This is a genomic window from Corynebacterium kalidii (assembly GCF_022869005.1).
Lineage (GTDB): Bacteria > Actinomycetota > Actinomycetes > Mycobacteriales > Mycobacteriaceae > Corynebacterium > Corynebacterium kalidii.
In genome coordinates this window covers 395,870-509,967 of sequence record NZ_JALIEA010000017.1, presented here as the reverse complement: position 1 = coordinate 509,967, position 114,098 = coordinate 395,870, and the positions used below count along the sequence as shown (strand labels likewise).

Sequence of the window (114,098 nt, the reverse complement as noted above, 5' to 3'; positions counted from 1 at the left end):
GGTCGCCGTCCCGGTCGTAGCGGGCGACCGCCCGGTCCGTGGAGGCACGGACGTCGGCGGTGGTCAGCACGGTCCGGTCCCCGAGCCCCTCGACGGCGGCCTCAAGGTAGGTCAGCCCCCGCCGGGCGTCGCCGGCGGCGAGGGCGGCAAGCAGGTCACGGGCCTCGTCGTCGAGGGTGACCGCGCCCCCGTAGCCGCGCGGGTCCTCGACGGCACGGGTCAGCAAGGTGGCGACGTCCGCGTCCTGCAGCGGCCGCAGCTGCACCAGGAGCGACCGGGACAACAGCGGTGAGACCACGGAGAAACTCGGGTTCTCGGTCGTGGCGGCCACCAGCAGGACGGTGCGGTTCTCCACCGCGCCCAGCAGTGCGTCCTGCTGGGTCTTGGAGAAGCGGTGGACCTCGTCGATGAATAGGACGGTCGACTCGCCGCGGGCGAGGAGACGACGCGCGTTGTCGATGACCGCGCGGACCTCCTTGACCCCCGCGTTGAGCGCCGAGAGCGCCTCGAACCGGCGGCCCGACGCACCGGCCACCAGCGAGGCGACCGTGGTCTTGCCGGTGCCGGGCGGCCCGTAGAGGATCACCGAGGAGTCCCCGCGGCCGTCGATGAGCCGCCGCAACGGCGAACTGTCGCCGAGGACGTGCGCCTGGCCGACGACCTCGTCCAGCGACCGGGGCCGCATCCGCACCGCCAGCGGGGCGTGGGCACCCGGGTGGAAGTAGGAGTCCGACGAACGGGTCGGGGCACCCGGGGTGTCGTCACCGGCCCCGGGGACGTCGAAGAGGCTGTCGTCGCCGTTCATGGCCTGTCCCTGGGGGTCAGCGGACCTGCGGCTGGGCACCGAGCTTGGCCAGGGTGGTTAGCAGGCCCGCGGCGAAGTCGCGGACGGCGGTGAACCGCTCGTCCAGCTCATTGCGCTCGGCGAACCGGCGGACCGCCTCCACCGTCGTCGCGAGGTCCGACAGGTGCTCGCGGGGCATGCGGTCGAGTCGACGCACACCTTCGGCGGCGGAGCCGGACGTTTCGATCACCGCGAGCGTGCCGTGGTAGAGCAGCGACAGGCTCATCAACGCCCACCCGACCAGGGAGGCCATGAGCGCCTTCTCCAGGCGCCCCTCCTCACGGACCGCCGGCCAGACCACCGAGACCTCCGTGGACCAGGACTCGATGAACTCGCGGAGCTCCTCGGTGTCCAGCAACGGGGTGGTGATGTCGTGCGGGAACCCGGCGATCACACAGGCAACGTCCGAGACGATGTCGCGGAACCCCGCCCACTCGTAGTCCAGGAAGACCACGGAGTCGGCCAGCATGATGTTGTCGGGGGTCAGGTCGAACGGGGTGAACGCCTGCACGCGGGAGCGGGACTGGCGGTGCCCGGCCTCGTGCGCGAACTCCTCGACGGTGGGGTCGACGGTGACCCCGCTGCGACGCAGCAGGTCGAGACCCTGTTCGACCAGGGCGGCGACGTCGACGTCACGGTCGTTGACCCGGGCGGCGGGGATGTTGTGCCGGGAGTGCAGGCGCCGGTTGAGGATGTCGAACGCCGCCTGGCCGTCGGCGGTGGCGACGTGCATCCGTCCCAGCGCCCGGCCCAGCTTGCGCAGCGCGGCGGCGCGCTCCATCTCGCCGTCCATGGTGAGGATGTCGGAGTAGTTCCGGCCGTCACCCGAGTCGGACAGCACCATGATGCGGCCCTCGATGTCGTGGGCCAGCAGCTGCGGTCCGGGGCGGTGCTCCTCGGCGAGGGTGTTGGTGTACTGGTACGCCACGACCTCGCGGATCATCGCGGAGATGGCCTCGGTGTCGGCCTCCCCGGTGGTCACCGGTGGCAGCTGCTTGATCACCACCGTGCGCTCCTGGAGGAACGGGTTCGGCGACACCTTCACCCGGACCACGAGCGACTCGCCGCTCCCCCCGAGGTTCTCGGGGTGCGTCAGCTCCTGGGTGCCGCCGAAGCGGTTACCCAGCAGGTGTGTGGCTCGGTCCAGTGCGTCCTCGATGCTCAGCACGGCGTTGTCCTCCCTCGGACGTCCCTCCATGAGTGGCGGGACTCAGGCGTTCTTCTTGGGTTTGGCGTCGATCCCGGATTCCTTGCGCTGCTGCGCGGTGATCTCGCCGGGAGCGTCGGTCAGCGGGTCGATGCCGCCACCGGACTTCGGGAAGGCGATGACGTCACGGATCGAGTCGTAACCGCCGAGGAGCGAGACGATCCGGTCCCAGCCGAAGGCGATGCCGCCGTGCGGCGGGGCGCCGAAGGCGAAGGCGTCGAGCAGGAAGCCGAACTTCTCGCGGGCCTCCTCCTCGGAGATGCCCATGACGGCGAAGACCCGCTCCTGGATGTCCCGGCGGTGGATACGGATCGACCCGCCGCCGATCTCGTTGCCGTTGCAGACGATGTCGTAGGCGTAGGCGGTGGCCTCGCCGGGGTTCTCGTCGAAGGTGTCGATCCACTCCGGCTTCGGGGAGGTGAACGCGTGGTGGACGGCGGTCCAGGCGGAATTGCCGAGGGCGACGTCACCGGAGGCGGTGGCGTCCGCGGCGGGCTCGAACAGCGGCGCGTCGACGACCCAGGTGAACGCCCAGTCCCCGTCCTTGATCAGGCCGAGGCGCTCGGCGATCTCACCGCGGGCCGCACCCAGCAGCGCGCGGGACGACTTGACGTCGCCGGCGGCGAAGAAGATGCAGTCGCCCGGCTTCGCGCCGACATGGGCAGCGATGCCCTCGCGCTCGGCCTCGGTGATGTTCTTGGCCACCGGGCCGGAGAGGGTGCCGTCCTCGCCGACGAGGATGTAGGCCAGGCCCTTGGCGCCGCGCTGCTTGGCCCAGTCCTGCCAGGCGTCGAGGGTCCGGCGGGGCTGCGAGGCGCCGCCGTCCATGACCACGGCACCGACGTAGTCCGACCTGAACACGCGGAAGGTGGTGTCGGCGAAGAACTCGGTGCACTCGGTGATCTCGATGTCGAACCGCAGGTCCGGCTTGTCCGAGCCGTAACGGCGCATGGCGTCGGCGTAGGTGATGCGCGGGATCGGGGCGGTGATCTCGTAGCCGATCTGCTTCCACACCGCGGCCAGGATCTGCTCGGCGAGGGCGATCACGTCCTCCTGGTCGACGAAGCTCATCTCGACGTCGAGCTGGGTGAACTCCGGCTGACGGTCGGCACGGAAGTCCTCGTCGCGGTAGCACCGCGCGATCTGGAAGTAGCGTTCCATGCCCGAGACCATGAGCAGCTGCTTGAACAGCTGGGGCGACTGCGGCAGGGCGTAGAAGTTGCCCGGGCGCAGGCGTGCCGGGACCAGGAAGTCACGTGCACCCTCGGGGGTGGAGCGGGTGAGGGTCGGCGTCTCGATCTCGGTGAAGTCCTGGTCGAGCAGGACGCCGCGGGCCGCGGCGTTGACCTTGGACCGCAGGCGCAGGGCGCGTGCCTGGTTGTCGCGGCGCAGGTCGAGGTAGCGGTACTTCAGGCGGGTCTCCTCGCCGACCTCGCCACCGCTGGCGGAGTCGTCGATCTGGAACGGCAGTGCCGCGGACTCGTTGAGGATCTCCAGGCCCGTGACGTTGAGCTCGACGTCGCCGGACGCGAGGTTCGGGTTCTCCGAGCCCTCCGGACGTGCCTCGACGACGCCGGTGACCCGCAGGCAGTACTCGCTGCGCAGTGCGTGGGCGCGCTCGGCGACCTCGTTCTCACGGAAGACCACCTGGGCCAGGCCGGAGCGGTCACGGAGGTCGATGAAGATCACTCCCCCGTGGTCCCGTCGTCGGGAGACCCATCCGGTGAGGGTTACCTCCTCGCCGATGTGGTCTGAGCGAAGGTCACCACAAAGATGGGTCCGCAGCACGTCGCGTTGTCCTTTCGGGTAGTTCGGAGAAAGACCGGGCGACACAGTAAGGGGTCGCCGGATGCTCGATATCAGCGGCCCAGTGTACTACCCCGCCGCCATCCGCGGAACAACGGTGGCACTCTGGAGGGTGAGGTCGAACCTCGCCCCGGGATGACGCCGGGACACCACCGAGACGAAAGGACGGTCATCATGGCACTGAACGGTTCCCCGACACCCGACGACAGGGGACGTCCCCGGGAAACGCCGCGCCACCCCGACTCCGACGGCATCCCCGACGACGTGACCGTCGAGGACACGGTGGTCACGCCGCTGGACTCGCGGGACCCCTACCGGCTGTTCTGGTTGAGCAGCCAGGTCGTCCTGTACGTCTCCACGGTCCTGGCCGTCGTGTCCCTGGTCTTCGGCCTGGCGACCGGCACGGAGAGTTCGTGGATCAGCGGGATGGCACTGCTGGGCATCAGCATGCTGTCGATCATCGGCCTGCTGCTGGCACGGCTGGGCAGCGACCTGAAGTCGGCCGGCGTCATCTGAGGCCGACGGGCGCCGCCGGTCCGGCTGGCGCCCGTGTTGGCGCGTGACTAGCGCCGGGGCGGTGCGTCAGGCGCCGACGCCGGACCAGTCGATGCGGCCGAGGGTGGCGTCGTAGATCTGCTGGGCGATGCCCCAGTTGTTGTACGCGGCCCAGTCCCCTGCGTCGAGGGCCTGCTGGGTGAGTGCGACGATATCCATGATTCGGGTTCTCCTGCGGATCGTTGTGGTCGCTGACAGTCAGCGCTGCCGTCAGACACGGCAGTTCTGATGTGAAGTATAGACGCTCGGAACGGTCAGCGCAGTTACCTGCTGTCACTTCAACCCCTCTAGTCACTCCAGTCACATCGATTCCGCAGGCTACGGCGGGCCCCGGCAGTCCCCGGCACCGGTTCACGAAGAGCTCACCGGGTCTACACCCCGACGACACCGCGACTCCACCGCGGCCATACCCCGGCCTCCTAGGCTCCCGGGTGCACGACGACACCCCTCACGAACCGTCCCCAGGGAGCATCCACCATGCCACGACGCCCACGTCCCACCCCGATCCTCTCGGCCCTCTCCGTCCTCTCCTCGTTGTCCCTGATCACCGTCCTGACTGCGGCGCCGGCGACCGCGGTCCCCGGAAGTTCGGGGAGTTCGGGGGTCCCGGAGATCCCCGGGAGCTCCGGTGCCGCGGCGCCCGAACGCTACGAAGGAAGCGTCGAGGTCGTCGACGGCGCCGCCGAGGACCAGGAGGTGATCACCGGGCAGGTCTTCGACGACACCGACCGCGACTCCAGCCTCGGCACCACCGAACCCGGGGTCGCCGGGGTCCGGGTCTCCAACGGAGTCGACGTGGTCACCACCGACGCCGACGGCCGCTACAGCCTCCCCGCCAGAGACAACATGTCGGTCTTCGTCACCCAGCCCGCAGGATGGCAGGTCCCCGTCGACGCGTCGAACTTCGCCCAGTTCAGCTACGAGCACTACCCCGAGGGATCCCCCGACCTGACGTACGGCGGCCTCGAACCGACCGGCCCCGTCCCCACCGCCGTGAACTTCCCCCTCGTCGCCTCCGAGACCACCGGTCGACCCGACCAGTCCTGCGCCATCGCCGCAGACACCCAGACCTACGACAGGACGGAACTCGGCTACGCCGCACGCGGCGTGCCCGCCGACCTGGCCGCACGCGACGACTACGCCGGCTGCGGTGTCCTCCTGCTCGGCGACAACGTCGGCGACGACCTCAGTCTGAACCAGGACATGAAACAGCTCTACGCCGACGCCAACGGGCCGGTCCGGGCGTTGCCGGGCAACCACGACATCGACTACGACGCCGCCGACGACACCAACTCCACCGACACCTACCGCCGCGACTTCGGCGCCCCCTACTACTCCTACGACGTCGGCGACGTCCACGTCGTCGCCCTGGACAACATCGTGTACCACGGCGACGACGGCACCGGTAACGGCGGCTACGACGAGAAGATCTCCGCAGAACAGCTCACCTGGCTGCGCAACGACCTCGCCACCGTCGACGACGACACCCGGGTCGTCGTCGCCGCCCACGCGCCCATCGTCAACTACACCGAGGTCGTCACCGACAACGCCGCCGAACTCTACGAGATCCTCGCCGACCGTCCGGACGCGGTGACCGTCGGCGGCCACACCCACACCAGGGAGTCGCTCCTGGCCGGTGAACGCCGTGCCGAATGGGCCGACCACGACCAGAGCCCGGTCCAGCAGCTTCCCCACGACCAGTTCGTCGCCGGGGCCGTCTCCGGCGACTGGTACTCCGGGGAACTCAACGCGAACGGCCTGCCGCACGCCTACACCCAGGACGCCGCGGAGCCCGGCGTGCTCACGCTGCAGTTCACCGGGACCGACCTGCGCGAGTACTACACGGTCCGCAACGAGGAACCCACCCACCAGTTCCTCACCGGGATCAACTCGCCGACCTGGCGGACCTGGGCCGCCGACGCCCGACGGGGGCAGGACGCCGACAAGGCAGGCGAGGCGCCCGCCGCGATCGACCCGCTGGACGTCCCCGTCGCGGACCTGGCCGGCGGTGACAGCTACCTGACCACCAGTTTCTTCAACGGGTCCACCGACGCGACCGTCTCCGTACGCATCGACGACGGCGAAGAGCTCGAGGCCAAGCTGACCCAACCCGCCCAGGGCGAAGCGCTGAACAAAGGGTGGGAGTACACCGAGACCGTCTCCGCCACCCACAACCTCCGGTCCACCGGGAACGTCGCCCAGGCAAGCCCGCACGTCTGGCGCCTGGCCCTGCCGTCGGACCTGGAGGTCGGCCCGCACACCGCCGAGGTCACCGGGACCGACCGCCACGGCCGGGAGTTCACCGAGACCGTGGAGTTCACGGTGACCGGCTAGCGGGGCCAGCGGCTAGACTTCCACCCATGACCTTCAACAACAACCTGTCCGGGATGGGTGGACGGGCCCGGTCCGGCGGGAGTTCCGGCGGCGGCGGAGGATTCGGCTTCGGTGGGGGCGGTCGCGGAAGCGGCGGCAACCGGGGCGGCGGGATCCTTGGCATGCTGCTGATGAGCACCGTCGGGCGCCGGTTCGGCATCCCCGGGATCCTCGTGGTCGCCGCCGTGCTGTTCTTCGCCAACGGCGGGACCGGCATGTTCGACGGCGACACCCCGCCGGACCGGGCACAGGCCAACGGCCCGCGACCAGGCGGCACCCTGGAGCACTGCACCAGCGTGGAGGCCGCCAACACCTACGACGACTGCCGGATCGAAGGCACCGCGATCTCCCTCGACGGTGTCTGGTCGTCGCTGCTGCCCGACCAGGCCGGCATCCGCTACACCGAACCCGGGTTGGTCATCGGCGACGGCCGGGTCAACACCGGGTGCGGTACCGCCTCGACCGCCCAGACCGGACCGTTCTACTGCCCCGGCGACACCACGGTGTACATCGGCGACGACTTCTTCGCCCAGCTGGCGGACATGGGCGGCTCAGCCGGCCCGTTCGCCCAGATGTACGTCGTGGCCCACGAGTTCGGCCACCACATCCAGCACTTGGAGGGCAACCTCGGACGCTCCGACTACAACGACCCTGGCCCGGACTCCAACGCGGTGAAAATGGAACTGCAGGCGGACTGCTACGCCGGGGTGTGGGCCGCCCACGCGGACAAGGGTCAGGACGCAGTCCTTGACCCGGTGACCCCCGAGCAGGTGCAGCAGGCGATCACCTCGACCCAGGCCATCGGCGACGACGCGATCCAACGCGCCGGCGGCGGCCAGGTCAACCCGGACGCCTGGACCCACGGCTCGTCCGAGCAGCGCCAGCACTGGTTCAGCACCGGCTACGGCGCCGGGACGATGGAGTCCTGCCGGCAGGACTTCCGCTGACCGCGTAGCCCCCGCTCAGGCCTGCCGGATCAGGTCCGCGGCACGCTCACCCAGGAGCATGCACGTGATGTTGGGGTTGACCGCCACCAGCTGCGGCATGACCGAGGCGTCGACCACCCGCAGGCCGGAGACACCCTTGACCCGGAGCTGCGGGTCCAGCGGCGACATCGGGTCGTCCACCGCACCCATGCGCACGGTGCCCGCGGGGTGGTACACGGTATTGTGCGTCCGCGACACGTAGTCGGCGATCTCCTCGTCCGAGCGGACGTCGGCGCCGGGGAACAGCTCACGTCCGGCGTACTCCTGCATCGCCGGCTGCGCGACGATCTCGCGGGCGAGCTTGATACCCGCCACCGCGATGCGCATGTCGTAGCCGTCCTCGTCGGTGAAGTACCGCGGATCCACCTTCGGCTTGTCCCGGAAGTCGCAGGACCGCAACCGGACCGTCCCGCGGCCCTTGGCGTGGGTGATGTTCGGGGTCAGGCAGAACGCCTCGTCGGCGGTGGGGTACCCCTGCCGACGGGTGTGCATGTCGAAGGGCATCGACCCGTAGTGCATCATCAGGTCCGGCAGACCCAGACCGTCCGCACCACCCTCGTCGACCATGTCGAAGATGCCGATCTCCCACCACTGGGTCGAGTCGCGGGTCATCGGGACCTTCGACTCCCAGGAGATCACCGCCTCCGGGTGGTCCTGGAGGTGCTCACCGACGCCGGGAGCGTCGACGACGGTCTCCACACCGACCTCGGCGAGATGCTCCGCCGGCCCGATCCCGGAGAGCATCAGCAGCTTGGGGCTGTCGATCGCCCCCGCCGAGACGATGACCTCGCGGTCGGCGGTGAGGGTCTTCAGGCGCCCGAAGGGGTTGTCGAGGTACTCGATGCCGGTGGCCTGCGGGACGCCGTCGTCGCCGGTGGAGAAGACGACCCGTGAGACCTGACGGTCGGTGAGGATGTCGAGGTTCTCCCTGTCCATCACCGGGTGCAGGTAGGACACCGACGACGAGGAACGGATGTTCTCGTCGGTGGAGTTGATCTGGAACCAGTCGGCACCGTGGTTGACCGTGACGCCTTCGTTGAACGGCGTATTGGGCAGCCCCTGCTGTTCACATGCCTGGATGACCGCCGAGCCGACCGGGTCGCGCGGCGGCACCGAGCGCAGCCGGACGGGACCGTCGTGCCCGTGGTGCTCCCCGTCGCGGTCGTTGTTCTCGAGCCGCTTGATCAGGGGCAGTACGGTCTCGGAATCCCAGCCTTCCGCACCGAGGGCGACCCAGTGGTCGAGGTCCTGCGCCGGGGTGTGGAACGCGATGCAGGAGTTGTGGGAGGAGCACCCGCCGAGCACCTTGGCCCGGGCGTGGCGCATGTGGGAGTTGCCGTTGTCCTGGGGTTCGATCGGGTAGTCCCAGTCGTAACCGGATTCGAGCAGCCCGGGCCATTCCGCGAGGTTGAGGACCTCGGGCTTGTCGACGTCGGTGGGGCCTGCCTCCACCAGTGCGACGGTAACGGTGGGGTCTTCGCTGAGGCGGGAGGCGACGACGGCTCCCGAGGACCCTGCTCCGACGACGATGTAGTCGTAGTTGTCTCGCATAGGGGTTGTTGTCCTTCCTGTCTTCGTGACGTGGTGACGTCGTGACGTCGTGTCTGGGGTCTACTTCCGGGGGAACCAGCCGGTGGCCGCCGGCTCGGTGTTCTCGTAGATGTGCTTGGCCTCGCGGTACTCCTCCAGGCCGGCGAGGCCGAGTTCGCGCCCGGTACCGGACGCCTTGAAACCACCCCACTCCGCCTGAGGGACGTAGGGGTGGTAGTCGTTGATCCACACCGTCCCGTGGCGCAGCGCACGGGAGACGCGGTTGGCGACGCCCCGGTCGGTGGTCCACACCGCACCGGCGAGCCCGTACTCGGTGTCGTTGGCGGTGGCGACGGCCTCGGCCTCGGTCCTGAAGGTCTCCACGGTGATGACGGGGCCGAAGCCCTCCTCGATCACCGCGGGGTTGTCGGAGGTGCAGTCGTCCAGCACGGTGGGGGCGTAGAAGCAGCCGTTCTCCAGGTCAGGGCCGCCCCAGTGGCCGCCGCACCGCAGGGTGGCTCCGGCGTCGACGCCACGCCGGACGTAGTCGGTGACCTTGTCGCGGTGCTCGGCGGAGATCAGCGGGCCGGTCTCCGCGGCCTCGTCAAAGGGGCCTCCCATGACGACGCCCTCGGCCCGGCGGACCAGCTCGTCGACGAACCGCTCCTTGATGCCCTCCTCCACGATCAGCCGGGTGCCCGCCGAGCAGACCAGTCCGGAGTCGAGGAAACCGGCGTTCAGGGCGTTGTCCACGGCGGCGTCGAAGTCCGCGTCGGCGAAGACCACGTTCGGGTTCTTGCCGCCGAGTTCCAGCGCGACCTTCTTGACCGTCGGAGCTGCTGCGGCAGCGATGCGACGGCCGGTGACCAGCCCGCCGGTGAACGAGACCATGTCGACGTCCGGGTGGGAGGACAACGGCGCCCCCGCCTCGGCTCCAGCGCCCAGCACCAGGTTGGCCACGCCGGCGGGCAGGCCGAGCTTGTCGAGCACGTCGATGATCAGGATCGCGGTGTGCGGGGTCAGCTCCGCCGGCTTGAGGACGAAGGTGTTGCCGGCGGCGAGCGCCGGGGCGATCTTCCAGCTGGCCTGCAGCAGGGGGAAGTTCCACGGGGTGATCATCCCGCAGACGCCCACCGGCTCGTAGACGATCCGGGAGATCACCGAGGGGTCCCCGGCATCGACGAGCCGGCCGGGGTGCTGGTCGGCGATCTTGCCGAAGAAGCGGAAGCAGTTGATGATGTCGTCCATGTCGCCTTCCGCCTCGACCAGGCGCTTACCGGTGTCGAGGGCTTCGGCGCGGGCGAACTCGTCCTTGCGCTCCACCATGGCGTCGGCGACCTTGAGCAGCAGGTCGCCGCGGTAGGCGGCCGACGTCGCCGACCATTCGCCGGCGTCGAAGGCGCGCCGGGCCGCCGCGATCGCCTTGTCGGTGTCCGCGGAGGTCGCCTCGGAGACCTCCGCGATGACGGTACCGTCGGCCGGGCAGATGACGGTGCGGGTCCCGCCGTCTACTGCACCGATCCAGTGACCGTCGATGTAGAGGGTCTGTGGTCCGTTGGTCATGGGTGTTCCCTTCCTGTTGTTCTGGATGTCACTCGTCGTCGTCCCCGACCGTCCACAGTGCCGGCGCCGTGCCGTGCACCTCCGCGGTCGGTGTCCCCCGGTCGCCGGTCAGGGACATGTACTCCACGTGCATGTCGTAGGCGTCCAGGACATCGGCGATGACCTGTTCCTTGGTGTACCCGAGGATATTGTGCCCGCGGGAACCGGTGGCGGAGAAGATCTCCAGGGTGAAGTAGACGTCGTCGTCGACATTGAGGTTCACGGCGAAGTTCGGCACCTGTCCGGGCACCGGGTACGCCTGGTACTTGAAGTCGTCCTGCCCCGGGAACTTCACCAGCAGGTCCACGAAGTCGATCGCGTACTCCGGATGACTGTCGCGGGTGCAGGTGACGTCGAGACCGAGCTCCCGGAGCTCCTCGGCGACCTCACTGATCGCCGGGGCGGCGGTGGTCTCTACGTACGCCTGAGTCTCGGCCTCGGTGGGGAAACTCATCCGGCGTTTCAGCCGGTTACGCCACGCCAACCGGGGCTGCGGTGTCCCGGCACGGTCCGACAACGCCCCGGGCAGCGACAGCGACCGGGACCGCAGCCAGTGCGCCTCCGCCCCGAGCACCCGCCAGATGCTGAACATCAGCAGGTACATGATCACCGAGAACGGCAGCCCGATGAGCACCGTCGCCGCCTGCAGGGTGTACACCCCGCCGATGAGCAGCATCACCAGTGTCAGCGCACCGGTGAGCACCGCCCACACGATCCGCAGCCACGGTGGGCCGTCGGAATCCTCCACCGTCGGGGTCGAGGTGATGTTGGCCATCACCAACGACCCGGAGTCCGCGGAGGTGACGTAGAACAGCAGCCCGGTGACCACGGCGAGTGCGACGGCGAACGTCGCGCCGGGGTACTGCTGGAGCAGCAGGAAGAACCCGGACTCGGGGGTGTTCACCGCGGTCTCGAGGAACTCCTCGTCACCGTCGCGGAAGAAGCCCAGCGCAGCGTTGCCGAAGACGGATATCCAAACCGCGATGAAGCTGAACGGGATGACCAGCACACCCAGGATGAACTGGCGCAGGGTGCGTCCGCGGGAGATCCGGGCGAGGAACAGCCCGACGAACGGTGCCCAGGCGATCCACCACGCCCAGAAGAACAGCGTCCAGTCCGACTGCCACTGGTCCGCGGGCAGGTCGGCCGCCCCGTCGCTGTAGGCGAAGGTGTTCATCAGCATCGAGGGGAACCGGGCGACGAAGTCGCCGATGTTCTGCACCAGGGCGTTGAGTAGGTCGGCGGTCTTGCCCATCACGACGATCCACACCATCAGCACCAGGGCCAGCCAGACGTTGAGCTCGGACAGCCGGCGGATGCCCTTGTCCACCCCGGACACCGTGGAGACCACGGTGATCAGGACGGACAGTCCGATGAGGGCGACCTGCACGCCGGTGCTCGTGGGGATACCGAAGATCTCGGCGAGCCCGTAGTTGAGGAACACCACCCCGATGCCCAGCGACACGGCGATACCGAAGGCGGTCCCGATGGCGGCGGCGACGTCGACGCCGTGCCCGACGGCCCCGTGGATCCGCCGTCCGAACACCGGCGCCAGGGCGGAGCGGATGCTCAGCGGCATGTGGTAGCGGTAGGCGAAGAGACCGAAGGCCATGCCCATCAGGGCGTACATCGCCCACCCGGGCACCCCGTAGTGGAACATCGTCCACAGCGGTGCCATGCGCGCCGCCTCGTCGGAGAGTTCGGCCGTCTCCGGCGGTGTGAGGAAGTTCGTCGCCGGTCCCGAGACACCGAAGAACATCAGGTCGACCCCGATGCCCGCGGCGAAGAGCATCGCGCCCCAGGTGAACAACCCGAAGCGGGGCTGTGCGTGGTCGGGGCCGATCTTGGTGTCACCCACGCGCCGGAACGCGATGACCAGGACGAACACCACGACGATGCCGGCGGTCAGGACGTAGTACCAGCCCAGGTTGGTGGCGACCCAGTCCTTCACCGTGTTGATCACGGTGTCGGTCTGCTGCGGCGCCACGGACGCCGCGATGACGAAAGCCGTCATCAGCCCCGCAGAGACTGCGAACACGGGCCAATTGACGGCAGAACGTTTCTCCGGTGTGGAAGGATCCTCACCGTCGGAGGAAGAACATTCATCCATGAAATCACTCCTGAAATATCAGTTTCGTATCCCTGATGCACATATAAATATCAGGGAGCGGAACCGAGGGTAACGCACAGGAGCGGAGAAATCCTCCGATTGACGAATCAGCCCTGGGCCAGCGCCTTCGCGACCGCCTGCTCGACATCCTCCAGGGCGACCTCGTGCTGCTCACGGGTGGCGAGGTCACGCACCACCACGGTGCCGTTCGCCAGCTCACTCTCGCCCAGCACCAGGGCAAGAAGGGCTCCGGCACGGTCCGCGCCCTTCATCGCACCCTTGAGGCCACGGTCGCCATAGGACATGTCGACGCTGACACCGGCCCGGCGCAGGCGGTCCACGACCACCGCCATCCGGCGCTTGGCGTCGGCACCCATCGGCACACCGTAGACGTCGACACGACGGCCGGTGGTCGGGGAGATCCCCTCCGCCTCCAGCGCCAGCACCGTACGGTCGACACCGAGCCCGAACCCGATACCGGACAGGTCCTGGCCGCCGAGCTGGGCCATCAGGCCGTCGTAGCGGCCACCGCCACCGATACCGGACTGGGCGCCGAGCCCGTCGTGGACGAACTCGAAGCAGGTCTTCGTGTAGTAGTCGAGGCCACGCACCAGCCGCGGGTTGAGGGTGTACTGCACCCCCATGTCGTCGAGGGTGCCGGTGACGGTCTCGAAGTGCTCACGTGCGGAGTCGGACAGGTGGTCCGGCATCAGAGGGGCGTCCGCCATCATCTCACGGACCTCGGGACGCTTGTCGTCGAGCACGCGCAGGGGGTTGATCTCCGCCCGGCGGCGGGTCTCCTCGTCCAGCGGCAGCGAGAACAGGAAATCCTGGAGCGTCGCACGGTACTGCGGCCGGCAGGTCTCGTCACCCAACGTCGACAGCTCCAGGCGGAAACCGGAGAGCCCCAGCGCGCGGTAGCACCGGTCGGCCAGCGCGACGACCTCGGCGTCCAGTGCCGGGTCGTCCACCCCGATCGCCTCGACCCCGACCTGCTGCAGCTGACGGTAGCGGCCGGCCTGGGGACGCTCGTAGCGGAAGAACGGGCCGGAGTAGGTCAACTTCACCGGCAGCTGACCCCGGTCCAGGTTATGCTCGATGACCGAGCGCATCACCCCGGCGGTCCCCTCCGGCCGCAGGGTGACCGACCGTCCGCCACGGTCCTCGAAGGTGTACATCTCCTTGGAGACCACGTCGGTGGACTCCCCCACCCCACGGGCGAACAGGGCGGTCTCCTCGAACACGGGCAACTCGATGTGGCCGTACCCGGACTTGTGGATGACCTCCTCGAACGTGCTGCGTACAGCGTGGAACGCCGCCGATGTCGGCGGGACGTAGTCCGGCACCCCCTTAGGGCCGGCGAACCTCTGGACCTGTCCGGTGGAACCGGTGCTGTTCGTGTCACTCACGGGGTCCAACTATAGCGGCCCGGTGACACGCTCACACCACGCCCTGCAGGAACCCGTTCTGCGCCTTCTCCTGCCCCACCGTCGTCGCCGGACCGTGGCCGGGTACCACCGTGTCCGCGTCGTCGAAGGTGGACACCAGGCGGCGCAGGCTCTCCACCATCTCCGCAGGTTCCGAGAACGGCAGGTCGGTGCGGCCCACACCACCGCGGAAGAGCACGTCGCCGCCGAGCACCAGGCCCTGGCCGTCCACCACCCCACGGAACATCACCGACCCCGGGGAATGCCCCGGCATATGGTGGGCGGTGAAATCGACCCCGCAGATCGTCAGGACGTCGCCGTCCTGCACGGGGGTCGGCGTCTCGGGCGTCTCCATCGTCGCGACGTCGTGTGCCTGGCCGGTCGGCCCCATCGCGTCGAGCACCTCGCGCTGCAGGAAGACGTTGTCCGCCGGATGCATGTACGAGCCCACCCCGTACGCCGCCTGGACCTCGGGAAGGTCCCGGACGTGGTCGATGTGCCCGTGGGTGAGCACGATCCGGTCCACCTGCAGCCCCCGGGACTCGACCGCCTCCGCGACGAGGGCCGCCGCCCCCATCCCCGGGTCGACGACCGTCGCCTCGACCCCGTCATGCAGCAGCAGGCAGTTGGTCTCGAAGGGGCCGGTGGGCAGTACTTCCACAGTGAGGTTCGCCATGACCGCCACCCTACCGAGTACGCCGCCCGGGCACCCACGACGGATCCTCCCGGGGCGCGGCACCCCGACAGTGGCGTCGGTGGCGTCAGTGGAGTCGGTGGCGTCGTTGGTGGAGTATGCGGCCCCGGGGTGGAACAATGGTGCCGTTGATCAACGACCACCCCCGAGGGAAAGGCCACGGAGCTTTGTCCGACAACTCCTCCCGCCGCGATGCGGCACTCAAGAATCTCGACAAGGAACTGAAGTCGCGGGCCCGCCGCGAGAAGATGCGTCCGCTCGGGGTCACCCTGGCCACCCTGGTGGTGCTCGTCGTCATGGTCGGCGGCATCTACTTCGCCGCGACCCGCGGTGGTGACGACGCCGAGAACCTCGCCGACGACGCCGCCACCGAACAGCCGACCACCCCCGAGCAGCCGACGGGCCCTGAGGCGTGCGCCTACAACGAGGCCGGGGAAGCCACCAAGCAGGTCTCCGCCCCCAGCGCCGACAACCTGCGTGAGGACGGCACCACCGACGTGACCCTGGCCACGAACAAGGGCGACATCGGCATCACCCTCGACCACGGCCAGGCCCCCTGCGCCGCCAACAGCTTCGAGCACCTGGTCTCGGAGAGCTACTTCAACGACACAGTCTGCCACCGTGTGGTGGTCAACGACGGCATGAAGATCCTGCAGTGCGGCGACCCCACCGGTCAGGGCACCGGCGGTCCGGGGTACACCTTCCCCGACGAGTACCCGGTCTGGAACGAGGACGGCGAGAAGATCGAGGACCAGGGCCTGTACAAGCGCGGTGTGCTGGCGATGGCGAACAGCGGGCAGAACACGAACGGTTCGCAGTTCTTCCTCGTCGACGACGAGACCCAGCTCCCCAATGACTACACCATCTTCGGCACCATCTCCGAGGACGGGCTGAACACCCTCGACTCGATCATCGAGGAGAACGAGGGCGAGAACCAGGACAACAACGGCGACGGCGCCCCGGTGAACGAGGTCCGGATCGAGACCGCGACCGTCGACGCCTGACCGTCCCGGCCGGTACCCGGCCCGTCCCGGCTCATCCCCGGAGAGCCGGGAGCCTTCACCCTCCGGTCGTCACGCGGTAGACGTCGTAGACGCCCTCCACGTTGCGCAGCTGGTTCATCAGGTAGCCCAGCTGTTTGGTGTCGGAGACCTCGAAGGTGAAACGGCACATCGCCACCCGGTCCTCGGCGACGTGCGTACTCGTCGCGATGATCGGGACCTTCTGCTCACTGACCACCCGGGTGACCTCGCTGAGCAGACCCGTCCGGTCGAGACCCTCGATCTGCAGGGTGACCACGAAGACCGCGTCGCGGACGTCGGACGCCCACGCCACCTCGATGAGCCGGTCAGGTTCGGAGTGCAGCTTCTCGGCGTTGGTGCAGTCGGTGCGGTGCACCGACACCCCGCCACCCTTGGTGATGAAGCCGAAGATCTCGTCCCCCGGGACAGGGGTACAGCACTTCGCCAACTTCGCCGAGAAGTCCGAGTTGCCCTGGACCAGCACGCCGGAACCGTCACCGCGCCCGGCCTGCACCTGCTGCTGCGGGGTGGTACGGCGCACGGCGGGCGCCGGGCTGACCGGGGAGTCATCCTCGTCGGCGTCGCCCTGGTAGATGTCCTGCAGCAGGTGCACCACGTGGCCGGCGGTGACGCCCCCCTTGCCGATGGCGTCGTAGAGGTCGTCCACCGAGTCCCGCGACAGTTGCGTCGCCACGGTGCGCAGCGCGGCGGCGGTGACCAACCGCTGGAGCGGGATGCCGGTGCGCTGTGCCTCGGCGGCGAGCACGTCCTTGCCCTTCTCCAGCGTCTCCTCGCGGCGCTCCTTGTTGAACCAGGCGCGGATCCGGTTGCGGGCCCGCGGCGAGACCACGAACTTCTCCCAGTCCTTCGACGGCCCGGCGGAGGAGTCCTTCGAGGTGAAGATCTCCACCTTGTCGCCCGTCTTCAGCGGCGACTCCAGCGCCACCAGCTTCCCGTTCACCTTCGCGCCGATGCACCGGTGGCCGACCTCGGTGTGGACGGCGTAGGCGAAGTCCACCGGCGTAGCGTCGGTGGGCAACGTCACCGCGTCGCCACGCGGGGTGAAGACGAAGATCTGGTTGGTGGACAGGTCGTAGCGCAGCGAGTCGAGGAACTCGTTGGGGTCGGCCGCCTCCTTCTGCCAGTCCAGCAGCTGACGCATCCAGGCCATCTGGTCGACCTCTGCGGTGTCGCCCCGGTGCGAGCCCCTGGTCTCCTTGTAGCGCCAGTGCGCGGCGATACCGTACTCGGCCTGGTAGTGCATCTCATGGGTGCGGATCTGCACCTCCAGGACCTTCGCGTCCGGACCGATGACGGTGGTGTGCAACGACCGGTAGACGTCGAACCTGGGCTGGGAGATGTAGTCCTTGAACCGCCCGGGCATCGGCTGGTACTGCGAATGGACCGCGCCGACGGCGGCGTAGCAGTCACGGATCTCGTCGACGAGGATGCGGATCCCCACCAGGTCGAAGATCTCGTCGAAGTCACGGCCACGCACGATCATCTTCTGGTAGATCGACCAGTAGTGCTTCGGGCGCCCCACCACCTCGGCGGTGATGTGCGACTCACGCAACGTGGACTGGATCTCGTTGATGACCTTCGCCAGGTACTGGTCGCGTTTCGGGGCGCGGTCGGCGACCAGCCGGACGATCTCCTCGTACTTCTTCGGGTAGAGGATCGCGAACGAGAGGTCCTCCAGCTCCCACTTGATCGTCGCCATGCCCAGGCGGTGCGCCAAGGGGGCGATGACCTCCAGGGTCTGCCGCGCCTTCTTCGCCTGCTTCTCCGGCGGCAGGAAGCGCATCGTGCGCATGTTGTGCAGCCGGTCGGCGACCTTGATCACCAGCACCCGGGGATCGTGTGCCATCGCCACGATCATCTTCCGGATGGTCTCCGCCTCCGCCGCCGAACCGAGCGCGACCTTGTCCAGCTTGGTCACCCCGTCGACCAGGAGGGTGACCTCGGCGCCGAAGTCGGCGGTCAGGTCGTCCAGGGAGTAGTCCGTGTCCTCCACGGTGTCGTGCAGCAACGCAGCGACCAGCGTGGTGGTGTCCATCCCGATCTCGGCGGCGATCGTCGCGACGGCCAGCGGGTGGGTGATGTACGGTTCACCGGATTTGCGGGTGACACCGGCGTGCAGGCGTTCGGCCGTGGTGTACGCCTGGTTCAGGATCTCGATGTCCGCCTTGGGGTGGTACCGCCGGTGCACGGCGATCAACGGACCCAGAACCGGGTTGATCCTGCTCTTGCCGGTGAGGCTGCGCGCGATCCGCGCGGCCATCCACAGCGAGTTCTTCTCGTTCGTCATGCCTCACCGTTTCCCTACTGTGTGCAGCGTGTGAACGACAAGCCTACTGTTCGCGGGAAACCACGTACAACGGAAGGTCCCCCAAACGTTTCGCTCCCTCAAGTTCCTGCACTTCGAGAGCCACGGCGACCCCGGCGATCTGTGCGCCGGCATCCTCCAGCAACGACCGGGCCGCGACGAGCGTGCCGCCGGTGGCGAGCACGTCATCGACCAGGAGCACCCGGCGGCCCCGCAGGTCGAGGCCTTCCGACGGGATCTCCAACGCCGCGGTCCCGTACTCCAGGTCGTACTCCTGGCGCAGCACCGGTGGCGGCAGCTTCCCCGCCTTACGCAGTGCGAGGACGCCGACGCCTAGCTCCAGGGCGACCGCCGAGCCGAGGAGGAAACCACGGGCGTCCAGGCCGGCGACGACATCCACGTCGAAGACGCTGCACACCTGTGCCATCTCGGTGACGATGGTGCGGAAGGCCGCACCGTCCGCCAGGACCGGGGTGAGATCCTGGAACACGATCCCCTCACTCGGGAAATCGGGGACCAGCCTGGTCTTCGCCGCCAGGGCGGTCCTGGCGTCCGGGTAGTTGCTCACGGTCTCGGTGTTCATCGGTCCTTCATCGGTCGTCATCGGTGGTCGTTGTCGGTCGGGATTCCACGGGGAAGTCCGGGGAGGCCCACCGGTCCATGTTCCAGCTCATCCCGGTCTCGCCGGGGTTGTCGACGACATTCGACAACCCCTGGTCCACCGCCACCGAGCGCGGCTCGGCGGTCAGCGGTATCGTCGCGGTCTCGTCGGCGAGCGTGTTCTCGGCGTCGCGGAGATTCCGGATGGTCGCGGCCCCCGACGCCCCCGACGACGCCGGGAACGAGACCTGCGGGTTCTGTCCGAAGGACGACCGGGTCTCCAGGAGGACGTCGTAGTCCGAACCGAGCCCACCGAAGTCCCCGACGCCCAGCGGCACCGGCTCCACGGTGACACCGGCGGCCGCACAGGAGTCGACCAGGGTGTCGACCATCGCGGCGTACCGGGCGACGTCGGCGAAATAGCCGACGCGGACGGTCGTCCCGCGGAGCCGGTCGGACGTCGGTCCGGTGTCGGTGTCGTTGTTGCGGGCGGCGACATCGCCGAGGTTCTCCCCCTCCTGGGACCCCGGTGCGACGATACGGAACGGCGCCTGGTCGACGGCGATCCCGGACTCGGCCTTCACCGCCTGCGCCACGGCACCGCGGTCGACGCACCTGGCGAACGCCTGGCGGTTCTCCCTGGACTCGAAGATCCCCGACTCCGACAGCCTCAGGCCGTCGACACGGGTCCCGGAGTCGCGGGTGACCGCGAAGCGGCCCGCCACATCGGTCGCGTCGGACAGGTCCGGGGCGGTCTCGTCGGTTCCCGCCCGGATGCCCTCGCCGTCACCACTGCCTGTCGCCGGTTCCGAGGGGTCACCCGTGCCGGTCTCCGTGGCAGTGCCCGACGCCGACCCGGATTCCGGGGACGAGGTGTCCGCGGCAGCCAGGCCCGCGGAGACCGGGTCGGTCTCCGGGGGAACATCGGCGACGTACAGCTGGTGGTCGGCGGCCAGGCGCGTGAAGTCCGGCCCTTCGATCCCGGCACCGGGACCCGACCACATCACGACCTGGTCGAGGCCCGGACGCACACCCCTCCACTCGGGGTTGACGGTGAGCACCAGCGAGCCGTCCTCCCCCCGCGACGCCACCCGGAACGGCCCGTAGGTGGGCATCTCCGCGGGATCGTTGTCGGCGACGGTGAACGTGGACGCCCACGTCTCACCGAGCTCCGCCAGCTGCCCGGTGTCACCGGAGTTGATCGCCGCGACCACGTCGTCGACCCCGGCACGCTGACCGACGGTGTGGGAGGGCAGGACCTCCCCCACGCTGAACAACTCCCGGTACCGGCTGCCCATCCCACGGTCGAACTCGATACTGAAGTTGCGGTCACCGGCGTCGCAGGTCATGTCATTCACCCGCGCCGTCAGGCCCAGGTCCGACGAAAAGAGGTCCGGGTACTTGGAGGCGACCCACGTCAGCAGGAAGTCGTCGCAGACCACCGGGGCACCGTCCGAGTAGGTGGCGGTGTCGCTGATGCGGTAGTTGACGATGTCTCCGTTGCCGGGGTCCGGTGTGGCGGTCACCAGGTCGGTGTTGGGCAGCAGGCGGCCGTCCGGCCCCGTGAGGTAGGCGCCCGGGTAGAGCCGGGCGGAGACCTTCGCCGCGTCGGTCGCCGCACCCGCACTGCTCGCGGCGTTCAGGGTGACGATCGGACGCGGGAGCGCGTACCCGAAGAGAGGGTCGGATGCCTCCTCGACGCCGTCGTCGGAACCGCAGGCGACCATTGCCGAGGTGAGTGCCACCGCGGTGACCAGGGCCGCGGGGCGGCGGAATGCACGCATCATGGTTTCTCCGGCTTCCTCTACATGCCGGGCCGCCAGGTGCGGCCCCCGTCCCAGTCGTTGCTGCCAGCGGCGCCGTCGGGTCCCGCACCGTTGTCACGGACACGCGGAGGCAGCGTGACGGTGCGCTGCGGGGTCCCGGAGGTACCGGTGGAGCCGTCACCAGCGTCCCCGCCATCGATGCCGTCGGCACCGGCGACGCCGTCGGTACCCCGCTCCGCGGCGAGTTCGCGTGCCCGTGCGACCTTGCGGTCGTGCTCGACCATCTTCTTCTGCCGGCTCTTCAGCGTCACGAGCAGCGGGGCGGAGAAGTAGATCGAGCTGAACGTACCGGCGATCACGCCGACGAACTGGACGAGCGCGAGGTCCTTCAGGGTGCCGACGCCCATCAGCCACACCGCCACGACCAGGAGCGACGCGATGGGCACCACGGAGAACAGCGAGGTGTTCAGTGACCTCATCACGGTCTGGTTGATGGCCAGGTTGACCTGTTCGCCGTAGGTCGACCGCGTCGAGCTGAACACGTCCTGGGTGTTCTCGTGGACCTTGTCGAAGACGATCACCGTGTCATACAGGGAGTAGGCGAGGATGGTCAGCAGACCGATGATCGTCGCCGGCGACACCTCGAAGCCGACCAGGGAGTAGATGCCGGCGACGAAGACACCGTCGAGGATCAGGCTGACGATGGCCGAGATCGCCATGTCACGTTCCATCCGGATGGTGATGTAGACGAACACGATCACCAGGAAGACGACCATGCCGATGACCATGCGTTCGGTCACCGACTGACCCCAGGACTCCGAGACCGTGGAATCACTGATGGCGTCGGGGCTGGGCTGGCCGGAGTGGTCGTTGGGCTGGAACTCCTCGTAGAGGGCGACCCGCGCCTCACGGATCTGGTCGTCCGAGAGCCGCTCCGACGCGACCTCGATGCTACGGCTGTTGCCGGAGCCCACGGTCTGCACCGACTGCGGGGTCACCCCGGTCGCCTCCTCGACGACCTCGGTCACCGAGGATTCGGTCGCGCCGTTGGCCGGCGGCATCGTCAGCTTGGTGCCGCCCTCCAGGTCGATGCCCAGGGTGAAGCCCTTGAGGGCGATGACCAGGAAGCACAGCACGGTCAACAGGGCGTAGATCCAGTACCACCGGCGGCGCTTGGCCACGAAACCGAAACCGGCCTCACCGTTGTACACCTTCTCGAAGAAGCCGGCGGGCTTCTGTGCGGTCGTCGCGTTCATGCTCACTGGTCCTTTCCGTTCTCAGTTGAGGACGCAGGGCCGTCCTGCGAATCGCCGTCCACGCCTGCATCCGCGGGGACCGGCTCGGCGGCACGACGGCGTTCCGCCGAGCGGAAGGCCGAGTGCAGTCCGTTGAGTTTCGGCGAGGCGAACTTCTCCGAACGGGACATCAGGATCACCAGCGGGGCGGTGACCAGGAAGGCGACGACCACGTCGAAGACGGTGGACAGTCCCAGGGTGAACGCGAAGCCCTTGACGTCGCCGACGGCGACGAAGTACAGCACCAGCGAGGCAACGATGGACACCACGTTTCCGGTGATGATCGTGGTGCGGGCGCGCTTCCAGGCCCTCGGGACAGCAGAGCGGAAACTGTGGCCCTGCTGGATGACGTCCTTGATCCGCTCGAAGTAGACGACGAAGGAGTCCGCGGTGGTGCCGATACCGATGATCAGGCCGGCGATACCCGCCAGGTCCAGGCTGTAGCCGATCCACCGGCCGAGCAGGACCAGGGCGCCGTAGATCAGCGCTGCCGAGGCCACCAGGGAGAAGACCGCGACCACGCCGAATCCGCGGTAGTAGATCAGCGACCAGATCGCGACCAGCACCAGGCCCACCAGACCGGCGATCAGGCCGGCCTGCAGTGAGGCGGTACCCATCGTCGGGGAGATGGTCTCGGCGGTGCCGCCCTGTTCACCGTTCTCGCCGGTGAAGCTGAGCGGCAGGGCGCCGTAGCGCAGGTTGTTGGCGAGGTCGGACGCCTGGCTCTCGGTGAAGTCACCGGTGATCTCGGAGTCACGGCCGGGGGGCGTCGGCGACTGCATCACCGGTGCCGACAGCACCTGGCTGTCGAGGGTGATCGCGACCTGCCGCTGCGCGTACTCCTGACCGATGCGCTGCCAGGTCTCACCACCCGGGGTGGCTTCCCCGGTCTTGAACCGGAAGGTGATCTTGATCTGGCCGGACTCGGTGTCGAGACCGCCGAAGATTTGGGAATTCGTGTCGATCATGTCACCGGTCAGACGCGTACCGTTCTCCTGGTCCTCTTGCCCGTTGAGCAGCGGAGCGGGCTCCAGCAGAATCGGCTGTCCCTCGCTGCAGCTGACCAACGGCTTGGCCGGGTCGTCGGCACCAGCCAGCGGGTCGGTGTCCGCCGAACAGGTCATCAGGAAGGACGCGGCGATCTGGACGTTGGTGTCCTCGGACTGCCGGTCCTTGCGCAGGACGTCGATGATCTCCTGCCGACGTTCCGTCTCCTCGATGGAGTTGGCCGGCTCAGCGGGCTCCTCGGCACTGACGCTGACGTCGTCCGATGCCTCCATCCCCATCTGCGTCAGCGTGGCGGCGGCATCGTCCAGCTTCTTGTCGGCCTCCTCGGTGGTGAGGATCCCTGTGCTCACCCACCGGTCGGCCATGTCGGCGAGCACGTCCTCGAGGCCGTCCTCGGGCATGCCGCCTTCCATGACGGGACGGAAGAGCAGCTGCGAGGTCTGCCCCAGTGACCGTGCCTCGGACGAATCCTCGCCCGGGACGGTGATCACCAGCGTATTGCCGTCGGACACGACCTGTGCGCCGCTGACACCCATGCCGTTGACACGGTTCTCCAGAATGCGGCGTGCCTGGCTGAGCTGGTCACTGGTGGGCTCCTCGCCCTGCGGCACCAGGGTGACCCGCGTCCCTCCCTGGAGATCGATTCCCAGTTTCGGGGTGGGGCTCTTGTCTCCGGTGAGGAATACCAGGCCGTAGATGATGACCACGGTGGCGACGAAGAGCAGCAGTGCCTTCTTGGGCCACGTTCTGGCGCGCGCGGCCGTTGAGCCCTGTGAACTCACTCGGGTTACTCCTGAAGTCTCGGGGATGTCGGCGATATAGGCATGAGGGAAGAACCATCGCCGTGTCGACGACTGAGTCTAGACCCTCTGTCGATCGATGAGGGTCCCGGTGGTGCCGTACGGCGCCGAATGCGCTGCAGACGGACGCCACCACGGCATCACGACTTCGGCGTGTCCCCGGAGTCCCGGTCGTCTTCCCCGCAGTCCTCGGACCCCTCGACGCGGCGGTCAGCGGTGGTGTCGGTCGAACCCGTGCCGTCGGTGGAACCTCCGACGGGGTTCTCGAAGGGGGCCACGGTGTCGAAGTCCTCGAAGCTGGACTCCTCGACCTGCTCCTGATCCTCGACGGTGTCGGCGTCAGGGGTCTCGACCAGCTTCAGGACCGCGCTGCGGTCCCAGGTGGTGGTGACCCCGGGGGCCACCTCCAGGTCCACGGTCGTGGTGCCGACTTCCGAGATCCGTGCGTGGATGCCGGAGGTCATCTGCACGATCATCCCGGGTTCAAGCTGAGCCTGGAAGGACTTGATCTCGTTGATCTGCTTCGACTGCTTGCGCATCGACAGGACCGGCAGACCGAGAAACACCAGGACAATGAGAATGAGAAGGATGAATTCCATGCCGCCAGTCTGCCATACCGGACTTTCGTCACCTATCAGCCGGTTGTTCGACGCCGAGGTGCCGCCACGCGGCGGGGGTCGCCGTACGCCCCCGGGGCGTCCGCGAGACCATCCCGGCCCGCACGAGGTACGGCTCGCAGACCTCCTCCACGGTGCTCGACTCCTCGCCGACCGCCACCGCGAGGGTGTTGACCCCCACCGGGCCACCGTTGTGACCCCGGACCAGGGCATCGAGAACCGCCCGGTCGAGACGGTCGAGACCGAGCTCGTCCACGTCGAAGATCTCCAGTGCCGACCGGGCGACCTCGACGGTGATGATCCCGTCGCCCTCGACCTCGGCGTAGTCACGGACCCGGCGCAGCAACCGGTTGGCGATACGCGGTGTCCCCCGGGAGCGCGAGGCGATCTCGACGGCCGCGTCGTCGGTGACGGTGACCCCGAGGATCCCCGCCGCGCGGGTGACGACCCTGGTGAGGTCCAGGGTGTCGTAGAACTCCATCTGGGCGGTGAAACCGAACCGGTCACGCAACGGGCCGGTGAGCATGCCGGCGCGCGTCGTCGCGCCGACCAGGGTGAACTGCGGAAGCTCGATGGGGATGGACGTCGCCCCCGGCCCCTTGCCCACGATGACGTCGATACGGAAGTCCTCCATCGCCATGTAGAGCATCTCCTCGGCAGGGCGGGCCATCCGGTGGATCTCGTCGATGAACAGGACGTCACCCTCGATGAGGTTGGACAGCATCGCCGCCAGGTCGCCGGCGCGCTCCAGGGCGGGCCCGGAGGTCATCCGCACCGACGAGCCGAGTTCCTGGGCGATGATCATCGCCATCGTCGTCTTGCCCAGCCCCGGTGGGCCGGCCAACAGCACATGGTCGGGGGCGACTCCGCGGGCCTTGGCACCGCCGAGCACCAGGTCCAGCTGGCTGCGTACCTTGGGCTGGCCGATGAACTCGCGCAGTGACCGCGGACGCAGCGACAGCTCGGCCTCTCCGTCGCCGGGCTGCGGGGTCGGCGACAGTTCACCGCCCGGACGGGTCTGTGACGGGGCGGGAAGGGCGCCGGTGTCGAATTCAGTGCGCTCGATGTCGCTCATGGTGTCCGGGTCCTTCCCTACCGTCGTCCGCCGAGCCGAGCGAGGGCCTGCCGCAGCACGGCGGCGGTGTCCTGCCCCTCGATGTCGCCGAGCTCACGCAGGACGTTGTCGGCGTCGCGCTCGGTGAAGCCGAGCCCGGTCAAGGCCTCGGCCACCTGCCTGCCGGTGTCACCGGCGGCGCCGGCACCGCCGGCGACGTCCGGCCCGTGCCCCGCTGCCGCGACCGGCGCCGCAGCGTAGCCGTCGAGCTTGCCCTTGAGGTCCACCGCCATGCGTTCCGCGAGCCGCTTGCCCACCCCGGGCGCGCGCTGCAACGCTTTGACGTCACCGTCGGCGACGGCGCGGGAGAGCTCCGCGGGGTTCAGCACCGACATCACGCCCATGGCCAGGCGTGCACCGACGCCGGAGACGGACTGCAGCAGTCCGAAGACCTCCCGCGACGGGACGTCGGGGAAGGCGAACAGGGTCTGGGAGTCCTCCCGGACGACCAGCGTGGTGAGGACGAAGGCCTCCTCCCCCCGCGCCAGGGTGGCCAACGTCGGGGCCGTCGCCTGGCACAGGTAACCGACGCCGGCGCACTCGATCACGACCGAGTCGAGGCCCTTGTCGATGACGGTGCCCCTCAACGAAGCGATCACAGTGCACTCTTCCTCTCTGATACCTCTGATACCTCTGACACCAGCGCCGAGAACGGCGAACGCCAGCAGTGGCACACGGCCAGGGCCAGGGCGTCCGCCGCGTCCGCGGGCTTCGGCGGTTCCGACAACCCGAGGATACGGGTGATCATGTTGGTCATCTGACGTTTGTCGGCGCGTCCGTTACCGGACACCGCCTTCTTCACTTCGCTGGGCGTGTACTGGTGGACCGGGAGGTCGCGGCGCGCTGCGCTGAGCATGAGCACGCCCACCGCGTGAGCGGTGTTCATCACCGTCGACACATTGCCCCGTTCGAAGACCCGCTCGATGGCCACGACATCCGGACGGTAGTCGTCCATCCAGCTCTCGACGGCGTCCGAGAGCCGGCGCAGCCGCACCGGCAGCGCCTCCTGCGCCGGGGTACGCACAACACCCACCGCGACCGGGACGACGGAGCGACCGTGGCCGGAACGGACCACCGACAGACCGCACCGGGTCAGGCCCGGATCGATACCCATCACCAGGGAACCGTCCGTCCGTGATTGCGTCGCCACTCTCCGGCACCTCCTCGCCCGTCTCGGCCCATCGTCCACCAGTCTCCTACCGGTCGTCACCGCAGGGCACGAATATAGCACACATGTGCGAAAGACCGGAGCCGCGGGACCGGGCACCCGTTCCGCGGGTTTCCTACTTGCGCACCGGGTTCAGGTAGCATCATCGTCCGATGACTCCTCTGAAAATATACCGGACCTCCGCCATTATCGAAGCCGTGACCTGGGGACTCCTGATCCTCGGCATGATCCTCAAGTACACCGGCGTCACCGACGCCGGGGTGTCCGCCGCCGGCCCCGTCCACGGCCTCGCCTTCCTGGCGTTCGTCGTGGTCACCGTCCTGGTGTGGGTGAACAACCGCTGGAGCGTCGGAGAGGGCCTGCTGGGCCTGTTCTCCGCCGTCGTCCCGTTCGCCACCGTGCCCTTCGAGAAGGCCGTCGCCCGGCGAGGCGGTCTCGACGGGCCGTGGCGCACCGACGTCGCCCCCGGCGCCCCGGCCCAGGACCGGATGCTCGCCGTGCTGGTGGGACGCCCCTACGCCTCCGCCGGCGTCCTGGCGGTGGTGGTGCTCGCCGTGTTCGGGACGCTGCTGGTCGTCGGCCCGCCCTTCGGCTGACCGGCCTTCCCCACCGTCGGGGTCCCTCCCCGACCCCCTCAGGAGGGATCCGTGGCTCAGGCGTCGAGCTCGGCGAGGACCTCGTCGGAGAGGTCCATGTTGGTGAAGACGTTCTGCACGTCGTCGGACTCCTCGAGTGCGTCGATGAGGCGGAGGATCTTCTTCGCCCCCTCCGCGTCCAACGGCACCTCCACGTCGGCCCGGTAGTCCGGGTCCGCCGAGTCGTACTCGATACCGTTCTCGACCAGCGCCTCGCGGACGGCGGTCAGGTCTGACAGTTCACTGACGACCTCGAACTTCTCCCCGAGGTCGTTGACCTCCTCGGCGCCGGCATCCAGCACCGCCATGAGGAGGTCGTCCTCGGTGTTGTCACCCTTGTCGAGCAGGATGACACCCTTGCGGTTGAACAGGTAGGACACCGAACCGGCGTCCGCCATGTTGCCGCCGTTCTTGTTCATCGCCGTACGCACGTCGGTGGTCGCACGGTTCCGGTTGTCCGTGAGGCACTCGATGAGGACAGCCACACCGTTCGGCCCGTACCCCTCGTAGACGATGGTCTCCCAGTCGGCACCGCCGGCTTCCTCACCGGAACCGCGCTTACGGGCGCGCTCGATGTTGTCGTTGGGCACCGAGGCCTTCTTGGCCTTCTTGATCATGTCGTCGAGGGTCGGGTTGGCCGACGGGTCACCGCCGCCGGTCCGGGCTGCAACCTCGATGTACTTGATCAGCTTCGCGAACTCCTTACCGCGCTTCGCGTCGTTCGCAGCTTTCTTGTGCTTGGTCGTCGCCCATTTCGAGTGGCCGCTCATCGTCTACCTGATCTCCCTTTGTCGGGTGCTTGACGAACCCATGATAGTGCACGGGAGCAGGAGACCGGGTCACCGCACCTCGTCAGGCCGGAATCGCCCGGTGCCCGGCGACCATCCGGAGGAAGTAGCGGTGCAACCGGTCGTCGCCGGTGAGCTCTGGATGGAACGACAACCCCAGCACAGTCCCCTGCCGCACGGCCACGACCGCGCCGTCCGCCGGGCCACCGTCGCTGACCCGCGCAAGGACCTCGACGTCCGCCCCCACCCGCTCCACCCACGGAGCGCGGATGAAGACGGCGTGGACCGGACCGTCGGCGACCCCGGCGACATCCAGGTCCGTCTCGAAGGAGTCGACCTGACGCCCGAACGCGTTGCGGCGCACGGTGACGTCCACGGCCTGCAGACAGTAGGCGTCCGCCCTGGTGTCCAGGATCTCCGACGCCAACAGGATCAACCCGGCACAGGTACCGAAACACGGCAGCCCGTCGCGGATGAGCGAGCGCAACGGCTCCAGCATCCCGCCGAGCTCCATCAGCTTCGACATGGTGGTGGACTCACCACCCGGGAAGACCAGTCCGTCCAGCCCCTCGAGATGCTCCGGACGGCGCACCAGGCGGGTGCGCGCCCCGCCCTGCTCGAGCATGCGGACGTGTTCGACCACCCCGCCCTGCAACGCCAGGACACCGATCAACGGGTTCTCGTCCATCTACTGCCCCTGGAGGTCGGTCTTGACGGGGACCGACTGCTTGCCCTCGGCGAGCGTCCTGGTCAGGCCCTCCTGGGTCACCGAGGCGACCAGGTCGCCGTTCTGGTTGAAGATCCGGCCCGTCGTCAATGCACGGCCGCCGTGGGCGGACGGCGACGACTGGTCGTAGAGCAGCCACTCGTCGGCACGGAACGGACGCATGAACCACATCGCGTGGTCCAGCGACGCCTCCTGGACCGGCTCGTTCTCGTGCGGGACCAGCGCCGACCCCAGCAGGGTCATGTCCGACATGTACGCCAGGGTGCAGATGTGGAACTTCTCGTCGTCCGGTAGCGGCACCTTCGACTTGAACCACACCACCTGCTGCGACGCCGCACCGGGGCTCTTCTCCCACATCTCCGGAGGGACGATCCGGATGTCCCAGTCCTCCCAGTCCTTGGCGAAGGCGCGTCCGAGCGTACGGCCGTTGCCCGTCGCCGGGGTGATGTCCTCCGGCGGCGGGACCCGACGCACGAGGTCGGAGTGCTCCGGCCCCTCGTCGTCGCGCACGTGGAAGCTCGCCTGCATGATGAACAGCGTCCGGCCGTCCTGCACGGCGCGCACCGAACGCACCCGGAACGAGCGGCCGTTGCGTACCTCGTCGACGAGGTACACCGTCGGCCGGTCCGAGTTGCCCGGACCGACGAAGTACCCGTGCAGCGAATGCACCCGGTACTCCGGCCCCACCGTCCTGGTGGCGGCGACCAGCGACTGCGCCGCGACCTGGCCCCCGAACGTCCGCGACAGGGCCGACGGGATCACCTGGCCACGGAAGATCCCCAGGTCGATCTGCTCCAGGTCGAGCACATCGGTGATCCGGGGACGGCGCCCGTCGAGCGCCTGTCCGTCAACGCCGGAGGACATCTACCAGCCCCGCTCTGCCAGACGGTGCGGCTCCGGGATCTCGTCGACGTTGAGACCCACCATGGCCTCACCGAGCCCACGGGAGACCGACGCCACCGTCGCCGCGTCCTCGTAGTTCAAGGTGGCCTGCACGATCGCACGGGCACGCTTCTCCGGGTCGCCGGACTTGAAGATGCCCGACCCGACAAAGACGCCCTCCGCACCGAGCTGCATCGTCATCGCGGCGTCGGCCGGGGTCGCGATGCCGCCCGCGGTGAACAGGACGACCGGGAGCTTGCCGTTCTCGGCGACCTCGCGGACCAGTTCGTACGGTGCCTGGAGTTCCTTGGCCGCGACGTAGAGCTCGTCAGGGGCCATGGAGGTCAGGCGGTTGATCTCCGCGCGGATGGTGCGCATGTGGGTGACGGCGTTGGAGACGTCGCCGGTACCGGCCTCGCCCTTCGAGCGGATCATCGCCGCACCCTCGTTGATCCGGCGCAGTGCCTCACCCAGGTTCGTCGCCCCGCAGACGAAGGGGACGGTGAAATCGAACTTGTCGATGTGGTTGGTGTAGTCGGCCGGGGTGAGGACCTCCGACTCGTCGATGAAGTCCACCCCCAGGCTCTCGAGGACCTGGGCCTCGACGAAGTGGCCGATCCGGGCCTTCGCCATGACCGGGATGGTCACGGCCTCGATGATGCCCTCGATCATGTCCGGGTCGGACATGCGGGACACGCCACCCTCGGCGCGGATGTCGGCGGGCACCCGCTCGAGCGCCATCACGGCGGTCGCACCGGCGTCCTCGGCGATCTTCGCCTGCTCCGGGGTGACCACGTCCATGATCACTCCCCCCTTGAGCATGTCGGCGAGACCTCGCTTCACGCGACCGGTTCCCCGTGCGCCGACGGTGTCGGGACTGTTCTGCGTCATCATGACCTCTGATTCTCGAGTTGTCTCGGTAGCCTAACGGTGATCACCGCGCATTCTACCGGGCACGACAGACAATGCGGTCCATAGGGTGGTGCTCCGGCTCACACCGAACCGTCACCCACCGACATCGCCTCGTAGTAGGCCGGTAGCGGAGCCGACCCCGCCAGGCGGAACACCCGGACGACCGGCCGTTTGCGCAGGTCACGGGTGTCTCCGACGGCATCGTTGTAGAAGCGTGCCGCGATGTCCACCTTCACCGAGGCCTCGACCAGCGCAGGGTTGACGAGGTCCTCGGCGCTGAGCTGCCGCAGGAGGATGTTCTCCGAGTCCGAACGTGCCCCCATGTCCGAGGCCTTCAGTGCCACCGCCGTCGTCCGGCCGGCCGCGCGCCCGAGCTCCGGACGGATCGCGGAGACCACCGCGGAACGCGCCTGCAACGCCCCTTCGAGGCTGAGGCGTGCCGCGTCGGTACGGATGTGCAGTCGGTTGAGCCGGGACGCCGTCAGCGACAGCCACAGCCCGACGAGGGCTGCCACGGCGATGACGACGACCAGGAGGAACGCCCACAGGGGGATCATGACCGCCGCACCTTCCGTCCGTCGGCGACGACGGTGTCGTACACCCGCTCGACCTGGGTGGTCACCCGGTCCCAGTCGAAGTCCCGGCTGCGTTCGTAGCCGCGCTCGACCAGGAGTCTCCGCCCGGCGTCGTCGAGCAGCACGTCGGTGACCGCCCGGGCCAGCGCCCGGTGCGAGCCGTTGGCGAACAGCCGGCCCGCATGCCCGTGGTCGGTGACCGCGGCGAACGCGGGGATGTCGCTGGCGACCACGGCCGCACCGGCGGCCATCGCCTCCACCAGGACGATCCCGAAGCTCTCGCCACCGGTGTTCGGGGCGACGTAGACGTCGGAGGCGGCCAGGGCCGCGGCCTTGTCCTCCTCACTGAGCCGGCCGAGGATGCGCACGGTCGCGGGCGGACCGTCGGGGCTGCCGACCCCTTCGACGTAGCTGATGCCGCTGCGGCGCAGCGTCTGCGTGAGCTCGGTGGTGTCACCGCCACCGACGACCACGACCTCGACCTCCGGCACGTCCCGGATGATCGCGGGGAGCGCCCGCAACAACAGGGGGAACCCCTTGCGGGACTCGGTGAACCGCCCCAGGAACATCAGCCGCGGCCGCGACGAGTCCAGGGACGGCATCGGCTCCGCGGCGCGGTAGGCACCGGTGTCGACACCGTTCGGGATCAGGACCGGGTCGCCGGAGAGCATCTCGACCTGCCACCGCCGCGCCTCCTCCGACACGGCGATGCCGCCCTGGATCCGCTCCAGGAAGGGACGGAGCACCGGCAGGAAGATGCGCAGGATCAGGGACTCGCTGGCGGACGCGTGGTAGGTGGCGACGATGGGCCCGTCGGCTTTCGCCAGGGTGATCATCGAGTAACTCGGCGAGTTGGGTTCGTGGACGTGGACCAGGTCGAAATCGTGCCGGTCGATCCATTCCCCCAGATGACGCCAGGTGGACGGGCCGAAGGCCAACCGGGCCACGGACCCGTTGTAGGGGATCGGGATCGCGCCACCGCCCAGGTCGACGAACTCCGGGACCTCGGCGTCCTTCCCGCCCGGGCCGATCAGGCTGACCTCGTGCCCGCGCCGGATCAGCTCGGTGCACAGGTCGATGGCGTGGATCTGGACGCCACCGGGTTCGTCGAAGGAGTAGGGACAGACCATGCCGATCTTCATGACGGACTCTTCTCCTCACCGGACTCGCGGGCGTCTAGTCCCAGGCGTTGACGTCGTGCATCGGAGAGGTCGGAGAACCACAGCGGCTGGAGCATATGCCAGTCCGCCGGCGCGGTCGCGATGTTCCGGGCGAAGATGTCCGCCTGCTGCTGGACGATCTCCTGCAGTGGCACGTCGGTGTCCAGTTCCTCACTGATACTGGACCGCCAGCCGCCGTCGACGTAGGACGAGTGGTAGACCATCAGCGCCGCACCGGTCTCCTGGGCCAGACGGGCCGCACCGGCGGGCATCGAGGTACGCTCCCCGAAGAACGACACCTCGACGCCACGACCGGACAGGTCCCGCTCCCCCAACAGGCAGACGACGCCGCCGTCCTCGAGCACCTCGCGCAGCCGGGCGAACGGCGGGGCCTCACCGCCGGAGAGTGCCAGGACCTCGAATCCGAGGGACTCCCGGTACTCCACGAACGCCTCGAAGAGGCTCTCCGGCTTGAGACGTTCGGCCACCGTGGCGAACTGCCCGAAGTGGTCGACGAGCCAGACACCCGCCATGTCCCAGTTGCCGGAATGGGGCAGACTCAGGACGACGCCACGGCCGCGGGCGATCGCCTCGTCCAGCCGCCGGACATCGGCCTCGTCGAAGCCGGCGTCCACCCGTGCGGCCAGTTCAGGCCCGGCCATGCTCGGCAGCTGGAAGGCCTCCCGCCAGTAGCGCATGTACGACCGCATCGCGTCGCGCACCAGCTCACGGGTGACGTTCGCGTCGCCGACGACCCGTCCGAGGTTCGCCCGCAACTGCTCGGGCCCCCGTCCGTCGTGGGAGACGCGGTCGGCCAGCCAGGTGAACAGCCGGTCGGCGAACCCGGCCGGGAAGCGACGGGTCACCGCCCACCCTGCCTGGTAGCCCATCGCGCTCAGCCGTTCAGTGAAGGAACCGGTGTCACTCATGGGACCTGCTTTCCCCGCCCCGGGAACCGAGCGCGCCGCGGTCGTCGTCGGTGTCGTCGCTGTCGTCACTGTCGTCGTCGAAGCTACGCGCGCCGGTCGGCGGCGCGATACGTTCCGCGGCCGCGGCCGAGCGTGAGACGATCACCAGCCGCTCGAACACGGTGTACACCGATCCGACGGCGAGGATGATGAGACCGGCCCCCAGGATGTAGGGCACGCCGAGGCCGGAGAGCCCGAGCGAGACCAGACCGATGATCAGCCGCTCCGGGCGTTCGATGAGCCCGCCGTCGACCTTGATCTGGGACGCCTCGGCCCGGGCCTTGACGTAGGACGTGACCTGGCTGGCGATCATGATCACCAGCGCGGCACCGAACAGCCCCTTGTAGGGCTCGTGGTCGTGCTGGAAGGCCATCCACCAGGCGATGGCGCCGAAGAGCACGCCGTCGGTGATCCGGTCACAGGTGGCGTCGAGGGTCGCCCCGAACCTCGTGCCGCCGCCGAGCATGCGGGCCATCGTCCCGTCGATCATGTCCGTGGCGACGGTGATGCCCAGCAGGACACCGGCGAGGAAGTGGTGGCCGGTGGGGATCAGGGCGACAGCCAGCACCACGGCGACCGTCGTCGAGGCGACCGTCACGGTGTTGGGGGTGACACCCCAGTTCACCAACCGTCGGGCGATCGGTTCGATGACCACCGCCGCGGGCCGGCGTCCACGAACGCTCAACATGTCTCAGGTCTCCTTGCCGTGCTTGCTGCCGTGCTTGCTGGCTTCATTGTCGCCGATATTCTCTCAGTTCGGTGTCAGTCGAGCTGTTGCCACGCCGTAGCGAGGAGTTCCCGTGTCTCACCCAACAGCTGGATCAGCACCTTGGACCCCGACAGCACCGTCATGAAACTGGTGTCTCCCTGCCATCGCGGCACGATGTGCTGGTGCAGGTGGCCCGGCACCGACCCACCGGACGCCCGTCCGAGATTCATCCCGACGTTCAGTGCGTCCGGCCCCGACACCGCCCGCAGCGTCCGGATGGCCTTCTTCGTGAACTCCGCCAGTTCACGGGTCTCGGACTCGGTGAGGTCCTCGTAGGACGCCACCTTCCGGTACGGCAGCACCATCATGTGCCCCGGGTTGTAGGGGTAGAGGTTGAGGATGCAAAACACCTCGTCGCCCCGGGCGACGATCAGCGCCTCCTCGTCCGACTTCCCCGGCAGAGCGAGGAACGGGTCGTCGGGGTCGGTGTCTCCGCCACCGGAGGAACCACCGTCAGCTCCCTGCTCGCCGAGGTACGCCGAGCGGTAGGGCGCCCACAGACGGGCGAGGCCGTCCGGGGACACGTCAGCTGAGTTCGCCAATGTTCTCTCCGTTGGGCTGCTCGTTGCGACGTCCCCGGATCCAGTCGGTGATGATCCGCACCGCCTCAGCGCGCGGCACACCGTTGACCTGGCTGCCGTCGAGGAAGCGGAAACTGACCGCCCCGGCCTCGACGTCGCGTCCCCCGGCCAGCAGCATGAACGGGACCTTGCCGGTGGTGTGGTTACGGATCTTCTTCTGCATGCGGTCGTCGGAGGTGTCGACCGTTGCACGCACACCCTGGCTCCGCAGGTCGGCGACGATGTCCTCGAGGTAGTCGACGAACTCGTCCGCCACCGGGATACCGGTGACCTGGTGCGGCGCCAGCCAGGCGGGGAACGCCCCGGCGTAGTGCTCCAGCAGCACGCCGAAGAAACGCTCGATCGAGCCGAACAGGGCGCGGTGCACCATGATCGGCTGCTTCTTCGTGCCGTCCGGTGCGGTGTACTCCAGGTTGAAGCGCTCGGGCATGTTGAAGTCCAGCTGGACGGTGGACATCTGCCAGGTCCGGCCGATGGCGTCCCGCGCCTGGACGGAGATCTTGGGGCCGTAGAACGCCGCGCCCTCCGGGTCCGGGACGAGTTCGAGACCGGAATTGGTCGCCACACGCCGCAGGGTCTCGGTGGAACGCTCCCAGATCTCGTCCGACCCGACCGACTTCTTCGGGTCACGGGTCGACAGCTCGAGGTAGAAGTCGTCGAGGCCGTAGTCACGCAACAGCGAGATCACGAACTCCAGCACCGAGGTCAGCTCGTCCTCGAGCTGGTCCTCCGTGCAGTAGATGTGCGCGTCGTCCTGCGTGAAACCACGGGCACGGGTGAGCCCCTGGATCACGCCGGACTTCTCGTAGCGGTAGACGGTGCCGAACTCGAACAGCCGCAGCGGCAGCTCCCGGTACGACCGTCCCCGCGAGTCGAAGACGAGGTTGTGCATCGGGCAGTTCATGGGCTTGAGGTAGTAGTCCTGCGGCTGCTTGGTGCAGTTGCCGTCCTCGTCCCATTCCCCGTCGGCCTGCATCGGGGGGAACATCGCGTCCTTGTAGAACCCCAGGTGACCGGAACGCTCGTACAGGTCGCCCTTGGTGATGTGGGGGGTGTTGACGAAGGAGTACCCGGCCTCGATGTGACGACGACGGGAGTGCTCCTCCATCTCCAGGCGGACGATGCCGCCGTCCGGGTGGAAGACGGGCAGACCGGAACCCAGGTCGTCCGGGAAGCTGAACAGGTCGAGCTCCTGCCCCAGGCGCCGGTGGTCACGCTTCTCGGCCTCCGCCAGCATGTGCTGGTACTCCTCCAGCGCCTCCTTCGACTCCCAGGCGGTGCCGTAGATGCGCTGCAGGTCCTCGCGGGACTGGTCACCACGCCAGTAGGCCGCCGAGGAACGGGTCAGCGCGAACGCCGGGATGTAGCGAGTCGTGGGGATGTGCGGGCCACGGCACAGGTCCGACCACTCCACCTCACTGGTCCGCGGGTTGAGGTTGTCGTAGGCGGTGAGTTCACCGGCACCGACCTCGGTGGCCTCGTCCGAGTCGGGGTCGACATTGCCCTTGTCCTGGATGAGCTCCAGCTTGAAGGGCTCGTCCGCGAGCTCCTCGGCCGCGGCTTCGACCGAGTCGTAGACCCGCCGCTCGAAGCGCTGACCCGACTTGATGATCTTCTTCATGCGCTTCTCGAGGGTCTTGAGGTCCTCCGGGGTGAAGGGCTCGTCGACCTGGAAGTCGTAGTAGAAGCCGTTCTCGATGGCCGGACCGATACCGAGACGGGTTCCCGGGAACTCCTTCTGCACAGCCTGCGCGAGGACGTGGGCGCAGGAGTGCCGGATCACGGCACGGCCGTCCTCGGTGTTCGCGGCGACGGCCGTGACCAGGGTGTCGACCTCGGGGACGAACGCCAGGTCCCGGGGGGCCCCTTCGCTGTCCTTGACGCAGACGACGGCGTCGACGCCCTTGTTCGGCAGTCCCAACGGACGCATCGCGGCCCCCGCCGACTCTCCTGCGGGGACGGTGAAGGTCACCGGCGCCCCTGCGGCGGAGTCCTGTGCTGCGTCCAGTGCTGATTCACTCACGGGTGTTGTGCTCCTTAACACGGAAGATGATGGCGGTCACATACCTGGTGACAGCCAGAAGTCGAGGACCACCTTACCTGCCGTCGCACGGTCGACGGCCACCCGGTGCGGACCGGGCCTCAGGAGCGTCGCGTGCCGTTGTCGCCGTCGGCACCGTGGGTACCGTCGTCACCGCTGCCGTCGCCGGAGGACATGTTCCGGAACCGTGCGATCGCCAGCACCAACGCGCCGAGGACCACGATCACCCCGGCCACCGCCATCGCTGGTGCCGCCCATGACGGCAGGCCCTGCTCCTCCCCCGACTCCTCGCCGCTCGCGGTCTCCCCGGCGTCCCCGGCGTCACTGCCGGCCGCACCACTGCCGGTGTCCAGGGTGAAGGTGTAGCTGCCGCGGGTCGCGTGGCCGTCCGACGAGGTGATCTGGTAGCCGACGGTGTACTCCCCGTCCGTGGCGGACACGTCGGAGGGGATGTCGAGGGTGATGAAGCGCCCGTCGAGCGTGGGTTCGCCGGTGGTCAGCACCTCTCCGTCATGTGACAGTGCCACGGTGTTGAAGTCGTCGCGGGGGATCCCGGAGAACTCCAGTTCAATGGAGTCCGGCATCTCGGTGACGGTGCTGTCCTGCTCCGGGGTCGCCCCCACCATCGCATCGTGGGCCGATGCCTCGGGAAGCCCGGACGACCACGCCCCTCCGAGGACGACGGGGGCTCCGGCCAAGGCGACCGCCACCGCGGGTGCGACGATCAGTCGGCGTCCACCTGCACCGCACCGGGCTGCCGGGCGGTACGGACGACGGGAGGGAAGGCGGAACATTACTGCGGTCCTTTCGCTCGACGGACGCCCGGGCAGTTATATCCGCAGGCGTAGGACCCCAGCCTAACCGTGTGACCCGCCGGTACACCCTCCCTCGCCGTGCCCCACCCCCGGCCCATGCGAAAAGCCCCCGGCGTAACAGTGCACGGCACTGCCCGTCGGGGGCGTCGATGTGGTCCCAGCTGGGATCGAACCAGCGACCTTTCCGGTGTGAACGGAACGCTCTTCCACTGAGCTATGGGACCTCGTGTGGAACGAGAGGTAATCTATCACCCCACCTACCGGTGTGCGCAACTCCGCACGTCACAGTCGTGGAACCCGTGAATCCGGGTCACTGCGACCACGACCGCGTCAACCGTGCCGGCACCGGCACCACGGCAGCACGACACCAGGCTCCCGCCCTCCCGGGCGACCGGCCGACACAGAGGGTCGTGTGGCGGACAGGTGGCACAGGCACCGCGCCGTCCCCCCTCCTACTGATCGTCCCGTCCTTCTCCGCCACTTCTCCGAAACCTCCCCGCCTAGCCGCCCTCTCCCGCACCCACACCGTCAACCCACCGCCACCGCCGTCCCCGGCCCGGTGGCGCACCCGGTCCGTTCTTTCGAGCCCGGCAACCGGATCCGTCGACCGCCCCCCGTCAGCCGGGTTGAATGACAACGGTGAAGTTCGCCCCGATCCGCCCGATCCCCTGGAATGCGCGTCTACCTGGGTGTTTGTGTGCGGGAGCCGGAACCTATAGAGTTTTGGCTCGCACCGGTACTACACGGTGCTTGCGGATGTAGCGCAGTTGGTAGCGCATAACCTTGCCAAGGTTAGGGTCGCGAGTTCGAGTCTCGTCATCCGCTCTGGTTCTTGATTTCGTCCTCCGGGTCCCACCCGGTAGGGTCGAGAACCTGCACGAGGCGGCGACGCCACGGTGGAATGGCTGAGTGGCTTAGGCAACGGTCTGCAAAACCGTGTACACGGGTTCGATTCCCGTTTCCACCTCGCACCACGCGCGTTTAGCTCAGCGGGAGAGCGCTTCCCTGACACGGAAGAGGTCACTGGTTCGATCCCAGTATCGCGCACGAACAGTCCCTCCCGGGGCCTGCTCAACAGTTGAATAATGCGGATGTAGCGCAGTTGGTAGCGCATAACCTTGCCAAGGTTAGGGTCGCGAGTTCGAGTCTCGTCATCCGCTCCACTCCCCCGGTCTGCACCGTTTCGGTGTGGCAGGGTGTGAGAACCGCGCGTTTAGCTCAGCGGGAGAGCGCTTCCCTGACACGGAAGAGGTCACTGGTTCGATCCCAGTATCGCGCACGAACAGTCCCCCCGGGGCCTGCTCAACAGTTGAATAATGCGGATGTAGCGCAGTTGGTAGCGCATAACCTTGCCAAGGTTAGGGTCGCGAGTTCGAGTCTCGTCATCCGCTCCAGTACCGCAGGGCCCGCCGACCACGTGTCGGCGGGCCCTGCGGCGTATCTCCACCACCCCGGCGGACGATGCGTGGCGGTCCGCGGTTTCCGCCGGACAAGCACTAGAATTGCCACGGTGACTGCTCAGAGGACCTCAGGCGAGACCACCGGCACCGGATACACCGACAGCACCCGTAACGACGGTGACGACCGTGACGGCCGGCTGGCCCGTCACCTCCGGACCCCTGCCGGAATCGCCACGATGGCCGCATGGCCGCTGGCGTTCTTCACCATGGTCCACCGGATGTTCCTGCACCCGCAGAACAACCACCCCACCGACGACTTCACCACCGTCTGGGACGCCCTCCACCGGTTCGTCGACGGTGTGCCGGTCTACGACGAGAACTACAGCTTCGTCGACCCGCACTACCTCTACTCCCCCGGTGGCACGCTCCTGCTCAGCCCACTGGCGCTGCTGCCGTCGTGGGGCGTGGGCCGGGTCCTGTTCATCGTCGCCAACGGCGTCGCGGTCCTCCTCGCACTTGCCCTGCTGACGAAACTGGCCCGTCGCCCCCTCAACGGGCCCGTCCTCCCCGTCGCCGCCTTCCTGGTGTTCGCCACCGAGTCGGTCACCAACACCCTGCTGTTCTCGAACATCAACGGCATCCTGCTCTTCGTCGAGGTCGTCTTCCTCTGGCTGTTCCTGGTCGGGGCCGGTGACGTCTCCTGGAGGTTCGGCCCCGGCACGGGGACCCGCAGCACCACCGCCACCGTCCTCGCCGGAATCGCCGTCGGTCTGACGATCACCGTCAAGCCCCAGTTCGCCGTCCTGCTGTTCCTGCCGTTGGTGAAGCGCCAGTGGTCCGCGCTGGCATCCGCCGTCGCGGTGCCGGTGCTGTTCAACCTGGCCGCCTGGCCGCTGATGGAACAGCCCGGCGACTACGTCAGCAAGCTCATGCCCTACCTCGGCGAGATCCGCGACTACGCGAACTCCTCCATCTCCGGTGTCGGGGTCTACTTCGGGATGAGCGACTGGTTCATCCTGGTCATGCGTGGGATCGCGGCCGTGGCCGTCGCAGTGGCGGTGCTCGGTCTGCTCCGTTGGCGCAACTCCGATCCGCTGATGTGGGCGTCCACCACCACCGGCATCCTCATGACCGGGGTCTTCCTGGTGAGCTCGCTGGGGCAGATGTACTACTCGATGATGCTCCTGCCCATGATCTTCACGGTCTTCTGCCGCCTGTCGGTGATGCACAACCCGGTGACCTGGTTCGGGATCTACTGGTGCATGTCCGGCGACTCCTGGAACTCCGACCGGTGGGAATGGCCGGGGCGTATTGTCGAGTACACGCGGGGCACCGTCGGATGGGGACTGATCGTCCTCACCGCGGCGGCGACCGTCGTCGTCTGGCTCGTCACGGACTGGCGTCGCCGGGACCTCGGCCGTGCCGACGCGACCGACGCGCCCGGCACCCCGGGACAGCAACTGGAACAACAACCGGAACAGAGGTAACAACGATGACCGAGAACCGGCCCGATATCCGTCCACTCGAGGACTTCTCCGCGCTCAGCGACGATCAGTGGCGTGAGCGGCTGACACCGGACGAGTTCCAGATCCTGCGGAGATCCGCCACGGAACGCCCGTACACCAGTGAGTACACCGATTCGGAGGCACCGGGCGTCTACCTGTGCCGTGGGTGCGGTACCGAGCTCTTCCGCTCCACCGAGAAGTTCCACTCGCACTGCGGATGGCCGTCCTTCTTCGACCCGGCGGACTCCGACGCCGTACGGACCCGCGTGGACGACTCCCTCGGTACCCGCAGGACCGAGGTCGTCTGCGCGACCTGCGGTGGCCACCTGGGCCACGTCTTCGCCGGGGAAGGCTACGACACCCCCACCGACCTGCGTTACTGCATCAACGGGATCGCCCTCCGACTCCAGGAGGACTGACGCCCCGTACCGTCCCGGTCATCGCGGGGGGTACGGGGCGTGCGCCGGCCCGGAGGAGCGTCAGGGCAGCTCGGCGATGAAGCCTGCCAGCTCGGCGGAGTCCCCGTTGACCCGGCGACCCGTGAAGAACGGCACCTCTTCCCGGACGTGCCGACGTGCCTCGGTGTACCTCATCTTGTACATCAGGTCGACGATCCGGTCCAGGGTGGGGCTCTCGAAGGCCAGGATCCACTCGTAGTCCCCCAGGGCGAAGGCAGGCACCGTGTTCGCGCGGACCTCGTCGAAACCCCGTGCGGCCATGCCGTGCTCGGCGAGGATCGTCCGCCGCTCCTTGTCCGGCAGCAGGTACCACTCGTAGGACCGGACGAACGGGTAGACGGAGATCCACTCGCCGGGCTCCTCGCCCATGATGAACGAGGGCAGGTGGGATTTGTTGAACTCGGCCGGCCGGTGGAGCGCGGAGTTCGACCAGTAGGCGTCGCAGCACCGTCCGACGGTGGTCTCCCGGAGGAAGCGGCGGTAGGCGCGCTGGAGGTCGTCGAACTTCTCGGCGTGCCACCAGATCATGATGTCGGCCTCGGCGCGCTGGCCGGTGAGGTCGTAGACGCCCCGGACCGTGAGCTCCTCGTCGTCGAAGGACGCCAGGAAAGCCTCCAGGTCCGCCGCCGCAGCTGCACGGGCCTCGTCGTCCTCCGGCAGCTCACCGTTACGGACGGTGAACACCGACCACATCGTGTACTGCAGCTTCTCGTTGAGCTCCCTGAAATCGAGCTTCGCCATGATGAGCGACCACCTGTCCTTCTCCGTCGACCTGTTGGCGTCGACCTGTTGATTGTCTCCCCGTCGATCTTAGTCGCCGCCGGCCGGGCATCCCGGCGGCGGGAGCGCCGGGACCCCCCGTTCAGAGCTGGTCGGCGATCTTACGTGCCGCGTCCCTGCCGCTCGCGGCGCACGCCGGCACCCCGACCCCGCGGAGGTAGGCGCCGGCCACCGCGATCCGCGGGACCTCGTCCACCGCCGCCTCGGCGATAGCCATCAGCTCGGTGTGGCCGACCCCGTAGACGGGGAGCCCGCCCCACCAGCGCTGCACGAAGGTCTCGGTGGGCCGGCGGGTCACCCCGGTGACCTGCTTCAGGTCGTCGATGGCGTAGCGCACCAGGGTGTCGTCGTCGGCGTCGAGGAGCCCGGGGTCACGGTAGGTGCCGAAGCTGGCCCGCACGAACCCGCCGCCCTGCCCGTGGCGCTCACCGATGTGGGGCCACTTCCGGGAGGAGAAGGTGAAGGCCTTGGCGTGGGTCGGGCCGTCTTCCCCGATGAGGATCCCCGAGCGCTCGGGCAGCCCGACAGACACACCGTCGTCACCGTCTCCCCGGTAACTCATGCCGACGACCACCGAGCTCGCCAGTTCGACACCGCCGAGGATGTCCGCGGCGTCCGGGACGAGGTCGTCGAGCAGCACCGAGGCCGTCGGTGCGGGGGTGGCGACGATGACGGCGTCGACCGTACCGACCGGTTCCAGGTAGATCCGGCCGTTCAACCGGCCGATCTCCTCCACCTGGGTGTCGACGTGGATGTCCGCGCCGGACAACTCCGCCAGCCGGGTGATCAACCTGCGGTACCCCGACGCCAGGGAGTTGAACACCGGGCCCGTCCCCTCCCCGGATGCTCCGGCGGAGGCCCGCAGCGCACGCGCCTCGGCGACCGCCGTGGACAGGTAGACGTCCTCTCCCCTGGCCGCCAGGTCGTCCATCGCCTCGGCGACCGCCGGCACGGTCGCCCGCAGGCCGAGGTCGTCCGCCGAACAGGAGTACACCCCGCCGAGCATCGGCGACACCAGCCGCTCGACGACCTCCGCGCAGTAGCGGCGGCGCACCAGTTCACCGACGTTGACGTCGTCACCGACGACCCACGGCATCGCGGCACCCTCGCGTTCAGCGTCCACCGCGTGCCGGCCCTGCTCACTGAGTACCGCGGCGACGTCGTCACCGCTGTCGGGGATCCCCATGATCGTCGCGGACGGGATGTCGACGAGCTCGCCGTCGACCAGGAACGCGCTCGGGGCACCGGACGGCGTCCGCAACTCGTCGCCGAGCCCGAGATCGTCGACCAACTGCGCCATCCCGGTGTGGCGGGTCAGGAACGCCTCGGCCCCCATGTCCACCGGTCCGGCGGCGAAGTCGACCGTCTTGAGCTTGCCGCCCAGCCTGCCGTACGCCTCGAGCACCAGGATCTGGGCCCCGGGCCCCAGGCGCCGACGCAGTTCCCAGGCGGCGAACATGCCGGAGACCCCGCCGCCGATCACGGCGACCCTCGGCCCCCCGGCGTGCCTGCTGTCCGTCATTGTCCGTGCACCTCCGCGAATGCCCTGGTGATCGCGTCCGGGTCCGTCTCGGGAAGGACACCGTGGCCGAGGTTGAAGATGTGGCCGCGGGCGTCACCGGCGGCGACCGCCCGGTCGGCCTCGGCGCAGACGCGCGCGACCTGGTCGCGGATCACGTCCGGGCCGGCCAGCAGGATCGCCGGGTCCAGGTTGCCCTGGATCGCCCGGACCCCCGGGCTGCCCGGGCCACCGGCCTCAACGTTCTCAGCCAGGGACGCGGTGACCCGCCGCGCCGCCACGTCCAGCGGCGTCTTCCAGTCCACGCCGATCACGTCGGGGCCCACCGCGGCCATCTCGCCGAGCAGCTCCCCGGTGTTCACACCGAAATGGATCACCGGGACACCGTACGGCCGCACCGCGTCGATGATCCGGCGTGAGTAGGGGGCGACGAACTCACGGTAGTCACGCAGGCTCAGGAAACCGGCCCAGGAATCGAAGAGCTGGACGGCGTCCGCCCCGGCCTCGATCTGGACCTGCAGGAAACGCACGACCGTGGGGGTGAGCTTCTCCATCAGCGCGTGCCACAGCTCCGGACGCGAGTACATCATCGCCTTGGTCACCCCGTGGTTCTTCGACGGGCCGCCCTCGATGAGGTACGACGCGAGGGTGAACGGGGCCCCGGCGAAGCCGATGAGCACCTGGTCGTCACGCAGTTCGCCGAGGATCCCCCCGATCCCCTCCACGACGGCCTCCAGCTGCGAGGGCTCGACGACCGGCAGTGCGCCGACGGCCTCGGCGGTGCGCACCGGCGACTCCAGCACCGGACCGCGCCCGGCGACGATGTCGACGCCCACCCCCGCCGCCTTCAGGGGCACGACGATGTCGGAGAACAGGATGGCGGCGTCGGCGTCGTGACGGCGCACCGGCTGCAACGTGATCTCGGCGAGCAGGTCGGGCCGGAAGCAGGAGTCGAGCATGCCGACCTCCCGGCGCAGCTCCCGGTACTCGGGCAACGACCGGCCCGCCTGGCGCATCATCCACACCGGACGGCGCGAGGGGATGTCCCCCCGGACCGCCGCCAGCAGGGGTGCGTCGGAGGAGGCACGACGGGCGGCGCGCGCGGTGGCGATCGCCTCGTCGGTCGGGTGGAGATCGGCGACGCCGACCGGGGACGGATTCTGGTCAACCATACCTCCAGATTATGCCAGCCCGACGGCGAAGTTCCACGAAGTGGAGCACCGACGGCGCGCCTGCACCAGATGCCGACCACCGCCGGTTATGTTGACCCCTGTGAGCGTTGATTCAGAGACGACAGGTACACCGGGTCGGGCCGCGGCGGCCGACGGCACGGACGCTGTTCCCGGCCCGTTCCGGGACGCGGTCACCTCCATGCACTCCGCGCCGGTCCGGGGCGGTATCACGGTGACCGACATCCGCCCGCCGCGGAAACTCGCGCCCTACAGCCACGCGATCGGTCTCGAGGTGGACCGATTACCGGCGGGCACCGAGCCCCCGGGGACTGCCGGGCACGACGGTGGGGAAGCCGCCGTGCCCACGGACTCCGAGGGGGACGCCTTCGGCAGGCTGATCCTGCTCCACGACCCCAAGGGTGCCGAGGGGCCGGGGATGATGAAGCTGGTCGCCTACATCCAGGCCGACCTGGACTCCGCCGTCGCCGAGGACCCGCTGCTCCCCGAGGTCGCCTGGGACTGGCTGACCGAGGGGCTGGCCGGCAGCTCCTTCAGCGACCTCGGCGGGACGGTCACCGCGACCGCCTCGAGCAGGTTCGGGGACATCGGCGGTCCGGCCAACGCGTTCCAGCTGGAGATGCGCGCCTCCTGGACAGCCGCCGGCACCGACCTCTCCGGCCACGTCACCGCCTTCTCCAAGGTGCTCGCCAATGTCGCCGGGCTTCCTCCCGAAGGGGTGACCTCCCTGCGCGGTCGGTAAGCTGACTGTCGTGGCTGAACACCTCTCCTCCCCCCGCGGCGGCGTGCCCGCCCTGTCCGACACCACCGCGTCGGTCCAGGCCGTCACCGAGTCGCTCGCCGGCGGGCGTGGGCCGGTCGCCGTCGACACCGAGCGGGCGTCCGGGTTCCGGTTCAACGACCGGGCCTTCCTGGTGCAATTACGCCGTGACGGGTCCGGCACCCACCTGGTCGACCCGGCCGCGGTCCCGCAGGCCGGGCGGATCCTGGCCCCCGTGATGGACCGGACCCCGTGGATCCTGCACGCCGCCCACAGTGACCTGCCCGCCTTGACCTCGCTCGGCTGGACGGCCCCCGAGCTCCACGACACCCAGATCGCCGGACGGCTGCTCGGGTACGGCCAGATCGGCCTGGCGGGCATGCTCGAGGAGTTCCTCGGCGTCACCGTGGCCAAGGACAAGGGCCGCGAGGACTGGTCGGCCCGTCCTATCCCGGACGCGATGCTCTCCTACGCCGCCCTGGACGTGGAGCTGCTCATCGAGCTGCTCGACGTCACCCTGGCCCGGCTCACGGACCTCGGTCGCGGTGACTGGTACCGCCAGGAGTGCGAGCACGTCCGCACCGCCTGGTCCTTCCCTGTCCCGGAGCCGGACTGGCGACGCCTGCGCGGCATCGGTCACGTCCGGGACCCCCGCGGACTGGAGGTCGTGCGCCGGCTCGTCGCGACCCGCACCTCGGTGGCCCGCGACAAGGACGTCCCCCCGGAGCACGTGCTGCGGAGTTCGTCGATCCTCGATCTCGCCCAGGAGCCCGGACACGCCGACCGCCGGCTGCGCCACGAGGTCGCCGGGGCGTCCCGTCTGGCCCGGTCGTCGAAGGGCACGACCGTCGCACGGGAGTTGACGTCCGCCCTGTCCGCGGCGTTACGCGAGGCGTTCTCGACGGAACGCTCCGACCTTCCCGAACCGTCCCGTGGCTCCGGGGGACGTCCCGACCACCGCACGTGGGAACGCGACTACCCGGTGGCGCACCGCCTGGCGGAGGGTTTCCGTGACGCGGTGGCTGCGGTGTCGGCCCGGACCGGGATCCGGCCGGAGGACCTGATCACCGTGCGGGTGCTGCGCGCGGTGGCCTGGGACGTCTCCTGCGCCCTGGACGGGGGCGGGAGCAGCGCCCTGTCGTTGCCTGAGGCGGCGCCGGACGACCCGGTCAGTGTGCTGGAGGACCTGCTGGGCACGGTCCTCGAGACCGGTGGTAGCCGTCGGTGGCAGCGGGACCTGCTCATCGACGCGTTCCTCCCCGTGGTCGCCACCGAGCTCCGGTGACACCGGCCAAGTGACGCCGGCCAGGTGACCCCGGTCAGTTGACGTCGGCGGTCCCGGTCCGGCGCTGGACCTCCTGTGCAGCCCAGGTCCGGACCCGGTCCACCACCGAGGCGGTGTCCAGGCCGACCTCGGCGAGCACCTCGTTGCGTGACCCGTGTGCGAGGAAGCGCTGGTCGACGCCGAGATAGCGCACCGGTGTCGACACCGACGCCTCGGACGCCGCACGCGCGAGCATCTGGCCCGCACCACCGTGGACACCGTTGTCCTCGACGGTGACCACCAGGTCGGCCTCCCTGGCACGGTCGACGACCGAGGACGCCACCGGGGTGACCCACACCGGGTCGATCACGGTCGCGCGGTGCCCGTCGGCCACGAGTGCCTCCGCGGCCGCCAGCGACTGCGCCGTCAGCGGACCGTAGTTGACCACCAGCACCCGGAGCGACCCGTCGGACGGCGCGTCCTGGCCGGCGGCGTCTGCACCGGCGGTACCGGCTGTACCGGCGAGCACGTCGAAGTCGTCGAAGGACTCCACGGCCTCGACGTCCTCCGGGACCGCCCCTTTGGAGAACCGGACGACCGACGGGCCGTCCGACACCTCGACGCAGCGGTCCAGGGCCTGCACCAGACGGGCGCCGTCCCGGGGGGCGGCGACACGGATCCCCGGCACCACACCGGTGATCGACAGGTCCCACATCCCGTTGTGGCTCGCCCCGTCGGAGCCGGTGATGCCTGCCCGGTCCAGGACGAAGGTCACCGGCATGTGCAGCAACGCCACGTCCATGAGCATCTGGTCGAACGCACGGTTGAGGAAGGTCGAGTACACGGCGACGACCGGGTGCAGCCCACCGAGCGCGAGGCCCGCCGCCGAGGTGACGGCATGCTGCTCGGCGATCCCCACGTCGAAGGTCCGCTCGGGGAAGACCTCGGCGAACCGGGAGAGGCCGGTGGGCCCCGCCATCGCCGCGGTGATCGCGACGACGTCGTCACGGCGACGACCGATCTCGATGAGCTCCTCGGCGAAGACGTCCGTCCACCCACGGGCGCTGACCTGCACGGCCCGTCCGGTGACCGGGTCGATGACGCCGGTGGAGTGCATCTGGTCGGCCTCGTCGTTCTCGGCCGGGGCGTACCCGTTGCCCTTCTTGGTCACCGTGTGGACGATGATCGGACCACCGTAGTCGCGGGCGTAGGACAGGGCCGCCACCAGGGCACGCACGTCGTGGCCGTCCACCGGCCCGACGTACTTCAGGCCCAGGTTGCTGAACAGCTCCTGCGGGATGACGGCGTGCTTGACCCCCTCCTTGAAGCTGTGCAGCAGCTTGAAGGCGTGCTCCCCGACCGCGCCGAGACGTCCCAGGGAGTTCTTGCCCTGCTCCATGACCTTGTCGTACGCGGGCTGCATCCGCATCCCGGCGAGGCTGTGCGCCAACCCGCCGATCGTCGGTGAGTAGGACCGGCCGTTGTCGTTGACGATCACGGTCAAGGGACGGTCCTTGCCCTCGGCGATGTTGTTCAACGCCTCCCAGGCCATGCCGCCGGTCAGGGCGCCGTCGCCGATGACCGCCGCCACGCGACGCTCGGACTGGCCGGTCAACTCGAAGGCCTTGGCCAGGCCGTCGGCGTAGGACAGCGACGCCGAGGCGTGGGAGGACTCGGTCCAGTCGTGGGGGCTCTCCGCCCGGTCCGGGTAGCCGGACAGCCCGTCGCGTTGACGGAGCGTGTCGAACAGGTTCCGACGCCCGGTGAGGATCTTGTGGACGTAGGACTGGTGTCCGGTGTCGAAGATGAGCGGGTCCGCCGGCGAGTCGAACACCCGGTGCAACGCGATCGTCAGCTCGACGACGCCGAGGTTCGGGCCCAGGTGCCCACCCGTCGCCGAGACCTTCTCGATGAGGAACTCCCGGATCTCACCTGCCAGGGTTTCCAGTTGTCCTGGAGTCAGCGTCCGGAGGTCCGCCGGTGACGATATCTTTTCAAGAATCGACATGCCCGTTCTCTCTTCTCCGTCCCTGTCGCCGTCGACACCGGCACCCGTGATCGGGGCGACCGGGGCCGACGGACGACAACCTACGCTTCGCTCTTGCCGCCTGAGTCACAGGCACTCCGCCCATCTTACGGGCCCGACGCGCGTTCACATCATCGGACCTCAATATTACCGGCGGGCGGGCGCTTCCCCACCGTCACGCGGGGGTCGTCCTGACATAACGGACGAGCACCTCGACATGGTGGGTCAGACCGAACGCGTCGACGACGGTGACGGCGTCCGGACGGTACCCGTTGCGGACGAACTCCGCGGCGTCCCGCGCCGCCGTCGCCGGGTCACAGCCGATGTGCAGCACCGTCCCGGGGCCCTGCCCGTCCTGGCGTCCCTGGCCCGTGACCGCGGCGACCACCGCCGCGCCCGCGCCGGTGCGCGGCGGGTCCAGCACCACCACCGACGGGGGTGTACTGCCAGCGTCCGCCCCGCGCAGGCCGCCGAGGGTGGCGGCGACGTCGCCGGTGACGAACCGGACGTCGCGCCCTGCCAGGCCCTCACGCCCGGCCGCGGTGGCCGGCGACGCGATGTCCACGCAGTCGACGCTGATCCCCGGGGCCGCGTCCCCCAGCGCGGCGGCGAAGACACCGGCCCCGCCGTACAGGTCCCAGGCCAGCCCCGCGTCGGACGGGGTGTTCTCATGCACCCACGCCGAGTACAGGTCAGAGGCGGCGTGGTGTGCCTGCCAGAAGGCCTCGACGGGGATACGCCAGGAGACCCCGGCGACGGTGCGCAGCACCTCACCCGGACCGTCGAGGACCCGGCGACGCGGGGTCTCCCGCCTGCCGCGCTGCCTGCCCTTCCGGCCGCCACGTGCCCGGCGACCTCCGTGACGGGGAACCGGGGGCACCTCCACGATGCCGCGGACACCGTCGTCACCCAGGGCGACGCACACCTCCGCCCCGGGGGTCAGGTCGTGGCCGGCGAGGACGTCCGCCAACCCCTCGGCCAACGCCGGGGCCCACTGGGCGCACCCCTGTCCGTCGAGGGGGACGACCCCGTTGCCACTGCGTTCACGCAGCCCCGTGCGCCCGGCGTCGTCGACCCCGAGACGCACCCGTGTGCGGTATCCCGCGAACGGCTCCAGGGACACCGTGCCCGGACCCGCACCGTCGCGCAGGACGCCGAGGTCGACATGTCCGATACGGCGGAACTGCTCCACGACCACCTGTGTCTTGTAGGCCAGTGACCCTTCACGGTCCACATGGTCCAGGTCGCAACACCCCGCGCCCGCCGCGGCGGCCGGGCAGAGCGGGGCGACCCGGTGCGGCGAGGCCACGGCGATCGCCGCGGCGTCCGTCACCGAGGCGGTGCGGAACCGCTTACCCGACGCCGGCCCGTCGAAACGGACCGGAACACCCGTCTCCCCGGGCAGCGCACCACGGACGAACACGACCTGGCCGTCCACCCGAGCCACGCTGCTGCCCCCGTGCGCGGGGCCGAGGATGTCCACCGTGCCGGTCATGCCGCACGCTCCGACGCCGAGGCCTTCCGGACCGCCCAGACGGTGACCAGCACCACCACGGCGGTCAACGGCAGACCCATGGCGATGCGGGCTACGCCGAGTGCACCGACCGCGTCGTCCTGGACGTAGAGCCACCGCTGGACAACGAACCGTCCGAAGAACACCACCGCCCAGGCGAACGTGGCCAGGCTGTAGACCCGTACCGCGGTGCGGTTACCGCGCCACCGGTGCCCCGAGCCGTTCACGCCGTGCCAGATCACCGCGACCAGGGGCCAACGGGCCACGATGGACACCAGGAAGACGATTCCCGCGACCAGCGAATACCAGATCCCGTAGGCGAAGTAGCCCTTGGCGTCGCCCAGCAGCCACGCGATCAACGCGCACAGGCCCACACCCATCAGGCCCGAGACCGCCGGCATCAGCGTCTCCTTGCGCGCCAGGCGCCACAGGAACACCAGCACCGACACCGCGACCGCGGCGACCAGGGCCGGGGCCAGGCCCCACCGGGAGTTCACCGGCACCAACACCAGGACCGGCAGCACCGAGGCGACGAGTCCGGAGAGCCCGCCGAGTTGCTCGAGCACGGTCGGTGCGGCGGCCTCCCCGTCGTGCCCCGGCTCCGCAGGGCGCACGTCGTCGGTCACGCGCCGTCCTCCGGCTTCGCCGCCGCGTTGTTCCCCTGCTGTTCCTTCTGCCGCTGTTCGACCAGCTTCCGGAGCTCCTCCGCCATCGCGGCGGGAATGGTCACCGGCAGCGACTGCCCCGCCGGCAACGGGGCGTCCCCGCGGTAGACGAACGTCCGGGAGATGACCTCGTAGGCGAGCTCGGCGAGCTGGTCGGCCTTGTCCGCCGGCCCAGCCAACGTCATCCGCAGCATCCAGCGGGGACCGTCGACACCCACCACACGCATGGTCCCGGACTTCATCGTGCCGACGATCTCGGTGCCCCAGAGGTTCCGGTCCTGCCGCACCTCGAGTCCGTCGGCCGTCATGCCCTTGGTGACCTCGGGGATGTTCTCCTCCCACTGCCGTCCGGACCGCGGTGCGGCCAACGCCACCGGGGTCAGCCGGCCGAACGGCGTGAGGATGTGGATCATCTGCGGCCCGTTGGGGCCCATCTCCACCTGCACCTCACCGTTGTGTGGCACCGGCACCCTGAGGGAACCCAGGTCTAGGCCGCTCTTGGCGAAGTCCGAGTAGTCGAACGCCGCGTAGTCCACGCGGTCGCCGTCGAAGGGGCCGAAATCGCCGTTCACCGGGTCGTACACCGGCTGCTCCGCACCGGTGTCCGGGACATCCGGGACATCCGGGCTGTCCTGGGGCGTCCGCGCAGCCGGCTGCGGTGCCGACCCCTGGGGTGCGGCGTCGGCGGCCGCCGGACGGGAGGGCTCACCGGTGCCGGCGTCGGCACCGTCGTTCTTCTTGCTGAAGGGCCACATGGGACGGAAAGACTCCTCGTTGCTGGGCTACTGGGGTTGTTCGGGCTCGCCTGGGCGGTCCCCGGGCGTACCGGGGCGGGTGGTCGTCAGGCTCCGGTGGAGCCGTAACCGCCGGAACCGCGGACCGTACCACCGAGCTCGGCGACGTCGGACACCTCCTCCACCTGGCAGAGGGAGACCTCCTGCACCAGGAACTGGGCGATCCGGTCACCACGGCTCACCGTCGCAGGCACCGCGGGGTCCAGGTTGATCAGACAGACCTTCACCTCGCCACGGTAGTCCGCGTCCACGGTTCCGGGGGCGTTGACGATGGAGAGACCCTTCTTCCAGGCCAGCCCGCTCCGGGGGTGCACCAGGCCGACGGTGCCGTGCGGGAGGGCGACGGCGATACCGGTACCCACCAGGGCACGCTCACCCGGGGCGAGGGTGACGTCCTCGGCGGAGTGCAGGTCAATGCCCGCGTCGCTGGGGTGGGCCCGCGTGGGCAACGGCAGGTCGGGGTCGAGTCGCGCAATGCGCAACGGTGCATCGAGACTGTCAGTCATGGTCATGCAGTGTACCGGCGCCTCCCGGTTACTGACAGCAGCGCCCGCAGGATAGACTAAGGGACCGTGAGTGAGCCCGAGCTGACAGGAGACGACGTGCCACAGGATCCCGGAGGGACCCGGCCAGGAACGACCGGTCCGGCTGTTCTCTACCGCGAGCGCCAGCGCGTCCCGATGTCCTGGTGGCTGATCGGCCTGGGACTGAGCACGCTCGTCGGGTTCCAGGGACAGATGAGCCGCGAATGGTACTGGGGCCTGGGCATCGGGCTCCTGGTCCTGGCCGCCGTGGTCTGGGCGCTGCTGCACCTGTCGAGCAACGAGCTGGTCGTCGAACGCGACGCCGACGGGGAGACCTGGCTCCGCGCCGGCGAGGCGTCACTGCCGACGTCGGTGGTCAGCCGGAGCCTCGCCGTCCCCCCGACCGCCCGCAGCGCCGCCATGGGCCGGCAGCTCGACCCCGCCGCCTTCGTCTACCACCGCCCCTGGATCCCGTCGATGGCCATGCTGGTGCTCGACGACCCGGACGACCCCACCCCCTACTGGCTCGTCTCCACCAACGAACCCGAGCAGCTGCTGACCGCCCTGGGCACCCCTCAGGTGTGACCCGTACGTGACCCCGGGGCGTCGCCCCGGACACACAGGCAGCGGCCCCGACCGGGGCTCCCCCTGGGGAGCCCCGGTCGGGGCCGTAGTCATGTGCGGGTGGGGCCCCACCCCACCCGCCTGATCACGCGCAGTCGACGCAGACGAGGTTGCCCTTGCCGTCGTCTTCGGCGATCCTGCTGCGGTGCTGCACCAGGAAGCAGACCGAGCAGGTGAACTCGTCGTTCTGACGGGGGATCACCGAGCCACTGAGTTCCTCACCGGACAGGTCGGCCATCGGCACGTCGATGGGTTCGACGATGTCGCCGTCATCGGTGTCGTCGACGACGGGTTCGGCCTTCTCCGCGGCCTTGAGCCCCTCGAGGGAATCGGTCTCGATCTCGTCCTCGGGGCGGGTGCGGGGGGAATCGTAGTCGGTCGCCATGATGATGCTCCTTGGTTCCCTTATCCGGGCGGGGCGGGCCCGTTGACGAATAAGGCGGTGAAGTTAGAGATGTGCAGGTGTGGTCACGTGTCGGCGAGAGCCGGGTCCCCTACGAGTCACCCGGAAACACTCACCCAACGACCGGGGAACACCCCTCCTGCAACGAAGCGTCATCGGCGGATATTCCCGGCGTTTGACGCGCATAGTAAAGCAGCGGAGTTCCGTTGTCACTTCGCCTCCCCGACCACCGTCCCCGACACCCCACCAACAGGCACCTGACCTGCCCAGACGTCACCGCTCACGGGTGCACCTCAGAGGAGGCGAAGGTGGCCCCCAGCACCCTGTCGGCGAGATCCCCGGCGATGCCCGGGGCAGCCGCGAGGATCCCCACACCGTCGTGGTGGCCGCAGTGCAGCGGCGGCATGAACACCACGGCCCCGGAGCGGGCCGCGATGAGACTGCCCGCCGCGTGGTCCCACGCCCCCAGCCCGTGCTCGTAGTACGCGTCGAGCTGACCGACGGCCACCGAACACAGGTCCAGCGCCGCCGACCCCATCCTCCTGATGTCCCGGACCTCGGGCAGCAGGTCCATCAGAAGCGACGCCTGTGCACGGCGCCGGGACGCCACATAGGAGAACCCGGTGCCCACCAGCGCCGCCGACAGGCGGTCGACTGACCTGGCCACGGTCCCGGGCACGGTCCCGGCGCCCACCTGCTCCACACCGCCGGTGGTGACGACCGGGTCACCGCCCGAGCACGCCGAGTACACCGTGTCGTGGGAGATGTCCGCCACCGCCCCCGCCACCGGGACCCCGTCGACGCAGGCCGCGATGCTCACCGCGCTCGCCGGGATGCCGTAGACGAGGTTGACCGTGCCGTCGACCGGGTCGACGACCCAGGTCACGCCCGTGTCCGCCAGGGCACCACCGTCCTCCTCCCCCAGGACCGCGTCCGGCCCGGCACCCCGGTCCGTCAGCTCGCGGAGGCGACGGCGGATCAGCCCCTCACTCGACCGGTCGATCGCCGTGACCGGGTCCACCTCGGACAACTTCGTGTCCTCGACATCGAGCCGCCCCACGCCGCCGACGGCCTCCGCCCGCGCCTGGCGGACATGGCGTGCTGCTTCAGTGGCGACGGTGACCGCGACGACCCGCAGGTCCTCCGGGGACCTGCCGGCGAGGTCGTCCCGGACCGCCGTGGGGTCGGCGTCGGTGGTCCCGCGGTCGAGCCGGATCGACGTCGGGGTAGCCGTCGCGTTCTTCTGTTCCGTGCGTCCCGTGGTGTCTGCCATGCCCGTCATTGTGCCATCACCCTGGCGCCGGGGACGGCCCCTCCGTCCTGCGGTATCATCCGAAGCCATGACGTCAACAGCCGGGAAAAGGCCACAGAACACCGCATTCGGGGTCGACATCGGGGGCAGCGGTATCAAGGGGGCCCTCGTCGACCTCGACACCGGCGAATTCGTCGGCGACCGGATCCGCATCGACACGCCCCGCCCTGCGACCCCCGAGGCCGTGGCCGACGCCGTCGCCGGACTCCTGGCCGAGGCCGGCTGGAGCGGACCGGTCGGTCTCACCGTGCCGGCGGTGGTACGCAACCAGGTGGCCGTCACCGCGGCGAACATCGACCCCGCCTGGATCGGCACCGACTGCCGGCGCCTGTTCGGCGAGCGGCTGGCCGTCGACGGCTCACCCCGTGGTGTCAGCGTGCTCAACGACGCCGACGCCGCCGGAATGGCCGAAGCGATCTACGGTGACATCGACGCGGACGAGGGCACCGTCCTGTTCCTGACCTTCGGCACGGGGATCGGCTCGGCGCTGCTCTACAACGGAACCCTGTTCCCGAACTCCGAGCTGGGACACCTGAACTTCCCCGCGATGGACGCCGAGAAGTGGGCGTCGTCCGCCGTCCGCGACCGGGAGGACCTCACCTACCGGGAGTGGGCGCGGCGGGTGGACCGGCTGCTCCAGGAGTACGTGCGCATCCTGAACCCGGCGCAGATCATCGTCGGCGGCGGGATCTCCAAGAAACACCACAAGTGGGTCCCCGAGCTCACGGTCGACGCAGAGGTGGTGCCCGCGACGCTGCTCAACCGGGCCGGGATCGTCGGAGCGGCCGTGGCCGTGCACGACGACATGAGGCCCTGAACAATGAAATTCACTGCAGCTGGGTTATAATTGGGGGTCGACTGTGCTCCTGACCAAGGACCACACACTGCAAGTCCCCTGACCCCGCAAGAAAGGTCTTTCGTGGCGGCCCACACCAGTTCCACCTCCGGTAACGACACCGAGGGCACCGACGCCCCCGGCACTTCGGCATCGTCGGCCGGTCGAAGGGTGGCCAAGAAGACCACCGCGAAGAAGGCCGTCCGCACGGCCACGCGCAAGGCAGCGACGCCGGTGACGCCGACAGCGTCCCCGGCGGCTGCACCGTCGCAGGCCGCGACCCCGGCCGCCTCAAGCACCCCGGCAGCCTCCACCGCCGCCTCCACGGGTGAGGAGCAGCCGAAGAAGACCGCGGCCCGGAAGGCGACCGGCAAGGCCGCGGCGAAGAAGACCGCCAAGAAGACGGCCGCGAAGAAGACGGCGAAGAAGACCGCGGCCCGCAAGACCGCCAAGAAGGTCGCCGGACGCGCAGCGGTCACCGCCGACACCGACCTCCAGACCACTGCCGAGCAGACCCGTCGTGACGCCAAGGACACCGGTGCCGGCACCGGCACCGACCGTGACGACGCCGACGCAGTCGACGAAGGCTTCGACGACATCGAGGACATCGACGACGACCTCGAACTCGACGAAGACGACGTCGATGATGTCGACGATGTCGACGATGTCGACGAGGACGACGACGAGACCCCCTCGCCTGCGGTCGTCACCCCCGCCGGGGCCGTCACCGACGGAGACGACGATGACGAGGACGGCTCCCAGGAGGCCGGCAACTTCGTCTGGGACGAGGACGAGTCCGCCGCCCTGCGGCAGGCCCGCAAGGACGCCGAGCTGACGGCGTCGGCGGACTCCGTCCGCGCCTACCTCAAGCAGATCGGCAAGGTCGCACTGCTCAACGCCGAGCAGGAGGTCTCCCTGGCCAAGCGCATCGAGGCCGGCCTGTACTCCCGTCACAAGATGGACGAGCTCAAGGAGAGCGGCGAGAAGATCTCCCCCATGCAGCGGCGGGACTTCCGTGAGATCGAACGGGACGGCCGCAAGGCCAAGAACCACCTCCTCGAGGCCAACCTGCGTCTCGTGGTGTCCCTGGCGAAGCGTTACACCGGCCGCGGTATGGCGTTCCTCGACCTCATCCAGGAAGGCAACCTCGGCCTGATCCGTGCCGTCGAGAAGTTCGACTACACCAAGGGCTACAAGTTCTCCACCTACGCCACCTGGTGGATCCGCCAGGCCATCACCCGCGCCATGGCCGACCAGGCCCGGACCATCCGTATCCCGGTGCACATGGTGGAGGTCATCAACAAGCTCGGCCGTATCCAGCGCGAGCTGCTGCAGGACCTGGGCCGTGAACCCACCCCGGATGAACTCGCCCGCGAGATGGACATCACCGTGGACAAGGTGCTGGAGATCCAGCAGTACGCCCGCGAGCCCATCTCGCTGGACCAGACCATCGGTGACGAGGGCGACAGCCAGCTCGGTGACTTCATCGAGGACTCCGAGGCGGTCATCGCCGTCGACGCCGTGAGCTTCACCCTGCTGCAGGACCAGCTCCAGGACGTGCTGCACACCCTGTCGGAACGCGAGGCGGGCGTGGTCAAGCTCCGCTTCGGTCTCACCGACGGCATGCCCCGCACCCTCGACGAGATCGGCCAGGTCTACGGGGTCACCCGGGAGCGTATCCGCCAGATCGAGTCGAAGACGATGTCGAAGCTGCGCCACCCGTCCCGGTCGCAGGTGCTGCGCGACTACCTCGACTAGTCGCCCACCGGGTCGGCCCCATGCGATGACCCCCGGGTCGTGTCGGTTCCCTCACCGGAGAACCGGCACGACCCGGGGGTCATGGCGTACCCGAGGGTGTACTCACTCGCCGTCGCGGTGGTCCTCCAGGCACTGGCGGATGTCATCGCCCGACGTCGACCGGCAGTCCTCCAGCACCTGGGCGGTACTGTTGGTGACCACCCCTGCCAGAGCGACCGCGACGATCGCGAGGGCCACGGCGATCATCGGGTATGACCTGCTCAGCACCGCCGAACGGAGCGCCACGATCAGGGAGACCAGCGCCACCAGCAGGACGACGACGCCGATGACCAGCCCCACCCAGGGAAACAGGGCCGCAGGCAGGGCCAGCACGGCCAGGACCAGCGCGACCAGTCCAAGTCTGCCCTGGGACCGCCTCACCGGGGCACCGGGGTCAACTGGACGCGTGGAGGTGTTCTTCGCCATGGGGCCAGTGTAACCGACGCGTTCGGACGCCCCGTCGGCGATCACCAGTCCCGGAGGTAGGCGATACGGTCGCGCAGCTGCTCGGCGGTGCACAGCGCGGTCGGGGGGCCACCGCAGTTCCGGCGGACCTCGTTGTGGATCGCACCGTGGGGACGCCCGGTGCGCTGTGACTTCGCACCGACCAGGGCATTGAGCTTCTTCCGCAGGGCCGGGAGCTCCTCGCTGGCGACCTTCCGGGTCTGCTCCTCCATCGGCTCGGCGGCCTTGACCGCCTCAGCCTGTTTCGCGGCCCGGTCGCGGTTGTCGAGCTGGCTGGACTGCCGGGCACGGAGTAGCGTCTTCATCTGCTCGGCGTCCAGGAGCCCAGGCAGACCGAGGTACTCCTGTTCCTCCGCCGACCCCGTCATCGTCGCGGTGCCGTAGGTCGACCCGTCGAAGATGAGGCTCTCCAGCTCCGCTTCCGCACCGAGGGTCTCGTAACCGCCGAGTTCGTCGGGTTCGTTCTCCTCCTTGTTCGCCTGGGCGAGCAGTTCGTCGTCCCACCCTTCGTTGGGCCGGTCCGGCTTACCGAGGACGTGGTTGCGCTGCCGCTCCATGTTCGACGCCAGGTCGAGGAGCACCGGGACACTGGGCAGGAACACGCTGGCGGACTCGCCCGGGCGGCGGGACCGGACGAACCGGCCGATGGCCTGCGCGAAGAACAGCGGGGTCGACGCCGACGTCGCGTAGACGCCGACGGCGAGCCGCGGCACGTCGACGCCCTCGGACACCATGCGCACCGCGACCATCCACTGGTCGGTGGAGTCGGAGAACTCCTTGATGCGGTCACTGGAGCCGGCCTCGTCGGACAGGACCACGGTCACCTTCGTGCCGGTGAGCTTCTCCAGGATCGCGGCATAGGCACGTGCGGTGGTGGTGTCGGTGGCGATGACCAGACCGCCGGCGTCCGGGATGGACTCCCGCAGCTGCATCAGGCGGGTGTGGGCGGCGCTGAGCACCGCCGGGATCCACTCGCCCTTCGGGTCCAGGGCCGTCTTCCAGGCGCGCGCGGTCTGCTCGGCATTCAGCGGGGTACCCAGCCGTGCCTCGTATTCCTCGCCGGCGCTGTCGCGCCACCGTGCCTGACCCGAGTACGCAAGGAAGACCACCGGGCGCACGACACCGTCGGCGAGCGCGTCCGAGTAGCCGTAGGTGTAGTCGGACTGGGAGACCAGCGACCCGTCGATCTCCTTGTAGGTGACGAAGGGGATCTCCGAGTCGTCCGACCGGAACGGTGTACCGGTCAGCGCCAGTCGTCGTTCGGCCTGCTCATAGGCGAATCGGACGCCGTCGCCCCAGCTTTTCGCGTCGCCCGCGTGGTGGATCTCGTCGAGGATCACCAGGGTCTTGCGCGCCGTGGCGACCTGGTAGTGCTTCGTCGGCTTCATCCCGACCTGGGCGTAGGTCACCGCCACACCGTCGTGGGCGTTGTTCACCGCCGAGGAGTTCGTGAACTCGGCGTCGATGGAGATGCCCTGGCGTGCGGCGGCCTGGGCCCACTGGATCTTCAGGTGCTCGGTCGGCACCACGATGACCAGACGTTGCACGACCCTGCTGTCGAGCAGCATCCGGGCAACCGTCAGGGCGAAGGTCGTCTTACCTGCGCCGGGGGTCGCCACCGCGAGGTAGTCCTGCGGGGCGGTGTCGATATAACGTCGGAGTGCGGCCTGCTGCCAGGCACGGAGCGTGCCGTATGCGGTGGCCTGACTCACTTCTTCCGGAGCCCCTGGTAGATGCTCTCGCAGTCGGGGCAGACCGGGGAGCCCGGCTTCGCCTGCTTCGTCACGGGGAAGGTCTCGCCGCAGAGGGCGACGACCATCCTGCCGTTGATCGCGGAGTCGACGATCTTGTCCTTCTTGACGTAGTGGAAGAACTTCGGGGTGTCGTCCGAGGTCTGGTCTTCGGTCCGGACGTCGGGCCGCTCAATCGTTGTCGTTCCAGGAGTAGTCACGCCCCCATGATGCCCTCCCACGGCCGTGTTTTCCACCCGCGCCGGTCGACGGATACTTCCTGTGACGGTACCGGAGGTTGTCGTCGACAGGCGCGGGACTACGGTTGTGGCCATGTCCCAGCACCAGTCCCGTCGTCGCCGAGGCAGCGACATCTCGGTCATCACCGATGCCCGACGGTCCCCACTGGACGACTGGCGGCACCGTCGCCGACTTTATGCGGCGCTGCAACTGGCGCGCATCCCCCTCCTGGGCGCCGCCGTCGCCGCCTACGCGTGGCTGCACAGCCCCGTCCTCGCCGCCGTGTTCGCCGTCGTCTCACTGCCACTGCCCTGGGCCGCGGTACTGCTGGCGAACGAGAAGACCGACGACCGGGAGAAGGGCCAGCCGAAGGTCTACAAACCCGCACTGGCCCGCCAGTACCGGGACAGCATCACCGAGCCACAGCTGGGTACGTCCGTCAGCGGCGAACTGACGGCCCCGGACCAAGGCACCGGGTACACCGTGATCGACGCCGACACAGACGACCCGACCGACACCGACACCGACGGACCCCAAGGACATCACGGACATGACGACACCGACCGCTGACCCCCATTCCCCGAGTATGGGCGACCTCGTCCGGGCCCTGGCCGCCATGGACTACGGCACCCCGTTGCTGCTGCGCAGTCTCGGCCGTGCCGGCTACGCCGAGGCGCTCGCCGGCAACCCCGGCGGGGCAGCCTGGCACCTGGACCAGCACTCGGGACCGGGCGACAGCGCCGCCGGCGTCACCGGCGTCACTGCCCGGGAGATCCTGCTGACACGTGCCTTCTTCCTGCGGATGCCGGTCCTACGCGCCGAGCTCGGCGAGGTCCTGGGCACCGGGCTCGTCGACGACCTGGTCGCCGCAGGTGCCCTCACCGCCGTCGCGGAGGAGTCGGACGGGCCGGAGGAGCCGGACGCCGCGGGCTCCGTCCGTTCCCAGGTCGACGTCCGTCCGGTGGCCCACCCGGTCCACCGGCCGGACGGCGGCGAAGCCCTCGTCGTCTCCGACCCGGACTCCTCCCTCGAGGACCGCTCCCCCGGCCCCGACCACGTGCCGGGTGTCGGCCAGGCTCCGCTGACCCTGCTGAACCAGGTCCCGTCCACCCGGGTCGGCCGGCTGCTGGATCTCGGCACTGGCTCGGGGGTGCTGGCGCTGACCGTCGACGCCGAACACACCGTGGCCACGGACATCCACGACCGTGCGCTGGATTTCGCACGGGCCTCGCACCGCTCGGTCACCGACCGCACAGTCGACTGGCGGGCCGGCAGCTGGTTCGACCCGGTCGACGGCGAAGAGTTCGACCGGATCATCTCGAATCCGCCGTTCGTGGTCGGCCCCGCCGTCGACGGGCAGATCTACCGCGATTCCGGTCTGGGCCTGGACGACGCCACCCGGACCGTGGTGCAGGGTGCCGCGGAACACCTCTCCCCTGGCGGGACGGCCCACCTTCTCGGGGCGTGGGCGACCTCGTTGTCCGAGTCGGCCGCCAGCCGCGTCGCCGGCTGGATCCCCGCCGAGGGGATCCGCGCCTGGGTCGTCCAGCGCGACGAGGTCAGCCCGTCCGTCTACATCCGCACCTGGACCACCGACGCCTCGATCGACCTGCGTACCGGGCCGGGGCAGGCCCGGGTCCGGAACTGGCTCGACTACCTCAACGACCACGACATCGCCACAATCGGCATGGGGTACGTCCACCTGCAACGGATCGACGGCCCGTCCGAGGTCACGTTCGAGGTACTCGACGCACCGGACCTCGGGCACTTCGGCGACGAGGTTGCGGAGTACTTCACCCGCGCCGAGTGGTTGGCCGGACAGGACGCCGACGACATCCTCGACACCCGCTACCAGCTGCGCCCCGGACTCGCACGGGAGTACGTCGAGGTGTCCCGCGCCGGGCAGCCCGAGGACTCCGGCCTGACGGAACCGGGGTTCCGTCAGCAGGTCATCCGTCTCACGCGGACCGACGTCCCCGGCTTCAGCCACGACATCGACGACGCCCTGTCCTCCGTGATCGCCGGGCTGTCGCCGCTGGGGCTCAACCTCCGCGACGTCGCCGGCCTGTACTGCGCGGTCAACGACCGTGACGACGAGGAGTTCACCCAGGCCCTGGTGCCGCTGGTCGTGGACCTGGTCCGGCACGGCATGGTGCTGCCCGTCGACATCCTGGAGGACCGGCGATGAGGGCCGTGGTCAGCACCGTGCACGAGGCGAGCGTCACGGTCGACGGCGTCGTCGTCGGGGCCGTCGACGCCGACCGCGACGGCTCCGGGCGTGGCGCCCTGCTGGCCCTCGTGGGTGTCGGGCGCCACGACGGGCCGGACGCCTGGAGGACGGTGGCGAGGAAGATCGCCGAACTGCGGATCCTGCCTGCCCGGGGTGAACCGTGGGACGGCGCCCGCACCGCCGGGGCCCAGGACAACGGCGCCGAGGTGCTCCTGGTCAGCCAGTTCACCCTCATGGGTGCCACCGCGAAGGGACGGCGTCCGTCCTGGTCGGCCGCGGCACCGGGACCGGTGGCCGAGGAGGTGCTCGGCTGGATCGTCGAGGATCTGCGCGGCCGCGGCCTCCGCGTGGAGACGGGTGTGTTCGGCGCGATGATGGACGTGCGGTCGACCAACGCGGGCCCTTATACCGTGGTCGTCGACGCCGAGTGAGAATCCGGCACCCCGCCGGGTGAAAGACCCCCCACAATAGGGGAACGAGAACTTCTTTTCCCGGGCCACTCACCTGCATCTTCGAGTGACGGGCGACACGGAACCAGGGGCAGAACCTTAGGCCCGGAACAATTTCCTGGCCCGACCCGTTGGACAGTCTAGAGCTTCCGCCACCGAACCCAGGAGGTCAACGAGATGGGCACCCGCACGACGAAGAACTCCGGCACACCGGACGAGAACGACATCCTGGCGACCACCCTCGACACCGCAGACACCCCCGCGGAGATCGACGAGCTCGAGGATGCAGCGGATACGCCGTCCACGAACGCTGACGACTCTGACGACGTCGAGGACCACGAGGCCGCCGAGGATTCCGAGGGCTCGGACGACTCCGACGACGCTCCCGAGGACAAGGGTCGTCGGCGCGGGAACAACGAGAATCCCTCCGCGGACCTGGTCCGCGTCTACCTCAACGGGATCGGCAAGACGGCGCTGCTGACGGCCGAGGACGAGGTGGAGCTGTCCAAGCGCATCGAGGTGGGCCTGTATGCGGAGCATCTCCTGGAGAACGGTGACAAGCTGACCCGTGCAGCCAAGCGGGACATGAAGGTCCTCGCCCGTGAAGGCCGTGCGGCGCGGACCCACCTGCTGGAGGCGAACCTCCGGCTCGTCGTGTCGTTGGCGAAGCGCTACACCGGCCGCGGTATGCCGCTGCTGGACCTCATCCAGGAAGGCAACCTGGGCCTGATCCGGGCGATGGAGAAGTTCGACTACGCCAAGGGGTTCAAGTTCTCCACGTACGCCACCTGGTGGATCCGCCAGGCGATCACCCGGGGCATGGCCGACCAGTCGCGGACGATCCGCCTCCCCGTCCATCTGGTGGAGCAGGTCAACAAGCTGTCCCGGATCAAGCGGGAGATGTACCAGCACCTCGGCCGTGAGGCGACCAACGAGGAACTGGCGGAGGAGTCCGGGATCGACGAGTCGAAGATCGAGATGCTGCTCAAGCAGTCCCGTGACCCGGTGAGTCTCGACATGCCGGTCGGCTCCGACGAAGAGGCCCCGCTCGGCGACTTCATCGAGGATTCCGAGGCGACCGATGCCGAAGCCGCCGTCGTCGCCTCCCTGCGGCACTCCGATGTCCGCGCCGTCCTCGACACCCTGGAGGAGCGCGAGCAGGACGTGATCAAGCTGCGCTACGGCCTGGACGACGGAATGCCCCGCACCCTGGACCAGATCGGCCGGAGTTTCGGCCTGTCCCGCGAGCGCGTGCGGCAGATCGAGCGTGAGGTCATGACGAAGCTCCGCGAAGGTGACCGCGCAGCCCGGCTGCGCGAGTACGCGGTCTGACACGGGGGTGCGCGGTCCCGACCTGTCCTGCTGCCTGGGCGAGTCGGACCGCTCAACCATGTCCGCCGGGAACCGTGTAGGTTGTAGGTCACTAATGTGTGAATAAAACCCGTGAATGTGACCGTCGGTATTTCGCTGGTCGCATACGTCGTAGAAAGGCCATGGTCGAGTGAAGGACCTCGTCGATACCACTGAGATGTACCTCCGGACGATCTATGAACTGGAGGAGGAGGGCATTCCTCCGCTCCGCGCCCGGATCGCCGAGCGTCTCGACCAGTCCGGACCAACCGTGAGCCAGACCGTGGCACGTATGGAGCGGGACAACCTGCTGTGGATCGCGGACGACCGGTCCCTGAAGCTCACCGAGGAGGGCCGGGCGCATGCGACGGCGGTGATGCGCAAGCACCGTCTCGCTGAGCGTCTGCTCGTCGACGTCATCGGCTTGCCGTGGGAGTCTGTCCACGACGAGGCGTGCCGGTGGGAGCACGTGATGGGCGACGAGGTCGAGCGGCGGCTGCTCGCTGTCCTCGAGGACCACAACACCTCGCCGTTCGGTAACCCTGTCCCGGGTCTGGAGAAGCTCGGTCAGGCGTCGGTCGGCAACCCCGACAACTCGCACCGTGCCTCGGACCTCGACCTCAGCTCCCCGCGCAAGGCCACGATCGTCAGCTTCAACGAGATCGTCCAGGTCGAGCACAAGGTGATCGGGAAGCTCGGGCAGTACGGCATCCGGCCCGGCACCACGGTGACGATCCAGGACACCCCGGACGGGCTGACCCTGCAGACCCCCTCCGGCGACAGCGTGGTGGTCCCGGAGGAGCTCGGACACGCCATCCGCATCGTGGTCGAGGGGAACTAGCTTCTGATGGGACTTGTCGAAGGAAGCCATGTACTGGTCACCGGCGGTGCCGGCTACGTGGGCAGCGTCTGCGCAGCCGTACTCGTCGAACAGGGGTACCGCGTCACGGTGATCGACGACCTGTCCACCGGCAACCGGGAGGCCGTCCCGGCCGGGGCGGCGTTCCTGGAGGGTGACGTCCTCGACCGGGCGCCGGAGGCCCTGGCGGACGGTTGCTCGGCTGTCTTCCACTTCGCCGCGAAATCACTGGTCGGTGAGTCCGTCGAGGCCCCCGACATCTACTGGCACGGCAATGTGGTCACATCGCTGCGGCTGCTGGACCTGATGCGCGGGCACGGTGTCGACAACCTGGTGTTCTCCTCGACGGCGGCCTGCTACGGCGAGCCGGCCTCGGTACCGATCACCGAGGACATGCCGACCGCCCCGACCAACCCGTACGGTGCGTCGAAGCTCTCGATCGACCAGATCATCACCTCCTACGCCCGGGCCTTTGGGCTCGGCGCCACGAGCCTGCGTTACTTCAACGTCGCCGGGGCGTACGGGGACACCGGGGAGAACCGTGTGGTGGAGACCCACCTGATCCCCCTGGTCCTACAGGTCGCGCTCGATGCCCGGGACCAGATCATGGTCTTCGGCGACGACTGGCCGACACCCGACGGGACCTGTGTCCGCGACTACATCCACATCCGTGATCTCGCCGACGCCCACCTGCTGGCGGCCCAGTCCAACACCGCCGGGGAGCACCGTGTCTTCAACCTCGGGTCCGGGGACGGCTACAGCGTCCAGCAGGTCATCGACACCTGCCGGGAGGTCACCGGTCATCCGATCCCCGCGCTCGTCGCACCGCGCCGCGCAGGTGACCCGGCGACCCTGATCGCCTCCTCGGCACGCGCGATCGAGGAGCTCGGCTGGACCCCCTCGCGCAGCGACCTCCACACCATCGTCTCCGACGCGTGGGCGTTCACTTCCCGGCTCGGCGACCGAGCACATTTCGCACGGCGGTAGCCGCCCTGCGGTCCAGGACCGTCTCCACCAGCGCCGTGGCACCAGCAGCACCGGCCGGCGGAGCGGTGACCGTCACCGCGTCAAGCTGGGCGAGACCTTGGTCGAGGATGCTCTGCACGGCTCGGGCGGCGGAACCGTCGGACACCCCGTCCCACAGGATCCCCGCCAGGGACATCGTCAGCAGGTCGTCCCCGAGTTGCCCGGTGTCACCGTCGATGCCCGGCACACGTCCCACCCCACTGTCCTCCGCCGTCTCCTGCAGGCACCGTCGCGCCGCCCGGTGCCCCAGTGCACCGTGGTTCCCGCACCACCCCAGCACCGCGATCAACAGGAGGGCCCGGCTACGCAGCGAACACCTCCCCAACGCCGCGACCTCGAGGAGCAGTGCCATCACCACCGTCGCTCCCCCGCCGGCGGCGAGGGCCACCAACGAGGGAAAGAGCCGGACGCTGGTGCAGAAGGCGAACACCTGGCCGGCGGTGCCCTGGACCGTCAGCGCCCGACGCACCGCACACCGTGCGCGGCGCAGTGGCGCGTCCTTGTCGGTGCCCTGCGCGGCGATGTCACGGTTGATCTGCGCCACCAGTGCGCAGATGTCCGCCGGCGACAGCGAGTCCCGGCCGGTGCCGGTGTCCGCCCCCGTACTCCAGCTCGCCGGGAGCACCGCACGCACCTTCTCGTCATCGACCGGGTCCAGCTCCCGGTCCATCTCCTCGGACGTACCCCCGGTGTCGTGCACCGTCGTCTGCCCTGCCGACAGGATCGGGCTGACCTGGGGGTCGGCGAGCGTGCCCTGGCGTCGGATCTGCCACCGGCCTCGTTGCCCCGACGGGACGATCTCCCGCCACAGGCCACCGTCGCGCATCGACTCGGTGACGTAGACCCCGGACACGCCGACGGCGTTGTCGCGGAGTTCGCACAGCACCGTCCTCACCACCTCTACCGTGCGTCCGCGGACAGGCCAGGGATGCGGCTCCACCACGATGACCGCAGCCCTCGCGTCGGGCATGTCGTAGACGGCCCCGCACAGCGCGTCGGCACCGGCTGCGGCGGCCCCCGGGACGAGGTCGGTTCGCACAACCGGTCCGATCGACTCGAGCTCGTCTCCGTGGTAGCTCAGGCCGATGAGGACGACACTCGCGGTCGGGGTGAAACCGAGGAGCCCCGGAACCGCGGCGATGAGTTCGTCCGGCCCGCCGTCGAGGACGACGGGTCGTCCGGGGCCGGGAATGCCGGGACCGTGCGGGCTGTTGTGCTGAGTGGAAGTCATGGAGACATCCTCCACCGGGGAACCGACCGCGGTACCTCCGCTCCGCCGGTTCAACCAGGAGCATGTGGACAAGCCGCACCCTGTGGAGATCCCCTGGTGCGGGAATAGCGACTGGTAGGATGGTTCCACTGCGTCGCACGTCAGTGAAGGGAGCACACGAAGATGTCCGACAGTGATCGTATGTACGAACTCGAGTACCCCGGCCCCTCGGCACAGTCCACCGACGCCGACGACGGACTGTCGATGGTCATCGCTCTCCAGGGCTACGCCGACGCCGGTCAAGGGGTGCGGCAGGCCAGCCAGCACCTTCTCCAGGCTCTCGACCACGCAGCGGTGGCGACGTTCAACGTCGATGAACTCATCGACTACCGGTCCCGGCGTCCGGGGGTGACCCTCGACCACGGCCGGGTCGTGGACCGCGAGGACCTCGCACTGACCCTCTACCGTATGGAGGATTCCGACGGCCAGCCGTTCATGCTGCTCACCGGACCGGAACCGGACCTTCGTTGGGAGGCGTTCAGCAGGGCGGTGGCCGAGCTCGCGTCACGCTCGGGTGTCGACCGGACCGTCACGTTCTACGCCGCACCGATGACGGTGCCGCACACCCGTCCCCTCATCGTCACCGCACACGGTTCCGACCCCGCGCAGATACAGGGCCTGCGGACCTGGGAGTCCCGGATGATCATCCCGGGCGCGGCAATGCTGGACATCGAGTTGCTGCTGTCACGGGGCGGGCTCTCCACCCTCGGTTTGACCGCCCACGTCCCCCACTACATCGCGGCGTCGGACTATCCGGAGGCCGCCTACGGACTGCTGCACACCCTCGAGTCGGTCGCCGACCTCAACCTGCCGCTGCGGGCACTGGAGGCCGACATGGACAAGGTCCGCCAGCAACTCGCCGAGCAGGTCGACGACTCCGCCGAGATCGCCTCGGTCGTCGGTGCCCTGGAACGGCAGTACGACGAGGACCAGTCGCGTCAACGCAAGCGCAGGGACAACGCCCTGCTGGCTCCCGGTCAGGAGGTGCCGTCCGGTGAAGAGATCAGCGCCGAGGTGGAACGCTTCCTCGCCAGCACGCTCGACATGTCCGACGACGACGGCGACAACGGTAACGAGGACGACGGCGAGGACCGCGACGCCGACACGGACGACGTGCCCGGGTACAATCCAGACGACAACCCCGACGACCCCGACAGGTAAAACCACAGGTGACGACGCCCGCTACTGACACCACCCTTTCCGCCCTCCTCCCCGACCTCGACGAGGTGCCGGAGAGCCTGGTCGACGACGCGGTCCTCGAATCCTTCCTCGCGTGGGCCCGCGACCGTGGACTCTCCCCCTACCCTGCCCAGGAGGAAGCCGCGGTAGCGCTGGCTGCCGGTGACAACGTCATCCTGGCCACCCCGACCGGGTCCGGGAAGTCGCTGGTGGCCACCGCCGCCCACTTCGTCGCCCTGGCCCACGGGAAGCGTACCTTCTACACCGCCCCGATCAAGGCGCTGGTCAGTGAGAAGTTCTTCTCCCTCTGCGAGATCTTCGGCCCGGCGAACGTGGGCATGATGACCGGTGACGCCACCGTGAACGGAAAAGCGCCGGTCATCTGCGCCACGGCAGAGGTCGTCGCGAATATCGCACTGCGCGACGGCGCCGAGGCCGACATCGACCAGGTCGTGATGGACGAGTTCCACTATTACTCGGAACCCGACCGTGGGTGGGCGTGGCAGGTGCCGTTGCTCAGCCTGCCCCGGGCACAGTTCCTCCTGATGAGCGCGACGCTGGGCGACACCACCTGGCTGGAGAAGGACCTGACCCGTCGCACCGGCCGCACGACGAACCCGGTGACCGGCACCGTCCGCCCGGTCCCCCTGGAGTTCGACTTCGTCTACACCCCGGTGCACGAGACGCTGCAGGAGCTCATGGAGGCCGGCAAGGCACCGGTGTACATCGTCCACTTCTCGCAGCGTGAGGCCGTGGAGCGTGCCCAGGCGCTCACGAGCATGACCTTCGCGGACAAGGAACGGAAGGCGGAGATAGCCACAGCCATCGGCGACTTCCGCTTCACCTCCGCGTTCGGCAAGACGCTGTCGGGACTGCTACGTAAGGGCATAGGCATCCACCACGCGGGGATGCTGCCGAAGTACCGCAGGCTCGTTGAGAAGCTCGCCCAGCAGGGCCTGCTCAGCGTGATCTCCGGCACCGACACCCTCGGTGTGGGGATCAACGTGCCGATCAGGACGGTGCTGATGACCGGGCTGGCCAAGTACGACGGCATCAAGCACCGGATCCTGAAGTCACGGGAGTTCCACCAGATCGCCGGGCGTGCCGGACGCGCCGGTTACGACACCCAGGGCACCGTGGTGGTGGAGGCGCCGGAGCACGAGATCGAGAACTTCCGGCTGCGCGAACGGGCCGGTTCGGACCCGAAGAAGCTCAAGAAGCTCCGGAAGAAGTCCGCGCCGGAAGGGCGTGCCACGTGGACGAAGTCCACCTTCGACAGGCTCACCACCGCGGAGCCCGAGGAGCTCGTCAGCCAGTTCCAGATGTCGCACTCGATGCTGATCAACGTCGTCGCGCGGGACGAGTGGACCTACGCGGCACTCAAGGGACTGCTGCGTGACAACCACGACACCCGCGCCAAGCAGAACCGGGACATCCTCACCACGATCGACCTGTACCGGGGTCTGCTGCGTACGGAGATCGTCGAGGAGTACGACGCCGACACCCCGTCCGGGAAGGATGCCCGGCTGACCCGCGAGCTGCAACGTGATTTCGCTCTGAACCAGCCCCTGTCTCCGTTCGCGCTCGCGGCCTTCGACCTCCTCGACCCGGAGTCCGAGACCTACACCCTCGACCTGATCAGCACCGTCGAGGCGATCCTGGACAACCCCCACCAGGTCCTGTCCGCCCAGCAGCGGGAACGTCGTGGCCAGGAGATCGCCGCGCTGAAGGCCGAGGGGGTCGACTACACCGAGCGTATGGCGATCGTGGAGGACATCACCTGGCCGAAGCCCCTCGAGGAGGAGCTGGAGCAGGCCTACGACATCTTCTGCGAGTCCAACCCGTGGGCGAGCGAGTTCGACCTGGCGCCGAAGTCGGTGGTACGGGACATGATCGAGAAGGCCATGACCTTCTCCGACCTGATCGCCACCTACCAGCTGGCGCGGTCGGAAGGGGTCGTACTGCGCTACCTCACCGACGCCTGGCGGACGTTGTCGCACACCGTGCCCCCGGAGCGTCGCAACGACGAGCTGGAGGACATCGTCGTCTGGCTCGGTGAGCTGATCCGGCAGGTCGACTCGTCACTGGTCGACGAGTGGTCGGCGATGGCCGACCCCGACAAACCCGTCACCGAGGAACAGGTGGCCGAGCACGCCTTCGGGGTCGACGACCCGACGAAGCTCAGCGCCAACCCCCGCGCACTGCGCCGGATGGTCCGCAACCACTTCTTCCGCCACGTCGAGCTGTTCGCCTTCGAGAAGGAGAAGGAACTGGCGGAGTTGGACGACTACCTGGCCGAGGCGCCGGACTGGCCCGCGGAGATGGACGCCTACTTCGACGAGTACGCCGACATCGGGGTCGACGCCGGCGCCCGCTCCCCCGACCTGGTGCTCATCTCCGAACAGGGGCGTCACTGGGAGGTGCGGCAGATCCTCGATGACCCGGAAGGCGACCACGGGTGGGCCTTCGAAGGGGTCGTGGACCTCGATGCGTCCGATGAGGCCGGCGAGGTCCGGCTCAGTGAGCTCAGGGTCATCCAGGGTTGAGCCGGGCGTCCAGCACGCCCCGGCCGACGACCGCACCTGCCTCGTACGCCTCGGTGACCACGTCACCGACGGTCCGGAAGGCCTCGTCACGTGTGGAGCTGGACCGGTAGCTCAGGTTCACTGAACGGCCGGCGGTCGCCGCGCCACCCTCGAACGTCGCCAGCGCCACCCCCGGACGGTCACACTCCGCGGCGACCGCGCTCATGGGGACCAGGGTGCACCCCAGACCACCGATGACGCACTGCACGACGGTCGACAGGCTGGCGGCTCGGGTGACCGACCGTGCCGGGTCAGCGGTCAACGACACCGAGCGGCAGAGGTCCAGCACCTGGTCGCGGAGGCAGTGGCCGTCGTCCAGCAGCAGCAGGTCGAGGGTGTCGAGCTCGTCGAGGGTGACGTCGCGCCGACCGGCGAGCCGGTGCCCCTCGGGAAGGACGAGGACGAACTCCTCCCGGTAGAGCTCGATCTGCTCGATTCCGGCCCCGGTGACCGGTGATGCGACGACCACGGCGTCCAGACCCCCCTGTCGCAGGGAGTCCACGAGACTGCTGGTCTTCTCCTCCACGATCTTCGGTTCGAGCTCCGGGGCGACCGAGGGCAGTGAATGCAGGAGGAACGGGAGGATGAACGGGGCGATGGTCGGGATCATGCCCAGCGCCATCGAACCGGTGAGCCCGCCGTGTGCGCCTCTGGCCTGACTGATGAAGGTGTCCAGGCTGTCCAGGGTCGCCTGTGCGTAGGGAAGCAGGTCGCGACCGGTGTCGGTGACGATGACCTTCCGCGTCGACCGCTCGATCAGCTGGACACCCAGCCCGTTCTCGAGGGCTGCCAGGCCCTGTGACAGGGACGGCTGGGAGATCCCCAGCTGCTGGGCCGCGGACCCGAAGTGTCCGTGTTCCGCGACCGTGGCGAAGGTGCGGAGTTGGGCGATTGTCGGCCGGTACGCTTTATTGACCATGCCTATCACACTACATTATCCACGAAAGTTAAACCTATCCACTCCGTCCCATAGGTGGCACCTATGGCGGGGTCGACATAGATCAGTTATACCTTTGCATCGTTTCTAGTTTCATGGCATAATCGGTCTTGCTCACGCACGCAGCGAGCACACTAATCTCACGACCCCAGGAGGCATTCAGCGTGTCCATTCTCACTGTCGGCGACCAGTTCCCGGAGTTCAACCTCACCGCACTCAAGGGCGGCGACCTGCACGAGGCCAACGCCCAGCAGCCGGACGACTACTTCGAGAACGTCAGCCTCGACAAGTACGAGGGCAAGTGGAAGGTCATCTTCTTCTACCCGAAGGACTTCACCTTCGTCTGCCCGACCGAGATCGCCGCCTTCGGCAAGCTCGACGAGGAGTTCCAGGATCGTGACACCCAGATCCTCGGCGGCTCCACCGACAACGAGTTCGCTCACTTCAACTGGCGTGCAACCCACCCGGAGCTCAAGGGTGTCCCCTTCCCGATGTTCGCCGACGTGCGCCACGACCTGATCCGCGCCCTGGGCGTCGAGAACGCTGCCGGTGTCGCGGACCGTGCGACCTACATCGTCGACCCGGACAACGTCATCCAGTTCGTCTCCGTGACCCCGGACGCCGTCGGCCGCAACGTCGACGAGGTCCTCCGCGTCCTCGACGCGCTGCAGTCCGAAGAGGTCTGCGCCTGCAACTGGCAGGCCAACGACCCCACCAAGAACATCAACAAGATGGACGTTGTCCAGGAGGCACTGAAGTAATATGTCGATCGACAACCTGAAGTCGGGTCTCCCCGAGTACGCCAAGGACCTGAAGCTCAACCTCAGCAGCCTCGCGCGGTCCACGGAGCTGACCGAGCAGCAGCTGTGGGGCACCTTCGTCGCCACCGCCGCGGCGTCCCGCAACGACCAGGTTCTGTCCGAGATCTCCGACGAGGCCAAGTCGCACCTGTCCGACGAGGCGTACAACGCCGCGCTGGCCGCCGCCTCGATCATGGCGATGAACAACGTCGCCTACCGTGCCCGCGGATGGCTCGGCGACGACTACGCCCAGGTCCGGATGGGCCTGCGGATGAACGTCATCGGCAAGCCGGGCATCGAGAAGGTCGACTTCGAGCTCTTCTCCCTGGCGGTCTCGACCGTCAACGGTTGCGAGCACTGCACCATCGCACACGAGAAGACCGTGCGCGAGGAGGGCCTGACCAAGGAGCAGGTCTTCGAGGCAGTCAAGATCGCCGCTGTGGTCCAGGGTGTCGCCCAGACCATCGAGATCGAGGACGCACGCTAGAAGCGTCCCGGTCGGCCCGTCGTGCACATGGTGTACGGCGGGCCTTTTTCGTGTCCGGTGGTAGGATCGTCGGGTGGTTTCCGACGAAGACAATGCAGGTGACAGCAGGCCGACGAACCGCCGGAAGGGCAGGAAACGGCAGCGCGGCCCACGGTCAGGACGTGGTCCACGCCGCGCTCCGCGGTTGAATCTCACCGAGAACCTCTCCTACCCCGAGTCTCTCCCGGTCTCTGCCCGTCGGCACGAGATCATCGAGGCGATCAGGGACAACCAGGTCGTCATCGTCGCCGGCGAAACCGGGTCAGGGAAGACGACCCAGTTGCCGAAGATGTGTCTGGAGCTCGGTCGGGGCGTGGAGAAGCGGATCGGCCACACGCAGCCGCGTCGTATCGCCGCCCGGAGCGTCGCCGACCGCATCGCCGACGAGCTGGGCGAGAAGGCCGGCGAGCCAGGAAGCCGTGTCGGTTACAAGATCCGCTTCGACGACCATGTCCACCGGTCGACCGCGGTGAAGCTGATGACCGACGGTATCCTGCTGGCCGAGATCCAGCGGGACCGGCTGCTGAAGGCCTACGACACGATCATCGTCGACGAGGCACACGAGCGCAGCCTCAACATCGACTTCCTGCTCGGGTACCTCCGGGAGCTGCTTCCCAAGCGTCCCGACCTGAAGGTCATCATCACCTCGGCGACGATCGACCCGGAGTCCTTCGCCACCCACTTCGCGGACTCCGACGGCAACCCCGCACCGATCATCGAGGTCTCCGGCCGTACCTACCCGGTGGAGATCCGGTACCGGCCGCTGACACGTCTGGTACCGGACGGCACCGACGGCGAGTCCTTCCGCGAGGTGGAGACGGACCCGATCGACGGCCTCCTCGACGCCACACGCGAGCTCATCGCCGAAGGTCCGGGCGACATCCTCTGCTTCTTCTCCGGTGAACGTGAGATCCGGGACGCCGCGGACGCCCTGCGGGACGAGAAGTTCCGCGGCGTCGACATCCTCCCGCTGTTCGGCCGTCTGTCCGCCGCCGAACAACACCGGGTCTTCTCCCCCGGCAGCCGCCGACGGATCATCCTGTCGACGAACATCGCGGAGACCTCGCTCACGGTCCCCGGCATCAAGTACGTGATCGACACCGGGTACGCGCGGATCTCGCGGTACTCGCACCGGACGAAGGTCCAACGGCTGCCGGTCGAGGAGATCAGCCAGGCGTCCGCGAAACAACGCTCGGGTCGCTGCGGCCGTACCTCGGACGGTATCGCGATCCGGTTGTACTCCGAGGAGAGTTTCGAGGCCCGCCCGGAGTTCACCGATCCGGAGATCCTGCGCACGCACCTCGCCAGCGTCATCCTCTCCATGGCGTCCCTCGATCTCGGCGACATCCGGGAATTTCCGTTCCTGCAGCCCCCGGACTCGAAGTCGGTCCGCGACGGCGTGCAGCTCCTGCAGGAGTTGGGCGCGATCGAGACGTCGGGCAGGACGTCGTCCGGTGCGCCGACCCTCACGGACACCGGTCGCGACATGGCCCGTATTCCGACGGACCCGCGGCTGGCGAAGATGCTGTCCGCGGCACACGCCAACGGTGTCCTCGAACAGATCGCCGTCATCGTGGCGGCACTGAGCATCCAGGACGTCCGGGAACGGCCGTCCGAACACCAGGCCCGTGCCGACCAGCTGCACGCACGGTTCGCGGCGGACTCGGACTTCATCTCTGTCCTCAAGCTATGGAACTACCTGCAGGAACGCCGGAAGGAACTCTCCGGGAACAAGTTCCGCAGACTATGCCGCGACGAGTTCATCCACTACGTGCGTGTCCTGGAGTGGATGGACCTTGTCAGGCAGCTTCTCACCGTGATCCAGGAGCTGAGGTGGTCGGTTCCCAACGTCCGCCACTTCCGTGAACTCACCTTCGACCTCGCCGACGACCTGGATGCCTCGGCCGCGCCCGATGAGACGGCGGTCCACAAGTCACTGCTGGCCGGTCTGATCACCAATGTGGGGATGCGTCAGGGCAATTCCCGCCAGTTCACCGGAACCCGCAACACCACGTTCGTCATCCACCCCTCGTCCCACCTGTCGAAGAAGCCACCGCAGTGGGTGATGGCGGCGGAGCTGGTGGAGACGTCCCAGGTGTTCGCCCGGACGGTGGCACCCGTCGTCCCGGAGTGGATCGAGGAGATCGCCCCGCAGCTGATGCGGTACTCGTACTCGGACCCGTTCTGGTCCAGCAAGCAGGGTGCCGCCCTGGCCGTCGAGAAGGCGTCCATGCTGGGGCTCCCCGTGATCGGCGACCGGCGGGTGAACCTGTCGAAGACCGACCCCGAGGCCGCACGCGACATGTTCATCCGGAATGCACTGGTCGAGGGCGACTGGCGCACCAACCACCGTTTCTTCCGACACAACCAGCAACTGCTCGCTGAAGCCGGCGAGCTGGAGGACAAGGCGCGTCGGCGCGACATCGTCATCGACGACGACGCCATCTACGCCTTCTACGACGACCGCCTACCGGCAGGCGTGGTGTCCGCGCGTCACTTCGACTCCTGGTGGAAGAAGGCGAGGAACAAGGAGCCCCACCTGCTGGACATGACCGCCGACGCCCTGATCGGGTCGGACGGTGGAGCCGCCGCGGCGCGGGAGTTCCCGGACACCTGGCGCCAGGGGTCGATGGAGTTCGACCTGACGTACGTCTTCCGTCCCGGCGACCCCGCGGACGGCATCACGATGCGGATTCCGCTTCCGCTGCTCGCCGGCGTGACCGACGACGACACCAAATGGCTGGTGTCGGGCATGCGCGAGGAACTCTGCGTCGCGTTGATCAGGACGCTGCCGAAACCGTTGCGGACCTCGGTGGTCCCCGCCGCACAGTTCGCCCGCACCGCACTGGAGCGGATGACCCCGTACGACGGTCCGGTCGACCAGGCCCTGGCCGACGCGCTCCGTTCTCTGGGAGGCAGCGGAATCAGCGCCGGCGACTTCGACTGGAACCGGGTGCCCGACCACCTCCGGATGACCTATGCCGCGGTCGACCGCCGTGGCAAGGTGATCGCGACATCCAAGGATCTCGGTGACCTGCAGGACCGGCTCTCCGGCGAGATCACCCAGTCCATCGCCGCGGCGACAGCCCGGTCGTCGCGGGGCGCCTCGGACAACCCCACCCCCCGGGACTCGGCTGCCCACCGGCCGTCAGGCTCGAAGAAGCGAGCCTCCGGGAACCCCTCCTCGGGTGGCGGCGGCGGGGTCCTGGCCCGCTCCGAGCACTGGACCGCCGAGGATATCGGCACGATCCCCGAGTCGGTGGAGACCGTGGTCGACGGCCAGACGACCTCGGCGTACCCGGCGCTCGTCTCGGCTGCACCGGGGAACCGGGGCGGGTTCGTCCTCAAGGCCTTCCCCACTCCCCAGGCCGCGGCAGGTCAGCAGTTCTCCACCGTCCTGGAGATGATGGTGGCCGCCTGCCAGGTGTCCACCAAGCAGATGATCAAGGGGATGCCGCTGCGCCAGCGCGTGGCGGTCGACACGTACCCGCACGGTGGTCCGGACGCGCTGGTGGACGACTGCCGTGTGCTGGCCTGCCGTGAGTTGTTGGACCGGTATGGTCCGGTGATCCGTGACCCGGAACGCTGCGCAGAGGCCGTCGCTGCGGCGAAGGACAAGGGACCGGGACTGGTCCGCCAGATCTTCGTCGCGATCGCACCCGCGGTGCTCGCGGTGTCCGATATGTCGCAGGAGCTGGACGCCTGGAGTGGCGAGGCGATCGAGGAGATGAAGGGCCAGCTCGAGTTCTTCCTCGGCCCTCACCGTGTCGCGAGGAACGGGGTGGAGAATCTGCGCCATGTACCCCGCTATGTGGCGGCCATGAAGTCCCGCCTGTCCCTGATGGAGTCCGACCCGGACCGTGAGGCGGCACTGGATGACCAGGTCAGGGAGTGTACGGAGGCGATCGCGGAGACGCGTAAGCGGATTCCCGCCTCGCGTGCGGCGTCACCGCAGTTCAAGGAGGCCGAGTGGTTGGTCGAGGAGTTCCGGGTGTCGCTGTTCGCGCAACACCTCGGTACCTCGCGCCCCGCCAGCGCGGCCCGGGTCAAGAAGGCCCTGGCGAAGATCCGGTGACGCTATCCGGCGGTGCCGTCGTGGTGCTGCCGGAGGGCCCGGATCTCCTTCTCGAAGTCGTCGGTGGACCGGAACGACTTGTAGACGGAGGCGAACCGGAGGTAGGCGACCTCATTGAGGTTACGGAGCGGTTCGAGAATCGCCAGGCCGATATCGTCAGCGGCGACCTGTGAACCGTGGGACGCCCGGAGTGACTGCTCGACGTCATGGGCGAGGATCTTCAGGTCGTCCGTGGAGACCTCGAGTCCCTGACAGGCCCGGCCGACACCCCTGATGACCTTGTCACGGCGAAACTCTTCGGTCACGCCGCTGCGTTTGGTGACAAGCAGCACGGAGCGCTCCAGGGTGGTGAACCTGGTCCGGCACGACAGGCACTCGCGCCGCCGTCGGATCGCCGATCCGGATTCCACCGTGCGTGAATCCACCACCCTGGATTCTTCGGAGCGGCATGCAGGACAGAGCACGGGGTTCTCCCTCATCGAGATAGGTGGAGCAGTACGGCCCCACATCCTACCCCCAGGACGGTCCACGACACCGAGTGCGGTCAGTACACCGGCACGATCACCTGTCGGGTCGTCGAACCGTCAGACTGCCCGAGGTCACGTGGACCCAGGTCCCCGGTGCCGGTGATGCCGTTGAGCGAGGAGATCCGCGCCACCGTGTCCCCCACCGGGGCCCCCGGCACATGCTCCCGCGCGATGTCGGCGAGGCTCTCGCCCTCGTCCACGGTGACCGTCGCTGTCGTGGTCGGCGTGACGACACCTTCGTCCGTACCGGTCAACACCGGCGATGCGGCGATCATCACGACCACCGAGGCCAGCGAGACCAACGTGACCCCCGGGGACCCGAGGACAGATGACGCCCGGCGACGGAGCCTGGCGCCACGGGAGCCGTCCTCGAACGGACGTTCCTCGGAGCAGCTCCGCGAACGCCCGCGCGCAGACTGAACCGGGGACGGCCGCCGGGCGGCACCATCCCCCCAGGTGTTCGATCCACCGGTCCCGCACACCTGTGCCCACTCCGGACGACGGTAAACAGGACGGCGGACGGCGTCGCGGCGATGATGTACCGGTATCGTGCTCATGACAACCCTCTTTCCATGGGAACGGCAGTGACTCGCGGGATCTGACAGGACAATGACATCACCACCACCGGACACCATCCCGCGTCCCGTGCAGACTCTTCGTCCATGTGTTCGAACCGCACTCTCTGTCGCCGAAGATAGCACGGGTGTTCGAGGAAGTCCACCGTTCCAGCGACACTTTCGAACACCTTGATCAACGATGTCCGCCCATTCATGTAGTGTCGGAACCACGATCGACACAACGAAACCAGGAGTGGGTCAGATGTCAGGGAAGCAGAAGTCCTCCGCGGGAGCGGTGTCGGGCGGCAGGAAGCGGGCCGCGCCGACCGGACTCGGAACCAACGACGGCGACAAGGGCAGGGAGAAGCTCTCCGACCGCCAACGCCGCATCATGGACGTCATTAAGGACGCCACACGCTTCCGCGGGTACCCGCCCAGCATCCGGGAGATCTGTGACGCGGTAGGCCTGAACTCCACCTCCTCGGTGTCGTACCACCTGCGTGAACTGGAGCGGAAGGGATACCTCCGGCGAGAGGACAACAAGCCCCGCGCCGTGGACATCCGTGACTTCGACGGCGACTCCGCTCCCCGCCCCGGCCCCAAACCGGCGACCACCCCGGTCCCGGAGGGGATGCCCTCCCCGTCCTTCGTCCCGGTGGTCGGCCAGATCGCCGCCGGCTCGCCGATCCTGGCCGAGGAACACGTGGAGGCACACTTCCCCCTGCCGCAGGAGCTGGTGGGCAGCGGCGAGCTCTTCCTTCTCCAGGTTGTCGGCGAATCCATGCGCGACGCCGGCATCTTCAACGGGGACTGGGTCGCTGTCCGGTCTCAGAAGGTCGCTGAACTGGGGGACTTCGTCGCCGCGATGATCGACGGCGAGGCCACGGTGAAGGAGTTCCAGAAGGACGGTAACGGGGTCTGGCTCCTCCCCCACAACGACCTCTTCGAACCGATCCCCGGGGATGACGCGGACATTCTCGGACGCGTCGTCGCCGTGCTCCGCAAGATCTGACCGCGCCTCCGCCCCCACCCCCGGACGCACGGACAGGACGGCTACAGGCCCAGGACCGCCGCAGCAGCGACCTTGGCTTCCTCGGCCCCGTCAGCGTCGAGCGCCGCGGCCGCCATCTCCCGACAGACCGCGAAATCGACCTCACCGAGCTGTGCGCCGACCGCGGCTAGTGCGGGCGGGGCAGCGGAGAGCGACGTCACACCGAGTCCGGCCAGCACACAGGCCAACAGCGGGTCGGCGGCCGCCTCACCGCACACACCCACGGCGGTCCGCGTCACCGCACCGGCACGACAGGTCGTGTGCACCAGCCGCAAGACCGCCGGCTGCCACGGGTCGGTCAGATGCGCCAACGACGCCGACATCCGGTCCGCCGCCATCGTGTACTGGGTCAGGTCATTGGTACCGATGGAGACGAAGTCCAGGTGCGGCATCATCTTGTCCGCCATCAGCGCCGCCGCCGGGACCTCGATCATCGCGCCGGCGACCAGGCCGCGCTCGTGACACAACGCAGCGAACCACTGGGCCTCGTACACGGTCGCCACCATCGGAGCCATCACCCAGGTCTGTGCCGACGAGTCGGTACGGCCCGACTTCTCCAGTGCAAGGGCGATGCCGTCGAGCTGACGTTCGAGCAACTCCTGGTTCGTCCGGGCGATACGCAGACCACGGACACCCAGAGCCGGGTTCTCCTCTGTCTCCGCCATCACGTAGGGAACCGGCTTGTCCGACCCGGCGTCCAACGTGCGGATGACGACCTTCCCCTCCGGGAACGCCTTCAGCACCTCGGCATAGCGCTCCGCCTGCTCCTCCACCGACGGCTCGGTGGTCTCACTGAGGAAGCCCAGCTCGGTACGGAACAGCCCCACCCCCTCAGCCACGGACTCCGCGGCCTGCCGCGCCGCAGCACCGTCCTGGACGTTGGCGAGCAGCTGCACCCGGTGACCGTCGGCCGTCTGTGCCGGCCCGTGCCAGCCGCGCACCTTCGACGCGAGCTCGGCGGCTGCCGCCACCCTCTTCTCCACGTCCGCCGGGTCCACCCCGGTCTCCACCGTCCCCGCCGCAGCATCCACCAGCACCTCGGTGCCCGCCGCGATGGACTGCAGTGTCGAACCCACCGCCACGACGCAGGGGATGTCGAGCTGACGGGCAATGATCGCCGTATGGCTCGTGGCCCCGCCCTTCTCCGTGACGACAGCGATGATCAACGAGGGATCGAGGGTCGCGGTGTCCGCCGGCGCCAGGTCGTCGGCGAAGAGGACATGCGGCGAATCCACCTCGGGGATCCCCGGTTCCGGCTCCCCGCGCAACTCGGCGATGACCCGGTCGCGGACGTCCATCAGGTCGGTGACCCGCTCAGCCATCACGCCACCGGCCTTGAGGAACATCTCGACGAAATCGTCGGTGGCCTGCTTGACCGCGTAGAGGTTCGTCTGTCCGCCGTTGACGGACTTACGGACCTTCTTGGCCCAGGCCCGGTCCTTGGCGATCGCGACGGTCGCTTCAAGGACCTGCCGGGCATTGCCCTCGACCGTGGCGGCACGTGCGCTGAGACGCCCGGCGACGGTGTCCACCGCCGCGGTGAAGGCCTCGAACTCCGCCTCCCTGTCCCCTTCGGCGACCGTCCTGTCGGGCCCGGGCAGTTCCGGCCGGTCCGTCACCCAGGTCACGGGTGCGAAGACGGTGCCGGGAACGACTGATTTTCCCTTCAGGACGACGGGGTCACCGTCAGCCGAGGGGGTGGAGGAATTCGTGTCTGCCATAGTGTCTGGTCTCCCACGGGTGCTCAGAGAACTCTTCTGAAGGAACATCGGTTGACGTACAAAGGTTGGCCTCCACACTACCCGCTTCCCCACCCCGTAGTTCAGGTCCACCGCCGCCGTCCCGGCCTGCCCGCGTGCCGCGCCCACCCCCGAATCGGCGTCCTCCACCCCTCGGCCGCCGCGCGACCCCATAGAATGCACACCATGAACTCAGAGGAACGTCGTCGGCAGATCGCGTCACTGACCGCAGTCAACGGGCGTGTCACCGTGGTGGAACTGGCGGAACGTTTTGCCGTGACCCCGGAGACCATCCGGCGTGACCTGACCGTGCTCGACAACGACGGGGCGCTTCACCGGGTCCATGGCGGCGCCGTGCCGACCAACACCTTCCAGACCCGGGAGACGCCGATCGAACTCCGCAGCACCACCTCCACGGAGGCGAAGATCCGCATCGGGCACGCGGCGTCGGACCTGCTTCCGCGGACCGGCACCGTGTTCCTCGACGCCGGGACCACCACCGCCATGCTCGCGCATGCGATCGCCGAGACGGGACGCCCGGACGAGACCCCCTACCGGAACCTCACGGTGCTGACGAATTTCCTTCCCCTGGCCGTCCGTCTCTCGGCGGCGGGCCTGTCGGACGTGCAGCTCATCGGCGGGCATATCCGCCCCATCACCCAGGCCGTCGTCGGCGACATCGCCCTGCGCACCATCGGGGTCCACCACGCCGACATCGCGTTCATCGGGACCAACGCCTTGTCAATGGACCACGGGTTGTCGACCGCCGACGCCGAGGAGGCGGCCGTGAAGAGGGCGATGATCGCCAACTCCGACCGCGTCGTCGCCATGTGCGACTCCACGAAGTTCGGGCGGGACTACCTGGTCAGCTTCGCCAACGTCGCCGAGATCGACGTCCTGGTCACCGACGACTCAGCACCCCCGCAGTACCTCGAGGCCTTCGACTCCGAAGGCGTGACCGTGGTCACCGCCTGATCCGGAACCCGTGCAACGGAGGGGACGGCACGGGTGGCGCACAACCCCGGCGGCGTCGGCTACTCTGTCTGTGAGAGAGTGGGGCGCTCCACAGTCGATGCGACCGCACTCTGGACCACACGATAACGACGAACCGAAAAGGACCTGAGAACCATGGCCTCCACCACTGTCACCGTCGGCTCCACCGTGGGCCTGCACGCCCGCCCCGCCACCATCATCGCGGAAGCGGCCGCCAACTACGACGACGAGATCCTCCTCTCCCTGCCCGGTGAGGACGACGACGAGCCGTCGGACGCCTCGTCGTCGCTGATGATCATGGCCCTGGGTGCAGAGCACGGCGACGAGGTCACGGTGACCTCCGACAACGCCGAGGCCGTCGAGGCCATCGCGGCGTTGATCACCAAGAACCTCGACGAGGAGTAGGCCACACCCGGGGCCCCGCGCCCGGGCCCCGGCTCAGGACTTCAGGTAGTAGTCCCGCACCGAGAAGTCGCGTCCTTCACCGACGTTCTCGAACAGCCACCTCAGCACCGGGTACCCGACGATGATGCCCACCGAACCCCAGGCGATGCCCTCGAGTTCCAGTGACCCGATTTGCAGGGTAAGGTTTCCGATCCCCGCGATCAGGGCCACCGCGGCAGCCGCCAGGTTCACCGGGTTGGTCAGGTTGACGTTGTTGTCCTGCCAGATCCGGATCCCCAGGAGCCCGATCATCCCGTAGAGCACCATCGTCGCCCCGCCCAGCACCCCGGCCGGGATCGTGTTGATCACCGCGCCGAACTTCGGGACGAAGGCGAGGATCACCGCCGTCGCCGCGGCGACCCAGTACGCCGCCGTGGAGTAGACCCTGGTGGCCGCCATCACGCCGATGTTCTCCGCGTAGGTGGTCGTCCCGGATCCGCCGAATCCACCGGCGAGTGTGGTCGCCAGGCCGTCACCGATCAACGCGGGGCCGGCCTCGTCGTCGAGATTCCTCCGGGTCATCCCGGCGACGGCCTTGACGTGGCCCACGTTCTCGGCGATGAGCACCACGATGACCGGCAGCGTCAGCAGCACCGCGCTGGCATGGAACTCCGGGGTGTGGAAATCGGGCAGGCCGAACCAGGCGGCGTCCCCGATGACCTCACCGGCGTCGTCGGCGAGGTTGCCGGAGACGACCGCGAAGAGCCACCCGATGCCGACGCCGATGAGGATCCCCAGGCGTCCGACCATGCCCCGCCCGGCGACGGTCACCACCAGGACCGCGCACAGCGTCACCGCGGCGACCAACGGCTGCGCCGCGAAGTTGGACGTCGCCGCCGGGGCCAGGTTGAGCCCGATCAGGGCGACGATCGCCCCAGTCACCGCCGGCGGCATCACGGCGTCCAGCACCCTACGTCCCGCCACCTTGACCAGGACGCCCACGAGGATCAGCAGCAGTCCGGCGACGAACACCCCGCCGAGCTGCGCGGCGAACCCCTCGGCCTGGGTGGCCGTCAACGGGGCGATGAACGCGAAGGAGCTGCCGAGGTAGGACGGCACCCGGTTCCTGGTGACCAGCAGGAAGATGACGGTGCCGATACCGGAAAACAGCAGCGTGGTGTTGACCGGGAACCCGGTCAGGACCGGGACCAGCAGTGTCGAACCGAACATCGCGACGACGTGCTGCATCCCGATCCCTGTCGTCCGGGGCCAGCTCAGCCGTTCATCGGGGGCGACGACCGCCCCGGGCCTGATGTTGCGGCCGTCGCCGTGCAGTGTCCACCCGAAGAACCGGCCGCGCGGTGGCTCGCCGACGGGGCCACCGGTCTGTGTTGTCATCTCGTCCATTCGGACGAGCTTATTCTGTCCCCCCGTCGGCCGCGATACGCAGGTCCGCCAGTTCCGCGGCAATCACCCTGGGCAGGCGAACCTCGACGCGGGTGCCGTCCTCGGTGTACTCCTGCCCCAGGACGGTGCCGTACTCGTGCAGACGGGAGACCACGTCGCCCCGGTCGAACGGCACCTGCAGCACGACATGGTCGTCCAGCGAGTTGAGGAAGAGTTCCAGCCGGCTCTCCAGCGCCGCGACGCCTTCGCCGGTGGATGCCGAGACGAACACGACGTCGTCCAGCCTGCTGTGCAGTTCGGCCAGCACCAGCGGGTCCGCCGCGTCGACCTTGTTGACCACCAGGATCTCCGGCGGCGCGGAGGCACCGGTCTCCTCGGCGATCTCGCCGATGACCTTGTTCACCGCGGCGATCTGCTCCATCGGGAAGGGGTCGGAGCCGTCGACGACGTGCAGGACGACATCCGCGGCCATCACCTCCTCCAGGGTGGACCGGAACGCCTCGACCAACTGTGTCGGCAGGAAGCGGATGAACCCCACGGTGTCCGAGAAGACCACCGCGCGCCCGTCCGCGAGTTCCGCACGTCGCGTCGTCGGGTCCAGCGTGGCGAACAGCGCGTCCTCCACCAGGACGCCTGCCCCGGTGATCGCGTTGAGCAGGGACGACTTGCCTGCGTTGGTGTAGCCGGCGATGGCGATCTGGGCGATCGCGGAGGTGTCCCGGCGGTCACGCTTGACGTCCCGGGCCTTCTTCATCCCCTGGATCTCGCGGCGGAGCCGCGCCATCTCGCTACGCAGCCTCCGACGGTCGGCCTCGATCTTGGTCTCACCGGGGCCACGCAGTCCGACACCGCCGTTGGAGCCCGCCCGGCCGCCGGCCTGACGCGACAGCGCCCCGCCCCAGCCACGCACCCGCGTGATGAGGTACTCCAGCTGGGCCAGCGCGACCTGTGCCTTACCTTCCTTCGACTTGGCGTGCTGGGCGAAGATGTCGAGGATCAGCATCGTGCGGTCGATGACCTTGACGTCGAGCGCCTTCTCCAGGGCGATCATCTGGCCGGGGCTGAGCTCACCGTCGGCGATGACCGTGTCGGCATTGGTCTCGACGACGATCGCCTTGAGCTCCTCGACTTTGCCGGAGCCGATGTAGGTCCCGGCGTCCGGCTTGTCCCGACGCTGGTAGAGCATGTCGGCGATGTCGGAACCGGCGGTCTCCGCGAGCGCGGCGAGCTCCGCCAGGCGGGCCTCGATCTGCTCGAGGGTGCCCTCGGTCCACACGCCGACGAGAACGACCTTCTCGAGACGGAGTTTGCGGTACTCGACGTCGTAGCCGTCGTCCTGCTCGGTGGAGTGGATGTTCGTCCCGCGGCTGAGCCGACGCAGACTCGACCGCTGCTCGAGGTCCAGCTCCCCGACGGTGGTCTGCTCGTGGATCTCTTCGGGATCATGGTTCATGCTTGTCATTGCCCTCCATCTTTCCACGAGCCCGGGCCACGGAGTAGAGTCACACCCATGATTCCGGAACTGAAGAGTGTGGGGTTGGAGTTCAGCCGTTGGCAGGACGCTCTCGAAGCGGCGTACGGGACGGGGGCGTTGCGGGTCACCGGGGAGGTCCGGGACGGACAGGTTCTGCAGTACGACGACCCCAGCGGGGCACGCCTGGTGATCCTGGCAGTCCCGCCCTACGGTTCCTTCGCGAGTTTCAGCGGTGGCGCGGAGAGCTCGGCGCACCTGAGCATGGTCGACGACATCGTCGGCGTGCTCGACATCGTCGCCGACTCCCCCATGCTGCAGGTCCGTGCCGAAGGTGCCCCGGTGATCGCGTCCGTGACCGCCACGATCGCCCAGGGGCCCCTGCTGTCGGAGGAAGGCACCCTGACCTACCAGCCGATGCAGATCACCGCCCTCGCCGGTGACGTCTCGGTGTACCGCACCCGCGACGACGCCGCCCGTGCCGGCATCCTCCGCGTCGGTGCGGTGGAGTCCACCGGTCTGGCGGACCTGAACTCCGGTGCGGTCGCACCCCACGCTGCCGGCACCGTCGCCGTCGAGGTCACCGCAGCGGAACGTCGTACCGCGGCGCTGACCGGCCAGTCGTTCTGGGTGTGCACCGTCTCCGCCCCCTTCGAGTTCAGCGTCGTGTTGCCCGACAACGGGGAGGACGCCCTCCCCGCGGGGACGATCATCGCTGGACCGGTCCAGTTCACCGCCACCGCCGTGGACCCCGCGTCCTGCTCCTCCGGCGGCTGCGGCTGCGGGTCAGGAGGTTGCGGAGGATCCTGTGGTTAGGAGTCTGCCCAAGACCCTGATCATCACGGCATTGGTCCTGACGCTGTCGTGGATGCTGATCGGCACCCTCGGCCGACTCGGGGTCGTCATCGCCGTCCTCCTGGTCATCACCGCCACCGTGACGGTCATGCGCCAGGACTCGGAGCGTGAGATCGCGTCGCTGCGACGCTCGGTCGACCTCTCCGCCACCGACATCGCGACGATCCTCGACGACTGGGACGAGTTCCGCTACTCGCGCGACCCCGCGCGTATCCGGGACCGTCAGCTACACCGTCCCGAACTCTGCGACACCGGGTCCGGGATCTCCAGCGTGTCGCGGTTCCACGCCGCGGCAGGCTCCTGTGAGCGTTTCCTGCGGCATCTTCCCGAACGCACCAGCTCACTGACCACCGTGGCCGCGCTCACCGAGCTCCTGCACGAGACCGACCAGCGTGCCCTGAGCCTGCAGCGGCTGTGGGACCGCGCCCGCCAGGACTCCGCCAACTCCCGCCACCACTGAGCCGGTCTCCGCCCGGTCTCCCCCCCGGTCTCCGACCGGTGTCCGCCAGGGTCGCAGAGGTCACGGGGCGACGGTCAGTGGTCTCCGTCAGGACCTCCCGGCACCTGCCGAGGAGAGGTCCAGCGGTACGACGGTGGTGAAGACCAGCGTCGACGGCCCGCGGAGTGTGGCCGGGGTCAGCCGACCGTCCGCGTCCGCGCCGACGGTGACCGCCACCTCCCCGCCCGGGATGACGACCCGGACCGTCTCCTGCCACGCCTCCCCGCGCCGCGCCCGGTCGTCGATCCGGTCCTCCAACGCCGCGACGGCGGCGGCGACTGTCCCGGTACCGCACGACAGCGTCTCGCCGACGCCACGCTCATGCACCCGCATGTGCACGCTCCCGTCGGCCAACGGAGTCAGCAGCTCCACATTCACGCCCGTCGGGAAGAACCCGGCGTCGTACTCCGGCTCCTGGCCGACCCGGAGCGCCGCCAGTCCGGACGCGTCGAACCCGGGGACGACACAGGCCAGGTGGGGGTTACCCATGTCCACGCCGAGACCGTCGTAGCGGGTGCCGTCGAGGGTGGCGCTCGACCGTCCCGTGATCACCGGCACGCCCATGTCGACGCTGACCTCGGCCTCGGCGCCGGAGACATGGTGGATCCGCACGTCGCGCCGACCCGCCCGTGTGCCGACGGGCACGGTGCCGTCGTCGTTGAGGTAGCCGGGCGACGTCAGGTCCAGGGCGCTGAGGGCATGGGCGAAGACCCTGACCCCGTTGCCGCACATCTCCGCCACCGAACCGTCGGCGTTGCGGTAGTCCATGAACCAGTCACCGTCCCGCACCCCGTCCGGGAGGCTGTCGAGGACGCCGTGCCGGGCGAGGGCGCCGGCCGTCGCGATCCTGATCACGCCGTCCGCGCCGATTCCACGGTGGCGGTCGGCCAGTGACCGCACCAGGTCGTCGGTGAGGTCGACGGTGACGTCGGGGTCCGGGACCAGGAGAAAGTCATTGCCGGTCCCGTGTCCCTTGATTACCTCTGTCTGCGTGCTCGCGTCCATGGTCGAGAGTCTATCCCCCCGCGGTCCCCGCCGACGCCAGCGCGGCCGCCACCACCCGGTCGCCGGCATCCGGGGCCGCCGCGTCGACCCAGGTGATCCGTGGGTCGCGTCGGAACCACGCACGTTGCCGGCGGGCGTAGCGGCGTGTGCCGGTCACGGTACGGTCGACGGCCTCATCCAGCGTGAGCTCCCCGGCGAGGTGGTCGAGCACCTGGGCGTAGCCGATGGCCTGACCGGCGGTGGAGTCCCGGTGCAGCCCCCCGCCCTGCAGCCCCCGGACCTCGTCGACGAGTCCCTGGCGGAACATCCGCTCCACCCTGGTCTCCAGCCTCGGGTTCAACCATTCCGCGGCGGCGGACAACCCGATGATCGTCGTGTCCCAGCGGGTCGGCCGGTCCTTCGGCGGCTGCGACGCGGCGAAGGGCCGCCCGGTCAGTTCGATGACCTCCAGCGCCCGCACGGTCCTACGCCCGTCCCGGACCTCGATGACCCGGGCCGCGTCCGGGTCACGCTCCGCCAGGACCTCGTGCAGCTTCTCCACGCCGAGACGCCGGCACTCCTGTTCCCAACGGTGCCGGACCGTCGCGTCAGTGGGCGGCAGGTCCCAGTCGTCGAGCAGCGCCTGGACGTACATCATCGACCCGCCGACGATCACCGGCGTCCGGCCACGGGCACGGATGGCCTCGACGTCGGCGATGGCCGCGTCACGGTAGCGGGCCACCGACGCTGTGGCGGTGACCTCGAGGACGTCGAACTGGTGGTGCGGGATCCCGCGCCGTTCCCCGGGCGGCAGTTTCGCCGTGCCGATGTCCATCCCCCGGTAGAGCTGCATCGAGTCGATGTTGACGACCTCGCCGTCGAGCGCCTCGGCCACGTCGAGTGCGGCGTCCGACTTCCCGGACCCGGTCGGGCCGACCACCGCCACCGGACGGGGCGGTCGCTGGTGTTCTGTCATGGCCCCTGAGTCTACGTCCGGTTCCGGCGGCGCGGTAATGGCCCCTGGCGGGGTCTGCCATAATGTCAGGCAGCACAGTCACTCGACCGAAGGACCACCGATGAACGTCCCGAAGCCCGGCCCCCGACCCGGAGCACGTCCCGGACCCCGACCGGGCTCCCGACCGGGGGCTCAGCCCGCCGCCCCCGTGAGCACCACCGTCGCCCCGTCCATCGAGGACGCCACGGCCCACGGCCGGATCGACGCGGACGGTGTCGTGTGGCTCACCGTCCCGGATACCGACGGGTCCGGCGGCTCCACCGAACGTCGGGTCGGCGAGTGGAAGGCCGGGACCGTGGACGAGGGCCTCGCCCACTACGCCCGCCGGTTCGCCGACCTGGCCACCGAGATCGAGGTCCTGGTGGCCCGGCTGGGCACGCACCCGGAGGACGTCACCCGGGTGCGTGCCGACGCCCGCCGCCTGCGGGACGGGTTGCCGGACGCGGCGGTGCTCGGCGACGTCGCCCGCCTGGAGCGTCGGCTCGACGAGCTGCTCGCCCGCACCGGCCAGGTCGAGCAGCAGGTCGCGGACCGTCGTACGGAACTTGTGGCAGAAGCCGAGCGTATCGCCGCCACCGGGACCGACTGGAAGGCCGACGGCGACCGGCTGCGGGCGATCGGCGAGCAGTGGAACGCCGCCGGTGGCGACCGTGCCGCCGGGCGGGAACTGGCCTCGCGCCTGCGCAGCGCGCGGGAGGCCTTCAACGAGCGCCGGGAAAGCCACTTCGCCGACCTCGACAAGCAGCGGGACACCGCCCGACGGGTGAAGGAGAACCTGGTGGCCCGTGCGGTGGCCCTGCAGAACTCACGGGACTGGAACAACACGGCCCGGGCGTACCGCGACCTCATGTCCGAATGGAAGGCCGCCGGGCGTGCCCGCCGCGCCGACGACGACCGCCTCTGGGCGGAGTTCCGGCACGCCCAGGACGTGTTCTTCGGTGCGCGCGAGGAGGACAACCGCCGTAAGGACGAGGAGTTCGAGCACAATGCGGAGGTCCGCCAGGCGCTGATCGACGAGTACGACGGACGTATCGACCCGGCCGCGGACCTGGACCGTGCCCGTGAGCTGCTGCGCGAACTCCAGGACAAGTGGGACGCGGTCGGATACGTGCCCCGCGACCGTGTCCGCGAGTTCGAGGACAAGATCGGTGCGCTGGCCGCGCGCGTCAGCGACTACGCCGAACAGCAGTGGCGCAAGACCGACCCCGAGGTCGAGGCCCGGGTGGCCCAGTTCCAGGCGAAGGTCGACCAGTTGACGGCCGACGCCGACGCGGCCGAGGCGAAGGGCCGCCAGAAGGCTGCGGCGGACCTGCGTGAGCAGGCCGAGCAGTGGCGGTCCTGGGCACAGACGGCGGCCGAGGCGGCCCGGGACTAGTTCTCGGTGGGGCCCTCCGGGTCCACAGCGGACCCGGGTCCGGACTCGTCCGAGGGCCGGTCCGTCCGACGCCGTCGTGCCCGGACCTTGTCGCGGCGGTCGTCGACGAGATCGACGTCGTCGCGCGGTGCCAGGCCGGTGCGCAGCACCAGCTGAGCGGCCCGTGACTCCTCGTCCTTGCCGGCCTCAGCGCGCCGCTTCTCGGCGATCGCCTTCTGCACCGCCCCACGCCGCAGCAGACGCGCGGACAGGGCGATGAAGATCACGACCATGCCGACGGCACCCATGACCAGGCCGAAGGACGGGCCGTCGCCGGGCTCCGTCGGCGGACGGGACTGGCGCATCCCGATCGCGAGCACCGCGTAGACCCAGCCGATACCGGTGAGGATCCAGTTGATCCACAGCACCAACGACGAGCGGGAGACCACCGTACCCAGGGTCATCATCACGCCGCCGACGAGCGCGAGCCACGCGTAGACCCGCTCAGGCAGGGTGGTGACGTAGGTCTGGGCGACGTCGGAGAAGAACAGGACGTCGTAGCCGCGCACCGCACCGGAATGCGGCATGAAGATCGACACGAGCACCACGATCAGCCCGCACAGGAGCACCGGCAGCGAGGACCCGAGGACGACCGTCCCCGCGGCCTGCCGTTCAGCCTTGGCGAGGTCACCACCGGCGCTGCGCTCCAGTTCCGCCACGTGCTTCTCCAACGCCTCGGCACGGCGCCGGTTGACCGCCTCCCGACTCCCGTCGGTCTTTCCCACACTGCTACTCACAACCGCATCCTCCACTCTGGGTCGCCGGTGTCGCGGGTCGACCGATCCCGGGCAGTCCGAGGCCGACACCCACCGGTGCAGTAGTCGGCACGGTACCTGCCTCGGACATGTCCCCCGCCACGGTACGGCGGTGGGTGTGCACGGGGGAATCCGCCAACAGGAAGTGCGGGGCCGAACCGGTGACGGTGACCTCCACGACATCGCCGGGACGGATCGCCGTGTCCCCCGGTGAGAAGTGCACCAGACGCCCGTCGCGTGCCCGGCCCGACATCCGCCGCGTCGCCGCGTTCTTGCGTCCGCCGCCGGCCTGGACCAGGAGCTCGACCCGTCGGCCCACCTGGGCGGCGTTGTCCTCTCCGCTGATGCGCTCCTGCAGCTGCTCCAGCCGTTCATAACGGTCCTGGACCACGGCCTTGGGCACCTGGTCCGTCAGCGTCGCCGCGGGGGTGCCGGGGCGCGGCGAGTACTGGAAGGTGTAGGCGCTGGTGAACCGTGACTCCTCGACCACCCGGAGGGTCTCCTGGAAGTCCTCCTCGGTCTCCCCGGGGAAGCCGACGATCAGGTCGGTGGTGATCGCGGCGTCCGGCATCCGGTCCCGGACCTTCTCCAGGATGCCCAGGAACTTCTTCGAGCGGTAGGAGCGCCGCATCGCCTTGAGGATCCGGTCGGAACCGGACTGCAGCGGCATGTGGAGCTGCGGGCACACCGCGGGTGTCTCGACCATGGCGTCGATAACGTCGTCGGTGAACTCCGCCGGATGGGGGCTGGTGAACCGCAGTCGTTCCAGGCCGTCGATCTCCCCGCAGGCACGGAGCAGCTTCGAGAACGCCGTGCGGTCGCGGTCCAGGGAGGGGTCGGAGAAGTTCACGCCGTAGGCGTTGACGTTCTGCCCCAGCAGGGTGACCTCGGTGACGCCCTGGTCCACCAGGGCCTTGACCTCGGCGAGGATGTCACCGGGGCGGCGGTCCTGCTCGGCGCCGCGCAGCGACGGGACGATACAGAAGGTGCAGGTGTTGTTGCAGCCGACCGACACGCTCACCCACCCGGCGTAGGCCGACTCGCGCTTCGCCGGCAGCACCGACGGGAACTGCTCGAGGGAGTCGGCGATCTCGACCTCCGCACGGTCGTTGTGCGCGCTGCGGGACAACAGGGTCGGCAACGACCCCATGTTGTGCGTCCCGAAGACGACGTCGACCCACGGGGCCTTCTGGACCACGACGTCCTTGTCCTTCTGCGCCATGCACCCCCCGACGGCGATCTGCATGCCGGGGTTCTGCGCCTTGACCTCCTTGAGCTGACCGAGGGTCCCGTAGAGGCGGTTGTCGGCGTTCTCCCGCACCGCACAGGTGTTGAAGACGACGACGTCGGCGGTCGAGCCGCCGAGGGCGGGGACGTACCCGGAATCCTCCAGGAGACCGGAGAGCCGCTCGGAATCGTGGACGTTCATCTGGCACCCGAAGGTGCGGACCTCGTACGTTCGGGCACTCCGGTGGCCAGGCCGGGTCATTTCTGCAGTGCTTCGGGATTCAACCACGGTCCCCGAGTGTAGTCCAGCACCCCCGGGCGGACCGAACAGCCACCCACCGCCCACCCTCCCGGAACTGCGGATACCCGGCGTCCGCCAGGCGACGGCGTGACTCAAGCCTCACCAGGTTATCCAGGATGGGCCAACTAACATTAGACTCCCCCTATGACTGTTCACGAGAATGCACCAAGCATGATCACCCTCACCGGGGTGAACAAGTACTTCGGCGAGTTCCAGGCATTGAAGAACATCAACCTGGACATCCCCTCCGGCCAGGTGGTGGTCGTCCTCGGCCCCTCCGGCTCCGGGAAGTCGACGCTGTGCCGGACGATCAACCGGCTCGAGACTATCGACACCGGCGAGATCCACATCGACGGGGAGCTCCTTCCCGAAGAAGGCAAGGGCCTCGCCCGCCTCCGCTCGGAGGTCGGCATGGTGTTCCAGTCCTTCAACCTCTTCAGCCACATGACGATCCGGGACAACATCACCCTGGCCCCGATGAAGGTCCGCAAGACGTCCCGTGGCGACGCCGACAAGACCGCCGACCGGCTTCTCGAGCGTGTCGGTATCGCCGTGCAGGCGGACAAGTACCCGGCACAGCTCTCCGGCGGCCAGCAGCAGCGTGTGGCGATCGCGCGCGCACTGGCGATGGAGCCCAAGGTGATGCTCTTCGACGAGCCGACCTCGGCACTGGACCCCGAGATGATCAACGAGGTCCTCGACGTGATGGCCGATCTGGCAGCCGGTGGCATGACGATGGTCGTCGTCACCCACGAGATGGGCTTCGCCCGCCGCGCCGCGGACCGCATACTGTTCATGGCCGACGGCGCGATCGTCGAGGACACCGACCCGGAGACGTTCTTCACCAACCCGTCCTCCGACCGCGCCAAGGACTTCCTGGCGAAGATCGTCGGACACTAGCGGGAGAAGGTCACCCCATGAATCACTACACACGACTGCTCCGCCGCATCGCCGCCACCGTCGTCGTCGCCGCCGGCGCCGTCAGCCTGGCGTCCTGCGGCAACACCGAGGCACGGTCCCTGCTGGCGGACATCGAGAACGGCAGTGTCGTCCTGGGCACCAAGTACGACCAGCCCGGACTGGGCGAACGCACCCCCGAGAAGGATTTCGTCGGCATGGACGTCGACGTGTCGCGCTACGTGGTCACCTACATCGCCGACAAGAACGGGTGGGACGTCCCCGACATGCAGTGGCGCGAAACCCCGTCGGCGCAGCGCGAGACGCTGATCAACAACGGCGAGGTCAACATGATCACCGCCTCGTACTCCATCAACGCCGGACGCCTCGCCGCCGTCGACTTCGCCGGCCCCTACATGGTCACCCACCAGGGGCTCCTCGTCGAGTCCCAGACCGGCATCACCGGGCTGGAGGACGTCAAGGACGGCATGCGCCTGTGCTCGGTCTCCGGCTCCACCCCGGCGCAGAAGGTCAAGGACGCCCTGCCGGGAGTCCAGCTCCAGGAGTTCGACACCTACGCCGCCTGCGCCGAAGGCGTGAAGCAGGGCGTGGTGGATGCGCTGACCACCGACTCGACGATCCTCGCGGGATTCGCGCAGCGCTACAAGGAGCGCTACGACGACGACTTCCGTGTCATCCAGCTCCAGAACCCCGATGGCTCCTTCTGGACCGACGAGCACTACGGCATCGGCCTCCCCAAGGGCGACGGCGCCGACCGCGAGGCGGTCAACGAGGCACTCGAGGAGATGTACGACTCCGGCGCCTTCGACCGGATCGTCAAGGACAACCTCGGCGAGGACTTCGAGGTCGGGCCGAAGCCCGCCATCGGCGACCTCTCGTTCGCGGACAACTGAACCCACCACTGACAGAAAGGAGGTACCGACATGAATCCCGATCTCTGGGCCGAAATGGGCCCTCAGTTGCTGGGGGTGTTCTGGGTGACGATCAAGCTCACGCTGTGGTCCGCCCTCGGGTCGCTGATCCTCGGCACCGTTCTCACGGCGATGCGGGTCTGCCCCGTCGGCATCCTGCGCACGGTCTCCACCGTGTACATCAACACCATCCGTAACACCCCCCTGACCCTCATCGCACTGCTGATGTCGCTGGGGCTCTACTACCAGCTCAATCTCCTGCTCGCGTCGAACTCCAGCGAGAGCTTCATCGAGCAGCAGAACTTCCGGCTGGCGGTGCTGGCGTTCATCCTCTACACCTCGACCTTCGTGGCGGAGTCACTCCGGTCGGGCATCAACACCGTGCCGTTCGGCCAGGCCGAGGCGGCACGCTCGCTGGGCCTCACCTTCATCCAGAACTTCCGGCACGTCGTCTTCCCCCAGGCGTTCCGCGGCGCGATCGTGCCCCTGGGCAACACGCTGATCGCCCTGATCAAGAACACGACGATCGCCTCAGTCATCGGTGTGGGTGAAGCCTCCCTGCTGATGAAGACCATGACGGAGAACTACGCCAGTGACCTGCTCGTCATCTTCGCGATCATCGCGGCCGGATTCATCATCCTCACCCTGCCCACCGGAATGCTCTTCGGCTGGGCCGGCAAGCGTTGGGCGGTGAAGCGCTGATGTCCACCCGTGCCACAGTTCTCTACGACACCCCCGGCCCCCGGGCCGTGCGGTTCAACCGCATTCTCACTGTCGCCACCGTCGTCGTCCTCCTGCTGATCCTCGCCTCCGTGCTGTGGAAGCTGGGAGACGGCGGACAGTTGGACAAGGCCAAGTGGGAGATCTTCCTCCAGTCGTCCACGTGGACGACCTACATCCTCCCCGGGCTACTCAACACCGTGCTCGCGGCGGTCTTCTCGATCGTCCTCGCCTTGGTGATCGGTGCGGTTCTCGGCATCGGACGACTGTCGACGGTCCGTGCCGTGCGGTGGATCTGCGGCGTCATCGTCGAGTTCTTCCGCGCCATCCCCGTTCTGGTGCTGATGCTGTTCGCCTATTCACTGTTCGGGCTCTACGCGGTGTTCCCGTCCTCGATGATCGGCTTCGCGGCGGTGGTGTTCGCGCTGACGATGTACAACGGTTCGGTCATCGCCGAGGTGCTGCGCTCGGGTATCGAGTCGCTGCCGAAGGGCCAGTCCGAAGCCGCCTCCGCACTGGGGCTCTCGTGGGGCCAGACGATGCGGAAGATCCTCCTTCCGCAGGCCGTCGCCGCCATGCTCCCGGCCATCGTCTCGCAGATGGTCATCGCCCTGAAGGACTCCGCCCTGGGGTACATGATCGGATTCGTCGAGGTCGTGCGGTCCGGCCGCCAGCTCGGCGAGTTCTACGGCGCGATGCTCCCGGCACTGCTGGTGACCGCGGTGATCATGATTCTGATCAACTTCGCGCTGTCGAAGCTCGCCGAGCGTATCGAGTACCAGCTGCGTGCCGGTCGCGCCCGGAAGAACATCGCGGCGAAGGTCCCCCACCAGAAGGACCAGGGGATCGACACCAAGGATGTCGTGAACGTCGACTGGCATGCGCCCGGCCACAAGGACCTGCGGCCGACGACCGACTAGCTGAACCCGGCGTCACCGGTGGCCGCGCGTGTCACCTCCGGAGCTCCTCGATCCTGAGATCGAGGGCCTCCCTGGCGAGTACCAGGCACCGCCCCTCGGGGAACCCACGCCTGGCCCCGACGCCGACGATCCGCCGCAGCGCCTTGTCGTACTCACGGCGGTCAGCGGGCACCTGGGAGACGGTGCCCGCTTTTTTCGTGACCAGCTCCCGGAGGATCGCCTCCTGGTCGTCGTCACGGACCTGTTCCAGCGCCTCGGCGATGACCGGGGCCGGCACCCCCTTGTCGGTAAGTTCGCGACGTAGGACCGACACCGACTTGCGTTGGTTGAGGTGACGTTGCCTCACCCACTCGTGGGCGAACCTCCTGTCGTCGAGCATCCCGTTGGCGATGCAACGCTCGACGACGAGGTCCACCAGCTCCGGGTCGGCGGTGTCCCCGTCCTGCCCGGTGGTGTCGGCCAACCTCCGACGCAGTTCCTCGACGGACCGGTCGCGGTGGCTGATGAGACGCGTCGCCTTGTTCTTCAACGGGGCGAGCCGCTCCTCCAGCTGTTCGTCGACTATCCCGCCGTCGCCCCCGCCCTCCTGGATCGCGGCGACTGCGCGCCGGAGCTGGTCGATCGTCGAGAGCCCACGGTCGTCAGACTGAGACATCCGTGGTGCCTGGCCTAGTCGTCGTCCTCGTCATCGAACGTGGGGACCACGCTGATCGGGACATTGTCGGAATCCTCGACACCGGGGACGTCCAACGCGCCCTCGCCCTCTGCCGCGGCATCTGCGGCACCGGCCCCCGCATACGGCCCCACCTGCAGGGTGCGCATGATGCTGTCCTCGATCTCGGCGGACAGGTCGGGGTTGCTCTTGAGGAACTCACGGGCCTTCTCCTTGCCCTGGCCCAACTGGTCGCCCTTGTAGGTGTACCAGGAGCCGGACTTCTTCACGATGCCGTTGTCCACGCCGAGGTCGATGATCGAACCTTCGCGGGAGACACCCTCGCCGTAGAGGATGTCGAACTCGGCGATCTTGAAGGGCGGGGAGACCTTGTTCTTCACGATCTTCATCTTCGTACGGTTACCGACGGCGTCCTGGCCGTCCTTCAAGGTCTGGATCCGTCGGACATCACACCGCACCGAGGCGTAGAACTTCAGTGCCTTACCACCGGTGGTGGTCTCCGGGGAGCCGAACATGACACCGATCTTCTCGCGCAGCTGGTTGATGAAGATCGCCGTGGTACCGGTCTGGTGCAGGGCACCGGTCATCTTACGCAGCGCCTGGCTCATCAGACGCGCCTGGAGGCCGACGTGGCTGTCCCCCATGTCGCCGTCGATCTCGGCCTTCGGCGTCAGCGCAGCCACGGAGTCCACGACGATGATGTCGATGGCGCCCGACCTCACCAGCATGTCGGCGATCTCCAGCGCCTGCTCACCAGTGTCGGGCTGGGAGACCAGGAGGTTGTCGGTGTCGACCCCGAGCTTCTTGGCGTAGTCCGGGTCCAGCGCGTGCTCGGCGTCGACGAAGGCGGCGATACCGCCGGCCTTCTGCGCCTCGGCGATGGCGTGCAGCGCCACCGTCGTCTTACCGGAGGACTCCGGGCCGTAGATCTCCACGACGCGGCCGCGCGGGAAGCCACCGAGCCCCAACGCCACGTTGATGGCGATGTTCCCCGACGAGATGACCTGGATCGGCGGGCGGGTGTCGTCGCCGAGACGCATCACCGCACCCTTGCCGAAATCCTTCTCGATCTGCGACATCGCCAGATCGAGTGCCTTCTGGCGGTCAGCACCGGCGTTACCGGACGCGCTCTTCTTCTTGGTGGCCATGTGCCCTCATTTCCGTTCTCGTTCTCGACACTGCCTGTCGGCAGCGCCCGTGGGCCTCTCCGAAACAGAGAGACTCTCCCGGGCTCCCGGAGGTTCCCCGGGAGGCTGTCGGCATCGCAGACTATTTCTACCGTGCCGAGTGGACACACCAGACAATACACGAACCTGTGTTCGAAAACAGGTGACACACCCCGACAGGGCCGGCAGACCCCTCAGATGTCCTCGCCGAGACGACGTTCCGGAGGGACGTCGAAGTCGTCGCACAGCGCCAACCAGACCCCGCGGAGGTCATGCCCCTGTTCGATGAGCTCCCCCGGCGTCGCCCCGAGTGCCGCCAGGACATGGCTCCCGGCGATCCAGCTCCCGAAGGAGTCGCCGAATTCCCCGTGGACCAGTCGGTCGAACTCCGTGCGTCGCATGCCCACCACGCTAACAGACGCACCGTCACCCACCGATCTTGAACGGCGTACAAGTCTCGGACTAGAGTTCTTCACATGATGAACTCACCGACCCGGCGACGGACCGACGTCGCCGCACGCCGGATCACGGCCACCGACATCGCGCTTATGGCGACCTTCGCCGCCCTGATCATCGTCCTCGGCGGCGTCACCGTCCCTGTCGGGTCCCTCGGGGTCCCCGTCGTCCTGCAGAACATGGGCGTCGCCCTGACGGCGATGATCCTGGGCTGGAGACGCGGCACCATCGCCGTCGCCCTGTTCATCGCCGTCGGCTTCGTCGGTGTCCCGAACATGGCGGGATGGAAGCCCGCACTCGCCGCCGTCGCGGGCCCGACGGTCGGCTACGTCGTGGGGTACGTCGTGTCCGCCCTCGTCATCGGGTTGGTCGCCAGCGTCGCGCCACGGCAGCACCTCGCCCGGACCGTGGTCTTCGTCGTCGCCGGACTCCTCGGTGTGTGCGTCCAGTATCTCTGCGGCAGCATCGGGCTGGTGTTCCGCACCGGCATGGACTTCGCCGGTGCCCTGGCGTCGAACGCGCCCTTCATCCCCGGCGACGTCGTCAAGGTCGTCGTCGCCGCGCTGATCGCCGCAGCCGTCCTGCGCGCCGTCCCCGACCTGGTGCCGTCCCGGCGGCACGCGGGGGCGGTCCAGTGACCGTCAACTACCGCGACGCGACCGTCACCGTCGACGGCCGGACGATCCTGCACCCGGTCACCCTGGACCTCACCGAACAACGGGTCAGCGTCATTGGCGCGAACGGCTCCGGGAAATCCACGCTGATCCGGATGATCAACGGACTGACCCCGGCGAGCTCCGGCACCGTGACGGTCGGCGGTGTGCCGGTCGGCCGACGGGGCCGCAAGGTACGCGGCGCAGTCGGGTTCCTCTTCTCCGACCCCGACAACCAGATCATCATGCCCACCGTCGCCGAGGATGTCGCGTTCTCCCTGCGCGGAACCGGGCTCACCCGTGCCGAGGTCAAGGACCGTGTCGCCGGTGCCCTGGCGGCGGTGGGGCTGCAGGGCAAGGACGAACAGTCGCCCCACCACCTCTCCGGCGGAGAGAAGCAGATGCTGGCGCTGGCCTCCATCACGGCCCTCTCCCCCGAGGTCATCGTCGCCGACGAACCGTCGTGCCTGCTCGACCTGGTCAACCGCAACAAGCTCCGGAAGACCCTGGACGGGCTCTCCCAACAGGTCATCACCGTGACCCACGACCTCGAACTCGCCGCCGACGCCGACCGCACGCTCTGCGTGGACCGGGGCCGCATCGTGGACGACGGCCGTCCGGACCAGGTCATCGCCACCTATGTCCGCCGGATGGAGGAGGCGACGGCACCATGATCAGCCCGTCCCGTGTCCCCCTCGGGGTCTACTTCCCCGGCGACTCCCCACTGCACCGCACCACCCCCGGGGTCAAGCTGGCCGTGCTCGGCGTCTTCCTCGTGGTCTCCGCGGTCACGGTCGCCACCTGGGTCGGCGGCGTCATCTCCGTCGGACTCGTCGCCCTGGCCGTACTCGTCGGGCGCATCCCGCCCCGGCTCATGGCCCGGCAGCTGAACGGCGCCCTGCCGCTTCTCGTGTTCCTCGGGCTCATGCTCTGGTGGAGGACGGACGGACACCAGGCGGTCACCATGGTGCTCGTCCTGTTCGCCGCCGTCAGCGCTGCCCTCACCCTCACCCTCACCACCCGTGTCTCCGAGCTGATGGACACCTTCGACCGGCTGCTGACGCCCACCGCCCGCCTGGGGGTCCCGGTCGACCAGGTCAGCCTCGCGCTGACGCTGGCGATCCGGCTGATCCCCCTGCAGGTCCAGGCGGTCAACGACGTCCTGGACGCACGGCGTGCCCGCGGAAACCCCTCCGTCGGACTGTCCCTGACCGCGTTCGGGGTACCGGTGATCGTCAGGTCGATACTGCGTGCCCGGGGAATCGCCGACGCCCTGCGGGCCCGCGGCGCGGCAGACTGAATCCCCGGGGCGACGGCACACGCGGCCGTGCCGTCTCAGGAGCCCGTGATCTCCCTCCTACGGCGAGGCACACGCCTGACTTCCACACCACCCATGACGGCGACACCGCGCACCCGGACCACGGGGCATCCCCCGGCAGGTCACGTGAACTCCGTGTCACCGACGTCGCGCGCGCACTGGTGAAACCGCCCATCAGTCCAAGACCGTGCTCGACGACGCGCACGTCCTCCGGCACGAGCACCTGGACCCCGCCCATCACCGCGGTCACGGTGATCACCGTCTCCGGCGCCTCGAAGACGGCGTCACGGAGGTCGACGAGGGCTCCACCCATGACCGCCGCCACCCGGTGTGAGCGGCTGCAGGCCCATTCCCCCTTTTTCCCGGCGTCCGACATCACCGCGACGGTCCAGGCGGAACCCGGTCTACCGGTGGTGCGGGCGTCCACCGCCCCGACGCCCGGCGTCGCCCCATGGACCGGTGTCAGGCCCGTGGACCGTCGGTCCGGCTGCGGCAGAGCCACACCGGGCATGTCTCCGAGAACGACCGCCATCGGGTCGACGACGATATCGGCCACCAGATCGGCGAGGCCTGCACGCGACGGCGTGCTCCAGGCCACCGCGGACCGTTCATCGAACTCCCCCAGGTCGATCTGCCCGCGGGCTGTCGCATCGGACAGCTCCGCCAGGACACGCTCCCTGTCTGCTGTTGTGGCGCGCAGGGACCGCTCCCCGTCCGTTCCGGATATACGGTCACGCTGTGTCGCCATGTGACGAACACTACCCCACCCGGCCCGCTGTCCCAGTCCCCGACAGCAGGCGGAGCCGCTACTCGCCGCGGAGCTCCCGCATCTTCTGTGCGACCGCGTCGTTGTTGACCGCCTGGGCCTGGGGCTGTGCCTGGTTGATGGCGTGCTGCGCGCCGGCGCCGCCGGCCACGGCGTTCTGGCCGTTGTCGGCACCGCTCATCTCGGCACGGAGCTGCTCCAGGCGGGAATGACCGGCCATGCGCACGCCGGCCTGCTCGACTTCAGCCATACGACCCTGGACGGAGTTCTCCGCGAGCTCGGCCTGCCCCAGTGCGTTGGAGTAACGGCGCTCGATCTTCTCCCGCACCTGGTCGAGGTTCGGGGAATCCGCACTGGCGGCACGGTCCATCGACTGCAGCGACTCCGCGACCTTCTCCTGCATCTTCGCCTGCTCGAGCTGACTCAGCAGCTTGGTGCGCTCGGCCACCTTCTGCTGCAGCTGCATGGAGTTGCGCTCCACGGCCTTCTTCGCCTGGTCCGCCTGCTGCAGGGACTGGTCGTGCAGCTGCTTCATGTCCTCCACGGACTGCTCCGCGGTGACCAGCTGTGCGGCGAACGCCTCCGCGGCGTTCTCGTACTCGACCGCCTTCTGGTTGTCGCCCTCGGCACGCGCCTTGTCGGAGAGTGTGAGCGCCTGCTTCGTGTTCGCCTGCAGCTTCTCGATCTCCGCCAGCTGGCGGTTGAGCTTCATCTCGAGCTGCCGCTGGTTACCGATGACCGCGGCCGCCTGCTGCGACAGCTGCCGGTGCTGGTTCTGCGCCTCACGGATGGCCTGCTCGATCTGCACCTTGGGGTCCGCGTTCTCCTCGATCTTCGAGTCGAACAGGGCCATGAGGTACTTCCAGGCCTTTGAGAACGGGTTTGCCATGAGTCTGAACGTCTCCTTCGGACGGGGCGGGGCGGTCGCAGGGTTGTTGTGAACCTGGAAAGTATATCAGTGGGAGGCCACGGACACCGGTTCGACCGGTGTTGCCGCAGTCAGTTCGGCGGCAGCCGCGTCGAACGCCATCATCGCCGCGGCCTCGATGATCACCTGGGACACCCGGATGCCCAGTGCCATGCAGACGCTGGCCAGCAGCTCCGAGGACACCTCTTTACGGCCACGCTCGAGTTCCGAGAGGTAGCCCGGGCTGACGTTGGCGGCGACAGCCAGCTCGCGGAGTGTCCGGTGGGAATCCTCCCGGAATCCGCGCAGTGTCGCCCCCAGTGCCTCGCGCAGGAGAGGTTCGGCGAGTGGGGTCGGGACCGTGTCGACGCCCGCCAGATCGACGTCCGGCCGTTCTTTCTCGAGTACCGAAGTGTTCTTTGCCATCACCGTCTCCAACGGTTGGGGATCCCTTTTTGTTCCCGGTCAAGTCTAGACCACCGTCGACGTCGCCGTCACCGGCACCCGCATTCCCCTGTCCCGGGCCGGCACCCCGGGGACATGGCACGGCGTCAGTGGCCGTCCTCGTCCACCGCGGTGAGGGCGTCCAGGGCGTCGACGGCGTCGACCGCCAGGGACAGGGCGCGCGCGGTCGTCGCCGAGCGGATCAGTGCCCGTCGATCGGACACCGTCCCCGAGGAGTCGCCGACCCTACCGGAGACCTCGACGTCGTCGAGAGACACCACATGGTCGATCGCGTCCTCCCCCTGGCGCGGCGGCGACCAGACGGCGATGTAGACCTCCCCCACCGGATGACCGTCCTGACTGTCGGGGCCCGCGACCCCGGTGACCCCCAGTCCGATGTCGGCACCGCAGCGGGTGGCCGCACCCTTGGCCAGGCCCCGGGCGACATCAGGGTCGACGGGACCTCTCGTGGCCAGGAGCGCGCCGTCGACGCCGGCGAGCGTCTCCTTGAGGTCGGTCGCGTAGACGACGAGTCCGCCCCGCAGGACAGCGGAGGCTCCGGGGACCGCGGCGATCGTCGCAGCGATCTCGCCGGCGGTCAATGATTCGGCGGTGGCCACCGTGACCCTGGCAGACGCGCCCGACGACACGAGGCGACGGGCGAGGATCCCCGACAGGGACGGGCCGGTGGCCTCAGGCATCGGGGCGGTTCCGGGAGTCGAGGAGGTACTGCACGCCGGTCACCACGGTCACCAGGACAGCGAGCCCGACCAGCGGGTACGTCAGCCAGTTCGTCCACCCGGGCAGCGGGGCGATCACCATGGCGACCGCCAGGGTCTGCAGCACCGTCTTGAGCTTGCCCCCCTTGGAGGCGGGCACGACCTTGCCCTTCCGTGCCAGGACCATCCGCCACACGGTGATCCCGAGCTCCCGCACGACGATGACGACGGTCACCCACCACCAGAGGTCGCCCAGGAGGTTCAGGGAGACCAGCGCCGAGATCATCAGCGCCTTGTCGGCGATCGGGTCGGCGAGTTTCCCGTAGTCGGTGATGACCTCGTAGCGGCGGGCCAGGAACCCGTCCAGCTGGTCGGTCGCCATCAGCACACAGAAGGCCAGGAGGGCCCACCAACGCAACCCGCTGTCGAGCTCCCTGTCCCCCGCCAACGGGCCGGCGGCGAGCAACAACCACACGAAGACCGGGATCAGGACGATCCGGACGGTGGTCAGGACGTTCGGCAGGTTGTACCGGTGGACGGCACGACCGAACTGGGACCTTCCGGCACCGGTGGCTACACCGTGACTGCCGTGGTCGTCCCTGCCGTCAGTGTTCTGCGTCTCTTGCACGCTTCACATCCTACCCAGCAGCCGTAGGAGATGGTGCACCGACGGCCGCCTGTGTCAGTTGCGGTCCGGGTCACCGCTGGTGTCGGACGCCTCGGCCACTCCGGTGGTGCCTGCGGCACCGTCACCGGCGCGGTCGGCGCCCACGCTGTCCGCAGTGGCCGGAGCAGCTGCAGCATCCGCAGCACCGGCGTCAGCGGCACCAGAGTCGGCGTCGGCGTCGTTCTTGCCGCCGTCCCGCTTCGACTTCCAGAGGCTGGCGAGCACGGTCACCGTCAGCACACCGACGATCACGAGCAGGGAGACGACCGTCTGGACCTCCGGTGCGTCGTGCACCGGCTCGCCGCCGTTGATGAAGGGCAGGCCGTTCTCGTGCAGGGCGTGCAGGACGAGCTTGACGCCGATGAACGCCAGGATGATGCCCAGGCCGTAGGGCAGGTAGACCAGACGGTCGAGCAGACCGTCGAGCAGGAAGTACATCTGCCGCAGGCCCAGCAGGGCGAAGGCGTTGGTGGTGAAGACGATGTACGGCTCCTGGGTGATGCCGTAGATGGCGGGGATCGAGTCCAGGGCGAACATCAGGTCGGTCATGCCGATGGCGACGAGGCAGACGAGCAGCGGGGTGACGGTCAGCTTGCCGAGGCGACGCACCAGCAGCCGGTCGCCGCTGTAGTCGTCGGAGACGGGCACGGCCTTGTTCAGGACCTTGATCAGCTTCATGTCACTGGGGTCACGGGCGGGCTCGTCCGACACCTCGTCGCGGATCACCGTGTAGGCGGTCCACAGCAGCCAGATGCCGAAGAGGTAGAACACGTCCGACCAGGCCTCGATGGCGGCCGCACCGAAGGCGATGAAGACACCGCGGAAGATCAGCGCCAGGGCGATACCGATCAACAGCACCTTCTGCTGGTACTGACGGGGCACCTTGAACGTGCCCATGATCAGCGCGAAGATGAACAGGTTGTCCACGCTCAGTGCCTTCTCCGTCACGTAGCCGGTGAAGAACTCGACGCCGTGGCCGTGGGGGTCACCCGGTTCACCCCAGGTGAACCAGAGGAACACGCCGAAAGCACAGGCGAGCGCGACGTAGAAGAGGCTCCACCAGGCGGATTCCTTGATGGAGGGGGAATGGGGGGTACGCACGTGGGCGTAGAAATCGAAGATGAAGAATCCTGCGATCACCGCGATCGTGATGACCCAGGTGAGAGTGTTCACTTCCATGACGGTAAAGACCTCCGGTCGGCTTGGTTGACCGGAGGTCTCCCCCACCACCGGAGTCAACTCCAGATGGCCGGCACGACCGGGGGACCGAAGGCGGTCACCGTGTTGACGATCAGTGCCGTGGGCGGGGTACTCCCCTCCTGACAGGACAGCACTCTACCAGAAACCAGCTAGAACGCACCCGTCGTGTGCGAGGAGTCCGCCCGGACCACCCTCGTCTGACCGTCGTCGACGACCGGGATCTCCCCGGTGGCGTCATTGTCCTGGCCGGAGTAGCCGACCGGGCCGGCGTCCGCGGCGTCCTCGTAGCCGCCGTCGCCGTAGTCGTCGTACTCCGGGACCGGGTCGCCCTGCAGCTCCTTGGGTGCCTCCGCGGGGTCGGCACCCTTGAGCATCCAGATGACGGTGTCCAGCTCCTCCGGCTTGACCAGTACGTCCCGCGCCTTCGACCCCTCCGACGGGCCGACGACACCGTGGGTCTCCATGAGGTCCATGAGCCGGCCGGCCTTGGCGAAACCGATCCGCAGCTTGCGCTGCAGCATGGAGGTCGACCCGAACTGGCTGGTGACGACCAGCTCCACCGCCTGCAGCAGATCCTCCAGGTCGTTGCCGATGTCCGGGTCGATGTCCTTCTTCGACTCGGCCGCCTTGTCCTCGGTGACGCCGTCGGTGTACTCGGGCTCCGCCTGGTCCTTGGCCGCGTCGACGACGGCCTGGACCTCCTCGTCGGTGACGAACGCGCCTTGCATACGCAGCGGCTTACCGGCGCCCTGCGGGATGAACAGCCCGTCACCCATGCCGATCAGCTTCTCGGCGCCACCCTGGTCGAGGATCACCCGGGAGTCGGTCAGCGAGGACGTCGCGAACGCCAGGCGGGACGGGACGTTGGTCTTGATCAGACCGGTGACCACGTCCACCGACGGACGCTGGGTCGCGAGCACCAGGTGGATACCCGCGGCACGCGCCTTCTGGGTGATGCGCACGATCGCGTCCTCGATCTCCTTGGGCGCGGTCATCATCAGGTCGGCGAGCTCGTCGACCACGCACACGATGTACGGGTACGGACGGTACTCGCGCTCCGACCCCGCCGGGGTGGTGATCTCACCGGACTTCACCTTGCGGTTGAAGTCCTTGATGTGGCGCACGCGGGTGGACTTCATGTCCATGTACCGCTGCTCCATCTCCTCGACCAGCCAGGTCAGCGCTGCGGCCGCCTTCTTCGGCTGCGTGATGATCGGCGTGACCAGGTGCGGGATCCCCTCGTAGGGGGTCAGCTCCACCATCTTCGGGTCGATGAGGATCAGGCGCACGTCCTCCGGGGTGGCGCGGGTCAGCAATGACACGAGCAGGGAGTTGACGAAGGCGGACTTACCCGAGCCGGTCGAACCCGCGACCAGCAGGTGCGGCATCTTCTGGATCGAGTGGGCCACGAACGTCCCCTCGATGTCCTTACCTAGGCCGATGAGCATCGGGTCGGCGTCGCCGCTGACGTTGGGGGCGGTGAGGACGTCGCCGAGCCGCACCATCTCACGGTCGATGTTGGGCACCTCGATGCCCACCGCCGACTTGCCGGGGATGGGCGTGAGGAGACGGACGTTGTCGGTGGCCGCGGCGTAGGCGAGGTTGGACTGGAGGTTGGTGATCTTCGAGACCTTCACACCCGGGCCCAGTTCGATCTCGTACCGGGTCACCGTCGGCCCCCGGGAGAAACCGGTGACCTGCGCGTCGATCTTGAATTCCTCGAAGACCTCGGTGATCGCCTCGATCATGCGGTCGTTGGCCGCACTGTGGGTCTTCGCCGCCTCACCGGGCACGAGCAGTTCCGTGGACGGCAGGAGGTATTCCGCCGAGGTGACGGCACTGTCGGGTCCGTCGTGGTCCCCGGCGTCCCCGCCTTCCGACCCGGGGGTCGCCTCGGCGGTCGCCGCAGCCGCCACCGGGGTGACGGCCGGACCGGACCGGGCGAGGATGCGGCGCCGCATCTCCTCGCGCTCGTCTGCCGCCGTCGTCTCCCCGTCGCCGTCACGGGCCGCCTCCGCCTGCTGTCCGCCCTGCGGTGCCTGGGTCGGACGGATCCGCTGCGTCGGCTGGACCGCCGGCCCCGCGGCCGCCTCAGCGCCGGGCGACGCGAACAGGTCGTCGTCGATGGACGTGTCCTTGTCCACAGCCGGGCGTGCGCGGCGTGCCGGGACGGGGGCGCTCGCGGCGCGCGGTGCAGGGGTCGCCGAACCGTCCAGGGTCGGGGCGTCGAGCCCGTCGGCGTCGTCCACCTCGTCCGGGTGGTCCACAGCGTCCGCCGCAGACACCGTGGCGCCGCTCCCACGGAAGACGAGGGTGGCCTCGTCGTCGGCACCCGGATCCAGCGGGTAGTTGTCCATCGGGCTCGCCGCCCGCGAGGGACGGGCGGTGCCGGGCACCGGGCGGCGCCCCGTCTCACGCGCGGACGCCGCCCCGCCGCGACGGCTGCGCGACGTCGCCTGCGGCGCGCGGTCATGCCGTACCGCATCCTCGAGCTCACGGTCCACCGACGCGTAGTCGTCGTACTCGTCGTACTCGTCGTAGCCTGCGTCACCGGCGTAGTCGGCGTCGCCGCCGCGGTGCCCACGGGCCCGGTACCCCAGCCAGCCGGCCAGGGCACCGACGAGCTGCTTGACCGTCATTCCGGTCAGCTGCAGGCCGCCGTAGACGATCACCATCACCAGCAGCGGGACAGCGACGTACTCGCTGAAACCCACCGCCATCGGGGTCCCGACGAACTGACCGACGATACCGCCGGCCGCCGCGCGGTTCTCGACCGTCCCGGGCTGTCCGGCCAGGATGTGGATGATCCCCAGCACAGCGAGGACGATAATGCCGACACCGATGCCGAGCCGTACCCGTGAACGTTGGGTGGTCTCCACGCCCACCATCAGCACCCATGCGGCACCGACCAGCAGGACCGGTACCAGCAGCGCCGCCGCACCGATGACGTAGGTCAGCAGGAAGTCGATGCCGCCACCGACTGCGCCTCCGACGCCGAACCAGGACGTTCCGGCGACGATCAGCGCCAGGGCGAGGGCACCCAGGGCGGGGCCGTCGGAGTGACCGCCCACACGCACCCGGCCGTCCTGGCCGGTGTCCTCGTGTTCTGTCGTCGGATCCCCGTCCTCCGGTGTACCCGGCTGGTCCACGTCCGCGTCCGCTCCTTTCGACTGCCCGCGTGACTTCTTCTTTCTGGCGTTCGCACGGTCCAGGACCGTGGTCGGCAGCTCGTCCGGCGTGTCGTGGTCTGCCGCCGGCTCGTCCGCATGGGGGGCGTCGGGGACCTTCACGGACAACTTACGCACCAGGCCGCCCAGTCCACGCGACATTCCCCCGACCATCGACCCCACCGAGGAACCGACGGCACCGAAAGCCCCGCCGGTACGTTCGAAGTCGGTGGTGTCGTACGAGGGCGCCCGCCGTGTACGGGCAGTGGCTGCGGCCGATTTCGTCGACGAGCCTGCCGAGGGACGGGTGGAACGCCCAGTGGAGCGCCGGGACGTGGTCCCGGGAGAGGTACGCGTGCGACTGGTCGTTGACATGCGCGCCAGTTTAGCCCGAGAACACCACCATTAACAGTCGCAACACGCGTCACACCAGTGACACGCACAACACCGTCGGTCAGAGGCTGATCCGCCGGACGGCGTCCTCGTCGCCCTCCACGGTCACGTCACAGTCCTTGATTCTCCCGTAAATCCACAGGAGCAGTTCGCAGGCCTCCCCGGTCACGGTCACCCCGGGAGTGCCCTTCCCCACCGTCACCGATTCGCCCGCCCCGTCGGTCCGGACCAGTGTGACGGCGACCCCGGAACCACGGATCAGGCCGCGGGCGATCTGCCGGACCGCGGCCCACAGGGTGTCCCTCATGTGCCGCGGCAGGTCGCGTGGGCTCCACTCCCCTCCCCCACGTCGGACGTCCTCGTGGTGCACGACGTTCTCGCCGAGGTTGATGAACCGGTCGCCGAGCCGCATCGGGTTCCAGACCGGCGGACCGGCACGGTAGAGCTCCACGAGCTCGGCGTAGTCCCGTTCCCGGTACCGCCGGGTCAGGGTATCCAGGTGCCCACCGAGCGGCGGCAGGAACATCCCGGCCATCGCGTCCGGACGGTACTCCCGCAGGACCAGGTGGACGGCCATGTCACGGGTCGTCCACCCCTCGCACAGGGTCGGCGCGTCCGGCCCCAGGGACAACAGAAGGTCCGCCAGTGCCTGGCGTTCATCGTGGGAGACTGTCATGCCTCCCGATGCTACGCCGACATCCGACGGACCGTCTCGGGGATCGAACGGTGCGCCCTACAGGGACGGCACGTGATCCTCCGGGTCGAGCTCCTCGACGATCTCGCTGGTCATCGGGACCACGGTGGGCACGATGAACGGCTCGCGCTTCCACTTGTCCTTGACGAACTTACCGACCTTGCGGCGCAGCGTCTGCGCCATCCGGTAGGGGTCGTTCTCGCCCTGGCCGGAGAGGTCGAGCATCACGTTGTCGACCAGCTCCGCGACCTGCCGCATCATGTCCTTCGAGGAGTCCGAGAAGCCACGCGCCTGGACCTGCGGGTCCTCGAGCGGTCGACCCGTGCGGTTGTCGATGACGACCGTCACCGAGATCAGGCCGCCCTCGGACATCGCGGTACGGTCCTCGAGCTCCTCGGCTCCGACGTCGCCCATGGTGACGCCGTCGACGTACAGGTTGCCGACCGGGATCTGCCCGACAACCGAGGCGTGGCCGTTGACGAGGTCGACGACGACACCGTTCTGCGCCAGCACCGTGTGGTCACGTGCCACGCCGGTGGAGATCGCCAGTTCGCGGTTGGCACGCAGGTGGCGCCACTCGCCGTGCACGGGCATCGCGTTGCGCGGACGGGCGGCGTTGTAGAGGAACAGCAGCTCGCCGGAGTAGCCGTGGCCGGAGGTGTGCACCATGGCGTCCTTGCCGGTGATGACCTCGGCGCCGATCTGGGACAGCATGTTGATGACCCCGAACACCGCCTCTTCGTTACCCGGCACCAGCGAGGACGACAGGACGATCAGGTCGCCCGGTCGGACGGTGATCTGGCGGTGCTCGCGCCGCGCCATCCGGGACAGGGCCGCCATCGGCTCACCCTGGGTACCGGTGGTGATCAGCACGACCTTGTGCGGTGCCATCCGGCTGGCCTCGTCCATGGTGACGATGGTGCCGCGCGGCGCGGTCAGCAGACCGAGACGCTCGGCGATCTCCATGTTGCGGATCATCGACCGCCCGTTGAAGGCGACCTTGCGCCCGGCGGCCACGGCCGCGTCGACGGCCATCTGCACGCGGGCGACGTTGGAGGCGAAGGAGGCGATGATGACGCGCTGCTTCGCCTCGGTGACGATGCGGCGCAGGTTCGGGCCGATCGCCGCCTCCGAGGGCGAGACCCCCGGCGTGGTGGCGTTCGTGGAGTCGCAGAGGAACAGGTCGATGCCCTCGTCGCCGAAGCGCGACAGCGCCGGCAGGTCGGTCGGACGACCGTCCGCGGGCGTCTGGTCCAGCTTCACGTCGCCGGTGTGGACGACCAGTCCCGCACCGGTCTTCAGTGCGACACCGAGGCACTCCGGGATGGAGTGGCCGACGTTGAAGAAGCGGATGTCGAACGGGCCGCGGCTCTCGTGGGAGGTGTCGTCGACCTCGATCAGCTTCGGGCGCAGACGGTGCTCCTGGCACTTCGCGGCGATCAGCGCACAGGTGAAGCGGGAACCGATGATCGGGATGTCCGCACGCTGCTTCAGCATCCACGGGATCGCGCCGATGTGGTCCTCGTGACCGTGGGTGACGACCAGGGCCTCGACCCGGTCCCACTTGTCGTCGAGGTAGGAGAAGTCCGGCAGGATCAGGTCCACGCCCGGCTCACCCGACGAGGGGAACAGCACACCGCAGTCGATGATGATGATGCGGTTGTGGTACTCGAAGACGGTCATGTTGCGGCCGATCTCGGAGATACCGCCCAGGGCGATGATCCGCAGGCCGTCCTTCGGCGCCTTCGGCGGCTTCGGCAGCCGCTGGGTCAGGTCCGCGCCCTGCATCGTCTGCACGGCGTTGCGACGGCGGTCGCCGCCCTGGTTGTTGCGGTTCCCACGGCCACGGTTGCCACCGCCCTGGTTACCCTGGTTGTTCTGGCCGCCCTGGCCCCGGCCACCACGGCCACGGTTGTTGCCGCCGTTGGCGGAGCCGTTGTTGCCGCCGCCGTTGTTGTTGCCGTTGTTGCCGCTGCCGCCGTTGCCCCGGCCGCGTGAACGGCGCGAGCGCGAGCGGTTGCCTCCGGCACCGTTGCCGGAGTTCCTGTCGGTGTCCGACGAGCCGGCGTCGGACGACGACGCGGTGGTGTCGGTGGTCTGCGCATCGGCGGCGGCCGCCTGGCCGCCGTCGTTGAAGGTGGCGGTCACGTCCGCGGCACTGGTGTCAGCGCTCGGCGGAGCTGCCTTCCGGGTCACCTTGCGTGCCCGGGAACGGTTCTCAGTCATAGTGTCCTTATACCCCTGCGTCTCGCAGGTCTTCTGCCAGTCGGTCTATCTCCGCCGACGTGGGCTCGATGATGGGCAGGCGCGGTGCGCCCACCTCAATTCCTTGGAGTGTGAGTGCCGCCTTGGCGAATGCCACCCCACCGAGCCGTGCCTGGGCACGGGTCAGGGGGGTCAGGCGGTTGGCGATCGACCGGGCACCGGTGATGTCACCGGCGTCGACGGCGTCGCGGAGAGCGCGCAGCTGTGCGGCGGCGACATGTCCGATCACGGAGATCATGCCGGTTGCGCCGACGGCGAGCCACGGCACGTTCAACGGGTCATCCCCGGAGTACCACGCCAGTTCCGTCTCCTCCAGCAGCTGCATCGCCGCGGGAAGATCACCCTTGGCGTCCTTGACCGCCAGGATGTTCGGGTGGTCGGCGAGACGACGGATCGTGTCGGTCTCGATCGGGACCACGGACCTCGACGGAATGTCGTAGAGGCAGATCGGGGTGTCCACCGCATCCGCGACCGCGGTGAAATGCCGGTAGAGCCCCTCCTGACTCGGTCGGGAGTAGTAGGGGGTGACCACGAGTAGGCCGTCCGCACCGGCAGCAGCCGATGCCTTCGACAGCTCCACGGAGTCCGCGGTGCTGTAGGTCCCGCTTCCGGCGACAAGCTTGACCCTGTCACCGAGCTCGGCGCGGACCGCCTTGAGCAGGTCGATCTTCTCCGAGGGACGCACCGTGGGGGATTCACCGGTGGTGCCGCTCAGAACAAGAGCGTCGCAACCCTGGTCGACCAGGTGCCCCGCCAGGGACACTCCGGCGTCCAGGTCGATGCTGCCGTCCTTCGTGAAGGGCGTCACCATCGCCACAGAGACCGTGCCGAAGAACTCGGCTCCTCTTGTCGCTGTCATACCTGTGCTCATGTCAGCATAGGTTACCGCCCATGGACCCCGATGTGTACCAGGACCCCCGCCGACGCGCCGGTGCGGTCAGATGTCGGCGACGTAAGGGCTGGTCGCCATCAGGCTGCCGTCCCGAAGTTCGGTGATCGTGAAATCGTCGAAGATCTCCGGACTGACCCCCCGGAGCAGCCCGAGACACCGCACCGCGACCCGCCGGATCTCCGGGTCGGCGTGCTCTGCGGCACGCATGCCGATGAAATGACGCCAGGAACGCATGTTCCCGGTCATCACGAAGCGGGTCTCGGTCGCGTTCGGCAGTACCGCGCGTGCCGCCTGGCGGGCCTGCTTCGCCCGCAGCACGGAGTTGGACTCGCCGGTGGTCCGTGCCTCGATCGCCTCCAGGAGTTCCTCATAGGCGTCCCGTGCGACGTCGGTGGCGTGGAGCAGGAGTTCGGCGATCTCCGGGTCGGCGGCGACGGCGTCGGGCACCACCACCTCCGACTGCTCCGCGGGGACGTAGCGCTGGGACAGCTGGCTGAAGGAGAAGTGCCGGTGCCGCATGATCTCGTGTGCGCACGAGCGGGACACCCCACGCAGGTACACCCCCGCGGAGGCGTGCTCCAGCAGGCTCAGGTGACCGACGTCGAGGATGTGCCGGACGTAGGCGTCGTTCTCCGCGGTATGCGGGTTCGGACGGTCCCACGTCTCGTAACACGCACGACCGGCGAACTCGACGAGGTTCGAGGCGTCCCCGCCCGCCGGGGACGGCTCCCAGGGGACGTCCTCCGGGGGGATGAACGTGGTCTGCGAGATCAGCCTGGCGGAGAATTCCGAGGTGGTGGGCATCGGCGGAACTACTCGGCGGGGACGCCGAGGGTGTCCAGCCCGAGGAACTTCTCGAGACCCACGGTCAGCCCCGGCGTACCGGCGATCTTGTCGACACCCAGCAGGACACCCGGGACGAAGGACTCCCGGTCGTAGGAGTCCTGCTTGATGGTCAGGGTCTGTCCGGCGGCGCCGAAGATGACCTGCTCGTGGGCGACCATGCCGGTCATCCGCACCGCGTGCACCGGGACGCCGTCGACGTCGGCACCACGGGCACCGTCCAACGACTGGTCGGTGGCGTCCGGCTGTGCGCCCAGGCCGGCGGCCCGGCGGGCCCGTGCCACCCCTTCGGCCGTGTGGACGGCCGTCCCGGACGGAGCGTCCTTCTTGTTGGGGTGGTGCAGTTCGATGACCTCGGCGGAATCGAAGTAGGGCGCGGCGATCTCCGCGAGCTTCATGGTGAGCACCGCCGAGATGGCGAAGTTCGGGGCCACCAGGACCCCGGTGGACGGCGAGTCCGCCAACCAGCCACGCAGGGTGTCGTAACGCTCCGGCGTCCAGCCCGTCGTCCCGACGACGGCGTGGATACCGTGGGCGACACAGAACTCCAGGTTACCCATGACGGCCTCCGGGACGGTGAAGTCGACGACGACCTCCGTTCCGCTGTCGACCAGGGCCGCGAGGTCGTCCCCGTGGTCCAGGGCGGCCGACAGCTCCAGACCGTCCGTCTTCTCCACCGCGGCGACGACGGCGGTACCGACCCTGCCGTGTGCTCCGAGAACTCCGACCTTCGTCATGTGCATGTACTCCTGAATCATTCCTGTGGTGGCTGTGGCTGGTGGGGCGACGCCCCGGGGTGTCCGACCGGTCAGCTGGCGTCGACCAGGACCAGGGAGATCTTGCCGCGGTTGTCGATGTCGGCGATCTCGACCTCGAGGGCCTCACCGACGGACACCTCGTCCTCGACCTTCTCGACCCGACGGTCGCCGCCAAGGTTCGAGATGTGGATCAGACCGTCGCGGCCCGGGAGCAGCGAGATGAAGGCGCCGAATGCCGTCGTCTTCACCACCGTCCCCAGGTACCGGTCGCCGACCTTGGGCAGCTGCGGGTTGGCGATGGAGTTGACCCGCTCCACCGCCGCCTCGGCGGCCTTGCCGTCCGCGGCAGAGATGAAGACGGTGCCGTCGTCCTCGATGGAGATGCTCGCGCCGGTCTCCTCGGTGATCTGGTTGATCGTCTTACCCTTCGGCCCGATCAGCTCACCGATCTTGTTCTGCGGGACGCTGACGGTGGTGATGCGCGGGGCGAACTCGCTCATCTCCTCCGGCCCGGACACGGCCTCACCCATGGTGGACAGGATCTCGAGGCGGGCGCTGCGTGCCTGCCCCAGTGCGGAGACCAGGACGTCGGTGGGGATGCCGTCGACCTTGGTGTCCAGCTGCAGTGCGGTGACGAAGTCGGCGGTGCCGGCGACCTTGAAGTCCATGTCGCCGA

At 68.6% G+C, this 114,098-nt stretch carries 105 protein-coding genes and 7 tRNA genes (2 of these 112 running past the window's edge); 42 read left to right on the top strand and 70 right to left on the bottom strand.

The window, feature by feature from the left end:
• The 3 genes in view from MUN33_RS13055 to aspS are tightly spaced (at most 42 nt apart) and all read right to left on the bottom strand, a layout consistent with a single transcriptional unit that may run on beyond the window.
• Positions 1–805, bottom strand: the 5' portion of a protein-coding gene (locus MUN33_RS13055; RefSeq protein ID WP_244805342.1) for a replication-associated recombination protein A. The gene continues 566 nt to the left of window position 1, outside the view; only the first 805 of its 1,371 coding nucleotides appear in the window; its start codon is at positions 803–805; its stop codon lies beyond the left edge, outside the window.
• Between the two features lie 16 nt (positions 806–821).
• Positions 822–2,012, bottom strand: coding sequence for a phosphotransferase (locus MUN33_RS13050; RefSeq protein WP_244805341.1), 1,191 nt, complete (start codon positions 2,010–2,012; stop codon positions 822–824).
• Between the two features lie 42 nt (positions 2,013–2,054).
• Positions 2,055–3,839 carry an aspartate--tRNA ligase gene (gene aspS, locus MUN33_RS13045; RefSeq protein ID WP_244805340.1) on the bottom strand — a complete coding sequence of 595 codons (1,785 nt, stop codon included), beginning with the start codon at positions 3,837–3,839 and terminating at the stop codon, positions 2,055–2,057.
• Between the two features lie 192 nt (positions 3,840–4,031).
• Here aspS and MUN33_RS13040 point away from each other — a divergent pair, with 192 nt between their 5' ends.
• Positions 4,032–4,373, top strand: a complete 342-nt coding sequence (locus tag MUN33_RS13040) for a hypothetical protein (RefSeq protein ID WP_244805339.1) — start codon at positions 4,032–4,034, stop codon at positions 4,371–4,373.
• Positions 4,374–4,439: 66 nt separating this feature from the next.
• Here the strand turns inward: MUN33_RS13040 and MUN33_RS14135 are convergent, their stop codons facing one another.
• A complete protein-coding gene (locus tag MUN33_RS14135) occupies positions 4,440–4,571 on the bottom strand; it encodes a hypothetical protein (protein WP_255806793.1) in 132 nt (43 codons plus the stop codon).
• A gap of 318 nt (positions 4,572–4,889) precedes the next feature.
• On the opposite strand from MUN33_RS14135, the gene MUN33_RS13035 reads away from it, so the two are divergent.
• Positions 4,890–6,746, top strand: a complete 1,857-nt coding sequence (locus MUN33_RS13035; protein WP_244805338.1) for a calcineurin-like phosphoesterase C-terminal domain-containing protein — start codon at positions 4,890–4,892, stop codon at positions 6,744–6,746.
• Positions 6,747–6,772: 26 nt separating this feature from the next.
• Complete coding sequence (gene ypfJ, locus MUN33_RS13030) at positions 6,773–7,732, top strand: KPN_02809 family neutral zinc metallopeptidase (protein WP_244805337.1); 960 nt, start codon at positions 6,773–6,775, stop codon at positions 7,730–7,732.
• Positions 7,733–7,747: 15 nt separating this feature from the next.
• On the opposite strand, the gene MUN33_RS13025 is transcribed toward ypfJ, so the two are convergent.
• The 5 genes from MUN33_RS13025 to MUN33_RS13005 all read right to left on the bottom strand — a co-directional run bounded on the left by MUN33_RS13025 (position 7,748) and on the right by MUN33_RS13005 (position 15,116).
• Entirely contained in the window at positions 7,748–9,322 is a 1,575-nt protein-coding gene (locus MUN33_RS13025; RefSeq protein WP_244805336.1) for a GMC family oxidoreductase, read from the bottom strand.
• A gap of 60 nt (positions 9,323–9,382) precedes the next feature.
• Positions 9,383–10,864 carry an aldehyde dehydrogenase family protein gene (locus MUN33_RS13020; protein ID WP_244805335.1) on the bottom strand — a complete coding sequence of 494 codons (1,482 nt, stop codon included), beginning with the start codon at positions 10,862–10,864 and terminating at the stop codon, positions 9,383–9,385.
• Positions 10,865–10,892: 28 nt separating this feature from the next.
• Positions 10,893–13,013 carry a choline BCCT transporter BetT gene (betT, locus tag MUN33_RS13015; RefSeq protein ID WP_244805334.1) on the bottom strand — a complete coding sequence of 707 codons (2,121 nt, stop codon included), beginning with the start codon at positions 13,011–13,013 and terminating at the stop codon, positions 10,893–10,895.
• A gap of 107 nt (positions 13,014–13,120) precedes the next feature.
• Positions 13,121–14,422 carry a histidine--tRNA ligase gene (gene hisS / locus MUN33_RS13010; protein WP_244805333.1) on the bottom strand — a complete coding sequence of 434 codons (1,302 nt, stop codon included), beginning with the start codon at positions 14,420–14,422 and terminating at the stop codon, positions 13,121–13,123.
• Positions 14,423–14,453: 31 nt separating this feature from the next.
• Positions 14,454–15,116: an MBL fold metallo-hydrolase gene (locus tag MUN33_RS13005; protein ID WP_244805332.1), complete on the bottom strand. Its 663-nt coding sequence runs from the start codon at positions 15,114–15,116 to the stop codon at positions 14,454–14,456.
• Between the two features lie 185 nt (positions 15,117–15,301).
• Here MUN33_RS13005 and MUN33_RS13000 point away from each other — a divergent pair, with 185 nt between their 5' ends.
• Positions 15,302–16,138, top strand: a complete 837-nt coding sequence (locus MUN33_RS13000; RefSeq protein ID WP_244805331.1) for a peptidylprolyl isomerase — start codon at positions 15,302–15,304, stop codon at positions 16,136–16,138.
• Between the two features lie 55 nt (positions 16,139–16,193).
• Here MUN33_RS13000 and MUN33_RS12995 read toward each other — a convergent pair whose 3' ends face one another.
• The 9 genes from MUN33_RS12995 to ruvC all read right to left on the bottom strand — a co-directional run bounded on the left by MUN33_RS12995 (position 16,194) and on the right by ruvC (position 26,796).
• Complete coding sequence (locus MUN33_RS12995; RefSeq protein WP_244805330.1) at positions 16,194–18,464, bottom strand: RelA/SpoT family protein; 2,271 nt, start codon at positions 18,462–18,464, stop codon at positions 16,194–16,196.
• A 43-nt stretch (positions 18,465–18,507) separates the two neighbouring features.
• Positions 18,508–19,065, bottom strand: coding sequence for an adenine phosphoribosyltransferase (locus tag MUN33_RS12990; RefSeq protein WP_244805329.1), 558 nt, complete (start codon positions 19,063–19,065; stop codon positions 18,508–18,510).
• A 7-nt stretch (positions 19,066–19,072) separates the two neighbouring features.
• Positions 19,073–20,869: a periplasmic substrate-binding domain-containing protein gene (locus MUN33_RS12985; protein WP_244805328.1), complete on the bottom strand. Its 1,797-nt coding sequence runs from the start codon at positions 20,867–20,869 to the stop codon at positions 19,073–19,075.
• Positions 20,870–20,886: 17 nt separating this feature from the next.
• Positions 20,887–22,104: a protein translocase subunit SecF gene (secF, locus tag MUN33_RS12980; protein ID WP_244805327.1), complete on the bottom strand. Its 1,218-nt coding sequence runs from the start codon at positions 22,102–22,104 to the stop codon at positions 20,887–20,889.
• A 2-nt stretch (positions 22,105–22,106) separates the two neighbouring features.
• Positions 22,107–23,933 (bottom strand): protein translocase subunit SecD, encoded by a 1,827-nt coding sequence (secD, locus tag MUN33_RS12975; protein WP_244805326.1) that lies wholly within the window; start codon positions 23,931–23,933, stop codon positions 22,107–22,109.
• A 158-nt stretch (positions 23,934–24,091) separates the two neighbouring features.
• On the bottom strand, positions 24,092–24,550 hold the full coding sequence (yajC, locus tag MUN33_RS12970; protein ID WP_244805325.1) for a preprotein translocase subunit YajC: 459 nt from the start codon (positions 24,548–24,550) through the stop codon (positions 24,092–24,094).
• A 28-nt stretch (positions 24,551–24,578) separates the two neighbouring features.
• The gene (ruvB, locus tag MUN33_RS12965) at positions 24,579–25,643 is read right to left on the bottom strand and encodes a Holliday junction branch migration DNA helicase RuvB (protein ID WP_244805324.1); all 1,065 of its coding nucleotides are present in this window, start codon (positions 25,641–25,643) and stop codon (positions 24,579–24,581) included.
• Between the two features lie 17 nt (positions 25,644–25,660).
• Entirely contained in the window at positions 25,661–26,281 is a 621-nt protein-coding gene (gene ruvA, locus MUN33_RS12960) for a Holliday junction branch migration protein RuvA (protein ID WP_244805323.1), read from the bottom strand.
• Positions 26,278–26,796, bottom strand: coding sequence for a crossover junction endodeoxyribonuclease RuvC (gene ruvC / locus MUN33_RS12955; protein ID WP_244805536.1), 519 nt, complete (start codon positions 26,794–26,796; stop codon positions 26,278–26,280). The genes ruvA and ruvC overlap by 4 nt, the downstream gene beginning before the upstream one ends.
• Positions 26,797–27,002: 206 nt before the next feature.
• Between ruvC and MUN33_RS12950 the strand changes: the two genes are divergently transcribed.
• Positions 27,003–27,446: a DUF3817 domain-containing protein gene (locus MUN33_RS12950; protein ID WP_244805322.1), complete on the top strand. Its 444-nt coding sequence runs from the start codon at positions 27,003–27,005 to the stop codon at positions 27,444–27,446.
• Between the two features lie 56 nt (positions 27,447–27,502).
• On the opposite strand, the gene MUN33_RS12945 is transcribed toward MUN33_RS12950, so the two are convergent.
• From MUN33_RS12945 to MUN33_RS12890, 12 genes are all read right to left on the bottom strand, one after another.
• Positions 27,503–28,255, bottom strand: a complete 753-nt coding sequence (locus tag MUN33_RS12945; RefSeq protein ID WP_244805321.1) for a YebC/PmpR family DNA-binding transcriptional regulator — start codon at positions 28,253–28,255, stop codon at positions 27,503–27,505.
• Between the two features lie 82 nt (positions 28,256–28,337).
• Positions 28,338–28,961 carry a pyridoxal 5'-phosphate synthase glutaminase subunit PdxT gene (gene pdxT, locus MUN33_RS12940; RefSeq protein WP_244805320.1) on the bottom strand — a complete coding sequence of 208 codons (624 nt, stop codon included), beginning with the start codon at positions 28,959–28,961 and terminating at the stop codon, positions 28,338–28,340.
• Positions 28,962–29,864, bottom strand: a complete 903-nt coding sequence (locus tag MUN33_RS12935; protein ID WP_244805319.1) for an acyl-CoA thioesterase — start codon at positions 29,862–29,864, stop codon at positions 28,962–28,964.
• Entirely contained in the window at positions 29,865–30,773 is a 909-nt protein-coding gene (gene pdxS, locus MUN33_RS12930; protein ID WP_244805535.1) for a pyridoxal 5'-phosphate synthase lyase subunit PdxS, read from the bottom strand.
• Between the two features lie 101 nt (positions 30,774–30,874).
• On the bottom strand, positions 30,875–31,351 hold the full coding sequence (locus MUN33_RS12925) for a hypothetical protein (protein WP_244805318.1): 477 nt from the start codon (positions 31,349–31,351) through the stop codon (positions 30,875–30,877).
• Positions 31,348–32,511 carry a glycosyltransferase family 4 protein gene (locus tag MUN33_RS12920; RefSeq protein ID WP_244805317.1) on the bottom strand — a complete coding sequence of 388 codons (1,164 nt, stop codon included), beginning with the start codon at positions 32,509–32,511 and terminating at the stop codon, positions 31,348–31,350. Before MUN33_RS12920 ends, MUN33_RS12925 begins: the two co-directional genes overlap by 4 nt.
• Complete coding sequence (locus MUN33_RS12915; RefSeq protein ID WP_244805316.1) at positions 32,508–33,458, bottom strand: phosphatidylinositol mannoside acyltransferase; 951 nt, start codon at positions 33,456–33,458, stop codon at positions 32,508–32,510. Before MUN33_RS12915 ends, MUN33_RS12920 begins: the two co-directional genes overlap by 4 nt.
• Entirely contained in the window at positions 33,451–34,185 is a 735-nt protein-coding gene (gene pgsA, locus MUN33_RS12910; protein WP_244805315.1) for a phosphatidylinositol phosphate synthase, read from the bottom strand. The genes MUN33_RS12915 and pgsA (MUN33_RS12910) overlap by 8 nt, the downstream gene beginning before the upstream one ends.
• Positions 34,186–34,259: 74 nt before the next feature.
• Positions 34,260–34,808: an HIT family protein gene (locus tag MUN33_RS12905; protein WP_244805314.1), complete on the bottom strand. Its 549-nt coding sequence runs from the start codon at positions 34,806–34,808 to the stop codon at positions 34,260–34,262.
• A complete protein-coding gene (gene thrS, locus MUN33_RS12900) occupies positions 34,792–36,870 on the bottom strand; it encodes a threonine--tRNA ligase (protein ID WP_244805313.1) in 2,079 nt (692 codons plus the stop codon). The genes MUN33_RS12905 and thrS overlap by 17 nt, the downstream gene beginning before the upstream one ends.
• Before the next feature lie 119 nt (positions 36,871–36,989).
• On the bottom strand, positions 36,990–37,682 hold the full coding sequence (locus MUN33_RS12895; RefSeq protein WP_244805312.1) for a copper resistance CopC family protein: 693 nt from the start codon (positions 37,680–37,682) through the stop codon (positions 36,990–36,992).
• Between the two features lie 173 nt (positions 37,683–37,855).
• A tRNA-Val gene (locus MUN33_RS12890) sits at positions 37,856–37,927 on the bottom strand.
• A 528-nt stretch (positions 37,928–38,455) separates the two neighbouring features.
• Between MUN33_RS12890 and MUN33_RS12885 the strand changes: the two genes are divergently transcribed.
• The 8 genes from MUN33_RS12885 (at position 38,456) to msrB (ending at position 41,027) form a co-directional block, all read left to right on the top strand.
• A tRNA-Gly gene (locus MUN33_RS12885) sits at positions 38,456–38,528 on the top strand.
• A gap of 70 nt (positions 38,529–38,598) precedes the next feature.
• Positions 38,599–38,670: transfer RNA gene (locus MUN33_RS12880), tRNA-Cys, on the top strand.
• An 8-nt stretch (positions 38,671–38,678) separates the two neighbouring features.
• A tRNA-Val gene (locus MUN33_RS12875) sits at positions 38,679–38,750 on the top strand.
• A 40-nt stretch (positions 38,751–38,790) separates the two neighbouring features.
• Positions 38,791–38,866 (top strand) — tRNA-Gly (locus MUN33_RS12870).
• Between the two features lie 44 nt (positions 38,867–38,910).
• Positions 38,911–38,982: transfer RNA gene (locus tag MUN33_RS12865), tRNA-Val, on the top strand.
• Between the two features lie 39 nt (positions 38,983–39,021).
• Positions 39,022–39,097 (top strand) — tRNA-Gly (locus tag MUN33_RS12860).
• A 116-nt stretch (positions 39,098–39,213) separates the two neighbouring features.
• Positions 39,214–40,590 carry a glycosyltransferase family 87 protein gene (locus tag MUN33_RS12855; RefSeq protein WP_244805311.1) on the top strand — a complete coding sequence of 459 codons (1,377 nt, stop codon included), beginning with the start codon at positions 39,214–39,216 and terminating at the stop codon, positions 40,588–40,590.
• 5 nt (positions 40,591–40,595) lie between these two features.
• Positions 40,596–41,027, top strand: a complete 432-nt coding sequence (gene msrB / locus MUN33_RS12850; RefSeq protein ID WP_244805310.1) for a peptide-methionine (R)-S-oxide reductase MsrB — start codon at positions 40,596–40,598, stop codon at positions 41,025–41,027.
• Positions 41,028–41,087: 60 nt separating this feature from the next.
• On the opposite strand, the gene hemQ is transcribed toward msrB, so the two are convergent.
• The 3 genes from hemQ to hemE form a co-directional block, all read right to left on the bottom strand.
• A complete protein-coding gene (gene hemQ / locus MUN33_RS12845; RefSeq protein ID WP_244805309.1) occupies positions 41,088–41,807 on the bottom strand; it encodes a hydrogen peroxide-dependent heme synthase in 720 nt (239 codons plus the stop codon).
• 121 nt (positions 41,808–41,928) lie between these two features.
• Positions 41,929–43,368, bottom strand: coding sequence for a protoporphyrinogen oxidase (gene hemG / locus MUN33_RS12840; RefSeq protein ID WP_244805308.1), 1,440 nt, complete (start codon positions 43,366–43,368; stop codon positions 41,929–41,931).
• Complete coding sequence (gene hemE / locus MUN33_RS12835; RefSeq protein ID WP_244805307.1) at positions 43,365–44,537, bottom strand: uroporphyrinogen decarboxylase; 1,173 nt, start codon at positions 44,535–44,537, stop codon at positions 43,365–43,367. The genes hemG and hemE overlap by 4 nt, the downstream gene beginning before the upstream one ends.
• Positions 44,538–44,625: 88 nt before the next feature.
• On the opposite strand from hemE, the gene MUN33_RS12830 reads away from it, so the two are divergent.
• Positions 44,626–45,297, top strand: coding sequence for a DUF3000 domain-containing protein (locus MUN33_RS12830; RefSeq protein WP_439647859.1), 672 nt, complete (start codon positions 44,626–44,628; stop codon positions 45,295–45,297).
• Positions 45,298–45,307: 10 nt separating this feature from the next.
• A complete protein-coding gene (locus MUN33_RS12825) occupies positions 45,308–46,600 on the top strand; it encodes a ribonuclease D (RefSeq protein WP_244805305.1) in 1,293 nt (430 codons plus the stop codon).
• A gap of 34 nt (positions 46,601–46,634) precedes the next feature.
• Here the strand turns inward: MUN33_RS12825 and dxs are convergent, their stop codons facing one another.
• From dxs to dut, 5 genes are all read right to left on the bottom strand, one after another.
• The gene (gene dxs / locus MUN33_RS12820; protein WP_244805304.1) at positions 46,635–48,587 is read right to left on the bottom strand and encodes a 1-deoxy-D-xylulose-5-phosphate synthase; all 1,953 of its coding nucleotides are present in this window, start codon (positions 48,585–48,587) and stop codon (positions 46,635–46,637) included.
• 193 nt (positions 48,588–48,780) lie between these two features.
• Complete coding sequence (locus MUN33_RS12815; RefSeq protein WP_244805303.1) at positions 48,781–50,100, bottom strand: class I SAM-dependent RNA methyltransferase; 1,320 nt, start codon at positions 50,098–50,100, stop codon at positions 48,781–48,783.
• Positions 50,097–50,744, bottom strand: coding sequence for a DUF3159 domain-containing protein (locus MUN33_RS12810; protein WP_244805302.1), 648 nt, complete (start codon positions 50,742–50,744; stop codon positions 50,097–50,099). The genes MUN33_RS12815 and MUN33_RS12810 overlap by 4 nt, the downstream gene beginning before the upstream one ends.
• A complete protein-coding gene (locus MUN33_RS12805) occupies positions 50,741–51,538 on the bottom strand; it encodes a DUF3710 domain-containing protein (RefSeq protein WP_244805301.1) in 798 nt (265 codons plus the stop codon). Before MUN33_RS12805 ends, MUN33_RS12810 begins: the two co-directional genes overlap by 4 nt.
• An 86-nt stretch (positions 51,539–51,624) precedes the next feature.
• Positions 51,625–52,083 carry a dUTP diphosphatase gene (gene dut, locus MUN33_RS12800; RefSeq protein ID WP_244805300.1) on the bottom strand — a complete coding sequence of 153 codons (459 nt, stop codon included), beginning with the start codon at positions 52,081–52,083 and terminating at the stop codon, positions 51,625–51,627.
• A 66-nt stretch (positions 52,084–52,149) separates the two neighbouring features.
• Here dut and MUN33_RS12795 point away from each other — a divergent pair, with 66 nt between their 5' ends.
• A complete protein-coding gene (locus MUN33_RS12795) occupies positions 52,150–52,686 on the top strand; it encodes a DUF3093 domain-containing protein (RefSeq protein ID WP_244805299.1) in 537 nt (178 codons plus the stop codon).
• A 124-nt stretch (positions 52,687–52,810) separates the two neighbouring features.
• Here the strand turns inward: MUN33_RS12795 and MUN33_RS12790 are convergent, their stop codons facing one another.
• Positions 52,811–53,110, bottom strand: a complete 300-nt coding sequence (locus MUN33_RS12790; RefSeq protein WP_244805298.1) for a DUF4193 domain-containing protein — start codon at positions 53,108–53,110, stop codon at positions 52,811–52,813.
• A gap of 298 nt (positions 53,111–53,408) precedes the next feature.
• Positions 53,409–54,401 carry an inositol monophosphatase family protein gene (locus tag MUN33_RS12785; protein ID WP_244805297.1) on the bottom strand — a complete coding sequence of 331 codons (993 nt, stop codon included), beginning with the start codon at positions 54,399–54,401 and terminating at the stop codon, positions 53,409–53,411.
• 67 nt (positions 54,402–54,468) lie between these two features.
• Here MUN33_RS12785 and ppgK point away from each other — a divergent pair, with 67 nt between their 5' ends.
• Together ppgK and MUN33_RS12775 are read left to right on the top strand one after the other, a co-directional pair.
• Positions 54,469–55,257: a polyphosphate--glucose phosphotransferase gene (gene ppgK, locus MUN33_RS12780; RefSeq protein ID WP_244805296.1), complete on the top strand. Its 789-nt coding sequence runs from the start codon at positions 54,469–54,471 to the stop codon at positions 55,255–55,257.
• Positions 55,258–55,359: 102 nt separating this feature from the next.
• Complete coding sequence (locus MUN33_RS12775) at positions 55,360–57,033, top strand: RNA polymerase sigma factor (protein ID WP_244805295.1); 1,674 nt, start codon at positions 55,360–55,362, stop codon at positions 57,031–57,033.
• A gap of 102 nt (positions 57,034–57,135) precedes the next feature.
• Here MUN33_RS12775 and MUN33_RS12770 read toward each other — a convergent pair whose 3' ends face one another.
• Genes MUN33_RS12770 through MUN33_RS12760 form a run of 3 tightly spaced genes read right to left on the bottom strand, consistent with a single transcriptional unit; the run spans position 57,136 to position 59,488 of the window.
• On the bottom strand, positions 57,136–57,498 hold the full coding sequence (locus MUN33_RS12770) for a hypothetical protein (RefSeq protein ID WP_244805294.1): 363 nt from the start codon (positions 57,496–57,498) through the stop codon (positions 57,136–57,138).
• 41 nt (positions 57,499–57,539) lie between these two features.
• The gene (locus tag MUN33_RS12765; RefSeq protein ID WP_244805293.1) at positions 57,540–59,249 is read right to left on the bottom strand and encodes a DEAD/DEAH box helicase; all 1,710 of its coding nucleotides are present in this window, start codon (positions 59,247–59,249) and stop codon (positions 57,540–57,542) included.
• A complete protein-coding gene (locus MUN33_RS12760; protein WP_244805292.1) occupies positions 59,246–59,488 on the bottom strand; it encodes a DUF3039 domain-containing protein in 243 nt (80 codons plus the stop codon). Before MUN33_RS12760 ends, MUN33_RS12765 begins: the two co-directional genes overlap by 4 nt.
• 112 nt (positions 59,489–59,600) lie before the next feature.
• On the opposite strand from MUN33_RS12760, the gene MUN33_RS12755 reads away from it, so the two are divergent.
• The 6 genes from MUN33_RS12755 to galE all read left to right on the top strand — a co-directional run bounded on the left by MUN33_RS12755 (position 59,601) and on the right by galE (position 65,382).
• Positions 59,601–60,077, top strand: a complete 477-nt coding sequence (locus MUN33_RS12755) for a DUF3099 domain-containing protein (protein ID WP_244805291.1) — start codon at positions 59,601–59,603, stop codon at positions 60,075–60,077.
• Entirely contained in the window at positions 60,058–61,695 is a 1,638-nt protein-coding gene (locus MUN33_RS12750; RefSeq protein WP_244805290.1) for a DUF7782 domain-containing protein, read from the top strand. The genes MUN33_RS12755 and MUN33_RS12750 overlap by 20 nt, the downstream gene beginning before the upstream one ends.
• Entirely contained in the window at positions 61,692–62,168 is a 477-nt protein-coding gene (dtd, locus tag MUN33_RS12745; RefSeq protein WP_244805289.1) for a D-aminoacyl-tRNA deacylase, read from the top strand. The genes MUN33_RS12750 and dtd overlap by 4 nt, the downstream gene beginning before the upstream one ends.
• 195 nt (positions 62,169–62,363) lie before the next feature.
• A complete protein-coding gene (locus tag MUN33_RS12740; protein ID WP_244805288.1) occupies positions 62,364–63,518 on the top strand; it encodes a sigma-70 family RNA polymerase sigma factor in 1,155 nt (384 codons plus the stop codon).
• A gap of 169 nt (positions 63,519–63,687) precedes the next feature.
• Complete coding sequence (locus MUN33_RS12735) at positions 63,688–64,377, top strand: iron-dependent transcriptional repressor DtxR (protein ID WP_244805287.1); 690 nt, start codon at positions 63,688–63,690, stop codon at positions 64,375–64,377.
• Positions 64,378–64,383: 6 nt separating this feature from the next.
• A complete protein-coding gene (gene galE, locus MUN33_RS12730) occupies positions 64,384–65,382 on the top strand; it encodes a UDP-glucose 4-epimerase GalE (protein WP_244805286.1) in 999 nt (332 codons plus the stop codon).
• Here galE and MUN33_RS12725 read toward each other — a convergent pair.
• The gene (locus tag MUN33_RS12725) at positions 65,339–66,652 is read right to left on the bottom strand and encodes a DUF4192 domain-containing protein (RefSeq protein WP_244805285.1); all 1,314 of its coding nucleotides are present in this window, start codon (positions 66,650–66,652) and stop codon (positions 65,339–65,341) included. The two genes, galE and MUN33_RS12725, sit on opposite strands and share 44 nt — an antisense overlap.
• Positions 66,653–66,832: 180 nt before the next feature.
• On the opposite strand from MUN33_RS12725, the gene MUN33_RS12720 reads away from it, so the two are divergent.
• Entirely contained in the window at positions 66,833–67,852 is a 1,020-nt protein-coding gene (locus tag MUN33_RS12720; protein ID WP_369414968.1) for a PAC2 family protein, read from the top strand.
• Positions 67,853–67,860: 8 nt separating this feature from the next.
• Positions 67,861–70,416, top strand: coding sequence for a DEAD/DEAH box helicase (locus tag MUN33_RS12715; RefSeq protein WP_244805283.1), 2,556 nt, complete (start codon positions 67,861–67,863; stop codon positions 70,414–70,416).
• Here the strand turns inward: MUN33_RS12715 and MUN33_RS12710 are convergent.
• Positions 70,403–71,374, bottom strand: coding sequence for a hydrogen peroxide-inducible genes activator (locus tag MUN33_RS12710; RefSeq protein ID WP_244805282.1), 972 nt, complete (start codon positions 71,372–71,374; stop codon positions 70,403–70,405). The two genes, MUN33_RS12715 and MUN33_RS12710, sit on opposite strands and share 14 nt — an antisense overlap.
• A gap of 182 nt (positions 71,375–71,556) precedes the next feature.
• Between MUN33_RS12710 and MUN33_RS12705 the strand changes: the two genes are divergently transcribed.
• The 3 genes from MUN33_RS12705 to hrpA all read left to right on the top strand — a co-directional run bounded on the left by MUN33_RS12705 (position 71,557) and on the right by hrpA (position 76,793).
• Positions 71,557–72,153, top strand: a complete 597-nt coding sequence (locus MUN33_RS12705) for a peroxiredoxin (RefSeq protein ID WP_244805281.1) — start codon at positions 71,557–71,559, stop codon at positions 72,151–72,153.
• Position 72,154: 1 nt separating this feature from the next.
• Positions 72,155–72,679, top strand: a complete 525-nt coding sequence (gene ahpD, locus MUN33_RS12700; RefSeq protein ID WP_244805280.1) for an alkylhydroperoxidase, AhpD family — start codon at positions 72,155–72,157, stop codon at positions 72,677–72,679.
• Between the two features lie 73 nt (positions 72,680–72,752).
• A complete protein-coding gene (gene hrpA / locus MUN33_RS12695) occupies positions 72,753–76,793 on the top strand; it encodes an ATP-dependent RNA helicase HrpA (RefSeq protein WP_244805279.1) in 4,041 nt (1,346 codons plus the stop codon).
• Positions 76,794–76,795: 2 nt separating this feature from the next.
• Here the strand turns inward: hrpA and nrdR are convergent, their stop codons facing one another.
• Positions 76,796–77,257 carry a transcriptional regulator NrdR gene (gene nrdR / locus MUN33_RS12690; RefSeq protein WP_244805278.1) on the bottom strand — a complete coding sequence of 154 codons (462 nt, stop codon included), beginning with the start codon at positions 77,255–77,257 and terminating at the stop codon, positions 76,796–76,798.
• Between the two features lie 80 nt (positions 77,258–77,337).
• Entirely contained in the window at positions 77,338–77,877 is a 540-nt protein-coding gene (locus tag MUN33_RS12685; RefSeq protein WP_244805277.1) for a hypothetical protein, read from the bottom strand.
• Between the two features lie 391 nt (positions 77,878–78,268).
• Between MUN33_RS12685 and lexA the strand changes: the two genes are divergently transcribed.
• Entirely contained in the window at positions 78,269–78,889 is a 621-nt protein-coding gene (gene lexA / locus MUN33_RS12680; protein WP_244805534.1) for a transcriptional repressor LexA, read from the top strand.
• A 41-nt stretch (positions 78,890–78,930) separates the two neighbouring features.
• Here lexA and ptsP read toward each other — a convergent pair whose 3' ends face one another.
• Entirely contained in the window at positions 78,931–80,649 is a 1,719-nt protein-coding gene (gene ptsP, locus MUN33_RS12675; RefSeq protein ID WP_244805276.1) for a phosphoenolpyruvate--protein phosphotransferase, read from the bottom strand.
• Between the two features lie 204 nt (positions 80,650–80,853).
• On the opposite strand from ptsP, the gene MUN33_RS12670 reads away from it, so the two are divergent.
• Positions 80,854–81,642, top strand: a complete 789-nt coding sequence (locus MUN33_RS12670) for a DeoR/GlpR family DNA-binding transcription regulator (RefSeq protein ID WP_244805275.1) — start codon at positions 80,854–80,856, stop codon at positions 81,640–81,642.
• Between the two features lie 153 nt (positions 81,643–81,795).
• Positions 81,796–82,065, top strand: coding sequence for an HPr family phosphocarrier protein (locus MUN33_RS12665; protein ID WP_244805274.1), 270 nt, complete (start codon positions 81,796–81,798; stop codon positions 82,063–82,065).
• Between the two features lie 33 nt (positions 82,066–82,098).
• Here the strand turns inward: MUN33_RS12665 and MUN33_RS12660 are convergent, their stop codons facing one another.
• Entirely contained in the window at positions 82,099–83,442 is a 1,344-nt protein-coding gene (locus tag MUN33_RS12660) for a uracil-xanthine permease family protein (RefSeq protein ID WP_244805533.1), read from the bottom strand.
• 19 nt (positions 83,443–83,461) lie between these two features.
• Positions 83,462–84,904, bottom strand: a complete 1,443-nt coding sequence (hflX, locus tag MUN33_RS12655) for a GTPase HflX (protein WP_244805273.1) — start codon at positions 84,902–84,904, stop codon at positions 83,462–83,464.
• A gap of 57 nt (positions 84,905–84,961) precedes the next feature.
• Between hflX and MUN33_RS12650 the strand changes: the two genes are divergently transcribed.
• Both MUN33_RS12650 and MUN33_RS12645 read left to right on the top strand, forming a co-directional pair.
• On the top strand, positions 84,962–85,738 hold the full coding sequence (locus MUN33_RS12650; protein WP_244805272.1) for a hypothetical protein: 777 nt from the start codon (positions 84,962–84,964) through the stop codon (positions 85,736–85,738).
• Entirely contained in the window at positions 85,731–86,237 is a 507-nt protein-coding gene (locus MUN33_RS12645) for a hypothetical protein (RefSeq protein WP_244805271.1), read from the top strand. Before MUN33_RS12650 ends, MUN33_RS12645 begins: the two co-directional genes overlap by 8 nt.
• A gap of 87 nt (positions 86,238–86,324) precedes the next feature.
• On the opposite strand, the gene dapF is transcribed toward MUN33_RS12645, so the two are convergent.
• Both dapF and miaA read right to left on the bottom strand, forming a co-directional pair.
• The gene (dapF, locus tag MUN33_RS12640) at positions 86,325–87,281 is read right to left on the bottom strand and encodes a diaminopimelate epimerase (protein ID WP_244805270.1); all 957 of its coding nucleotides are present in this window, start codon (positions 87,279–87,281) and stop codon (positions 86,325–86,327) included.
• Positions 87,282–87,291: 10 nt separating this feature from the next.
• A complete protein-coding gene (gene miaA, locus MUN33_RS12635) occupies positions 87,292–88,236 on the bottom strand; it encodes a tRNA (adenosine(37)-N6)-dimethylallyltransferase MiaA (RefSeq protein ID WP_244805269.1) in 945 nt (314 codons plus the stop codon).
• A 100-nt stretch (positions 88,237–88,336) separates the two neighbouring features.
• On the opposite strand from miaA, the gene MUN33_RS12630 reads away from it, so the two are divergent.
• Positions 88,337–89,650 (top strand): DUF349 domain-containing protein, encoded by a 1,314-nt coding sequence (locus MUN33_RS12630; protein WP_244805268.1) that lies wholly within the window; start codon positions 88,337–88,339, stop codon positions 89,648–89,650.
• Here the strand turns inward: MUN33_RS12630 and MUN33_RS12625 are convergent.
• Both MUN33_RS12625 and miaB read right to left on the bottom strand, forming a co-directional pair.
• Positions 89,647–90,426, bottom strand: coding sequence for an Rv2732c family membrane protein (locus tag MUN33_RS12625; protein WP_244805267.1), 780 nt, complete (start codon positions 90,424–90,426; stop codon positions 89,647–89,649). The two genes, MUN33_RS12630 and MUN33_RS12625, sit on opposite strands and share 4 nt — an antisense overlap.
• Positions 90,419–91,933, bottom strand: a complete 1,515-nt coding sequence (miaB, locus tag MUN33_RS12620) for a tRNA (N6-isopentenyl adenosine(37)-C2)-methylthiotransferase MiaB (RefSeq protein WP_244805532.1) — start codon at positions 91,931–91,933, stop codon at positions 90,419–90,421. The genes MUN33_RS12625 and miaB overlap by 8 nt, the downstream gene beginning before the upstream one ends.
• Before the next feature lie 210 nt (positions 91,934–92,143).
• Here miaB and MUN33_RS12615 point away from each other — a divergent pair, with 210 nt between their 5' ends.
• From MUN33_RS12615 to MUN33_RS12600, 4 genes are read left to right on the top strand one after another with little or no spacing between them, the layout of a single operon-like run.
• A complete protein-coding gene (locus MUN33_RS12615; protein ID WP_244805531.1) occupies positions 92,144–92,872 on the top strand; it encodes an amino acid ABC transporter ATP-binding protein in 729 nt (242 codons plus the stop codon).
• A gap of 17 nt (positions 92,873–92,889) precedes the next feature.
• Positions 92,890–93,783 carry a transporter substrate-binding domain-containing protein gene (locus MUN33_RS12610; RefSeq protein ID WP_244805266.1) on the top strand — a complete coding sequence of 298 codons (894 nt, stop codon included), beginning with the start codon at positions 92,890–92,892 and terminating at the stop codon, positions 93,781–93,783.
• Between the two features lie 30 nt (positions 93,784–93,813).
• A complete protein-coding gene (locus MUN33_RS12605) occupies positions 93,814–94,503 on the top strand; it encodes an amino acid ABC transporter permease (RefSeq protein WP_244805265.1) in 690 nt (229 codons plus the stop codon).
• Positions 94,503–95,441 carry an amino acid ABC transporter permease gene (locus MUN33_RS12600; RefSeq protein ID WP_244805264.1) on the top strand — a complete coding sequence of 313 codons (939 nt, stop codon included), beginning with the start codon at positions 94,503–94,505 and terminating at the stop codon, positions 95,439–95,441. Before MUN33_RS12605 ends, MUN33_RS12600 begins: the two co-directional genes overlap by 1 nt.
• Before the next feature lie 31 nt (positions 95,442–95,472).
• Here the strand turns inward: MUN33_RS12600 and MUN33_RS12595 are convergent, their stop codons facing one another.
• From MUN33_RS12595 to MUN33_RS12585, 3 genes are all read right to left on the bottom strand, one after another.
• Positions 95,473–96,096, bottom strand: a complete 624-nt coding sequence (locus MUN33_RS12595; protein ID WP_244805263.1) for a regulatory protein RecX — start codon at positions 96,094–96,096, stop codon at positions 95,473–95,475.
• A gap of 14 nt (positions 96,097–96,110) precedes the next feature.
• Positions 96,111–97,262, bottom strand: a complete 1,152-nt coding sequence (recA, locus tag MUN33_RS12590) for a recombinase RecA (protein WP_244805262.1) — start codon at positions 97,260–97,262, stop codon at positions 96,111–96,113.
• 212 nt (positions 97,263–97,474) lie between these two features.
• Complete coding sequence (locus MUN33_RS12585) at positions 97,475–97,681, bottom strand: DUF3046 domain-containing protein (RefSeq protein ID WP_244805261.1); 207 nt, start codon at positions 97,679–97,681, stop codon at positions 97,475–97,477.
• 75 nt (positions 97,682–97,756) lie between these two features.
• Between MUN33_RS12585 and MUN33_RS12580 the strand changes: the two genes are divergently transcribed.
• The 3 genes from MUN33_RS12580 to MUN33_RS12570 are packed head-to-tail and all read left to right on the top strand — an operon-like array spanning position 97,757 to position 99,689.
• Positions 97,757–98,374 (top strand): biotin transporter BioY, encoded by a 618-nt coding sequence (locus MUN33_RS12580; protein ID WP_244805260.1) that lies wholly within the window; start codon positions 97,757–97,759, stop codon positions 98,372–98,374.
• Complete coding sequence (locus MUN33_RS12575; RefSeq protein WP_244805259.1) at positions 98,371–99,063, top strand: energy-coupling factor ABC transporter ATP-binding protein; 693 nt, start codon at positions 98,371–98,373, stop codon at positions 99,061–99,063. Before MUN33_RS12580 ends, MUN33_RS12575 begins: the two co-directional genes overlap by 4 nt.
• A complete protein-coding gene (locus MUN33_RS12570) occupies positions 99,060–99,689 on the top strand; it encodes an energy-coupling factor transporter transmembrane component T family protein (RefSeq protein WP_244805258.1) in 630 nt (209 codons plus the stop codon). The genes MUN33_RS12575 and MUN33_RS12570 overlap by 4 nt, the downstream gene beginning before the upstream one ends.
• Here the strand turns inward: MUN33_RS12570 and MUN33_RS12565 are convergent.
• From MUN33_RS12565 to MUN33_RS12505, 13 genes are all read right to left on the bottom strand, one after another.
• Complete coding sequence (locus MUN33_RS12565) at positions 99,625–100,455, bottom strand: DUF1707 SHOCT-like domain-containing protein (protein ID WP_244805257.1); 831 nt, start codon at positions 100,453–100,455, stop codon at positions 99,625–99,627. The two genes, MUN33_RS12570 and MUN33_RS12565, sit on opposite strands and share 65 nt — an antisense overlap.
• 58 nt (positions 100,456–100,513) lie before the next feature.
• A complete protein-coding gene (locus tag MUN33_RS12560) occupies positions 100,514–101,362 on the bottom strand; it encodes a PspA/IM30 family protein (RefSeq protein WP_244805256.1) in 849 nt (282 codons plus the stop codon).
• Between the two features lie 66 nt (positions 101,363–101,428).
• The gene (locus tag MUN33_RS12555; protein ID WP_244805255.1) at positions 101,429–101,806 is read right to left on the bottom strand and encodes a helix-turn-helix domain-containing protein; all 378 of its coding nucleotides are present in this window, start codon (positions 101,804–101,806) and stop codon (positions 101,429–101,431) included.
• A gap of 125 nt (positions 101,807–101,931) precedes the next feature.
• The gene (locus MUN33_RS12550) at positions 101,932–102,525 is read right to left on the bottom strand and encodes a CinA family protein (RefSeq protein ID WP_244805254.1); all 594 of its coding nucleotides are present in this window, start codon (positions 102,523–102,525) and stop codon (positions 101,932–101,934) included.
• The gene (gene pgsA / locus MUN33_RS12545; RefSeq protein WP_244805530.1) at positions 102,518–103,066 is read right to left on the bottom strand and encodes a CDP-diacylglycerol--glycerol-3-phosphate 3-phosphatidyltransferase; all 549 of its coding nucleotides are present in this window, start codon (positions 103,064–103,066) and stop codon (positions 102,518–102,520) included. Before pgsA (MUN33_RS12545) ends, MUN33_RS12550 begins: the two co-directional genes overlap by 8 nt.
• A gap of 159 nt (positions 103,067–103,225) precedes the next feature.
• Complete coding sequence (locus MUN33_RS12540; RefSeq protein ID WP_244805253.1) at positions 103,226–104,389, bottom strand: TerC family protein; 1,164 nt, start codon at positions 104,387–104,389, stop codon at positions 103,226–103,228.
• A gap of 170 nt (positions 104,390–104,559) precedes the next feature.
• Positions 104,560–107,952, bottom strand: a complete 3,393-nt coding sequence (locus MUN33_RS12535; RefSeq protein WP_244805252.1) for an FtsK/SpoIIIE family DNA translocase — start codon at positions 107,950–107,952, stop codon at positions 104,560–104,562.
• 79 nt (positions 107,953–108,031) lie between these two features.
• Positions 108,032–108,646, bottom strand: a complete 615-nt coding sequence (locus MUN33_RS12530) for a TIGR03085 family metal-binding protein (RefSeq protein ID WP_244805251.1) — start codon at positions 108,644–108,646, stop codon at positions 108,032–108,034.
• A 57-nt stretch (positions 108,647–108,703) separates the two neighbouring features.
• Positions 108,704–110,890, bottom strand: coding sequence for a ribonuclease J (locus MUN33_RS12525; RefSeq protein WP_244805250.1), 2,187 nt, complete (start codon positions 110,888–110,890; stop codon positions 108,704–108,706).
• A 7-nt stretch (positions 110,891–110,897) separates the two neighbouring features.
• Positions 110,898–111,800: a 4-hydroxy-tetrahydrodipicolinate synthase gene (dapA, locus tag MUN33_RS12520; RefSeq protein WP_244805249.1), complete on the bottom strand. Its 903-nt coding sequence runs from the start codon at positions 111,798–111,800 to the stop codon at positions 110,898–110,900.
• A 66-nt stretch (positions 111,801–111,866) separates the two neighbouring features.
• A complete protein-coding gene (thyX, locus tag MUN33_RS12515; protein WP_244805248.1) occupies positions 111,867–112,625 on the bottom strand; it encodes an FAD-dependent thymidylate synthase in 759 nt (252 codons plus the stop codon).
• Positions 112,626–112,633: 8 nt separating this feature from the next.
• Complete coding sequence (gene dapB / locus MUN33_RS12510) at positions 112,634–113,401, bottom strand: 4-hydroxy-tetrahydrodipicolinate reductase (protein WP_244805247.1); 768 nt, start codon at positions 113,399–113,401, stop codon at positions 112,634–112,636.
• A gap of 71 nt (positions 113,402–113,472) precedes the next feature.
• Positions 113,473–114,098, bottom strand: the end of a protein-coding gene (locus MUN33_RS12505; protein ID WP_244805529.1) for a polyribonucleotide nucleotidyltransferase. 1,612 nt of this gene lie beyond the right edge of the window; 626 of the gene's 2,238 nt are visible here — the last part of the coding sequence; its start codon lies beyond the right edge, outside the window; it ends in the stop codon at positions 113,473–113,475.

What these genes read in the sequence shown, in the direction of transcription:
- MUN33_RS13040 (WP_244805339.1), top strand. Translation starts at nt 4,032, where the DNA reads ATGGCACTGAACGGTTCCCCGACACCCGACGACAGGGGACGTCCCCGG.
- MUN33_RS14135 (WP_255806793.1), bottom strand. Translation starts at nt 4,571, where the DNA reads ATGGATATCGTCGCACTCACCCAGCAGGCCCTCGACGCAGGGGACTGG.
- MUN33_RS13035 (WP_244805338.1), top strand. Translation starts at nt 4,890, where the DNA reads ATGCCACGACGCCCACGTCCCACCCCGATCCTCTCGGCCCTCTCCGTC.
- ypfJ (WP_244805337.1), top strand. Translation starts at nt 6,773, where the DNA reads ATGACCTTCAACAACAACCTGTCCGGGATGGGTGGACGGGCCCGGTCC.
- MUN33_RS13025 (WP_244805336.1), bottom strand. Translation starts at nt 9,322, where the DNA reads ATGCGAGACAACTACGACTACATCGTCGTCGGAGCAGGGTCCTCGGGA.
- MUN33_RS13020 (WP_244805335.1), bottom strand. Translation starts at nt 10,864, where the DNA reads ATGACCAACGGACCACAGACCCTCTACATCGACGGTCACTGGATCGGT.
- betT (WP_244805334.1), bottom strand. Translation starts at nt 13,013, where the DNA reads ATGGATGAATGTTCTTCCTCCGACGGTGAGGATCCTTCCACACCGGAG.
- MUN33_RS13005 (WP_244805332.1), bottom strand. Translation starts at nt 15,116, where the DNA reads ATGGCGAACCTCACTGTGGAAGTACTGCCCACCGGCCCCTTCGAGACC.
- MUN33_RS12995 (WP_244805330.1), bottom strand. Translation starts at nt 18,464, where the DNA reads ATGACGAACGAGAAGAACTCGCTGTGGATGGCCGCGCGGATCGCGCGC.
- MUN33_RS12990 (WP_244805329.1), bottom strand. Translation starts at nt 19,065, where the DNA reads ATGAACACCGAGACCGTGAGCAACTACCCGGACGCCAGGACCGCCCTG.
- MUN33_RS12985 (WP_244805328.1), bottom strand. Translation starts at nt 20,869, where the DNA reads ATGATGCGTGCATTCCGCCGCCCCGCGGCCCTGGTCACCGCGGTGGCA.
- secF (WP_244805327.1), bottom strand. Translation starts at nt 22,104, where the DNA reads ATGAACGCGACGACCGCACAGAAGCCCGCCGGCTTCTTCGAGAAGGTG.
- yajC (WP_244805325.1), bottom strand. Translation starts at nt 24,550, where the DNA reads ATGGAATTCATCCTTCTCATTCTCATTGTCCTGGTGTTTCTCGGTCTG.
- ruvB (WP_244805324.1), bottom strand. Translation starts at nt 25,643, where the DNA reads ATGAGCGACATCGAGCGCACTGAATTCGACACCGGCGCCCTTCCCGCC.
- ruvC (WP_244805536.1), bottom strand. Translation starts at nt 26,796, where the DNA reads ATGGGTATCGATCCGGGCCTGACCCGGTGCGGTCTGTCGGTGGTCCGT.
- MUN33_RS12950 (WP_244805322.1), top strand. Translation starts at nt 27,003, where the DNA reads ATGACTCCTCTGAAAATATACCGGACCTCCGCCATTATCGAAGCCGTG.
- MUN33_RS12945 (WP_244805321.1), bottom strand. Translation starts at nt 28,255, where the DNA reads ATGAGCGGCCACTCGAAATGGGCGACGACCAAGCACAAGAAAGCTGCG.
- pdxT (WP_244805320.1), bottom strand. Translation starts at nt 28,961, where the DNA reads ATGGACGAGAACCCGTTGATCGGTGTCCTGGCGTTGCAGGGCGGGGTG.
- MUN33_RS12935 (WP_244805319.1), bottom strand. Translation starts at nt 29,864, where the DNA reads ATGTCCTCCGGCGTTGACGGACAGGCGCTCGACGGGCGCCGTCCCCGG.
- pdxS (WP_244805535.1), bottom strand. Translation starts at nt 30,773, where the DNA reads ATGACGCAGAACAGTCCCGACACCGTCGGCGCACGGGGAACCGGTCGC.
- MUN33_RS12925 (WP_244805318.1), bottom strand. Translation starts at nt 31,351, where the DNA reads ATGATCCCCCTGTGGGCGTTCCTCCTGGTCGTCGTCATCGCCGTGGCA.
- MUN33_RS12920 (WP_244805317.1), bottom strand. Translation starts at nt 32,511, where the DNA reads ATGAAGATCGGCATGGTCTGTCCCTACTCCTTCGACGAACCCGGTGGC.
- MUN33_RS12915 (WP_244805316.1), bottom strand. Translation starts at nt 33,458, where the DNA reads ATGAGTGACACCGGTTCCTTCACTGAACGGCTGAGCGCGATGGGCTAC.
- pgsA (WP_244805315.1), bottom strand. Translation starts at nt 34,185, where the DNA reads ATGTTGAGCGTTCGTGGACGCCGGCCCGCGGCGGTGGTCATCGAACCG.
- MUN33_RS12895 (WP_244805312.1), bottom strand. Translation starts at nt 37,682, where the DNA reads ATGTTCCGCCTTCCCTCCCGTCGTCCGTACCGCCCGGCAGCCCGGTGC.
- msrB (WP_244805310.1), top strand. Translation starts at nt 40,596, where the DNA reads ATGACCGAGAACCGGCCCGATATCCGTCCACTCGAGGACTTCTCCGCG.
- hemQ (WP_244805309.1), bottom strand. Translation starts at nt 41,807, where the DNA reads ATGGCGAAGCTCGATTTCAGGGAGCTCAACGAGAAGCTGCAGTACACG.
- hemG (WP_244805308.1), bottom strand. Translation starts at nt 43,368, where the DNA reads ATGACGGACAGCAGGCACGCCGGGGGGCCGAGGGTCGCCGTGATCGGC.
- hemE (WP_244805307.1), bottom strand. Translation starts at nt 44,537, where the DNA reads ATGGTTGACCAGAATCCGTCCCCGGTCGGCGTCGCCGATCTCCACCCG.
- MUN33_RS12830 (WP_439647859.1), top strand. Translation starts at nt 44,626, where the DNA reads ATGTTGACCCCTGTGAGCGTTGATTCAGAGACGACAGGTACACCGGGT.
- dxs (WP_244805304.1), bottom strand. Translation starts at nt 48,587, where the DNA reads ATGTCGATTCTTGAAAAGATATCGTCACCGGCGGACCTCCGGACGCTG.
- MUN33_RS12815 (WP_244805303.1), bottom strand. Translation starts at nt 50,100, where the DNA reads ATGACCGGCACGGTGGACATCCTCGGCCCCGCGCACGGGGGCAGCAGC.
- MUN33_RS12805 (WP_244805301.1), bottom strand. Translation starts at nt 51,538, where the DNA reads ATGTGGCCCTTCAGCAAGAAGAACGACGGTGCCGACGCCGGCACCGGT.
- dut (WP_244805300.1), bottom strand. Translation starts at nt 52,083, where the DNA reads ATGACTGACAGTCTCGATGCACCGTTGCGCATTGCGCGACTCGACCCC.
- MUN33_RS12790 (WP_244805298.1), bottom strand. Translation starts at nt 53,110, where the DNA reads ATGGCGACCGACTACGATTCCCCCCGCACCCGCCCCGAGGACGAGATC.
- MUN33_RS12785 (WP_244805297.1), bottom strand. Translation starts at nt 54,401, where the DNA reads ATGGCAGACACCACGGGACGCACGGAACAGAAGAACGCGACGGCTACC.
- ppgK (WP_244805296.1), top strand. Translation starts at nt 54,469, where the DNA reads ATGACGTCAACAGCCGGGAAAAGGCCACAGAACACCGCATTCGGGGTC.
- MUN33_RS12770 (WP_244805294.1), bottom strand. Translation starts at nt 57,498, where the DNA reads ATGGCGAAGAACACCTCCACGCGTCCAGTTGACCCCGGTGCCCCGGTG.
- MUN33_RS12755 (WP_244805291.1), top strand. Translation starts at nt 59,601, where the DNA reads ATGTCCCAGCACCAGTCCCGTCGTCGCCGAGGCAGCGACATCTCGGTC.
- MUN33_RS12750 (WP_244805290.1), top strand. Translation starts at nt 60,058, where the DNA reads ATGACGACACCGACCGCTGACCCCCATTCCCCGAGTATGGGCGACCTC.
- dtd (WP_244805289.1), top strand. Translation starts at nt 61,692, where the DNA reads ATGAGGGCCGTGGTCAGCACCGTGCACGAGGCGAGCGTCACGGTCGAC.
- MUN33_RS12740 (WP_244805288.1), top strand. Translation starts at nt 62,364, where the DNA reads ATGGGCACCCGCACGACGAAGAACTCCGGCACACCGGACGAGAACGAC.
- galE (WP_244805286.1), top strand. Translation starts at nt 64,384, where the DNA reads ATGGGACTTGTCGAAGGAAGCCATGTACTGGTCACCGGCGGTGCCGGC.
- MUN33_RS12725 (WP_244805285.1), bottom strand. Translation starts at nt 66,652, where the DNA reads ATGACTTCCACTCAGCACAACAGCCCGCACGGTCCCGGCATTCCCGGC.
- MUN33_RS12720 (WP_369414968.1), top strand. Translation starts at nt 66,833, where the DNA reads ATGTACGAACTCGAGTACCCCGGCCCCTCGGCACAGTCCACCGACGCC.
- MUN33_RS12710 (WP_244805282.1), bottom strand. Translation starts at nt 71,374, where the DNA reads ATGGTCAATAAAGCGTACCGGCCGACAATCGCCCAACTCCGCACCTTC.
- ahpD (WP_244805280.1), top strand. Translation starts at nt 72,155, where the DNA reads ATGTCGATCGACAACCTGAAGTCGGGTCTCCCCGAGTACGCCAAGGAC.
- MUN33_RS12685 (WP_244805277.1), bottom strand. Translation starts at nt 77,877, where the DNA reads ATGAGCACGATACCGGTACATCATCGCCGCGACGCCGTCCGCCGTCCT.
- lexA (WP_244805534.1), top strand. Translation starts at nt 78,269, where the DNA reads ATGGACGTCATTAAGGACGCCACACGCTTCCGCGGGTACCCGCCCAGC.
- ptsP (WP_244805276.1), bottom strand. Translation starts at nt 80,649, where the DNA reads ATGGCAGACACGAATTCCTCCACCCCCTCGGCTGACGGTGACCCCGTC.
- MUN33_RS12670 (WP_244805275.1), top strand. Translation starts at nt 80,854, where the DNA reads ATGAACTCAGAGGAACGTCGTCGGCAGATCGCGTCACTGACCGCAGTC.
- MUN33_RS12665 (WP_244805274.1), top strand. Translation starts at nt 81,796, where the DNA reads ATGGCCTCCACCACTGTCACCGTCGGCTCCACCGTGGGCCTGCACGCC.
- MUN33_RS12660 (WP_244805533.1), bottom strand. Translation starts at nt 83,442, where the DNA reads ATGACAACACAGACCGGTGGCCCCGTCGGCGAGCCACCGCGCGGCCGG.
- hflX (WP_244805273.1), bottom strand. Translation starts at nt 84,904, where the DNA reads ATGAACCATGATCCCGAAGAGATCCACGAGCAGACCACCGTCGGGGAG.
- MUN33_RS12650 (WP_244805272.1), top strand. Translation starts at nt 84,962, where the DNA reads ATGATTCCGGAACTGAAGAGTGTGGGGTTGGAGTTCAGCCGTTGGCAG.
- dapF (WP_244805270.1), bottom strand. Translation starts at nt 87,281, where the DNA reads ATGGACGCGAGCACGCAGACAGAGGTAATCAAGGGACACGGGACCGGC.
- miaA (WP_244805269.1), bottom strand. Translation starts at nt 88,236, where the DNA reads ATGACAGAACACCAGCGACCGCCCCGTCCGGTGGCGGTGGTCGGCCCG.
- MUN33_RS12630 (WP_244805268.1), top strand. Translation starts at nt 88,337, where the DNA reads ATGAACGTCCCGAAGCCCGGCCCCCGACCCGGAGCACGTCCCGGACCC.
- miaB (WP_244805532.1), bottom strand. Translation starts at nt 91,933, where the DNA reads ATGACCCGGCCTGGCCACCGGAGTGCCCGAACGTACGAGGTCCGCACC.
- MUN33_RS12615 (WP_244805531.1), top strand. Translation starts at nt 92,144, where the DNA reads ATGATCACCCTCACCGGGGTGAACAAGTACTTCGGCGAGTTCCAGGCA.
- MUN33_RS12610 (WP_244805266.1), top strand. Translation starts at nt 92,890, where the DNA reads ATGAATCACTACACACGACTGCTCCGCCGCATCGCCGCCACCGTCGTC.
- MUN33_RS12605 (WP_244805265.1), top strand. Translation starts at nt 93,814, where the DNA reads ATGAATCCCGATCTCTGGGCCGAAATGGGCCCTCAGTTGCTGGGGGTG.
- MUN33_RS12600 (WP_244805264.1), top strand. Translation starts at nt 94,503, where the DNA reads ATGTCCACCCGTGCCACAGTTCTCTACGACACCCCCGGCCCCCGGGCC.
- MUN33_RS12595 (WP_244805263.1), bottom strand. Translation starts at nt 96,096, where the DNA reads ATGTCTCAGTCTGACGACCGTGGGCTCTCGACGATCGACCAGCTCCGG.
- recA (WP_244805262.1), bottom strand. Translation starts at nt 97,262, where the DNA reads ATGGCCACCAAGAAGAAGAGCGCGTCCGGTAACGCCGGTGCTGACCGC.
- MUN33_RS12585 (WP_244805261.1), bottom strand. Translation starts at nt 97,681, where the DNA reads ATGCGACGCACGGAGTTCGACCGACTGGTCCACGGGGAATTCGGCGAC.
- MUN33_RS12580 (WP_244805260.1), top strand. Translation starts at nt 97,757, where the DNA reads ATGATGAACTCACCGACCCGGCGACGGACCGACGTCGCCGCACGCCGG.
- MUN33_RS12570 (WP_244805258.1), top strand. Translation starts at nt 99,060, where the DNA reads ATGATCAGCCCGTCCCGTGTCCCCCTCGGGGTCTACTTCCCCGGCGAC.
- MUN33_RS12565 (WP_244805257.1), bottom strand. Translation starts at nt 100,455, where the DNA reads ATGGCGACACAGCGTGACCGTATATCCGGAACGGACGGGGAGCGGTCC.
- MUN33_RS12560 (WP_244805256.1), bottom strand. Translation starts at nt 101,362, where the DNA reads ATGGCAAACCCGTTCTCAAAGGCCTGGAAGTACCTCATGGCCCTGTTC.
- MUN33_RS12555 (WP_244805255.1), bottom strand. Translation starts at nt 101,806, where the DNA reads ATGGCAAAGAACACTTCGGTACTCGAGAAAGAACGGCCGGACGTCGAT.
- MUN33_RS12550 (WP_244805254.1), bottom strand. Translation starts at nt 102,525, where the DNA reads ATGCCTGAGGCCACCGGCCCGTCCCTGTCGGGGATCCTCGCCCGTCGC.
- MUN33_RS12540 (WP_244805253.1), bottom strand. Translation starts at nt 104,389, where the DNA reads ATGGAAGTGAACACTCTCACCTGGGTCATCACGATCGCGGTGATCGCA.
- MUN33_RS12535 (WP_244805252.1), bottom strand. Translation starts at nt 107,952, where the DNA reads ATGTCAACGACCAGTCGCACGCGTACCTCTCCCGGGACCACGTCCCGG.
- MUN33_RS12530 (WP_244805251.1), bottom strand. Translation starts at nt 108,646, where the DNA reads ATGACAGTCTCCCACGATGAACGCCAGGCACTGGCGGACCTTCTGTTG.
- MUN33_RS12525 (WP_244805250.1), bottom strand. Translation starts at nt 110,890, where the DNA reads ATGACTGAGAACCGTTCCCGGGCACGCAAGGTGACCCGGAAGGCAGCT.
- dapA (WP_244805249.1), bottom strand. Translation starts at nt 111,800, where the DNA reads ATGAGCACAGGTATGACAGCGACAAGAGGAGCCGAGTTCTTCGGCACG.
- thyX (WP_244805248.1), bottom strand. Translation starts at nt 112,625, where the DNA reads ATGCCCACCACCTCGGAATTCTCCGCCAGGCTGATCTCGCAGACCACG.
- dapB (WP_244805247.1), bottom strand. Translation starts at nt 113,401, where the DNA reads ATGACGAAGGTCGGAGTTCTCGGAGCACACGGCAGGGTCGGTACCGCC.